We start from the raw sequence: 113648 nt of genomic DNA on the forward strand, positions 1-113648 counted from the left end.
AAACTGACCACCCGCGTCACTGCTTAAGTGCTCGCTTCCGTGTGGAACGAGCGCTCGCGTGTTCGTGGAAAACCTGCTCGGCTACGCGTGGAATCCGCGCTCGGGTGTCGTGGAATACGCACCAAGATCGACCATGCCGAGCTTCCGTTGTCCTGCCGTGCGGGAAATAAGGTCGCGGGCGTCGCGGCGGCCAAGCACGTTTCGCCAGCAAAATCGCCAGAAAATGGAGATTGCTGATTCGAAAGGCAACGGGCTCAGGTCCGCCCCCGCCCATCGGTGGTGGTAATCGTCTCGAGCCGAGGAAGCGAAACTTATCGGTGCCATGACGTTTGACCGCGTGTTCGATGAACGTGTCGGACTGGCTCGCGGGTCATCACGTTGGCCCATGTTGCCAACGCTCGCGCGGCGCAGGGCGCCGATGCCAGCGCCCTATTCTCGTATGCCGCTCCATTGTTCGACGTGGTTGATATGCGTGCCGATGCGTGAGTTCGACCGGGCAGCGCTACACGGTTATGCCGTACCCTGTCGGCATGAACACGCCTGCTTCCATACTTCCATTCAGGCCTGACGCTTCGTGCCGCACGGCATCAGGTCGCGTAGATTGAGGGTGGGTCTGCACTTCCCGTACCGACGGCTCATGGCTACAAGGACGGATGTCAAACAGGTTGCATCGCGGGGCAAGTCCAGCAACTGTCAAGTTATCGACAGACTAGGTTCGACATTGAACTCTTTCCGATTCCGGCCCTGCCACGCTCTCGCATATAGCAACTCATCAATTAGATTGCCAGCGTTCCGCGTAATCGAGCGGCAGCTTGCCAACACGAATAGATGACTTGATCAGTCAAACCCCGTTTAGGCTGCGGACCGGCAACTCGGCGCTGATCCGAACCCTCATGCAACGTAGCCACCGTGCATGAACTGAACCGCAGTGATGACATCATCTGGGCGGTCAAGTGCGTCCATCGGAGCCATCGGCTCGTCTTCATGGCCACGCGTCCCGGCGATCCATCCGTTCGGGAAATGAAACCAGGCTGCGATCGTCCACGAGTCATATCGAGGGTCAAACACAGCAAGAAGGTCTCGAATGATCGGCAATGGCTGGCACATGGTATCGAACTGGTAGCCCGCGAAGTATTCCTTGTCGTCGAAGATCACGCTGAATATCCGGCGACTTTTCTGCCAGTCACTAGCCGGTTGCTTCCTGTCAACAGGAGGCGCACTCTGACGCGCATTAATCTGCTCGGCCGTGAGCCATTCACCTGCAGCCATAATCTCTCGGTGTGTCGCTTCCTCGCGACGTCGACCGTCGTCAATGATTTGGCTTAGACTCTTCATGATTGCCTCGATCCGCGAAACTGCCCAAATATTGGCAAAAACGCCATCTCGCCGGATTTGGCCGGCCACAAACCGGCTGTTGAAGATGAAGAAAATTCCCGGCTCCAATCGACAAGACGTCGTGAAAGTTGTCACGGCGCCCGGCGTCACGGGCAACCTCGCCACGTCGATCCCGACCTAGCGCGCGAAGATCGCCCAACTTTGCAGCGAAGACTGGTCGGTAAGACAAATCATAGACCCCGACCGGTTACACCAGCAACGGCTCGCGCCCGATCTCCAGATGGCCAGAGGGAACTACGCGTGGCTGCCCACGCCACCGCCTCCCCCTATAGCTTGGTCCCCGAGGTCGAGGTCGGCGTGCTGATCGTCGATCGCCGGATACCGGACCAGTGCGCCATTCGCCTGTCTACCCGCTACTTTCGCCCCTGCCCGTGGCGCCGGGAGATCAGCCCGCGCGCACGTGTGTGCGGAAGACGATTCGCCCTCGGACAGTACGAACGCCCCGACGATTTGACGCATTCTCAATGCGCGTGACTATGCCGGTCGCAATCGCTATTAGGTAGCTGTCGCCCGGTACCCTCGTTCAAGGGTGACCGTACGCTGGCGGGATGACTACGCTACGCAATCCGCCGTCTTTACGGTGGCTGATTTCCTGCCGGGCTCGAATTTCAGGGGAAATCGAAAAATTTGACAAACAGGGAGCCGTCCGCGAACTGCAGGCAGGGCCGAGTTGAGGGCGGCCAGCCTCCGTCGAAAAGCTCACCCAGTGCCATTGTGAATGCTTGATCGGATATCCACGCACGACTGACAGCCACAGATTCCATTTCTCGGGGCTGAACGAGGTTGGCAATTTTCTATCATATGCCACTGGATTATGAAAAATATCGCTTTTACCCGCAAATCGATATAAACCGCCTTCTACTCAACTCCGTGCGGCAAACGCCTGATCGAACTGCCGGGCTCGCTGCACTTCGTCGCTATGCAGATAGGTCGACGTCGTCGAGATCGACGCATGGCGCAGGTTGTCGCGCACCATGACCAACTCGGCGCCTCGCGCCAGTGCATGCGACGCGTGCGTATGCCGCATCCAGTGCGGGCTCGCCCGGCGCAGCTTCTCGGCCGTCCCGGGCCGCTCGTCCTGAATCGCATCGGCCACCAGCACGAAGAATCGCCTCAGCACGCGCCAGAGCCGCGTGCTTTCGATGTGCACGCCTTCCTCGTCGAGGCTTGCGACGAGCGGGGTCGCCGGGTTCCAGCGTGCGGGCGTGACCGGCAGGCCTCGCTGCACGAGATTCTGGTCGAGTGCCGTCCGGGCAAGCGGTGGCAGCGCCACCTTGCCGTGCTTGCCGCCCTTGCCAAGCACGTGCAGCCAGTGATCGCCGTGTTCGTCCCGACGAATGTCGGCGAGCGTCGCGCCGACCAGTTCGCTCGCGCGCAGGCCCGTCGCATAGCCGAAGTCCAGCAGAAACCGCACGCGTTGGGCGGCTGGCACACTCCAGCCGTACGACCATTCGAGGCCGTCGGCAACGGTGCGGATCAGCAGCCACTCGCCTTCGGAGAAACCACGGGACACGTCCAGTCCCGCGTGTGGCGCGTGGCTCTTGAGCTTCACGCCGGCGAACGGATTCGCAAGTACGTAGCGCTGCTCGACCAGCCAGCGAAACAGCGCCGACAGGACGTTCAGTGCGTACGCCGCCGATCGGGCAGACAGCGCGCCGGTGAACGGCCGCCATTCGACACTGTGCCGCGGCCGCGATGGCCCGACCCAACGCTCCCGTGGCGTTGGCCGCCGCAGAAATCCCCGGTACGCGATAGCGTCATCGGTCGTGAGCGACGACAGCGCGCGGCCGCGTTCGGCAATCGCCCACAGGACCAGGCGTTCCGCCTCTTTTCTGTACGCGCGCTGCGTGGCAAACGACTCGTGCAGCGACAGCCAGGACTGGATCGCCTCGTAGTCGTTGGACGCGTTCAGCAGGCAGGCGGTTCGCGGCGCGCGGAACTGGCCGCGCGAACCGTCGACCTCATGCGGCACGCGCAGCTGTTCCCACGGCACGATGCTGCCGGACGGTGCTGAGACGATCAATGCCCGCGCGCGTTCGGTCAGCGCAGGATACGCGGCGAAGAACGCCTCGATGCGGCGCGCGCTAGCAACACCGAGTCCGGCGATCGCGGACCACCAACGACGCCGCCGCGGAATCCGCACGGTCAGGTCCGCGAGTGTCCGAATACCGTGCGCGTCGAGCGCCTCGACGATGCGGGGTGGCAGCCACAGGTCGACCGCGTCGGTGATCAGGGGCACCGGTGCGGGCAGGTTGCGGAGCGTCTCGATCGCGCGGGCCACGCTGTCCCCCGCCGCGTTCGATGGGCGATCGACGAATGCGGCCGCCAGGTCTGCGCGATGCCGGTCCTGCGCGTACGCGATGAGCCGCCGGCGAATCCCACCGAGGATACCGCGCGACGATGCCCCGACAGCCCGGCGGTCGCCGAGATAACGGGAAACGGCTGACCGCGCGTCCAGGCCGGCGTACCAGCCGCGCAGTGCCGCGAGCTCGGCTTCGTCCGGGAAGTCGGGTTTTGTCTCGTTGACGGGAAGAGTCTCACGCGTTTTCATGATCGCCAGTTTAGAGACATTTTGATCATGGACCGATAATAAAGTTTATCTGTCCATATCGATATATGTCCTGTCAATTGCCTTTCGCTCATGTGCTTATTCATCCGGCGCGCGACCAGCCTCTCTCCGGCAAGAGCCGGCGCCACCCGTGCTGGCCTGCATGGCCTACAAACTTGGGACTCTGGCGCGCGCCTCGCCGGTCGTCGCCATCTATAACCCACAACCTTGGAGGGCAAAGCCGCCAAGCACCCCTCGTGACGATCATTTGCGCCAGTTTCGGGCTCTCGACGGACTATGGACTGCGTTTGCGGGCGCAAGCTGTAATCCGTTCCGGAGTACCCTGCGCGGCCCACGCTCAGCAATTGCGGCGCCAACAATTTAGGCACGGTCATGCCCGGCCGCGCACCCTCCTCCAGAAAAACCATGCAATTCGAAGCCTCCCGAGAACCCCACGCGCGAACCGTCAACGCGCCGGTTGCCTACATGACCGACTGCCAGTTCGGCTTGCCAATCGGGGACGCGGAGAGTTAGAGCACCGACCAGGTACGCCATGTTGAAGTCCCGCTAGAAGCGCGAATGCGGCTGGAAGGCGTATTCGGCCGTCAGCGAAGGAGTCGCAGCGGTCAGGTTGAATGCGCCGAACCGACAGTCGGTCATGCCTTGGGAGGCATGAACAGGCTGCTCACGGACGTTGAGGCTTACGCACGCGTGAACGCATTCGGCAAAGCCAACACCGTACCGGTCCACATGCGCCCCTCAGACGGAGCCTCCGCCTTCGATTGGATTTCGGCCCAGCTGGCCAGGAAAGGAATGACGGAGGAAGTCGAATTCGCGCGGCGAGACGGTGATGTCTGCTGTGACGGTCCGCTCGATGTGCTGCGTTGCCTTGAGGGAGCGGCAGTCGGGCGAATCATCGAGAGGACCTTGACGCTCGTCGCTCGCGTGTATCGCGACGCGGTCATGACAGAGCACCTTGCTCACTGCGCAGTGAGCACGCCGGGTCCATCGGATATCCGCGAGACGCTCGCCACGCGCAAGAAGGCGATCTTCCAGCGCGCGTCGGCTTACGGGTTGGCCTATGACGGGCGTGAGCTGCTCCGCTATTTCGCACGCATGCCTCTCCGCCTGCTTGTGCTGCTCGATGAATCCGCGGCGACCAGTTCCAAGCATTGACGCTCAAAAAAACGAGCGACTAGTTCAGAAAATTCGAGGCCGAGCCAGACTACACGTCCAAAGCCCACTCGGGAACGCCGGCTTGACGTACCTCGTCCCGGTTTGAGAGGAAAAGCTGCTGCGCACGGGGGTTGCCCGAGGCGTCAGCCGTGTAATCGACGTGCCAGTGACGCAGGAAGTAACCCACGAGGCAAGCTCGAAGTTGCACGGTCTTTGCGCCGCCGCGCATGTCATAGTCCGTGCAGATCGTCTCGGGGTGGGCTGCTTTGGGATGCGGTGTCAGTCTCAGCGATATCTCGTTGTTCCATTCCCGATCTTCGGACAAGGTTACGGCTGATTCGCCGTCCGCCTTAACGCGCTCAAATCGCGTCAGCGCAAAATCACGGAACTCCTTTCGTTCATGTTCAAAACACCGTATGTGCCAGCGTAGTCCGTCATTTACGAGGGCCAACGGTGAAAGCCTTCGGGATCGTGCGCCCGTCGACAGCGACGAATACTCGGCGACCACCCACTGCCGTTGGTCGATTGCACGGGTGAGGGCCGCCGCGAGCTCAAGTGGGACCTGGCGTTTGATGCTTGAGTTCACCCAGCCCGGAATTCGCTTCGTCCTTGACGGATCGTAGTCAACGGCGCCGTCTCCGGCCAGCGCGTGCAATGCCTGCTCGACATTGTGCTCGAAGTACGGTTGCCCCCCATCAAACACATAGCACTTCCGACGCAAGTCATATCTCAGCATGGAGGGAGCCAGTTCACCATAAAGCGACAGATCCTTAGTCGCAGCAGGCTCACTGATTCCAAACCTGGAAGTCAGATCTTTTCGGCTTACCTGTCCTGAAAAGAGGGCAAGAAACTCTATGTAATACAGCCGCTCGCGCTGTATGTCCCTTGGCAGGTTCATGTTGTCTACTCCTATTTCCCCTCCATTGTAGGTGAGAATCAATATTACGATGTCATATATTTTATGACAGTCGTAAAAAGTATTTGCATTTTGAGGGCGCGTCGGTAGAATGTCCCTATCGATCGCATGGGCGATCGGTCGGCGCCGGAAAAGTTGACGCTGGATGAACTTTTTAGGGAACAACGACTATGAGTGAACACGACCAACATGGTCCCCGCGGCGAGAATGACCACGAACGCTCGCGTGAGCACGGCCAGCAACATGACCACAAGCTTCACGACAAAGGCGAGCATGGCCATCAGCCTCCGCCCCCCTCCCCGCCGGGCGGGCCCGGCGGCCGCCCGAACCCCGGCTCCGGTGCACCGAAGCCTCCCGGTCATCGTCCGGTGGGCTAATCATGAGTACGTGGTGGGAGCGCTATCCCGACGAACTTAGTAAGGAGAAGGCGGCGCTGGAGGCTCTTGGCTACGCCTGGTCCATAGACCAGGCCGCCATGGATGCGGGCCAGATGGTGGTGCGTGTCGACGTTCCGCACGAAGGTGGCGTTCTGGCACTTACAGCCGTCTACCCCGATACTTACCCTTACTTTGTACCCATGGTGACGACTGATTCGGTCCAGTTTCAGCGCCATCAGCATCCGTTGGGCCGAAATCTTTGTTTGCTGGCACGCGAGGGAGAAGACTGGCGCCCCGGGCACGATTCGCTTGCAACGCTAATAAGAGAGCAACTGCCTGCAATACTGGGGGTCAACAGTGGCTGCATGGAGCCGGATGCAGTCGCACAAGCGGAAGACCATGCGGGCGAACCGCTTTCCTCGTTCTTGCCATATGTACCGGAATGCTCGGTTATCGTTCCAGACGAAACGCCGCCTGTAGAAGTGCCTGCGGGACGGCTTAGCCTGTTGCTACGACCTACACCAGCAGGGTGGCCGGGACAATGCTTCGTCAACGGGATCGTCGAATCAATCGCCGACCTGCAGGGAAAGTCCCTTGTCCGCTTCAACCGGCGCATCCCTTCATTCGATCGTAGTACGAACGGATTCTGGCTACGGCTTAACGAAAGGCCGGCCGTAACCACGTTCGAGAGCTCTGCGATAGATCTCTATAAGCTTGTCGATGGGAGGCTTGCACCGCTAACGAAGGCCATTCAAAACGCGAAGCGGGGTGAAGTCTTCATTGTTGGGTTGCTCTACCCCGACGAGGTGTCGTGGCGAAACAATGCTGACGACTGGGTATTCCTCGCGATACAAGTTGTCCGTGAGACGAAGCGCTCCAGGCCAGCAGAAATTCTCCCGCAAATCGTGCGCGCCAATTGGGGCGGCGAGAAAGCCTGGCTTCGCAGGGCGCCGTTCTTGGCACCGCTGAGGACGAAGACGGCTTTGGTGGTCGGCTTGGGCAGCCTCGGTTCTACAGTGGTTATGCAGTTGGCGCGCGCGGGTATCCGTGGCCTTTGTCTGCTCGATGACGACAATCTGCACGTGGGTAATACGGTGAGATGGGCGTTGGGCTGGCAGTATGCTGGCTTTCAAAAAGGAACCGCGCTCGCGTCGGATATTGCCGCCAACTATCCGTACACGATCGTCCAGTCGTTCAGCCACCTGCGAATCGGTGCGTTGCCCAATCCGCCTGCAGACCAACCGTCACAGTACGAGATTCTTGAGCGCCTGATCATCGAGTCCGATATCGTCATCGATGCTGCTGCGAGCTACCGCGTCAGTCACTTTCTCGCTGATCTTGCACGAGAGCATGGCAAGCCGTATCTGTGGTTGACGACAACCCACGGAGCTGCTGGTGGGGTTGTTGGACGTGTACAGCCGTCGAAGAATAGAGGTTGCTGGCACTGCTTTCAACGCGGTCTTGCAGATGGTTCGATCCATTTGCCGGCAGATGCCGGCACTGACGAGGTCCAACCTGGTGGATGCTCGCAGCCGACATTTATCGGCGCGGGGATCGACAGTGACGTTATTGCCAATCAGGCAGCGCGTCTCGCGGCGGCGACGCTTTGTTCAGGCGAGGATGCGGGTTATCCGGACTTTGCATGGGATGTCGCAGTTGCCGATCTCCAGCGTGATGGCCTTTCAATTGCCCCCGAATGGACAACTCATGTTTTGGCCGCAAGACAAGATTGTCCGGATTGCAGCGGGCAGGCATGACGAGAATGTGGATCGATTCGATTGCGTTCGACGAGATGCTTGGTGAGGCTCGGCGAGCATATCCGCTCGAAACCGGCGGAGTGCTCGCGGGATACATCGCTGGTAATGGTGACCCCGTCGTCCAGCACCTTATTGGACCAGGTCCGAACGCTCAGCACATACGCCAGCGATTCCACCCTGACCATGACTGGCAGTGTCGCAAACTCGACGAAATCTTCGAGATGTCGTCCGGGCAGACTGTGTACCTCGGTGACTGGCACACACATCCGGACGGTAGCCCGCATATGAGCTGGCTGGACAAGCGTACGCTGAGAGGAATCGCCCGGCACCGGGACTCAGCAGTTGCACGTCCAATAATGATGATCGGCGCCGGCGGGGTCGAACGCTGGACGTGGCAAGTTCATCGATATTCCGGCGATCGAATGGTTGGGCTTTCCATCAGTATTGACGTGCTCGAGCTGCGGCCCTTCGGCCATGAGGACGTTTGACGAGCGGCAGGCGGCCTCGCGAAGGTGCCAGGAACGCTCGACCGCCCGCGCGAAGACGATGCCGCGCACAATCTCGGCGTCTGCAACCGGGCTCTCAAACATAACGGAAATGACGTTAACGACGAGCGGCTGGAAATATTCAGGAGAAGGGAGGCCGAGATCGAAGCGCAGTACGGGCGACCGCGATCACTGAGAATTGCGAAGCTTGCACATGCTGCGGTTCTGACGCTGCTCTGCGAGCCTTCGTACAGGCACATATCCTGAAATGAGGCACACGTGACGCTCGGCGCAGTTGTTCGCCATATACCCTTTAGGGCACGTCACTGACATCCGAAGATACTCATTCACCGAGCTCGTCCAAAATCGGGCAATCCGGGCGCTGATTTCCCGCACAATGTTCGGCCAAGTGCATCAACGTATCGCGCATCGTACACAGTTCTGCGATTCGCAGATCGAGTTCATCAATATGCTGCAATGCGATAGCTTTGACCGCTGAACTGGCCCGGTCGCGGTCTAGCCACAATGCGAGGAGTTGCCGAATTTGCTCGACCGAAAAACCGAGATGCCGTGCGTGGCGGATGAACCGCAAGATGTAGACATCCTCCTGCGCGTAGATGCGATATCCGCTTTCCGTGCGTCCCGGGGAGCGCATCAGCTCAATACTCTCGTAGTAGCGGATCATCTTGGCCGAGACGCCCGAAGCTTTGGCTGCCTCTCCGATATTCATGCTCGTACTCCGACAACTTCCGATGACCGTGCACGATGAGTCGGTATCCGCCGGACCGGCCGCCAACGTTTGAGCAGCAACGCATTGCTGACCACGCTGACACTACTTGCCGCCATCGCTGCGCCAGCGATCACAGGATTGAGGAACCCGAGCGCCGAGAGGGCAATGCCGACAACGTTGTACGCGAACGCCCAGAACAAATTCTGCCGAATCTTGCTCCACGTTTGTCTTGAGAGGTCGATCGCATCCGCCACCAGGGCCAAGTCACCCCGCATCAGCGTGATGCCGGCCGCATGCATTGCCACGTCAGTGCCCGTGGACATCGCGATACCCACATCGGCCGCGGCCAAAGCTGGGGCATCGTTGACGCCGTCGCCGACCATTGCGACTACCGCGCCACTGTTCTTGAGCGCCGCGATTGTCTCTGCCTTATTTTCGGGCAGCACCTTCGCTACCACGTGGTCGATTCCGAGCTCCTTTGCCACCGCCTGAGCGCTCCCGACGTTGTCACCCGTGACCATCACGGTACGGATGCCAAGGGCATGCAATTGCTGTATCGCTTCACGCGCACCAGGCTTGACCCGGTCCCCGAAGGCCAATAGCCCGAGCAACCTCTTTTTACCGCTCACATCGGCAAGCCAGGACACCGTGCGCCCGTCGCGCTCCAACTGATTCGCTTGCGCCAGCAACGAAGACACGTCGACCCCAGCCTCATCCATCAGTCGCGTGCTGCCCAAGCGCAAGTCGAGCATAGCGCCGTTGCGCTGTACCGTCGCAGCCATCCCCCGTCCGGCGAGCGTCCGCACCGCGTCGGTCGCCAACAGGTGGACATTTCGCCTCTGCGCCTCCTGTGTCACTGCGAGCGCGAGAGGATGCGAACTACCGGCCTGCGCGCTCGCAGCCAGTCGCAGCAGTTCGTCGCTCTCGAGGTCCGATGCGGGTACCTGCGCCACCAGATTCGGTCTGCCTTCGGTAAGCGTACCCGTCTTGTCGAATGCCACCGTAGTGATGCGGTGCGCGATCTCCAACGCCTCCGCGTCCTTGATCAGGATGCCGTGCTGCGCGCCCAAGCCTGTCCCAGCCATAATGGCCGTTGGTGTCGCGAGTCCGAGTGAACATGGACATGCAACAACGAGGACGGTGACGGCGATAATGATTGCATTCTCGACGTCTCCTCGCGCGATCCACCATCCGATGAATGTCAAGAGTGCGACGAGAAGAACCGCAGGGACAAACACGGCCGCAACTTTATCGACGAGTCGCTGGATAGGTGCTTTCGCGGCCTGTGCGTGTTCAACAAGGCGAATGATCCGCGACAACGCCGTCTCCGCGCCAATAGCCGTCGTCGTGATGCGCAACAGTCCGTCGCCATTGATCGAGCCGCCAATCACCGGATCGCCCTCTTCTTTTGCTACTGGCAGACTCTCGCCCGTGAGCATCGATTCGTCGAGCTGGCTTGCACCCGCTGCAATCACACCGTCAACCGGCACGCGCTCGCCCGGTCGAACCGATACAAGGTCACCGACATGTACATCCGATACAGCGACGTCGCGTTCTATGCCGTCGCGCACAATGCGGGCCGTATCCGGTCGCAGTTTTTCCAGCGCGCGGATCGCGTCGGCAGTATGACGCTTAGCCCGTGCTTCGAGCCACTTGCCGAGCAGAATCAACGTGATGACGACAGCGGCCGCGTCGAAGTAGAGATCGGGCATGTGGTCCGACCCGCGCGCAAGCCACAGATAAACGCTAAGCCCATAAGCCGCGCTGGTTCCAAGCGCCACGAGTACATCCATATTGGCAGTGCCAGCCTTGATGGCCTTCCATCCAGCACGATAAAAGCGGGCGCCCAGCCAGAATTGGACAGGGGTGGCAAGCAGCCACTGCAGCCACACGGGCAACATCGAATGAACGCCTAGCGGTGCCGCAATCATCGGCACAAGAAGCGGCGTGGACAAGAGTGCCGCGACGACGACGGGCCATGCGTCCTTCCAAGCGCTCGACCGGGTCAGTGTCGTCGCCTTACCAGCCTCAGGCATGCGCGCTCGATAGCCCGCGCGCTCGACCGCGGCGGTCAACTGCTGCGGCTCAGCTACGCCCATAAGCAACCGCACAGATGCCCGCTCCGTCGCCAGGTTGATGTTCGATGCCAGGACGCCGGGCACATGATCGAGCGCTTTTTCGAGGCGCGAGGCGCACGATGCACAAGTCATGCCCTCGATGACGAGTTCGATCTCGGTTTCATGCACCTGATATCCGGCCTTGGCGACTGCAGCGGCAAGCGCTGCCGGACGCACGTCTGGCACGGCCTCCACGGTAGCCGATTCGGTTGCCAGGCTCACACTCACGTTTCGCACGCCCGGTACGCTGGCCAGCGCGCTTTCCACGCGAGTCACGCACGATGCACACGTCATGCCGTCGATGTCTAGCATCCAATTGTTTGCCGTTTCGAGCGCCGCCGGCTGGACGGTGGAATGATTGCTCACGATGCCATCTCCTTCTGGGTGATGACTTGAAGTCTGAACCTTCCAGTCATGGTAAGGTCAAGCACATTGTTGCTCCGCCCTCACGAGGCCGTGTGTACTGAATGAAGAGGTCCTGTGTAAACCACTGCGGCATCACGCGTCTAACAAGGGGAATGAATAGGAGCAGCCATGATTCGAGCCATATGGAATGGAGCCGTAATCGCCGAAGCGCCGGATAATGCGGTCAAATTGATTGAGGGAAACGTCTATTTCCCGCCTGATGCGCTTCGCGCCCAGTACTTTCGGTCAAGTACCAAGGTGACGACATGCTTTTGGAAGGGTCAGGCCAGCTATTACGACATCGTCGTGGACGGCAGGACAAACCTTGACGCTGCGTGGTACTACGAAAACCCGCGTACATTGGCGAAAAGCATTGCCGGTTACGTTGCGTTCTGGAACGGCGTCGAAGTGCAACAGTAGTCGTATGTGTGCCGAATGCCTGGGCAGACAGGCAATAACGGTGCTTCCGGTTCAGCCATGATCCAAGCAACGGCGATCCTGCGCGTTGACGGTCCAGTCATACGGTATGAATTCAACCCGTAAGTTCTCCGGCATCTTCGTCGGCATATAACGATTGATGTACGCGATCAGCGTCGCGCTGCGCTTTAGGAAGTCATCGGTGTAGAACTTCAGAATCGATGACACCCGGACCGTTCGACTCGCCAAGTCAATCTGCAAGTTCCGTGGCTCGCTGAAAAAATAGCGAGCGGCGTCGTCGAGTTGCCGGTCCAGCTCATTGCCTGAGAACGGCTGCGTCGGCAGGCGCGGGCAACCCACGGACATGCAATTCAGCGCAAAGTGCACACGCTCATCGCCCATCGCGCGAATCACACTGTTTTCGTAGGTATAGAGCGACATTGATTCGCCGCCAATCTTGAAGCGTCGGCCACCGAAGAACCACACACGCATAAGCAGGCCGAGTTCATTTGGCATTCCTGACATAATGACGTTCAACATGGACAGCGCATTATAGGAATTGATGTAGTAGGCCAACCTCTCGTCGCGGCTCGCAAATTCGGCCGGCGTGTTGCGCGGGCTAACGCTTCCGATGTAGCCGACGTAAGTATTCAGATCGCCCGCATCCTCGGAGAGGCCACAGAAATTGACCTGTCCGCGATCGTTCACATATTTGCGAAGTACGTGCGCCCAGTGAGCTGTCGCCTCCACTGCGTTTCGCCGTGGAACTTCTCCCCCCCAGCTCCATGCCGGGAAACAGCAAAGCGCAGCGAGCAGACGTCGTCGGGTAATCGGCATACGAAGTGGTGCGTGGGGATTCTTCATGTCGGCGCGTACGATTTCCGTGCGCTACGCTCATTGGTGCGCCTTTTCCGACGTCCTTTCTGAACGACCCCGACCTGACTGGGCTCAACTGGTTCGACAAATTCCGTCGTCTCGGTCCCGGACGTTGGATTCCAGTACGAAGGCGATCCCGCGCGATAAATCCTGACGGGCTTCAGGATAAACGCGTCGCGTCTTGCGTTGTGAAGACACATCGAAACCGGACCTTCGCTGGTGGCAACCTTGAACGTACACGCGCTAATCCTGTCCTCCTCCAGTTGAGCTGCATCCATAAAATTGTGGATGATAAAGGAGAGTGTACGCACGTGCGCGCCGCCCGCCAGGATATCGTTTCGCATTTTCCAGCCCTTTCTCGCGACCCAGGACAGCACCCGCGTCCACAGTGCAGGGTGACGCACTAACCAGACAAGGAGGCGACGTGCAGTTGCCGTGGGTTGGGTCCGATCGAACGCGAGCGCAGCCGTAGCTGACTGCATTGTGGCCACAAATGCTGGGTCATCGAAACCGTCGTGCAGATTTCCGTTTGCGGCGAGGCACATCCCGTAGCGGCTGCAGGACGGGTGTCCGATCAGCGATGCAGAAAAAGTGATTGGCGTCCCCGCTCCCTTCTCGATCTGCGCAGCCACCGTGTCTGGGGTAATCACAAGGCCGCGTGCGCGTTGCACGCCCCGGCCAATGTCCGCTTGCAACTGGAAGGAAACCGTGCGGATGTCGCTTGCACGGGAACGGAAGAACGAGACGACGGACGGAATCTCGTCGAAATTGCCGTCGTGGACAGTCGTGTTGAACATCACGGACAGGGGCAAACCGGCGACCATGTTCACATAGCGCTCGCGCAAGATGTTCAATGCCGCTTCCGTTGCATAGCCGCGTCGTTGCTGGGTCGTATCGACGTGGAAGGCAACGTCCGCGAGTCCGGACTCGGCCAATTGTTCCAGCAGCTTGCGTGAAACGCGAATTCCATTGGTCATCAGGGTGGCACGCATTCCCAATGATCGGATTCTGCGCACGATAGCAAGCAATTCCTTCCGGTCACGCAAGGTTGGCTCGCCTCCAGTGACTTGAACATCCGTATTCGGACCGTACGATTTGAAGATGGAGTCAATGCGGAGAAACAATTCGTCGAGGGGTATGTCTTTGACCGCCTCGGAGTTTTCCGACAGGTAGCACAAGGTGCAGTCAAGATTGCACCGCTGCGTTATCTCAAGTGCGACACAGCCTATCGGCCACCGTTGCCCCATTTGCTGGTTGGCGTTCGCCAGTCCGAGATCACGAAGTATCGTTCGGGCACGATCGAACGCGTCCAGCGGCGAGAACGGCCAACTCTCAATGCGACGGGAACGGACTTCCTTACTCGACAGATAGCGCATCGTCGTTATGACCTGGAACGGGTGAGCTAGACATGGCACCCGAAGTGTCGCAGACGTGAGCCGTCGTGACCCCGGTTCGTCGTCGACCGCCTGTTGGCGTTTGCATGTTCATCGGACAGCAATCGTGTACCTTCTGAGCTACTCCTGATCGGGCGAAAAAGAGCCCGCTCGAGCAGGGTGCACTCGCAGCGGGCATGAAGTTCATGCCGAAGCAGTACGGCATGGAGGATGCCCGATCGCCATCCCTTTATTAGACGAACCACGCCGATGCGCATTACACCGATTTTTCCGTGTGGGCGTTGCTCACACATCGATACGCCTCGCCACTGCGTTCTGTCATTTCTCCAGGCTGGTTTTGCGCGACTCGTTGCATGCTCGCGTCAAATGATGGCGTTGGCGCTCGCCGCCTTGAGCCGTGATTCAAGGTAGGCTGCGCATTCATGCACAGCAACGAAATCCGACAAAGATGTCGTTGCGGTGCGGCACGTAGAAATTCCGGTACCGAGGATGCTGCATCCGTCCACGTGTGGCGAACGAACCGCCACGCACCGATCGATGCGTGCTGAACCACGGCGCCGAATATTCCTGATACGGATCGACCGAGAATCCCGCATAGGGTTCGAAAGCATCGGCCGTCCATTCCCACACTGATCCGCCCCAGCGGATCAGGTCATGGTTGGCCGCAAACTCCCATTCCGCTTCCGTCGGCAAGCGCTTGCCGGTCCAACGGCAATAGGCTTCCGCTTCGTGCGCGTTGACGTGGCACACCGGTCGGTCGAGCGGCAGCGGCGCCCATTGGCCGAACCAGCGCAGTTCCCATTGGCTCGGGCTGCCGTTCGCCGTGCGCCAGCGCGCCGGATGCGTGAGCCCGCTCTGCCGCAGCCACGCGAGGCCGGCATCGGACCACCATTGCGGGTTGCGGTAACCGTCGTCGGCGACGAATTCCACAAACGCCGCATTGCTGACACATGCGGGATCGATCCGGAACGGTGGCACACTGACCGGATGCAGCCATTTTTCATTGTCAAAGACGAATCCGCCGTCCGCAGGCGATCCCATCGGAAACGCATCATCCCCGGCTACAGTCACTTCAGCGCCCGGCTGGATCGCAGGCATGTCGATCGGCGCATGCAGCGCGTAATCGAGCGTCTGGCGCATATAGGTCAGCGCCTCCGCGTGCATGTCTTCGTGGAATAACGCGAGCCGGAAAAAATAGAGCGCCTGGTCGGTGCCGTCCGAGGCGTTAATCGCGGCAAGCACACGCTCCAGCACCGCGTCGACGTAGTCGCGCACACCGGCAAGCGTCGGCAACGGAAGATGCCAGCGATCCTTGTGCGCCACGCGCATGGAATCGAAGAAGCGATCGGCATCTGCCAGCATCGACGGCCGCGAGGCCGTCAGCCGGCCGCTCGCGTCGGGGCGCGGTTCGCGCAACACCCAATGCTCCGTGAACCATGCGATATGGGCATACTCCCACAGGGGCGGGTTGATCCCCGGATCGTAGCGGACCTGCCATCGGGACGGCGACAGATCGCGAAGAATGTCCCAGGTGCGCCGGTGCGAGTCGGAAAATGCCTCAACCAGCGCAAACTTATTTATGCTTCTCGCTGCCACTCCCTCAGACCAGATCGTCATGCGTCCTCCCAAGGCAACCGTTGCGATTATCAGTCCGGCACTGCGGAAAGCCAACAACGGCAACTGGCAAACCGCCCATCGCTGGTCCCGGTTCCTGCGCGCAGACTACGAGGTGACGCTGGCCGCCGAATGGCATGCGGACAGCTGCGGCGACACTCTCCCCGCGTGCTTGATCGCGCTGCACGCGCGACGCTCCGCCGAATCGATCGCGCGGTTCGCCGAAACCTGCCCGGAACGCCCGCTGGTGGTCGTCCTGACGGGCACCGATCTCTACCGCGACATTCTCACTGATGCGTCCGCCCAACGCTCGCTCGATCTCGCCACGCATCTGGTCGTGCTGCAGGATGAGGGGCCGGACGAGTTGTCCGCCGCGCATCGCGCCAAGTGCCGTGTGCTCTACCAGTCCGCGCCCGCGTGCCGTTCGGCCGCGGCGCATCGCGACACCTTCGATGTCGTGTTGGTCGGCCACATGCGCGCCGAGAAGGATCCGCTGACGCCGATGCGCGCCCTCTCCCTGCTCCCGGTCGATTCGCGCGTGTGCCTGACCCACATCGGCAGCGCGCTCGACGATGCATATCTGCGCGCGGCGCAGGCCCTGCGGGCGCGAGCGTGGCCCAGTGTGCGGCGCTACGTGTGGCTGGAGAACCTGCCGCATGGCGAGACGCGGCGGCGTATCGGACAGTCGCAGGTGATGGTCATTTCGAGCGTGATGGAAGGTGGAGCCAACGTGATCATCGAGGCCGTGACCAGCGGCGTGCCGGTGCTGGCCAGCCGCATCCCCGGCAACGTGGGCATGCTCGGCCGCGACTACGACGGCTACTTTCCACCAGGCGACGCCGAGCAGCTGGCGCTTATGCTGGAGCGCGCGAGCCGCGATGCCAGTTTCCTCGTGCAGCTGCGGCAGCAGTGCGGGGCCCGCGCGCCACTGTTCGCTCCGGCACGAGAGCACGCGGGAGTGACTAAACTTGTGGCCGAAGCTTTGCAATCGGCCTGACCGGGAGGCTAAGCCGTAGACCAGCCAGACCGCGCAAGAATCCGGCTCGCTGTCCTCGCCCTCACACATCCAGCTTCCGACACTGCCACTACCACGACCAGACATGCTCCCGATCTCCATCCCGCGTATCCTGAAGCGCTTCTCCGCGGTCGCACTGCTTGGCCTGGCCTGTCCCCCGTCTGCTCGGGCGGAGCAAGGCGTGCTGAGGGTCTCCGCCATCCCCGACGAGGCGCCGACGGAGCTGCAGCGCAAGTTCGCGCCGCTCGGCAAATACTTGGAAAAGGAAACCGGGATGAAGGTGGAGTTCGTGCCCGTCACGGACTATGCGGCCGTCGTCGAGTCGCTGGCGACCGGCAAGATCGACATGGCCTGGCTGGGCGGTTTCACCTACATCCAGAGCAAGATCCGGACGAACGGTGTGACGATCCCGATCGTCCAGCGTCAGGAAGATGCGACGTTCACCAGCAAGTTCATCACCGCCGACCCGAAGATCAAGTCGCTGACCGACCTCAGGGGCCACACGTTCGTGTTCGGCGCGCCGTCCTCGACGTCCGGTCACCTGATGCCGCGTTACTTCCTGCTGCAGGCCGGCATCGATCCGGACAAGGACTTCAAGACGGTCGCCTTCTCGGGCGCGCACGATGCGACAGCCGCGTTCGTCCAGTCCGGCCGCGCCGACGCCGGCGTGCTCAATGCATCGGTCTGGGACAAGCTGGTCGAGCGGCACAAGGTGGATCCCGCCAAGGTCCGCGTGTTTGCCGTGACGCCGCCCTATTACGACTACAACTGGACGGTGCGCGGCGGGCTCGATCCGGCGTTGCGCAAGACGCTGACCGACGCCTTTCTCCGCCTCGACCCGAACAATCCCGAGCAGCGCGAGATCATGACGTCCCGTTGAGGGTAATCGCAAAAAATCCGCCGCATCTCGGTCTAAGCTGCTGATTGGATTGTGAAATCGATGGTCGGATCGACTTGAGGCGCCGCGGGTGTCGTGGCGTCGGAGTCAAGAAAGATCGATAGAGCTGCTTTCACGATCCCAAGTCCCGTTTCTTCTGCTCGTATTCTTCGCGGTTGATTTCGCCGCGTGCATAGCGTTCCTGCACGATCTCAAGCGGTGTTTTGTCGCGCGGTGGCACGCGTCCGTTCTGTTCGCGACGGGCCCGCGATTCCCACGTCAGCCAGCGGACCAACGTCACGATGCCGAGAATGACTAACGCCCAGACCAGGATCATGAAGAGGAAGCCAAAGCCCATACCCCACCCGCCAAATCCATTCCAGTTCCACATCATTTCGTTCTCCCCTAAAGCGGGACGTTAATGGGGCACTCGACGTGATCCGCCGCGAACTCTTTCTAGGATCGGACGTCGACGATGGTAATTCCCTTCCCTGCGAACATCACGCAGCGCTTGCGGATGGGTGAGCGGAATGGGCCTCATGCTTTTTTGCCTCTCGATAAGGTTTCATTCATCCGCACTGCAGCGATCACGCCGGACAGAAAAGTGAGTCCCGCGACCAGCCAGACGGCGGCTGCAAGACCGAACCGGTCGGCAGTGATGCCCGCCACGAGTGCGCCGATCGCATAACCCAAGTCGCGCCATAGTCGGTAGACGCCGACTGCAGACGCGCGCCAGCTCGGGTATGCGACATCGCCAATCGCCGCGAGCAAGGTCGGATAGACCATCGCTGTGCCGATGCCGAGCAACACCGCCGCGAACGAAAAGGCCGCGAAATGGGTCGTCATGGCGGTGATCGCGAGACCCACCGCCTGCACCCACATTCCGGACACGATCAACCACTTGCGGCCGATTCGGTCGGATAGTGCTCCGGCAAAGATCTGCGTTACGCCCCAGATGGCTGGGTAGATCGCAGCGAGTGTGCCGATCTGCTTTAACGTCATGCCTGCGGCCGCAAATACCAGAGGAAACAAGCCCCACGCCATGCCGTCGTTGAGGTTATTGACCAGTCCCGCCTGGCTGACGCTCGACAGATTGTGATCGGTGAAGGACGTCCTACGAAAGATTTCGCTCGGCGTCAGGACCCCGTCGTTCTCCGCCCCGTGGTGAGCGCGCAGCTCGTGCGCCACGTGATGCCGGGTTTCACGCACCAGCAACGCGGACAGCAGCAGCCCCGCGGCCACATAGACAACGCCCAGATAAAACGGCTGCGGCCTGAGTCCAAAGCGAGCCGCAAGCCAACCGGTTGCGAGTGCGCTCGCTGCAACCGCCGCGTACCCTGAAAATTCGTTTAGACCCATCGCCAGTCCGCGCTGCCTGGGACCGACCAGATCGATCTTCATGATGACCGTCGTGGACCAGGTCAAGCCCTGGCTCACCCCCAGCAACACGTTGGCCCAGACGATCCAGTGCCAGGCAGATGCCCACATCAGCACCAGCGGCACCGGGATCGCCACGACCCATCCCGCCACCAGGATCAGCTTGCGACCGAAGCGATCGGAGAAGCGACCCGCGAAATAGTTGGTCAGTGCCTTGGTGAGACCGAACACTACGATGAACGACAGGATCGCCGTCTTCGCTGCAATGTGGAAATCCTGCTCAGCGATGGCGGGAAGGATGCTGCGCTCAAGACCTACCGTGGCGCCGACAAATGCATTGACGAGCACCAGCAGCGAGAACTGTGGGAGGTTCTCGCGCAGGCCGAGACGAATGGTAGTTGTATGCACGGCTCAGCCCGCCCGACCCAGATTAAAGCGCATGATCGCGTCCATGCCTGCGGGGCGGGGTGGAATGCTCCCGGTCACGTGGTCGACAAAGGCTTCCCGCGTCATCGACAACGCCGGATTCCAGCGTTTCTCGAAGCCCAACGTCGAACATGGCTTGCCTGACAAGCCGGCGCCACAGACACTGCCGGCCTGGTGGGCGGGAAAAATTTCGAGCGCGTCGGGGAGCGTGAGGAGCCTTGCGTGCAGACTGTCATATAACCGGCTGGCCATTTCCCGCTCGTGTCCGCCGAGATCGGGGCGGCCCACGGCGCCGACAAACAACGTATCGCCAGTGATGACGAACCACGGCGCGTCGCCGCGACGATGGTCCGTCACCAGCAGGCAGATGCTGTCCGGAGTGTGGCCCGGCGTGTGCAGCACCTGGATCTTTACGTTACCGATATCGAGCGTCTGCCCGTCGCGCAGCCGCTCGAAAGCGTAGTTCACCCGGCCCTCATTCGATTCGTGCAAACAGTACGCTGCGTGTGCGGCTTGCGCCAGCGCGAGCCCGCCCGAACGATGATCCGCGTGAACGTGGGTGTCGATTACGTGGGTAATGGTGATGCCGGCTCTGCTCGCCTCCTCCATGAACCACGCTTCGTCACCGCTCAACACGTCGACGGCGACACCCTTGCCGAGACCGCCGCAGCCAAAGAAGTACGAAATGGACGCATCCTCATTCGTTCGCTGCTTGAAGAACATCGCGCCTCCTCAGAAAACCAGCACCTTGTCCGCCCATTCGGACCAGTCTGCCAGTTCGTCCAACGTGCCACGCTGGGCGCCTTCAACGAGTTCGTCAGCCTTGATGCCCCGGGCATCCATGCAGGTGCCACAGACATGCAAAGCGCTTGAGGTGGCTCGCGTCACCCTGCCGAGCATGAGTTGCAGGTTGTAAAAGCCTTGCGGCACGGTCTGCCCGGCCTTTGCGGCCGCGACCGCATCGCCCAGCAGAAACACTCGCAATTCGTGGTGCTCGCGTTTTGCCAGCGTGCCCGCGAGTCGCAGTCCGTTGTAGGTGCGCTCGTCGCCATACGGGGCCCCATTAAAGATAAACAATGTTTTCATGATCAGGAATCCACCCAACATTCCAATGAATGTTAGAATATTTCCATCGCAGTTCCCAGTCAAGCACGCGGCTTCCGAGTCGCTTATCACGTGTCATGCTTGCGCCATGAGTACACACCGAGAAATCAAGAACGCCCTGTTTGAGCAGGTCGCCCGCATCGGCAAGGCGGTTTCCAGCCCGAAGCGTCTGGAACTGATCGAGTTGCTGTGCCAGGCACCCAAGCCAGTGGAAACGCTAGCCCGGGAAGCCAGCATCAGCGTCAAGCTCGCGAGCGCCCATCTCAAGGAGCTGCGTGCCGCGCGTCTGGTCGACACCGAGCGGCAAGGCAAACACATCATCTACAGCGTTGCGAGCGCGGAGGTGCCGCGCTTCTGGGTGCTGTTACGCATGCTGGCCGAAGACCGCCTCTTTGAACTGCAGGACGCGTTGCGACAAATGTCGGCCTCGAGTCACGAATGGCGTAGCGAGAACCGCAACGAGTTGCTCCGCAAAGCGCGCAAGGGAGAAGTCGTTGTGATCGATGTGCGCCCAGTTGCTGAATTCGAGCAGGCGCATCTGCCGTTTGCGCGCTCGATGCCGCTTGCCGAATTGCGCGCGCGGTTGGCTGAATTGCCCGAGGACAAGCCCGTGGTGGCGTACTGCCGGGGCCCATTCTGTCTTATGTCGGCTGACGCGGTCGCACTCCTGCAGTCACAGGGATTTACGGCGCTGCATTTTCGCGAAGGCGTAGCCGAATGGGGCGTAAAAGCCGGCTAGGTCCTGGTGCGAGGCAATACCCACGAGCGTCGTTTGGGATGAAGACGGGGGTCGATGGATCAGGGAAAGGAAAGTCCGTGCATCCCTATCGCTAACACGAGCAGCGCTACGTCCTCGCGAATCCATTCGCCGGCCTCAAGGTGCGCGGCGCGCAGCGCAACGGGGAACTGGACATCTCGCGCGCCTTTCGCGCTGTTGACAGGCGCTCGCATCCAGACCGTACTGACCGTGCGCGCGAAACACGTGATGCGCGAGCCTGCAGAGTTTCACGGTGACGACATCCGGCTCGCCTGCGGGCCAGGTACGGGTATCGACACGAAGGGCGGCGTCAAGGGCGTATTGCACCTGCCGCGCCGTTTCTATGAGCGGCTGTACATCTACATGCACAGCGATCGCGCGCGCAAGCGTCTCGGCCAGCTCTTCGGCCACGACGCGGCCAGCCAAATGCTGCATTTCCTCCTGTCGTTCTTTCCGCCCGAGCTGTCGCGCGGTTTCCTCGCGAAAACGGCCAGCAGCATGCTCGAAACCTTGGCGGTCTCCACCATCGGCACGCTATGTGCGGCAGCGCTGGGCTTTGTCCTCGCGTTGCCGGCTTCCGGCCTGTACGGCGCTGCGCTGCGCGCGGTGTCGCGATTCCTGTTAAACCTGCTGCGCTCGATTCCCGAGCTCGTGTGGGCGACCGTCACCGTGCTCGCGGCCGGTCTCGGGCCGTTCGCCGGCACGCTTGCCCTCGCGCTCCACACGGCCGGCGTGCTGGGCCGGCTGTTCGCGGAGGCGCTCGAGAATGCGCCGGACGCACCGGCGCGCGCACTGGCTGAAGCTGGGACCTCGTCTGCGCTGGCCTTCGTGTACGGGACGCTGCCCTGCGTTCGGCCGCAGTTCGTCGCATACATCATGTACCGCTGGGAATCAAACATCCGCATGGCGGCGATCCTGGGCTTCGTCGGCGCCGGCGGACTCGGGCAGATGCTGTATTACGAGCTCTCGCTCTTCCATCTGCCGCAGGCGTGCACGGTCATCTTCGCGATGCTTGTGCTGGCCGCCTGTGTCGACGCGACCAGCGCGATCGCGCGACACAGAAGCGCAGGATAGATTTGAACGATGCCAAAGTTGCCTTTGGGCGACGCTGGGCTTCTGAGCCCCTAGACAGGCGGAACTCGACTGGACTCCGTAGTCTGGCGAATTTCGCTAATGCCGACGCAACAGGATGATTGAACAGGCATGAGGAACGAAGGCAGTGTAGCGCTCATCGCATCGGTCGCAGCGAGTCATGACGCAGTTTAACTTGTTTACACATGCGAACAGGTTTATGGCCGACGGCCGTGTCCTTGCCGCATTCGGTTACAAAGAGCTAAGCCGAAGCCGGCAGAGTGAAACCAACTGCGAACCGGTGCTCTCACTCGGTGGGAGCGGCAACCTCGTGAACGGCGATACCCTCGATTGGGTCCACCGGGTGCCGCCAAGGAGCGGCTTCCAGCACTGAACGCGCCGCGCGATAACCTGCGTCCCAGCGAGTCTGCACGCCGTCTGCGCTAAAGTCGATGTCCTTCGCATAATCGTCGCCATCGAAGCGCGGCATCTTCAGTTGGAGAACGTGCATCGTAGTACCGCACCCCCACTCAAGCAGTTTCTTGACTTCAGGCGACTCTCGCGCGTCTTCGTTCATCAAACGGCCAAGCTCGCGAATGATATGGCGCAGGCGGTGGATTTGACGTTGGCGTTTGAGTTGGCTCTCCGTGCGACTCGCGTACTGGATGTCTTTTTGCCGGCCAAGCACCTGCCAAACGGTTTCCGGCTCCGGGCCGCTCATCGGCCAGAGTTGGACCGAAAAGACAACAGCATCGCGCCTGGGATGATCGTCCCATATCGCCTCGATGGGCGTATTGGAATGAATGCCGCCATCCCAGTACGCTTCCCCGTCGATGCGCACTGCCGGAAAAGCCGGAGGCAGCGCGGCGGATGCCATAACGTGTGGCATTCGGAGTTTGGTATCGCGATTGGACAAGTAGCGCATCTCTCCTGAGCGCACGCCAACAGTCGCAACGGAAAGTCGCATGTGCTGATCATTCAGATACGGGAAGTCGATCAACTTGGCGAGCGCCCCTTCCAGAGGCGCCGTCGAGTAGTATGACGCCGATTCGGCACCGAGCGGGGTATACGGTCCAAACCACGCGGTGAACCTTGGTTCGAAGAACCCCGGAAGGCCGTACGTCACGGTCCACATATTGCGGAAGATGTTACCGGCGCCCGCATGGGGCGTAACAGCGGGCCACGGCTCGCGGCGGGCTGCGCCGCTCCAGAACTCGCGCAGCCGAACCAACCGGTTTTCGGGCCGGTTACCGGCGATGATCGCACCGTTAACCGCGCCGATCGACGTTCCGATGACCCAGTCCGGCTCAATGCCCGCCGCATGGAGCGCCTCATAGACACCCGCCTGGTAGCTGCCTAGCGCGCCTCCGCCTTGTAGAACCAGTACTACCTGCCCAGGTAACGCGGCCTGTTGGGTGGACGGCTCGGCCGCCGACTTGATCTCGTTAAGCTCGTTGCGCATGACCGTGTTCCCTTGATTCGTGACGCGACACATTCAGGTTGGCTCGGCAGCACGTGGCATCACGGCCTCCCGTTCAGCCATGCCCTCCGGGCACCTTGGTGAAACAGCCCCTTCCGCTTGGTGACGCGCTATGGCTCAATTCCGTCGAAGTCAGTTACCGCTCCCGAAGCAACCACTCAACGTCCCCGCTATGTTTCGCCAAAGTCGTGATTGGCAGCCAATGGAACAAACGCACTCACGCGGGCTGGCGTGAGCGTCTCTTCCAGTGACCTGGCGGGCCGCCCCGGTTGCGTCGTTTGCCGTGCAGACTGCGGGGCCGACACCCGGAATGCCCCTACTGCGTCGCGCAGGAGCCTGCCCTGTTCCTCCAATGAGGTTGCAGCGGCAGTTGTCTCCTTTACCAGCGACGCGTTCCGTTGTGTGGCAGCGTCCATCTGCGCCACCGCACTGTTCATATGCTCGATATCGCCGCTTTGTGCTGCGGAAGCCGTCGCAACCTCCCCCATGATGTCCGTCACGCCTTTTACGGCTTGCACAATCTCCACCATCGTGTGCCCGGCCTTTTTCACGAGCGCCGAGCTTTTTTCGACCTTGCTCACCGAATCCTCGATGAGCCCGTTGATTTCCTTGGCCGCGACTGCGCTGCGCTGCGCAAGGCTCCTGACCTCGCCCGCCACCACGGCAAAGCTTCGGCCCTGTTCGCCGGCGCGCGCCGCTTCTACTGCCGCGTTGAGCGCGAGGATATTAGTCTGAAAGGCGATGCCCTCGATCACTCCGATGATCTCGATGATTTTCTTCGAGCTTTCGGTAACGTCGTGAATTGTTTCGATGACTTGCCGCACAACCTCGCCGCCGCAAACGGCCGTGTCGCTTGCCGCGACCGCCAATTGACTCGCTTGCTTGGCATTCGTCGCGTTTTGAATCGCCGTGGTCGTAAACTCCTCCATGCTCGAGGCCGTTTCCTGCAGCGAAGCAGCCTGCTCTTCGGTACGCTTCGAAAGGTCAGTGTGGCCTTGCGTCATCTGGCTCGATGCCACGGCAATCGCATCGGCCCCCGTCCGTACCTGAATGACGATAGTCGAAAGTCCCTCGTTCATTTCCTTGAGGGCCTGCAGAAGCTGCCCGGTCTCGTCGCGCGCTGTTATCGCAATATCGCTCGTGAGATCGCCATCGGCAACCGTGCGCGCTACCCGTATCGCGTCATGGATCGGGCGGGTGATACCCCGCGATATCCATATCGCGAATCCCATGCCAACCAGTACGGCTGCCGATCCCAGCACGAGCATCAGCGTGCGGGCCAGCGCAATGTCCTCACTGGCCTTGGCGGCGCGCTGCTGCCCCAGTTCGCTCTGCAGACCGACCAGAGCGTCGACCTGCTTTTGTACAACTTCGAGCAACGGGAGCATTTTCTCGTTCATCGTTTGGATCGCTTCATCGCGGCGGCCTTCGGCTAGAAGACTCGATACCCGGCCGATGGAGGTCTCGTATGCGGTATGCGACGCCTTAATCGCTACGAGCAGCGATTTCTCCTTGGGGGTGTAAGCGAGCGAATCGAACGTTTTCAGCGCCGCGATGACTGACTTTCCATCAGCTAGGATTGATTGATCGATTTGCGCCGCGCGGTCGGGATCGCTCGTGACGAACAGTTCCAGCGTCTTGTAGGCGATCGTGCGGATCAGGGTACTGATGCTCTGCGCAGAGTCTGCCTTGACCCACTCTGTGTTGACGATTTCTTCGTTGATCCCGTTAATTTGATTCAGGTTCGCGACGCCGATGGTAAGCAGACTCACTACCAGCAACAAAACCAGTCCGAATCCGAGTGTCAGGCGAGTACTGATCTTCATGTCAGCGACTTTCATGCAAATGACTCCATGAGTGCCTTGTTCGGCCCGCATCGGAACTTGCGCCTCGGCATCCGTTCCATATTTTGACGGATGTCCGTCCTCAAAAAAGAACCCGCTAGAGCTGGGTACACTCGCAGCGGGCTGAAGCTCATGCCGGAGGGGGGCGGCATGGAGGATGCCCTTGATTGCATCCTTTGATTAGACGGGGAACACTGATCGACATTACACCGATCTTTTTCAGACATTGTTCCGCTTTCTTGGAATGCGTTTCCCTGGCGTGTTGGGGTTCATGGCTCCCGTAGAAACCGCATGCTCCAACTCGCACCTAGGATGTTCGCGAGGGGCCGTTCACCTTGCTTGCGCAATTTCAATCCGCCGCGCCTCCTTGTGCTCGGGACGCAGCCAGAGAAGCGATGCCTGATCACGCAGATAAACGTCCGGTTCGGACTGTTGAGAGATCGAGCCATGTCGTGTCGCGTGCAGGTCCGAGATTCCTGTAAACGAGACACCGCTCGTTACGTCGAAAATTGGCCGGTCGTGTCCGCGCCAATTTATTCTTGCCCCGGACGCAGACCGCTCTGCAACAGAAACGACTGTCCCTTTCGGGAGTGGAATAGTCATGAAGAAGAAATTGAGCGTCAACCACGGTCTTTGGGTCGCCAGCGGCAGTGATCCGCATCATCTCGCGCGACTCGGCGAACTGGTCCCTCGACCGCCCGTTAAAGAAGTGAATCCCGCCCGGGTCAATCGGCCTGCCTCAGGAGCGCAGCGATGAGACGCCTAGCCTCTTGGTACAGCCGGTGGGAGGACGTGGCCGCGAGCCTGTACCCTGTCGTCGATCTGCTGATCCGGCTGTGGCTGGGCGAGAAATTTTTCGTCTCCGGCCTGCTCAAGGCCGCCAATTGGGACAATGCACTCTATTTGGCCGCCAATGTCTATCCCGTTTCGTGGATGGCGCCGGAGACGGCGGCTGTCGTGGGCATCATCATCGAACTCCTCGGGCCGGTTCTCCTCTTCCTCGGCTTGGGGACGAGACTGGCTGCGATCCCGCTGCTGATCCTCTCGCTGGTAATTCAGTTCGCCTACGTCGCCCTGCCGGAAAACCTGTACTGGGCGGCGTTGTTCGGCTGGTATCTGGTTATCGGCGCCGGCCCGATCTCGCTCGACCAGCTGTTAAGTCGCGGCGTCCAGGACAGCGCGCTCCCAGCGGCGCGAATGACCGGTCGCGTGTTCGCTCTGGTTACGCAAAAGCTTGGACCGGTCTTCCTGGTCCTACTCCGCTTTGGGGTCGTGCTGCTGGTCCTGCGACAAGCTCCCCTCATCGCGCCCTTCGGCCTTGCCTTCGCGCTGGGCGGTTTCACCCGTCTTGCTGCGCTTCCTCTGCTTCTTGCCGTCTTGGTTGGACCGATGAAGGATTCCGGACCGCTTTACCTCGCTGCGCTGCTGTTATTGGCCGCGAGCTGGGGGCCGGGCCCGCTGGCCCTCGACCGGCTGATCCTTCGTATCGCACGCGCCAAGGACACCAAGGACAATGAGTCTGCCGATCTCCCACATGTTGTTATCGTCGGTGCCGGGTTCGGCGGGGTCGCGGCCGCACGAGGCCTGCGCGGTGCCGCCTGTCGCGTCACCCTGATCGACCGCCACAACTACCATCTGTTCCAGCCGCTGCTCTACCAGGTCGCCACGGCCGGGCTGTCGCCCGCTGATATCGCCACTCCGATTCGCAGCCTGTTCCGCGATCAGCCCAACGTGCGAGTGTTGTTCGGTGAGGTCGGCGGGATCAATCACGAAAAGCGCACGGTCTCCATGGGATCGTCGGCGATTCCCTACGACTACCTCGTGCTCGCCACCGGCGCCCGCTACAGTTATTTCGGCCGTGACGAATGGGCAGAGTTCGCCCCCGTGCTGAAGCGAATCGAGGATGCGACGGCAATCAGGCGGCGCCTACTGCTGGCCTTCGAGCTCGCTGAGAACAGCGCAGATGCAGAAGAACGGGCCGCCCTCCTTACCATTGTCATCGTTGGAGGTGGGCCCACAGGAGTGGAATTGGCGGGCGCCATCGCTGAGCTGACGGGCCAGGGCATGGTCCAGGAATTTCGTACTATCGACCCGGCGTCGGCACGAATCCTACTGGTCGAGGCGGCACCCCGCATCCTCGCCCAGTTCCCAGAATCCCTGTCCGCGACCGCCAGCCGGTCACTTGCCGCCCTCGGCGTCGAAGTGGTGCCGGGAACCCGGGTGGAGCACGTCGAGGCGCGCGGTGTGACTATTGCCGGCCAGTTCATTCCGGCGCGGACCGTCTTGTGGGCGGCTGGTGTTGTCGCGTCTCCGGCAGCAGCCTGGCTGAGCGCCGAGGCTGACCGCGCTGGGCGCGTCAAGGTGGGCCCTGACCTCTCAATTCCCGGTCATCCCGACATCTTCGCCCTCGGCGATACCGCAGCCTCGGAAGGATGGGCCGGCAAGCCGGTACCCGGACTGGCACCCGCCGCCAAGCAGGGCGGCGCTTATGTCGCCAGGCTGATCCGTGCACGAATCAACGGGGCTACGCCGCCTGGCGCGTTCCGCTACCGCCATCTCGGCAGCTTGGCCACCATCGGGCGCAAGGCCGCCGTGGCCGATTTCGGCCGGATCCACCTCAAGGGCGCGGTTGCCTGGTGGCTGTGGGGCGCAGTGCATATTGCGTTTCTCGCCGGTGTCCGTAACCGCACCGCCGTCGCGCTCGATTGGTTCTGGGCCTATCTGACCTCCCGCCGCGGCACGCGTCTGATCACTGACTCATCCCCTGATTAGGTGATTTTGCAAGAAATCCACAAATGACCAAAGCCATCGAACACATTGACATCACGGCAAATTCCGACAAAAGTTTACCGAAAACTCAGCATGGTGAATTACGCCGTTGATTCGGAGGAGGACCCTGACCGCGACGATATCGCGTCCACGCCGCGATTCACGATGGAGGCCGCTGTCGCGCGGACGTGACGGGGTTGAGCACGTATCGCATTCAGCTTCGCATATCCGACCAGGAGTGCCTGCAAAAGAAACGCATCCAGTTCGGAATCCCCGTGCGGTGGCAGCCCGCCACCACCAGCGCCACCACGAGATCGCAGAACAAGGTCAGCCAGCGCCTCGTGCAATTCCCGAAAAAGCTCACCCACGAGCCGCACAGTCAACGGTTCATCGAGAAAGATTTCGTAGTGAGTGATCCATGCGCGGATGTGCTCACCCTTGCCCTTTCTCCTGCTTCCGTCCGACAACATCAACCGGCAAAAGCGCGTGACGTTGCGCAATGCCATGTCGCGACTTCGGCATTGAGTCAATTCGATCAACTCCCCTCGCATTCGGGCGCGCAGTCTGACGAATATCTCGAGAAGCAGATCGCCTTTTCCGCTGAAGTGCCAATACAACGCGCCGCGTGTTACGCCAGCCGATTCCGCGATCTCCTCGAGGGAAACTGGCCGAACGCCTCGTTCGACAAAAAGGCGCTCACCCGCGTCAACAATGGATTCGCGCGTGAGCAATGCCTTTTCCTTCGTCTTGCGAGCCATCGTCAGCTTGCTTGGATGCCAGGCTTTCTGACGGACATGTCAGCCCGCCTCGACGCAGGTGCATCGGACGAGTTCCCGTTGTCGGTCCGTTGATCGGCGGGGCGCGATGTCTTGCCGGCCCGCTCGATCCAACTACCACCCAGCGCGCGATACAGGTCAACGAGATTGGTCCAGCGCGCGAGGCGCGCACTGATCAGCGACTGCTGCTCCGAGTACAGGTCAGTCTGCGCAGTCAGCACCGACAGGTAGCTGTCGGCGCCGTTCCTGTAGCGCGGGTCCGACAGATCGTAACGGCGCTGCTGCGCATGCTCGTTGCGCTCGAGCGCGGCGACCTGCTGGTCGTACGTGCCACGCGCGGCCAGCCCGTTCGACACTTCGCGGAACGCCGACTGGATCGCCTTCTCGTAGTTTGCAATCTGGATCTTCTTCTGTACGTTCGCAAGGTTCAGGTTCGCGAGGTTCTGTCCACCCTCGAAGATCGGCATCGTGATCTGCGGTACGAACGACCATGCCGCGGTGCCTGCCTTGAACAGCTCGCCGAGCGCCGGGCTCGAGGTACCGAACGCGCCCGTCAGCGAGATCTTCGGGAAGAACGCCGCGCGCGCCGCGCTGATGTTCGCGTTCGCGGCGAGCAGGTTCTGCTCCGCTTCCATGATGTCCGGACGGCGCGTCAGCAGATCCGACGGCAGCCCCGGGGGGATGTCCGTCAGGAAGTTCTGCGCGTCGAGCGGCATGCCGGGCGGCAGGTCGTCCGGCAGCGGCTCGACGATCAGCAGCACCAGCAAGCTCAGCGCCTGCGCATGCTGGTTCGCGAGCGCAGTCTCCACGACTGTCTGCGCCTGGCGCAGGTCGAGTTCCGAGCCCGTGCCGTTGTCGAACTGTAGCTTCGTCAGGTCGTACGACGCCTGCGCGGTCTTCAGCGTGTTTTCCGTAACCTTCAGCAGATCGTCAGTCGACAGCAGCGTCAGGTACTGGTCCGCCACCTGCGACACCAGCGCGATCTCCCGCGCCTGCCGAGCGTGCGCGGTCGTGAAGTACAGCGCGAGCGCCTGGTCCTTCAGGCTCTGCACGCGACCGAACAGGTCGAACTCCCACGACGCGGATAACACGCTGTGGGGTGCACGAACTCGGTGTCGCTGATTCGTTTCGTCATACTCTCATCGCTGACTGGGTTGCGTTTGTCAGGCGCTCTCAAAATCGCACGCCGCAACGGGTCGTGCGCTTGAGCGCGTCGTTCGATCAAAGGCGAATAGGCTGCAGAGGACGATCGGCTGGCGCGACGTCAGCCAGTTTTCTCATCGAAAATATCGACTCGGTGTAGCTGTCGGCTCTGCACATCGAGTCCGGCTCAAGGGTGTCCTCCACCTTACTCCTCCCGCCGGATCACGGCAGGCACTCCAACAGTCTGTTAGATGCCGGAGACATGTTCCGTTTACAACAACTCACAACGTCAACCGAATTTCGGACCGGTATGCGCTTTGTAATCAGGTTGGCCACGCGCGTGACCGAAATTACCTGCTTACACAGGTGGATAATTCAGGACGGTTGGGGTGTTCGCGCGGCTGACCGCGATACCTTGATGAGCTAGCACCTGAGCATCCTTGGGCGGCGCAGTTTTTATGCAATTTCCTCCCGACACAGTCTATTTGACAATCAAGCTGCTTCGAGTTGCAGACACATATGCTTGCTGTTATTAACCGTGTTTTCGGACGTTGGTAAGCCCGGTGATTCTGCGAAATACGCAATCAGATGATCGATGAACGTTCGCACCTTCGCCGACAAGTGGGACCGGGCTGGGTAGGCCACCTTGATCTCGAACTGCGGCAATTTATAGTCGCTAAGCAGCGGAACCAATGTTCCTCGCAGGATGTCATTGTGGATCAGATAGCTTGGAAGAACCGCAATACCTGTGCCGAGCAACGCGAACTGACGAAGTACTGCAGTGTTGTTCGCGATCACCGCGTTCGGAGGACACACTTGCACTGTACCGGCGGCATTCGTGAACTCGAGATCGCCTCCGCGGAATTCGTCTGGCAGGCTCAAGCACTGATGTTTGTCCAGGTGACCGGGATGGGTCGGTTTACCGTGCCGCTCAATATAGGCAGGCGCGGCACAGACTGTCATACACCCTGTTGTCAAGCGACGAGCCACGGCGCTCGTTCCGCTCATCTGTCGCGTAATGACGATGGCGACGTCGATGCGTTCAGCGACAAGGTCCACCTGTCGATCGACAAGCGTCAAGTCGGGAACTACCTTCGGGTAACGCTGCGTATAGGTATGCAACGCGAGCGCGAGGTTTTGCAGTCCAAAGACGACAGGTGCGGCGATTCGCAGAATGCCAACGGGCTCGCGATTTCGCGCCATGACCATTCGCTCGACATCGTCGAGCTCCATCAAAATCTGGCGGACGCGCTCCAAATAGACTTGACCGGATTCGGTTAACGATAGCCTGCGCGTGGTGCGGTTGAAAAGCCGGGTGCCGAGCTGTCCTTCGAGATCCGCGATGTGTCGTGTCGCCACTGCCCTGGAAATGTCCATCGCGTTCGCCGCCCCCGAGAAGCTGCCGAAATCGGCAACCTTGACGAACAGCTTGATCGACTGCAAATGATCCATGAACACCTCCATCCTTTGACCAGAGAAACCAGAGGACACCCTCCTCGTTTGTCTATTAGACGAGCAACTCCGGATTCGTTTACCAGCAATCACGTCCCGTTGCCGTTTGCATGAATTTCGAACGGCGGCGGGCAAGATCGGCGAACCCTCACTGTGTAAAGCGTGCCAAAGGCGGAGAAATGGGATCCCGGACGCGCCTGCACTGGCCGTGTGACGAGGCATGAGAGCTCGGCAGAACTCATGCGCGCCTCATCTGAACGCTCGGATCGCCCGTATTTCGCCGCTACTCTCAGTTCCATTGCACGATCCGTGATGAGCGGCTCGCGTCAATCCGGTTGTCAGAATCGGTACGACAGCGCGAGGTAGCTGATGATCGGGTCAGCTGTTAGCTCGGCTCTCGTCTGTGCCAGCACCGTGCCATCGGCAGCCCTGATCGTCGTGGTCGATGTGGTCTTGAGCGGAATATATGTGACCGACGCGACAAATCCCCAGTGGTCAGTGATGTTGAAGGCAAGTCCCGCGTTGAAGACGGGTGCCCAAGACGATGACGTTTTCGCCGACACCTGTGTCAATCCCGGCTTGCCCGCGCCCGCAGCAAGGACGGCGCCGAGATTATTCTGGGTTTGGGTCACGAAGTTCTGGCTCAGTTGTAAGTCGCTGAACCAGGCGTACGACACGCCGAGACCGAGGAACGGCCGAAGTTTTGCGTTCGCCTGCGCGAAGTAATACTGGAGGATCAGGGCTGGAGTCCATCCGCGCACGCTTTTTTCGACCGGATTGATCGACGCGAGTCCGATATTCTGCGAGCCGAGTGCGCCGGCCGGGCCGGGTGGTTTGACCGTGCCACGTCCCGACACATGAAACAGAGGAGGCACCCCCGCCAACGTTGTTACTGCGATATGGTCGGTAAGGAAATGGCTGACTGTAAGGCCCACGGTCTCAGCACCGCTCGTGTGCAGCCCGGTGCCTGGCGACGTGAACGACGCAGGTGCGCGCAATGGCGTGTTGATCGGTGTGGGCGCGACGTCGGTCGTAAAAGGCGAACTGCTTTGTTGCGGCATGATGTGGAGTCAACCGAGCGTGACCACTGTGCTGCCGGCACTCTGCGCGCGCACCACGAGCGGTGCCAGCGCGGCGGCGCCGGCCGCCGCGCAGAGAACAATCTTCTTCATGACGGCCTCCCGTGCGCGCTTACTGGACGAACGCGCCGATCGTGAAATACGGCGACGACGCATTGGCCATGTCGAGGAAGCCGAACACACCACCCGTGAAGATGAACTTGCCGGTCGGGGCCGAGCTGCTCGCGCCCGTGTGGATCGTCGTGACCGTGCCCGGCACCCGCTGCGTGTAGTCAAGGTCGAGCGCGGTCGCGAGCGAGGCCTGCGACGGCTGGAACGGATCGAGCAGCGTCGCCTGCTTGTCGATCAGCGCGGTGGTCCGATAGTTGAACGCGCTGTCGACGCCGATGTACTCGCCATTCTGCGAGTCGAGTGCAATCGCCGTCTGCGGCGCGAGGATCGAGATGCTCGATTCGTCGTCCGCGGTCAGCCCCGGCACGCCGTTGCTGTCAGGCGTCGGATTCGGGTTCGCGACGCCCGTGCGCACGAGGATCGGCACGAGCTGGTCGCGCAGCTTGCCGACGATCATGAAGCCCTTGCCCTGCGGCGTCGCCGACAGCGTCGGCTTCAGCTGGCTCGCGTAGTTGTTCGACTGGAACGCGCCGCTGCCGTCGGCCGACTGCACGAAGTTCGTGCCTTGCTGCACGCATGCGCCACCGGCGAACTGGCCGGTCCAGTCGCACTTGGTCCACGTGCCGTCCGCGTTGATCGTCACCTTCGCATCAATCGACGCCGGCGCGAAGTTCTGCGACGGCACTTCGCCGAAGCCGACATGGCTGTACGTGCCCGCGACCTTTGTGATGTCGGTTTCGATCGACGAGAAGCCGATGAACGGGTAGTACGGGAATTTCGTGTCGGGCACGGCTGCCTGGCCGAGCACGCCGTTGAACTGGATCTCCTTGCCGGGAATCGTGCCGCCTGCGACGCCGAAGCCGACGAAGATACGCGCCGGACGGCTCGGATCGAGACTCGCGCCATTGAGGCGGTACGTGCAAATGTTCTGCTTCGTCGTCGGCAGCGTTGTTTCCTGCGTGAGCGTGCCGCTGTCAATGGTGCCGGCGCGAGTCGGCGTGACGGTGCTAGTCGTGCGCGGCACCGGCGATTCGACATAGGTGAGTTGCCAAGTCATCTTGGTGGTGTCGAGCTGCAGCTTGACGAGTTCGCCGCTTCCCGTGCCCCCCGTGTAGACGGTGTTGTAGTCCGACGATGGCGGACAAAGGCTCGATTCGGTGAATGCCGACGGATTTGATCCGTCACCACCACCGCCTCCACAGGCAGAAAGAAGAGGCACCGACAGCGCGAGCGCCAAAATGAGATTCGCCTTCATGATTCTCCTCCTCAATTGTCTTATCTGCGTTCCGGCGAGCTGCCGTCGTCCCACGATCGGCGATAGAAAAAGGTCCTATGGGTTGGCTGTCGTTATTCCATTCGAAATGGCGCATGACGTGCCTTTGTCTCCGTCCGATTCAATTTCGCGGGTTAATTTCGCTGCGACGTATTTATCTGTCAATCGACGAATTCATCTAAACAGGTAACATTGATGCCAACATATGCAAATAAAGATTTTAAAAATCGATTGACCAATCCGATTCAAACGAAACTGGCGAGTCAAATAAAATTTGATGTGCCATCTTCGTTTGAATTGATCGCTATCACGTTGATGCTGGCGTGGGAGGCAGGACCGTCGACTATCGTGAGATTCGCAGCGGGTTCCTGATCGATGCACAGCATCGTTGACTCATTTCGCTCTCGATGGGTCGCAAGACACATAGGGTTGTCAACAATTCGCCCTTTCTTCATTGCCCGCCAATGTGGCAACGTTGTGCCGATCAGATCGCATGTTTTTCTGTCAGACGATTGGTACGGCGTGTGCGGAATCGGTACATCGCGAAGGGCTACTCCGAACGTTGGTCACACTTGATATTGGGCTTCAGCAGATCGTCTATCACCTTCGCGATGTCTCCCATCGGAGTCGGCCTAAAATACGCCGCCCGCCGCGCAAGCAAACCGAAAACCGCCCCTCAACGCGATGCCACAGAAAGATGTAAAAAGTGCGGCCCGTCGGCGACTAATGGTCGAGGGATCGTTTGATGAACCTAACCACTCTTAGGAGGATTCAATGACGAAGTCGACGACAATCGACTTCTCGATTGCTAGGCTGACCGCTGCCGCAATCGCATTTCCTGCGGCCACCGCGATGACGGAAACTGAGTTGGCACTGGTCAAGTACGGCACCACTGCGGGCGCCAAGTGCGGGGCCCGATGCTGTGCCAAATGCGCGGAAAAATGTGGTGCGAAGTGTGCAGTTCAATAACCCGCGCGTCCAACCGTGGTGGCGTTCTTTCACAATGCTGCTGTGTTGCACGCCGGCCCGACCTCCTCCGTGAACGAATGTCGAATATCCATCCGAGACAATCGGCAGCGGGTAATCGCGATACTGGTCGGCTGCAACGACGCGCCCGCCGATTCAAACATGAAGCTTCTCCGGTATGAGACAGCAAGGGGAAAGTTTGAATGCACGCAAAAATAACCGCCTGCGGACACGAATACAGTGTGCCCCCCTCATCGTGAAGTCCGTCGGTCGGTGTGGATTGCCCGTCGATATCGTCATGAAAAACTGATGGGCGCGAGCAAGCGTTTGCATTGAGGTATGCATATTGGTCCGCTTCCAGCAACGCATCCGCGATCATCGGCACGTTCTGTCGATCGCGGACGTGCGATGCTGTCAATGAACGCCGAACGCGCTGAGTTATCGACAGCCGCGAACCATTCGCGGGGCCCGCTAAGTGCCATCCCGTCGACGGTCATTACAGCTTTGAACACAGCCGCGACAGTCGATTCCCCGTACGTCGAACCTCGATATCGTCCTTATGTTGACCGCAAGTCATGTCGCTATCTTCTCCAGGCCGCCCATTCCCGGCGAGGTCAAGACCCAACTGATTCCGATGCTAGGTGCCGATGGCGCGGCAGCCCTATATCAACGCCTGCTGCGACGCACGCTATACACTGTATGCAACACCGGCTGTCCGCGCTCATTGTGGATCGCGGGCGATTCCTCTCATCCAATGCTGCGCGCCGTTAGCCGGGAGTTTGCCATCGCGCTGCGTAAGCAGCGCGGTGCCAATCTCAGTGCGCGGATGAAACATGCGATGCGCACGATGCTTGTCGAGACCGATGCAGTGGCAATTGTCGGCGCGGATTGTCCGATTCTCGACGCACACCACCTTGAGCAGATGTTCGCAGCGCTGCGCGATGGGGCCGAAGTCGCGGCAATACCAGCCGAAGACGGTGGCTATGTGGCTATCGGCGTGTCGAACGCTGAACGTGCGCGGCTCAATGCCGTGCTCGACGCGTTGTTTGACAACATGCCATGGGGCACCGCGCAAGTTATGGCTTGCACTCGCGAGCGATTGCGATGGATTTCGGCCGAATGCCATGAGCAGCCCGCCCTATGGGATGTCGATCGCGCCAAGGATCTTGAGCGTCTCGAATCCATCACCAATGAAGCCGATGAGAGAGGCCTATAACAAAGCGGGCCGTCGCACCTTATTGACCGGCCACGACTATAGGCGCAACGACTTTGCGTTCGTGCCGACATACAAAAGTCGGGAACCCATTGCATGCAGCTTACCAGCGATCGACCGGGTGGCCACGACCTGCTCGTCGCTGACGCTCCGTGCAAGATCTTCGCAAAGAGGCAATTTGAAGCGCACCTGACAAGTTGACGGACCTATTGTGCAAACGCCTTTCCATGCAACTCCAACCCATCTTGGTCCAGTTTGAAGAGGAACCAAAAAAAAACCCGCCCGGGTGCAATGTCCTCGAAGCGGGTGAACGCCCATGCCGAAGCGGGGAGGCATGGTCGGAGGATGTCTCTGATCGCCATCCCAACATTAGACGGACGACATTGGTCGTCGTTACAGCAATTTGCAACGCTAAAGCTAGCCTCGGCATCGGTCTGCCGACACGATGCTGCCTGCCTCGGCGACTGGAATGAGTTCTCCTGGATTTTCCTCCCAGAGAAGACTTGTGTAATCGAAGTGCTCCTCGATCGCAGGTTTGACGATCGAGAAGTAGGGGGAAAGGTCAAAGTCGCGTGGTACAAATAAGCTGTGGTGGCGTACGCGCAGGATCTCGTTGAAGCACGACTCGCAGCCGGGAATGCCCACGCTTTCCTTGCGCATGCTGGGCAAAACCGGATAGCCGATAGACTGAAAGGCGAGCGCGATCAGCGTCGAGCAAATTGCCCGTGTCGGACTTCCGCTCCCCAGCTCAAGCATGCGTCGGCGAAACCTCTGCGGAACTGGGGGCGTCGGGAGTAGGTAGCGCGCAAGATCGATAATGTTGCGCAGGTCGTACTGCTGACCAATCCTGGCAATGGCGAATTCGCACACGCGAACAGCATCCCGTTCGGACAAGCCAACAGGCCGACAAATGCGCGTGTTGTACCCGGAAAACTGATCGATCCCTGTGATTCGCACCCCCTCAAGAATGTCGGCCTCGACAAACGCGTTGGCTTTTCCGGAAGCATGATGGCCCACATACAGCGCGGCATGCGACCAGGTTGATTGCGTCAGATAACGGATCGCACCGCTGATGCGCGAATTGCCTTCAACTAAGACGACGTCACCCGGCATAAGATGCTTGAGCAGAGTGTCCGGACGCGTCGCTGGCGCGATATCATTCGTTTTGACCGGAGCGGACAAGTACCGCGCGAGGCGTCGACCGATCGCGGAACAGAAGAAATCCATGGTTCCCTCCTCTTCGCATAGTTCTGCCTGACGAATCGCGCGTCAATGCGGTGGTCGTGGTGCTTCGCCACGCGAATCCGAGTTCAGTCGACGGAATCTTCGTCAATCGAAGTGACTCTCCCGATACTTAGTCGGGTTCGGATAACCGCGTTTACACAGTTTAACGAGAGGTCGCGGGCTTCTCGCCTACGGAACACGCGTGATACGGATATCCGATATAAGAGGTATTTCGCTGGCCCCGTCAACGAATCCAGAATGTCGCTCGAGTTCTGGATAGGCCTGTGTCGGCGAGTAATTCGGCCCGTCAACGATTCGCTCCCAGTATGAAAGCCACGCCTCGGAACCGCTCGGCCATTGGGACAGGAATTCCTTGTGCCAATGCAAATAATCGTAGTCCAATCGGATGGCTTCGATGTAGGCGCCGTGCAGTTTCACCTGATGAAGGGGGCGTCGGCGTGAAGGCCTCGTGCCGATCCGTGTCACGATTCCGTATGTCGTTCGCGCAAAATTTGGCAGACCCGCCGCTCCATTGTTCGCGACGACGAGTGGCCCGGATTGCAGAGCGAATGAACGCATCACGGGAAGGCAGGTGTGGGATGAAGCGAACACATCGATTCGCGATTGTCTGCGCACCTGCTCAAGCCATATAGGCGTCTCGGCCCGATCCAATACTGCGGCCGAAAAACGCCAGCCGGCCAGCGATTCGCAGTCGCCGTGTACGACACCAACGCGCAACCGGCCGACCTTGACGACAAGCGTCATCGGCAAATCGGCCAAGGCAGCTTGCCCGCCACGTCGTTCAGCAGTATGGCGGAGGTCGCGCATAATGGCGTTGGACCGGTTTACCGTTTGTTGCGTCACCTCCGGCGGATATGCGCATCCGCATCCGGCTCCCAGATCGTGCACGCGGCCCAACTCGGTCTCGACGTTTCCGCGCAGCGCATGATGGCGACGGACACGCCAATCGACCTGGGAGAAGATGGCACCATTCCGGTCAAACCAGTGGAAGTCGCCATTGAAGATCAGCGAAGCCCTCTCAAGGCTCGCCATAAGTTCGACCGCATCCAGCGCAGGACGATTTCCGTACAGCCCGCCGACGACGTAGAGCGTGGTCGCTTCCAGGTCGGCCTTCCGGTTGAACGTCGCGGCACCGTAGTGATAATCGAAAGGACACAACCTTCCAGGCGCCCCTCTATCGGCAAGATCATCCATTGCTTACGACGTCAAGCGACGACCGACGACGGATGCAATGCGCCTGAGCAGCTGCTGCCCTGCCCCGCCGTGCAACCAAAGCAATGATCCGCAACGCGAACCATTGCGCCGACAAAATCGTCTTCCAGCAGGTCGGCCACGCACGCACGCCTGCCCTCCTTATTCGAAATCGGTATCCCGAGCATTTGATTGAAGTCGCAATCGTACAAATATCCCTGCCAGTCGACGCTGATCAAGCTGCGGCACATGACGCTGTCGAGATTGGCCGCAACGTAGTTGTCTCTGAGCAGTTTCATGTATGCTGCAAATGTGCCCTTCGAGATCAACGTGCTGCCGAAGCGCTGGATCGGCATGTTCGCCAGAGTCAACAAACGGGTGAATCGAATGCCGAATTGCTCGCCAAGGATCCGGCGATAATCCGCCTCGAGTGCCTGTTGATCTGGCGGCAGAACCGGGCCCTGCGGGTTATAGACGAGACTGAGCGCATGGCGCTCTTTGCTTTCGTCGCCATACCCGAGCGCGTTCAAGCGAACCAGTGCGCGAATGCTTGATTCGAACACACCATCGCCGCGCTGCCGGTCAACGTTTTCTGCCGAGTAGCAAGGAAGCGACGCCACGATTTCGACCGCGTGGTCCGCCAGGAAGCGGGCAAGCGTCTCTTGCCCCGGTTCCTCGAGGATGGTGAGATTGCAGCGGTCGATGACGTGCACGTCGAGCGCACGCGCCTCATGCACGAGGAATCGAAAATGGGGATTCAACTCCGGAGCGCCACCGGTGAGGTCGAGGGTGCCAATTTGGTGCTTCGCGAGGACCCTAAGGATGTCATTCACGACAGCGCGGCTCATCTCCTCGGTGCGCGTCGGGCCTGCGGCGACGTGGCAATGGACACACGACTGATTGCACCGGTACCCCAGATTGACCTGTAGACAATCGAGGGAGCGGCGCCGGATACGCGGAAAATCGCTTTCGCGCAATAACGGAAACGTATCGTGCATGGTGGATTCCTTGCAGGCTTGCAACTTGTTGATTCGACGTGCGAGCCACGTTCCGTTTACACAATCTTGGTGGGAGGGGTTCTTCTTATAACTAAAAGTTAGTAAAAAAACCGGCGATCGCGCGTCACATCCTACATGTCCCTTCACCACCGGCCAGTGCGCGAGATCGCAATGGCCGCAGCAACCGGTACGACCCTCCCGAAACGGCGCAATGACTTCCGGATTTCTCCTTCTGGGCGAATTTCTTTCGCTTGTATTCCTCGCGGGTGTTGCCAAGGCGGCGCTCATTACGGGCGCAATCTACGTGCTTTTTCCTGAGCTCGGCGCACTGGCCTACGACGTGTTCACCCGTCCAGGCGGCGTCTGGGCGCGCGCCCCAGTCATGCTGGCTGTCACTCCAGTTGCCGCAGCGGTCTTCGGCACGGCGATCGCGCGCAGCATGCCTTATGGACTTGGCGCCGCGGCCCTGTCCATCGCAAGCGCAATGCTCCTGATTCGCATCCTGCGCTCTCCAATCGCGCCGGCGATTTCCGCCGGATTCTTGCCGCTCGCGCTAGGCGTCACAAGTTGGTGGTATCCCGTGTCGATCGCCGCCGTAACCGGCTTACTTGGGTTGCAGTCCCTCATCTATCGGCGCGTGTTCTCCACAAGGCTTCGCTCGACACCCCGCCACCCCGGTGATTCGGTCGATGACGAACTGGAAAGCTCGCCCCGGCGCTACGCGTGGCTCCCGGTTTTTGTCGGTTTTCTTCTGCTGGCTTACGGTATCGCCACTGTTACCGGGAATCGGCTCATCCTGTTTCCACCACTCGTCGTGATCGCGTTTGAGATGTTCGCGCATGCGGATGTCTGTCCATGGGCCAAACGCCCGATTTCCTTGCCTCTGACCTGCACGATCACCGCTGCCGTCGGCGTCATTGCCGTCCTGGTGCTCGGCATCGGGCCCTTATCGGTCACCGTTGCGCTGTTGGCTGGAATCGCCGCGCTCCGAGCGTTCAGCCTGCATCTGCCCCCCGCGCTGGCTATCGGACTGCTGCCGCAAGTCATCCCTGATCCCGGTTGGGGATTCGTGATTGGCGTCGCAGCCGGTACGCTCGTGCTGACTGGAACCTTTCTGTTCGCGCGCCCACTCCTGTTGGGCCGACCCGACGTGGCGAACGCGGGTTGAAGTGCCGCCATTCGACGACCGGTTCGTCCGCATGTTTCCGCAGCCTGCCATGGCGCCAGGACGACATCGCTAAAAGCCGTAAACATCGCGATCCGATCCCGTCTAACCAAGGGATGAAGCATCTCAAACCACAAGCGAGGGAAAATACCGTGCTCAAAATGCTGCTGAAAGGATTTTTTTTGCTGACCTTCCTCGGCGCCTCGGCCTCCGCGTTCGCCGGAACGCAGCCCTATAACAAGGCCCAGTTCGATGGGGCGCTGGCTCACGGCAAGCCGGTCGTGATTTGGTTCCACGCCAGCTGGTGTCCGACGTGCCGCGCTCAGCAACCTGCTGTCGACCGACTGGCCACATCAAGCGAAATGAAGGATGTCACGGTGTTCGTCGCCGACTTCGACAAGGAAACGGCGCTCGAGAAAGCGCTGCGCGTCGCCCAGCAGTCGACGTTTGTCGTTTTCCGCGGCGGTCGCGAAGTTGCGCGATCGACCGGCGAAACGGATGAGCAGGCCATTCGGGCGACGTGGGGGAAGGCATTGTGATTGTCTTTGGGCCAGCCACCTACGGCGTCGGGTTCGCGGCCGGCGCGCTCTCCACGCTGTCCCCGTGCGCACTGCCGCTGCTCCCCGTCCTCGCTGCGTCTGCGCTATCTGCCCATCGCTTCGGCAACTTGGCGCTTGCCACCGGCCTGGGCGTGTCGTTCACCGCGGTTGGCCTGTTCGTTGCCACTGTCGGTTCGACTATTGGATTGACGGGCGACACCTTCCGGGTGTTCGCCGCAGTACTGATGGTGGTGTTCGGGCTCTTGATGGCCTTCGGGACAATGCAGCACCTGTTTGCTCGCGCGCTCTCACCGGTCGGTAATATGGCCCAGCGCCTGCTCGCGGGCATTCGTGGTGATGGTCTTGTGGGGCAGTTCGCGATCGGAATGCTGCTCGGTATCGTCTGGAGTCCGTGTGTCGGACCGACCCTGGGAGCCGCATCCACGCTCGCGTCTCAAGGACAAGATCTGATGCACATTGCTGCGCTGATGGCAGTATTCGGGATGGGCGCCGCGGTCCCCCTGCTCGCGCTGGGTGCGATGTCGCGCGCGACGATCGGGAAGCTGCGCGGAGGGCTGGGCCGCTTCGGCCGGATCGGACGGGGCGCGCTCGGCGGACTTTTCGTTGCCGTGGGCGCGCTTATCCTGTCTGGTACCGACAAAGCCCTACAGGCAATGCTTCTGTCACACAGTCCCGACTGGCTGGTCCAGTTGACAACTTCACTCTAAAACAAGGAAGCCGACATGCAGCGGTGGACGAATGGCGAGGATGCACGATGTACCTCCTTCCTTTTGGTCGGGACGAAGTGGTGATGAGCGACGTCAACGCAAACATTTCGCGAGCTGAATTGGCGCAACTGCGCAGCAACATGCTGCGCTTCGCGAGACTCCAATTGCGCGACGACGCCGCTGCGGAAGACGCCGTTCAGGATGCCATGCTCGCCGCGATGAGCAAAATGGCGGACTTTCGCGGGAACGCGCAACTGAGCACTTGGGTGTTCGCGATCCTCAAGAACAAGATCATCGACATCATGCGCTCACGGAAGCGCTTCACCTCATCGCAAGAGGTCGATGAACTTCCCGCCGACAGTTTCGATGCGCTGTTCGATGAACGGGATCGTTGGCAAGTCGACGAACGGCCCGCCTTCTGGGGCGATCCCGAGGCGACACTCGAACAGCAGCAGTTCTGGACGGTCTTCCAGACCTGCCTCGACCGGCTGCCGCCCTCGACCGCCCGAGTGTTTATGATGCGGGAATTTCTGGAACTGGAACCTGAAGACGTGGCCGCGGAACTGGCGATCACCAAATCCAATTGCGGTGTGATTCTCCACCGGGCGCGAATGGCACTGCGGGTATGCCTTCAGACCAAATGGTTCAACGAGCGAGGCAATCGAAAATGCTGACATGCAAGGAAACAACCGAACTGCTGTCAAAGGAGGCCGACGAGGGCCTCAATCTTCGGGAATCACTCGACATGCGATTGCATATCCTGATGTGCAGCGCGTGCCGCAACTATCGCAGCAACGTTCAGTTTTTGCGGCGTGCCTGCCGCTCAGCGGCGACGCCTGACCAATCGCCGGACGCAGCGCCGAAAGACGCGCGTTGAAGGTATCAGTCACCAATCTGAGTGAACGCGGCAAGCGTCGTGCGCCGCTTCCGGGAGTACCAGCATGAACTCGCGAATTCTTTCTCTTCGCCGCCTGGACGATGTTTCATGGAACCGCGTCCACACTGCCATCACTATCGCGCTTGGCGTCGGTTGGTTGCTCGACGCGTTCGAAGTGACGATCGTCAACAACGTCATCTCTGTATTCAAGACACTGTGGCATTTGAGCAATACCCAGGCGTCCTGGATTCTTAGCATCTGGTTCGTCGGGATCATGGTCGGCGCATACGGCTTTGGTTACTTGGCCGACCGATACGGCCGCAAACGACTCTTCCTGCTGACACTTCTGCTGTACGGCACGTTCACGTTTCTCACCGCCTTCGCATGGGATTACGCGTCGATGATGGTGCTTCGCTTCGTCACTGCAATTGGTGTCGGCGCAGAATACGCAGCCATCAACGCTGCCATCAGCGAGTTCATTCCGGCGAGACACCGGGGCAAGACAAACGCAACCGTGATGAACTTTTGGTCCATCGGTGCGATTCTTGCGGCGCTCGTGACGCTACTGCTCATCAATCAGCTTCCGACCGACATCGGTTGGCGTGCGGCATTCGGCTTTGGCGCCGTCGTTGCGGTCGCGGCCGCCTTCGCACGTCGCTACATTCCTGAGTCACCGCGATGGCTACTCGCCCACGGTGACACACGTGCTGCGTCCGCCATCATCGACGATATCGAGCGTGGTCGGTTTTCCGACACGCGCCTGACCGGCAAGCAAGACTTTACGCCCGAGCCTACTATAAGGCGGAACTTCTGGTCCCAGTCGCGCGAGTTGATACGGATGCATCCGGGACGTCTTGCGCTCGGCTGCGCACTCGATTTTTCCGAGGCAGCCGGCTATTACGGCCTGTTCGCTTTCCTCGCCCTGTTTATCCTGCCTGCAGTCCATGTGGATTCCGCGTTTGTCCCCTGGTTCTATCTGATCGGCAATGTCGGCGCACTTGCCGGTGGCCTCATCGTTGCCACCCTGCTTGACAGCGCCGGACGCAAAATCACCGTGCCCGTTTCATATGCGCTTGCTGCTGTCGGCGTGCTACTGATGGCTGCGGCAATGACCACGCACGATTGGCGCTGGGTTCTGGCGGCATTCACGCTCGCCAACCTATTCGCGACCGGAAGCTGGGTCTCCGCCTACCCAACCTTTTCCGAAATCTTCCCGACGCAGCTTCGCTCGACGGGTATTGGCATATCGGTAGCGGTCGGACGCATCGGCGCGTTCACCGCGCCATTGCTGCTCACCTATATCGCCGATACGTCGGGCATGATTCCTGCGCTGCTCGTGCTCGCTTCGTTCTGGCTCATCGGCGCCGTTGCGATGGTGCCGTGGTATTTCCGTGGCGTCGAAGGCAAGGGAAAGGCACTGGAGGCAATGGTGAACGCACTAGCCGTGCCAAGTGTCGACCCAGTCGCAAAATAAATGTAAAAGGTGGCGCTCTCCACCGACTAATGGCTGGGAACAGTTCCCAAGCAACTCGACAAGTCACAGGAGAGCAAGATGAAGAAGTCGTCGATGGTCGCCCTTTCGATCGCTGCGCTGACGGCAGCCACCGTTGCATTTCCGGCAGCGGCGGCAACCACCGAAGCCAACGCGACGATGGCGCAATGCGGATCAAAGTGTGCACCGAAATGCGCTGCCCAGTGCGGCGCAAAATGTGGGGCAAAGTGCGGGGCAAAGCAACATGCCAAACACGGCGCGAAACGACACGTCAAGCATGTTGCCGCGTCCGCGTCCAAGTGCGGCGCCAAATGCGCACCCAAGTGCGGGGCAAAGTGCGGCGCGAAATGCGCGGCCAAGTGTGGCGCCCAATAAGGGTTAGCGACATGAATCGGGGCGGCGTCACATCCGGCCGCCCCGTTATCCGATGACACCGTCATCCCAGACATATCACTCCCGCAATCGAGGCGATTTCCGTGAACTTCAAGCGGACATGCTCGGCACACAATCGTCAACAGGCGGCTACGGCGCTCATTCGCTGTTATGACACGCTTGCGAAACGCAACGAGAACCTGCTGCAGCACGTGACCGGCGAGCAGGCATTCGAATGCTGGCGCAAGTACCCGTCTGCTGACGTGATTTCTGCAAGCGGTTTCCAGTATTTCTATCACGCACACAGCCCAGAAGATCGGCCCGGCGTGATCGAGAACGGGCATTTTCATACCTTCGCGCGCCTGGATCGGCGCGCTCGCAACATAGAGGACTTGCCCATTCCGGGCAATGCAACGGTCAACGCGAACACGCAAGATCCCGACTCCGTGCATCTGGTCGCGATTTCCGTCAATGCGTTGGGCTTGCCGACTGAGATCTTCACCGTGAACCAATGGGTCACGGGCGACCGATGGTGCAGCAGCGCCAGCGTCGCCGCGCTTTCGGCAGCGTTCCGCGTTGACGGCGCAGGCCCGCCACTCCTCTCTGCGTGGTTGACGTCCGTCTTCTCGCTGTACGAGGAATCGATACAAGAATTGATTCGGGACCGGGACGCAGCAATCCGGCATGCGATCGATACGCACGCCGCCGACTATCGGATTATCGACGACCGCTCGCTCGAAGTGCTGTCGTCGAAGACGCTCTCGTTTTCCGACGACGTCGACGCCGCGTTGCGCGACATATCGCGTTGAATGACGGAAGCGCGCCACAGAGCCGCACGTAACAGGAGAGAATCGACATGAACGCCAATAACATCACCGTCGGCATTATCGGCGGCAGCGGGCTCTATCAGATGGACGGACTGACAGACGTCGAAGAAATCGACGTGACAACGCCATTCGGCTCGCCATCCGACCGCATTGTGACAGGCTGGCTCGGCAGCGTACGCGTCGCATTCGTCACACGGCATGGCCGCCACCATACCCTGTTGCCGTCCGAAGTCCCTTATCGGGCCAACATTTATGCGCTCAAGCAGCTCGGCGTGCGCTATCTGCTCTCCGTCTCGGCGGTCGGATCTTTACAGGAGGCGATGCGTCCTCGCGACATCGTCCTTCCCGACCAGTTCATTGATCGCACATGCCGTCGCGATTCCACATTCTTCGGGGATGGCGTCATTGCACACGTCGCCTTCGCCACACCCGTATGTCCCGCGCTGAGCGGCGTGCTTGCAGAGGCGATCAGGCGCGCGGCACCGGACGTGTCCGTCCACGTCGGCGGCACTTATGTCTGCATTGAAGGTCCGGCTTTTTCCACCCTGGCGGAATCGATGCTGTATCGGCAATGGAGCGCTTCGGTCGTCGGGATGACGAACGTGCCGGAAGCGAAACTCGCGCGCGAGGCGGAGATCGCTTACGCGACGCTCGCGCTGGTCACCGATTACGATTGCTGGCATCCGTCGCATGAGAGTGTCACCGTGGAAATGGCCATTGCGAACCTGCAGCACAACGCGAGCAACGCGAAGCGAATCCTTGCCCATGCGATTACGTTGATCGCGGACGAGCCTCCGTCATCAGCTGCCCACGACGCGCTGCGCACGGCCCTGGTGACGCCGCCCGCGGCAATCGGCACGGCGGCTCGTGAGCGCCTGGCCGCAATCATCGGCAAATACATTGGCGATTGAGGCACGCGATGAAATCGGCGGATACGAAACGCGAGCAAATAGCGACGATGGCACACAGCCATCCGGACAGCTCGCGGAACGTCACGCTGTCGATCATTATCCCGGTGCTGAACGAAGCGGCGACGATCGGCGTCGGCCTGCGCCGACTGGCCCTGCTCCGCTATCGCGGCACGCAGATCATCGTAGTCGACGGCGGAAGTGATGACGACACGGTAGCGTTGGCAGCCCCATTTTGCGACGCCGTCGTTCACGCTCCGCGGGGGCGTGCTGCACAGATGAATGCCGGAGCGCGCCGCGCGGGCGGAGACATCCTGCTGTTCCTGCATGCAGACACCACATTACCCGCGTTCGCCGACACCGTGATTCGCGATGCGCTGCTGGATGCTCCATCCCGTACCTGGGGCCGCTTCGACGTGCGGATCGACGGAACCGGACCGCTGCTCGGTCTGGTTGCGCACATGATGTCGATTCGCTCACGCCTGACCGGCATCGCGACGGGAGACCAGGCCATCTTCTGTACGCGCGAATCCTTCGCCCAGGAAGGCGGGTTCCCGACGCTCCCGATCATGGAAGACATCTCGTTCAGCAAGCGGCTGCGTCGCCGCTCGCGACCCATTTGCCTCCGTGCCCGCGTGACGACATCGGGTCGACGCTGGGAGGCGAACGGCGTGATCCGGACCATTTTGTTGATGTGGTGGCTGCGTCTCGCGTACGCACTCGGTGTGCCTGCCGAAACGCTTGCGAGATGGTACCGCTACGACCCCGGCCAGTCGCCCTCGAAGCGCTGCCGCGATTTTCAAGAGCAGTGAGATTTCTCATGTCAACTTCGTGTCACATCGCCGTCTTCTCCAAAACTCCGATCCCAGGTGCGGTCAAAACCCGCCTGATCCCGGCACTCGGTGCCGACGGCGCCGCCACGCTTCATCATCGCTTGCTGCGATATACGCTTGGCGTCGTATGCCGTGCCGGCTGCCCGCGTTCATTGTGGATTGCCGGCGAGCTCGCCCATCCAGCCCTGCTCGACGCAAGCGACGATTTCGGCATTGGCTTGCGCTCGCAACAAGGTGCTGATCTCGGCGCCCGCATGAAGTGCGCAATGCAGCGGCTGCTACCGCATGCCGACGCGGTGTTGATTGTCGGCACAGATTGCCCAGTGCTCAAGGCTGAGCATTTTGACCAAATCTTCACAGCACTGGTTAACGGTTGCGAGGTTGCTGCGATACCTGCAGAGGATGGTGGATATGTGCTGATCGGCGCGGCAAGGGGCGCGCTCGCAAGACGCGAGATCGTGCTCGATGCACTGTTCGACGACATGCCGTGGAGCACCGATCAGGTCATGACATGCACGCGCGAGCGACTACGGCAAATCGGTGCGTCGTGGCACGAGCTGCCGCCGCTTTGGGACATTGATCGCCCCGAGGATCTTGTCCGTCTGACGACCATGCCCCGGCCCAATGTGCCGATACTATGACGCGGCACCTTGTGCTTCTGGGAGGCGGACACGCGAATCTCCATGTCCTGGAATCGTTAGCCGACTCACCACTGCCCGATGTCCGAGTGACCCTTGTGTCACCTTACCGCCTGCAGATCTACTCCGGCATGCTGGCGGGCTGGATAGCCGGCCATTACCCTCTCGCGGCGTGTGCCATCGCACTCGATCGACTCGCTGCTGCCGCGCACGCGGAATTCCTGTGCATACGTGCGTGCGAGATTGAAACCGCGAGTCGATGTATACGGCTCGCGGACAACTGGACAATCGACTACGACCTGCTCTCCATTGACATCGGCTCGGACGTCTCGATCGACCGGCTTCAATATGCGTCCGACCGCGTGGCACCGGTGCGCCCCCTACAGCGCTTCGCCGAGCGATATCGGCAGTACACGGTCAACGGAAAAAATGAGCCAATTGCCATCGTCGGAGGTGGCATGGCTGGCATCGAGATCGCGTGTGCGCTGCGCGTTGCCTCGGGCTACAGAGCCGATGTCACGCTGCTCGCTGGTCGAGACGGTATCGTACCGACTCAGAATTCGACGCTCAAAACGCGGCTGAAAAACGCCTTGAAAGCGCGGGGCGTGATGATTGTTGATGAAGATGCATGCGGGGTCGACGGCATGCGGGTTGAGACGTCGAGCGGTCAACATCTCGCGGCGGCGCTCGTGGTGTTGGCGACCGGCCCCCAGGCGCCCAGTTTATTACGTGGTAGCGGCCTGCCACTCGATGAGGCGGGTTATCTGACAGTCGACGCATCACTCCGTTCGACTGGCAGTACGGCCGTGTTCGCAGCGGGCGACTGCGCACGTTTCCCCGATGATGGCGTCGTGCGCTCGGGCGTCTATGCGGTTCGCCAGGGGGCGATACTCGCCCACAATTTGCGGGCAGTGTTGATGGGCGGATCTGTGCAGGATTTTCACCCCCAACGACGCGCCCTTTACTTGATCGCAACTGGTTCACGCCATGCGGTCGCAACCTGGGGGCCCTGGTCGTGGGAAGGTGAATGGGTATGGTGGTGGAAACGGCACATCGATCGCCGATTCGTGTGCCGCTTCCGACGGTATTAGCGCGACGTGCGGCGCCTGGCGCTTCAACGTGAATCCGGGAAGCCCGGCCAGGTCAGGTAGGCCACCCGTCCGCGATGCGCAGGAACGTCTGCGGCTCCGGACGGATCCGATAGTTGTCCGTGAGATCAACGAATACGATCGTGCCAGTGGCGTCAGTCATGATCACTGTCGGAAACACCGTGTCCGAATCGTAACCGAGCGCCTGCAAACCAGCAGGCAGGCCGTCCTTCGCCAGAATTCCCAGCGCCTGAGCGGCGCGATTGTCCCGATCCACATAAAAGTGGAACGGGACCGCGAACTTCTGCGCCAGTTCGCGAGTGTGGCCATGCGGCTGCGGGCTGATGAGGATGACTCGTACGCCTCGTCGGTCAAGCTCGCGATATTGGGCCGCTATCTCGCGGATCTGGGCCATGCAAAGTGGGCACCAGTTGCCGCGAAAAAACAACAGCACTGCTGGCTTGCTGAACGAAGGTCCGAGCATCACGGGCGCACCATCGACATCCTCGACCACAAACGGCGGCAATGGTCGCCCCACTTCCAAAAGCCTATTGTCCGTGCGGCCAAGCCGTGAATACCAGAAGACATACAGCATGCATCCGGCAAGAACGAAACCCGCGTAAAACAACGGAAGCCAATTGCTGACCTGAGCTAACGCACCCCATACCGCAATCGAAGCGCCGAACGTGGTGGAAACGAGCAACGGCCACAAATGCCTTGACGTTCGAGCCGTACCACGAGCAAACAGCCCGAAAAAGAACAGCAGGTTGGACATCGACGCGATTACAACGCCGAGCCACTCTATCGCAATCCCGTGCAGATAGAGCGCAATACTCCCATGTAGCAGCGAGGCCGCCAGCATCACCAGGAACGCGTCGATGAATAACGATTTCAACTTGGTCATGACCGCTAGCTCGAGTTCGATATCAATTCTTGGGGGATTTGCGTGACGGAACTACTTTGTGTCATCCCAATGCACCCTTCCTTCCTTGAGTGCCTCGCACGCCTTACGGATCGCCGCCATCTGCTCACAAAAAACAAGGCAACCCGCGCACGTCGCAATATGCTGGGCGACATAACTTTCCTCTTCGGTCGACAGCGTACGATCCAGGCGTTCGACGATCAGTCGATGGATCTCACGACAGGTCAACATCTCGCCTGACATGATTTGCTCGTCCTTAGCTGCGCCGGCGATCAGTGTTCAACCTCGCCTCATCCACGTCTGATAGCGCCCCAGTAGGCGCAAAACAGACTGCGGCGCATGTTTCATCTTCCAACGGCCGGCTGCGTACTTCGCGGCCTCCGAATGCGTCGGATATACGTGTATCGTCCGCAGGATGCCGTTCAGACCGATGCCATGACGCATCGCCAGAACGAACTCGGCTAGCAGTGCAGATGCATGCTCGCCGACAATGGTTACCCCTAGAATCCGATCCTTGCCCGGTGGCGTCAGCACCTTGACGAAGCCGTCCGTGCCGTCATCCGCGATCGCCCGATCGAGGTCATCCAGGTGGAACGTCGTCACTTCGCACGGTATTCCTTGGCGCGCCGCATCCGACTCGTTGAGTCCAACGCGCGCGACTTCGGGAGAGGTAAATGTCACCCAGGGCGTCACACGATAGTCCACTTTGAATCGATGCCAACGCCCGAACATCGCATTGACCGACGCGTACCACGCCTGATGGGCGGCCATATGCGTAAACTGGTACGGCCCCACCACGTCGCCGCACGCGTAGATGTTCGGAAAAAGCGTTTGCAACCGGTCGTCGACCTCGATCGTCCCAGCGGGCGTTACGGCGATTCCCAGCCGCTCCAGACCATACCCTTTTGTGTTGGCCAGGCGCCCGACGGCGCAGAGAATCGTATCGCACGTGAAAGCGCGCTCGCCTTCTGCCGTGCGAACCACAACAACTTTCCCCTGGCCGCGTCGCTCGCAACGCACGACGTCGGCCCCGAGGACCACATCAACGCCCTCAGCACGGAAACGTTCCAGGACGAGGTTCGACGCATCGGAATCTTCCCGTGGAAGCAACCGCGGACTTTTTTCTATCTGAATCACGTGCGCACCGAGCCGTGCGAAGCCTTGGGTGAGCTCGCAACCGATTGGGCCACCGCCGAGGATCACAAGGCGCGCCGGCAGCGTGTCGAGAGACCAGACGGTATCGGAAGTCAGGTATCCGACCTCCTCGAGTCCCGGAATATCTGGTACAGCAGGCCGAGACCCTGCGGCAATCACAATGCTGCGCGTCGTCAGAGTGCGTACCGATCCGTCGCCACCGGTCACTTCGACGGCGTGAGGCGACGTAATCATTGCTTGCCCCGACACGCAATCAACACCCAGTGACGTGTAACGTTCGACCGAATCATGCGGCGCCACGTCCGCCTGTACTCGAGCGACGCGCTTCATGACCGAACCGAAATCCACGCGGACCTCGTCAACGCCGCAGACACCGAATTCAGCTGCTCTGCGTAATTCAGCCGCCACGCCGGCAGACCGCAAGAAGGCCTTCGAAGGAACGCAGCCAGTGTTCAGGCAATCGCCGCCCATCGCATGTCGCTCAACGAGCGCCACTTTGGCCTTGACGACCGATGCGACATACGAAGTAACCAGGCCGGCCGATCCCGCTCCGATGACCACGACGTTATAGTCGAACCGTTTCGGGGTCGGCCAACGCGCCATCAGACGCCGGGCGCGGACCTCACGCATGAGGCTCTTAGTTCCGTACGGTAATGCTGCGAGCGCAACCAGACCGGCTAGCAGCCCCGGTGACAGAATTCCGCGCAACGACGTCAGTTCCGACAATCGAGTGCCGACGCTGACGTAGACGATCGTCGCCGGAAGCATGCCGACCTGGCTCGCCAGGTAGAACGTCCGCAGTCGAATCGCGGTGACGCCCATTATCAAATTGACGAGCCAGAAAGGCACCGCCGGAACAAGACGCAGCGACAGCACATACATCCAGCCCTCTCGCCGAACGCCATCGTCGATTGGCCCCAACCGGTTGGCGAAACGCGTCACGACGGCGTCACGCAGCACGTACCGTGACGCGGCGAAAGCGAGCGTGGCCCCCATCGTTGACGCAAAGGAAACGAGCGTGACGCCCCAGACGACACCAAACAGCGCGCCGGCAGCCAGCGTCAGCACCGTCGCTCCCGGGATCGACAATGCGGTGACGATCACGTAGCCGGCGAGGAAAACCAGCGAGGTCGCGACAGGATGCATGTCGCGAACGTGTACAAATGCGGCTTGCTGAGTCTTCGCATAATCGAGCGACAGGTAATGCAGCCCGCCGAAGCCGAAAAATGCGACGATCAACGCTCCGACGAGCACGATCAACGCGATGCGACCGGGCCCAAACCGCACGGCGCCGGAACGCGCGTCTTCGCCGACAGACCGAGGAGGTGCTGCGTCCATCTCAGAGGCCCGTTCGTTTGCGCGTCAGCCAGTGATCCAGAGACAGCATGCCCGGCCCCCATACAAGCAGCACCAACAATGAAATGCCCCAATACAGGTGACTTTGGATGGCTGCAGGACAGTCAAAATGGAACAGATCGGGATAGGATATGACGGCGACTGCATTGACGAAGAACAATCCAAAGGCAGCCGGACGCGACAGGAATCCGACAAACAGCAGAACCGGGAACGTGAGCTCGCCGAAGGCCCCCATCACGGCCGCAATATCAGGCGGTAAAAGTGGCGTGTGGTAGACGTCATGGAACATCGACAACGTGCTGCCCCAATCGCTGATCTTGACGAGTCCCGATTTGAAGAATTGCCAGCCCACGAACCATCGCAATCCGAGGTTCACGAGTGCCCCGCCGTAACGTCGCAGTTCCGCGTCGAAGCGTTCGGCTGTCAGGCTGGCCTTAACCACTGCATTCATCACACATCTCCCATCTTTATCGTTGGTCATTTGAATACTGCGGCAACGACGATCTTCTGCTCGATCCAGCTCCGCCACGTCGCTCCGAAATCGAAATTGCCGTCAACTGTCAGTGCGATATCAAGTGCTGCCCCGAGCGATTCGCCAAGACGCAGCGCCTCCAGCATCTCGAATGCCGCCGGCGTCACAGCGTGGACCTTCGGAATCCAGTACGGGCGCGAAACCACGATCCATTGTGGCGCCTCAATGTCATGTACAACTGACTCGCTTCCGGATTCCTGATACGCAATCCACATGTCGGCTGCGGAGGTCGACGTACGCAGCAGCGCAACGGCAGGATTCAGCGAGATGGCAGCCGCCTCGAGCACGTGGGGCGCGTGCCGTGCCCACCGCTCGACTGACCACGGAAATACATCCGCAGCAAAATAAGCCTGATGGACAGCCCATTCGAGTCGCGCGATGTCTGCCAGATAACGATACGGCGCGCTTGGTGGCCACGATGTCAGCAGGTCTGCCATTCGATGTCCGAACTGGTTGAGATCGCCCGAACTGGACGGATCGGCCAACCCATATTCGCGGGACAACGCGACGAAAAAGTCCTCACCGACGAGCGCGTGCACCACCGGATAGGCCGACGCCAGAACGCTGTGCCACGTTCCGGTCAGATTCCCGCGATAGAGCGCAAGGCGGTTCTGGTTATGCGTGTCCTCGCCGACCAACGTGTCAAGCACGCGTTGCCCGGCAGCCGGATGCAACAATGCTTCGACGAACTCGCGCTGCACTTCTTTAAGCGACTTGTCCATCGTGCCTCCTCAACGACTGTGCCTCGACCAACTGGCGCGCCATCGCGGCTTCCTCCAGCAACACCTCGATCGTCGGAACATTGGTATCCCATTCGATGAGCGTCGAAACCACTCCGAAGCGATCGATGGCATGCCGGTAAAGCGCCCAGACGTCGGGCGATACCTGGCTCCCGTGGTGGTCGACCACGGAATCTGCGGTGACGAGATGTCCGGCCAGATGGATTTCCTGCACCGTGTCCGCCGGGACGCGGTCGATTGCGGCCAAGGCATCTTCCCCGTGATTGCACTGGTTCACGTAGAGATTGTTGACGTCAAGCAGAATCCCACAACCGGTCCGCCTGACGACCGCCGTGAGAAATTCCATCTCGTTCATTTCGTTCTGCCGGAAACGCAGATGACTCGAGATGTTTTCAAGGAGGATGGTCCGCTTCAGCACAGTCTGCATCTGATCGACATGTCGTGTCACTACGTCGAGCGCCTCATTGGTAAAAGGCAACGGAAGCAAATCGTTTACATGTCGCGTCGGCACGGCCGACCAGCACAGGTGTTCCGAAACGAGCGCCGGTTGGAACCGGTCCACTAGCGCAGTAATCCGTTCGAGATGGCCGGTGTCGAGCGATATCGCGGAACCAAGGCCAAGCCCGACCCCATGAAAACTCAGCGGATAATCCCGCCGAACCTGCTCGAGCACATGGAGATCGAAACCACCGTTGCCCAGATAGTTTTCTGTATGGACTTCCAGCCAGTCCACCGGTTGCTTTTCGTCGAGAAAATCGCGGTAGTGTGCATGGCGGAGACCAATGCCCACACCGAGATCGCGACTCGGGCGTGCCGCACAGGCCGCGCGGATACGCGTCGACTCGGGCACTGATCGTCCGGTTGCCATGATTGCGTCAGGCCTCCTTGCCGCCCAGCTTGTCGCACGAGGTCTTCGGCATCATCTTGAAGTCGAGCGGATCGAAATCCTTCTTCGACTGGCCGGCGCACGCGTGGGCGCCCGTCTTGCTCGCGCAGTCGTTCTGGCCGGCTTTCGCAACACCGTAGCACTTGATTTTGGCTTCGTCGGCTTGCGCGGTCGCGGAAAGACCGGCGCCGAGGGCACCCGCGAGCGCGGCGGCGATGAGGATACGTCGCTTGTTGTCCATGCTGCAATTCTCCTGGTAGGCCCGATTAGGGCGACTGGTAAAAAAGGATGACCCTGCGATTTCATGTCAGGTCACTCGTTAGACGACTCCAGTCGCGAGCGTTTACAGCAAATCCTGGCGACTTCGCCAAGCAGGTTTTTCCGGTAGCCGGTATGCTGTTTCGTTCCGCCGGCGGTACGCATCGTGCCAACCGTCTGCCATCGCCACGTGACGCCGCCCGGGCGACATCGCGCGCGAACTGACACCAACGAAGCGGGAGCCTTCCATGTCTGAACACTCTTCACGCCGCCGCATACTCGTCTTCGATGTCAATGAAACATTGCTGGACATCGAGGTGCTTCATCCGTTCTTTGCCCGCGTATTCGGCGACGCGGGCGTGATGCGTCAATGGTTTGCGGAGCTGATCCTCTATTCCCAGGCGGTGTCGCTCAGTGGGGAGTACACCGGGTTCGGGGCCTTGGCGGTGGCCGTGTTGCGAATGGTTGCGGACATCAGGAACGTCGCCCTCACGCCTGCTGATGTCGACGAATTCGTGACCACGATGGGAGGGCTACCGCCCCATCGGGAAGTACCGGGGGCCCTGACACAATTGGCGGACGCGGGTTTCAGGATGGTGACGTTGACCAATTCAACGAGTCCGGCTGGTCAGTCCACGCTCGACAACGCTGGCCTGTCGCACTATTTCGAGAGAATGTTTTCGGTGGATCAAGTCAGACGATTCAAGCCGAGTCGTGAAGTCTATGCACACGTCGCGAGCGAGCTTGCCGTCGAGCCGGACCGGCTTCGCCTGATCGCCGCGCATACGTGGGACACGCTCGGCGCGATCGCCGCGGGTTATGCAGCGGCCCTCGTCACGCGACCGGGAAATGCCCCGCTTCCGGTCGGCGTGCAACCCGACATCGTCGCTCCTGATCTCGCTGCGGTAGCCGACAAAATCATCGTCACCGACACCGCATGAGGCGACGACCGAGTAACGCATCCTGACTATGCCGCCCGCCGGCCATGCGGAGCGCACGAAGTTTTGGTACACTCAGCCTAAAATGGAACATGAGGAATTTATGGCAAGACCGATGGAATTCGACCGTGGCGATGCCGTGGCGCGAGCTGTCGACGCGTTCTGGGAATGTGGTTACGGGGCGCTCTCCGCGAATGAGCTTGCGGAAAGGATGAAAATTGGCAAGTCGTCCTTTTACAACACGTTCGGATCGAAAGCCGAGCTTCTTCAGGAGGCCGTTGCCAGCTACACGAAGCTGAAAACGGCAGCGCTTCAACACGCTGTGCGCGGACGGAACGTTATGGACGTGCTGCGCGCATTGCTTCGGGACGTTGCAAAGCGAAATGACGACGGGAGAGGTTGCCTGCTGGTGAATACCGCCGTCGAACTCAGTCGGCACGATGTGGACATTGCCAGCACGACACGGGCCGGCTTCGAGGCGATGGCAAAGGCATTCGAGGCGCTCATCGTTGCGGGGCAGCAGGCCGGGGAAATCCGCACGGACCTCGACGCCAAGAATCAGGCACGAATTTTGATTACGAGTATTGCCGGCCTGCGAGTCATGGTCCAGAGCGGCTTTTCCGCAATGGAAATGCGACCTTTCATCGATACGATTCTCGCCAGCATGAGCATCTAATTTTTTTGCCCGTTTTGGTCAGTTAGTCCAAAATGGATTTCAACCGGAAGATCCGTACGTGTTGCGATCTTCTTTCACAGAGGCACAGCCATGAGCCAGACCGCACGACTTTCCCTTGCTCCGATCAGCCTTGATACTGCACAAGGGCGCTCCAAGGAAGTACTCGATACCGCACTCAAGCAAGTGGGTTTCATTCCCAACATGTACTCCGGGATGGCGAATTATCCCGCCATGCTCGACACCTACCTGCACGGCTACAACCTGTTTCGGAAGGAATCGTCGCTGACGCCCGCCGAGCAGGAAACTGTGTTGCTCACCATCTCCCGTGTCAACGAATGCACCTACTGCATGGCGGCTCACAGCATGATCGCGATAGCCGTATCCAAGACGCCCGCCGAGGTCGTGCAGGCGATCCGTTCGGACAGACAGATCGATGATCCGAAACTGGGAGCACTGGCCGACTTCACTCGACTGATGGTGATTTCGCGCGGCCGTCCATCTCCGGAGCAGTTGCACGCATTCATCGAGGCTGGCTATACGGAACGCACCGTCCTCGAGATCATTCTTGCGATCGCTGTCAAAACACTCAGCAACTACTCGAACCACGTGTTCCATACGGAAGTTGACCAGAAGTTCAATGATTTCGCCTGGACGCCTGCCGCCTAACATCGCGTCGCCAGCCTGCGGCCCGCCTCGTCGGGCCGTGCAGACTGCAAGCGCCGCCGGTTTCGATTCTCGGACGTCTGTATTCCGCGATGCCGCCCCCACCGACTGCTCCTTTGAGACATCCATGATTTCCTTCGTGAGCCCGTCGGCCTTGTCGGAGGTTGTGAAGATCTCCGCTTTGATGTGTTCGGTGGCCCAGACGTTCGCAAAGAGATTCGGGTGCACACCAAATCCGCTGACGCTTGTCACGGTCACGCCGTGGATGTGAAGCGCGCATAAGCGTCGCTCAAGTACCTGCAACATGTCGGGACGCACCACCGGGATAACGCATTTCAATTCCATTGGACCCTCCTGTCCCTGGACTGAAGCGGCCGCCGCTCATCCCTTGGGCGCGAATTTCGCGTCGCCGGCCGCCTGCATTTTTCCCACTTCCGAAATCCCGGCGTGGTGGTTTCGATGGAGGTAATAACCGGGATGTGTTTTGAACGCGCGGTCCACTTGTTGCGGTCCGCTGAGCGAGATTTCCAATGGAAAGGCGCGTTCAGCTGGTAACAAGTTCGCTTCACTGGCCGAGTGAGTCGTAAGGGTATTCAGAGCGACCAAGAGGCCAATTGCAGCGTGCAACGCAAGATGGAGCAGGTCCGCAATTCGACCCATGCGTGCCATCGCCAGGATTCATGTGGTCAGTATCGTTGTCCTCCTTCGCCCTGACGGCGCAGGCCGCCCCGAAGGGCGAGCCTGCGCACGATTCAGCAAACCGTCAGGACTGCTTCACCAGCTTCACGATGGTAAGCGTTCCGTTGACGCTTTCGACTCGGACCTTGACCTTGTCGCCCTCGTGAACCTGGCTGACCATCGCGGCATCCTTGGCCTTGAACGCCATCGTCATCGGCGGCATGCCGACGTTCTCGAGTGCACCGTGCTTCAGCGTCACCATGCCGCTGGCGGCATCGACCTTTTTCACCTCCGCGTCGGCAAGTGCCGCATTCGACGGCGTCGATGCCGAGGTTTTCGTCGACATGCCGGCCATGTCATCGCCGGCGAACGCCGGAGCGGCAAATGCGCCGATAGCACCGGCAGCGACGACGGTAACAAACAGCTTCTTCATTGAGTTTCTCCCGATTGGGTGGACCGCACTTGCATGCCGGATGGAACTGATTGGAATGACCGCGTCTGATTCAGTTTTCGCACGCGGCGGCGCTGCAACAGGAACCAGGCTGAGGGGATGACGAACATGGAAAGCAGCGGCGCCGTAACCATGCCACCCACCATCGGGGCGGCAATACGCTGCATGACTTCGGAGCCGGCACCGTGTCCGACCATGATGGGGATAAGGCCCGCAAGAACGACGGCAACCGTCATCGCCTTGGGCCGCACGCGCAGCACGGCACCTTCGCGAATCGCATCGAAGAGCAACGCCTCAGTGAGTGGCTCGCCCGCTTCCAGCCGACGGTTCAACGCGCCCTTCAGGTAGAGCAGCATCACGACGCCGAATTCGGCCGCCACGCCAGCGAGCGCGATGAAGCCGACCGATGTTGCGACGGAGACCGAGTGGCCCAGTACCCAGATGAGCCAAAAACCGCCGACGAGTGCGAACGGCACGGTCGACATCAGCAACAGTGCGTCCGCCGTGGAATTGAACGTCAGAAACAACAGCACGAAGATGACAACGAGCGTGACCGGGATGACGGTGCGTAGCTTCGCCGCTGCCCGCTTTAGGTACTCGAACTGTCCCGACCAGGCGATCGAATAGCCCGGTGGCAGCCTGACCTGTTGCACAACGGCCTTCTGCATCGCCTGGACAGCCGATTGAAGGTCCGTATTGCGGATATCAATGTAGACATACCCTGAAAGTCGGGCGTTCTCACTGCGAATCATCGGCGGGCCGTCGGCAATCGTGATGTGTGCAACGTCGCCGAGCCGGATTTGTGCGCCGCGCTCCGTGACGACCGGCAACTGCCGCAACAGGTCGAGCGAATCGCGTATTTCACGCGGATAGCGGATGTTGATCGGGAAGCGCTCGCGGCCGGCGATCATCTCCCCGACGTTCTCGCCGCCGATCGCCGACGACACGACCGACTGCACGTCCGCGACCGACAGCCCGTAGCGCGCGGCGGCCAGGCGGTCGATGTCGACGTCGATGTAGCGGCCGCCGTTCAGCCTTTCTGCGAGCGCGGACGTCACGCCGGGCACGTGCTTCACCGCGGCTTCGACCTGCGTCGCGATGCGGTCGATCTGCGTCAGGTCGGGCCCGGAGATCTTGACGCCGACCGGCGTCTTGATCCCGGTGGACAGCATGTCGAGCCGGTTGCGGATTGGCGGCACCCACACGTTCGACAGGCCCGGCACCTTGACGGTTCGGTCCAGCTCGTCAACCAGCTTTTCCGGCGTCATGCCCGGCCGCCACTGGCTGCGCGGCTTGAAGTGAATCGTCGTTTCGAACATCTCGAGCGGCGCCGGGTCCGTGGCCGTATCAGCGCGCCCGGACTTGCCGAATACCGTCGCCACCTCGGGCACCGTCTTGATGAGGCGGTCGGTCTGCTGCAGCAACTCGGACGCCTTCTGCGCCGAAATACCCGGCAGCGCGGTAGGCATGTACAGCAAATCGCCCTCGTCGAGCGGCGGCATGAACTCGCCCCCGAGACGGGAAACCGGAATGATGGTCAGCGCTAATGCGACGCCCGCCAAGCCGATGGCGAGCCACGGACGCCGCAGGGTTCCGTCGAGCAGTGGCCGGTACAGCCGAATCAGCACACGGTTGATCGGATTCGCGTTCTCGTGCGGAATGCGCCCACGGACGAGATATCCCATCAGCACTGGCACGAGTGTCACCGACAGTCCGGCGGCGGCGGCAATTGTGTAGGTTTTCGTGAACGCGAGCGGCGAGAACAGCTTGCCTTCCTGGCCTTCCAGCGAGAACACCGGAATGAACGACAGCGTGATGATGAGCAGCGAGAAGAACAGCGCAGGGCCGACTTCCACCGCCGAGGTTGCTATCAGTTCCCAACGGTGCGCGGCCGACATCGGAGCGGCTGGATGCGCATGGTCATACGCCTCCAGGTGCTTGTGCGCGTTCTCGATCATGACGATGGCCGCGTCAATCATTGCGCCGATGGCAATCGCGATGCCGCCGAGCGACATCAGGTTCGCATTCACGCCCTGATAGCGCATGACGATGAACGCAGCCAGGACGCCGAGCGGAAGTGACAGGATCGCAACGAACGCGCTTCGCAGATGAAACAGGAACGTCGCGCAGACGAGCCCGACGATGATGAATTCCTCGACGAGCTTGTCCTTCAGATTGTCCACCGCGCGTTCGATGAGCTGCGAGCGGTCGTAAGTCGTGACGACCTCGACACCGGGCGGCAGCGAGCGCCGCAGGTCGGCGAGCTTGGCCTTGACGGCATCGATGGTCGTCAACGCGTTCTTGCCCGAGCGCATGACGATGACGCCACCCGCGACTTCCCCTTCACCGTTGAGTTCGGCGATGCCGCGACGCATCTCCGGACCGATTTGGATACGCGCCACGTCGCCCAGCAGCACCGGCGTGCCGGCGTCGTTCGTACGCAGCACGATATTGCGGAAGTCATCGAGCGAGCGCAGGTAGCCGGACGAGCGCACCATGTACTCCGACTCGGCGAGTTCGACGACCGAGCCGCCGGACTCCTGGTTGGCCTTGCCCAGCGAATCGGCCACCATCGCCTGCGTGATGCCGTAGGCGCGCAGCTTGTCCGGGTCGAGCACCACCTGATACTGACGCACCATCCCGCCGATGCTGGCGACTTCGGACACATCCGGCACCGACTTCAGCTCGAATTTGAGGAACCAGTCGTTGAGCGCGCGCAGTTGCCCGAGGTCGTGTTGCCCGCTTCGGTCGACGAGCGCGTACTCGTACACCCAGCCGACGCCGGTCGCATCGGGACCGAGCGAAACGGTCGCGCCCTGCGGCAGACGGCTTTGCACCAGATTCAGGTACTCCAGCACGCGCGAGCGCGCCCAGTACTGGTCCGTCTTGTCATCGAACAGCACGTACACGAACGCGTCGCCGAACGACGAGTATGCGCGAATGGTCTTCGCGCCGGGCACGCCGAGCAGCGTCGTCGCGAGCGGATACGTGACCTGGTCCTCGATGACCTGGGGCGCCTTGCCCGGATACGACGCCTTGATGATGACCTGCGTATCCGACAGGTCCGGCAGCGCATCGAGCGGCGTTTCCTTGAGCGAGTAGACGCCCCATGCCGTGACGAGCACGGTCGCGAGCAGCACGAGGAAGCGATTGTGAATCGACCAGCGAATGAGGCGCGCAATCATTTTGCGTCTCCGGCAGGTTCAATCTTCGTCAGCTGATAGCCGGCGTCCGTTTGCTTGAAGACAAAGTGCACGGTTTGCCCGGCCTTGACGTCCGGGAAAGCGTTTGGTGCGGGCTTGTTGAACGCCATCGTCATCGCGCCCCAGCCGAGCGCGGGAACGGGCTGGTGAGAGAACGTGATGTCCGCGGCGGTGACCTTTTCGACCTTGCCAGTCGTTTCATAGGTCTGTGTGGCTGCGGCGGATGCCGGATTGGTAGCGCTGGCGGCGGCACCGCTCTGCAGGCGAGGGAGAACCGATTTCAGGCTGGCTTCGGAATCGATGAGGAACTGGCCTGACGCGACGACGGTATCACCTTCGTTCAATCCGTTGAGGACCTCGGTCTCGTTGCCGACGTCATTGCCGATGGTGACAGACGCCGGTTGAAGGCGACCGTCGCTGTTCTTCACGATGACGACCGAGCGCTTGCCGGTCGTGATGACCGCTTCGGACGGCACGAGCAAACGCGACGCGGCTTTCTGGCCACCGACGTGCACGCGCATCAACATGCCCGGGGTCAGCCTGAGCGCGCTGTTGTCGATTTCCAGGCGCGCTTGCAGCGTGCGGCTGCTGGTGCTGATGCCGGGAAGGATTTCCCGGATGTGCCCGGCGAAGTGCTGGGCCGGGTCTCCGGCAAACGTCGCGTCGACCGTCATGCCGGGCTGCACGCTCGTCGCGAGCGCTTCGGGAATTTCGACGATGAGCCACAGCTTCGACAAGCCGGAGATTTTCGCGAGCGTCTGTCCCGGTGCCACCATCGCACCGTCCCGAACGTTGAGTTCACTGACGACGCCCGTCTCCGGCGACGTCAGAACGACGTGTGTTTGCGCTTTGCCAGTCCGATCGAGATCGGCGATGACGCCGTCGGGAATCGACAGCGCACGCATGCGCACACGTGACGCCTCGAGCAGACCACCGTCCATGGCACCGTGCCTGAGTGCGAGGTATTCCTCTTGCGGCGCGAGCCAGTCCGGCACGAACAGCGACGCAATCGGCGCGCCTTTAGCGATGCGCTGCATGGGTGCGCTGGCGTACAGGCGGTCGATGTAGCCTGTCACGCGCGACTGAACAACATCCGAGCGCGACTCATCGAATTGCGTGGTGCCAACGGCATCGAATCCGCCAGTCGTATCCTGCCGGCGAACGGTCGTATAGCGGATGCCGAGGTTCTGCTGCAGACCCGGGTCGATCTTGATGCCGTACGAGCCACCGCCTTCATCCGCATAGACGGGTTCGAGCTGCATGTCCATGAAAGGCGATTTGCCCGGCTTGTCGAAATGCTGGTTCGGCACCATCGGGTCATGCCAATACAGCACCTTTCTGCCGGTCTTCGGATCGAGCTTTTCGCCAGCAGCAGCGACAGCGGTGGGCGCCGCCGCTGCGCCGATCGACGCGTGGCGTGTACCGATGACGTAGCCTGCCCCGAGCAGGGCCGCGCCGGCGAACACGGTCAGCACGGCGCGCACCAGTGGTTTGCTGGTCATGTGTTCTCCCTCACTGAGCTGCGGCCATCGTGGACGGCACGACTTGATATTCGAGCTGAGCCCAGGTTTGCGAGACCTCGCGCTTGAGGTCGAGCACCTGAAGTTGGGCATCCAGTTGAGCGCGACGGGCGGCGAACGTGTCAGCGAGTGGCCCCGTACCGGCGCGATAGGCGGCGTTCGCAAGCTGGACGCGTTGGTCCGCCGCCGGCAACAGGGATTGGCTCAGATGGGTAATGCGCTCGCGGCCGCTGGCCAGGATGGCGGACTGGCTGCGAATGTCTGCCAGTACCTGGCGCAGTGTGTCCTCGTACGTGAGGCGCGCCTTGGTCGCGAGTTCGGCCTTTTCGGCGACGTCGCGGTTCTGGCGATTCTTCCGATTGAGCGGCAACGGAATCGTGACGCCGACCGACACCATGTTTGAGTACGCTCCGCCGCGCTGCTGGTACGCGATTTCCCACGTCCAGTTTGGACTGCGCTCGCTGTTGGCGACTGCCGTATCCGCCTCGGCCACCGCGATGTCGTCGGCTGCGGCAACGAGCGCCGGCTGCAAAATGCGCAGTTCTTCTAGGGGCAGCGATGAAACGAAGGACTCGGGCGCGGGCGGCTGTCCGGTCACGTCGGTCACCGGCACGGCCGTCCAGCGAGACAGGCCGATCGTTGCAGTCTGGTAGGTCTGCTGCGCCTTCAGTACCTGGTCCTGCGTCTGCGCAAGCATGGCTTGGGCCTGAGTCACGTCGGCAGCGCTCGCCTTCGCACCGCGATAGGACGCCTTCGTGGCCGCCAGTTCGTGGCTCATGTGGTCCAGCAATGCTTGCTGAAGCGCGAGTGCTTGTTTCGCGTAGATGGCATTCAGCCACGCGGTCGCGGTTTGTTGACGGACATTGGCCAGCTGCATCAGATAGCCGGCGCGTTCGCGGCCGACCATCTCGCTTGCGAGCGTGGAACGCAGCCGTCGCTTGTTGCCGGAAACCCACTCCTGTTCAATGCCGATGCGCCGCGCCGTCATGAAATCCTGACCGATGGTGAAGCGCTGGCCGCCGTTGATCGGCAGGTTGTCGATGCCGGCCTTGAGCATCGGGTCGGGCAACTGGCCGGCCTTGACGGCCGCTTCCGAGCTGGCGCGTACGGAGGCCTGTGCCGCCTGCATCGATGCGGACTGGTCGGTCGCCGACTGCAGCGCGGCGTCGAGCGTGAAAGCTGCTTGTTGGGCGTGAGCAACGCCCGCAATTAGAAGCGCGGCAAAAAGCGTATGCGCGCGCCAAGGAACACGCCGACCCAGCGGCGTGCCATAAGTGAATGGCATGTTCTAACCCCAACGGCGAAATCCCACAGGGATTCCACGTCCTGGCATAGGACGAATCTCACCGCAATTGCGGTGAACCTGTTAGCTTGGGATTAGCTGAGGCGCGGAGGGCGCCACAACCCGTTCGGGTCGCGAACCGGAAGGGAATCGGCGTAGTGGAAGACGACCGGACGCACGAGCGCTGCTGGGTGGCTGACGTCCGTGCGGGCGACCGGATGGTACAGGCTGCCGAACTGGCACTGGGCAGTGACCTTACAGAACACGCCCTTAGCCTTGGCTTTGCCGACGGACTGCGACTTCATCATGTCGCAGTCAGGCATATCGGCCGACATGCCGGAGTCCGTGTCCATGGACATGGTGTGCTGCATCGGGCATTCGCCAGTCAAGCCGCTCGCTGCCAGCCCACTTATGGGCAGCACGGCGCAGAGCAGCAAGAGAATGACGGTCCGAAGCAGTTTCATGGCATGGATTATAGCTCGGCGGTTCTCAGTATAGCCGCCGCCCGTGGACCGAAAAACTTTCGGTGTCCCCAATCCTCGTCGGTGGCTCTGGTCCCTCAATGCCACCAGTATTTCACGCGTGCTTCGGTCCACTGTAGAGTTAGCCCGGCATCCTTCGGTGGTTAGGCTGGTGCGATGGGCAGTCCGTTTGAAGAACGTGTGGATATTGACGGGCGCTCGCACGACGTCATTCCCAATCAATTGCGAAAGTGAATCGCACGCTACCGGCAACAGCGGGTCACTACCTTGCACGGACAATCGGTGTACGCGGTGCCAGCAGCGATCCCGATGCGCACTTTCCTCGATTCGTTGGAACTCGCCAAGGAGAAACTCATTCCCCATTGATGGCTCATTCTTTATCGGCCCGACTACCTGTCAGATCGAGTCCCGGCTAATACAGCTTATTCGATGCCTGTCCGCACGCGCCGTCGTGCGAAAACGCGCTCGTCAATATGGGCAGGCATCGAATAACCCTTAACAAAATGAGTCCGAGGCCCGGCATGCGCGCAGGACGCCCGGTTCTTGCGATGCAAGCATGCCAGGCGAACTTCAAGCGGCAAATATGGATATTCCGCGTCTCGAGCAACTGGCGATTACTGGCTCGCATCCCGCTTGGCCGCGACATTTCTCCGTCTCCATATAAGACGTCCGGTCGTCCATGCGACTGCCACGACGGCAGCGCCTGCAAGGAATGCCCAGGCACCCCATCCGGACAGCAGTCGGTCACCCAACACGGCGAACCCGATTGTGAGAGGAAGGATGCCGATCCCAGTCGCGCAAACAAACGTCGCGAACGAAACGTCGGTCAACGCGGACGCATAATTGATCAGATTGAATGCGATCACCGGAATCAGCCGGCTGACCAGGATCGCGGATCCTCCATAGCTATGCGACCAGGAGGCTAGCTGGAGCCGCCGGCGCGGCGACAGCATTCGGTCGACGAATGGTCGCCCCAGTGCGCGGACGACGGCAAATGCGGATGCTGCGCCGATCATGGCGCCAACCCACGTTATTACGCTGCCCCACAATGGTCCGTATATGACGCCATTAGCGATCGCAACGACTTCCGCGGGAAACGGCAGGAACGAATGTGCTGTCATCAGCGCGATCGAAAGCAATACGCCCCACGCACCAAGAGACCGCATCACCTCAACCGCCCGACGCACGGTGCCGATTGCAAACCACTGAGGAAATCGCAGCCACAGCCACCATCCAGCTATGACCAATAGAAAGCCAGCGACGGCTATTGCAGCCTTCGCCAGCCTTAAGCGACGACGTGACACGTCGTCGGCCATCACGCCTCCTCGTTCGAGCAGCTCAATCGTGCCGCCCCAACAGGCCGGCCAAACCGCCAATGGTCGAGTGCTGCAATGACACAAACACTCGCCATAGGCCACCGATCACGCAGGCGTAACGCTCGACGCGCGCGTTCCGTACACAGCCCCGAGCACCGCTCCGAACACCAGATGAAGCATCAGCGTCATGACGGGCGCCGCCATGCCCAGATCCAGACCGAAAACCCCAGCGCCGGCCATCGGCATCATGACGAACATCATGATCAGCCACGGCGCGACGGAAAACAGCATGCCCTTGAGCCAGAAGGCCCCCGGGAACATCCGGCTCGTCAACGCAAATGCCATGCCCCACACGATGCCAATCATGAAATGCATGACCCATCCTACGAGAGGAGTGGACATGCCGAGCATGTGCGAAATCATCCCGATCGGGTCGAGTTCCGGCATCAGGCCCATCGCGTGTTTCATCATCATCAGAACCGACAGTGCGACCGTAGCCACGAATCCGGCCAAGGCCCCTCGCCCGACGGCGGGTCTATCGTTCAGCATTGCATTGCTCATGGTTTCCTCCAACACGTTTAAGAATCGATACGTAAAAGCGTTCGAAGCGGCCGCCTCCATACACACCCATTTAGACGAGGCCTTGGCATGCGGTTTACGCATTTTTCGAACTACCTGTGCAGGGTGAATCGGTTGCGATATCGACTTGCTTCATTTCGTGACGGTTGACGTGTGGGAGTCGATTTCGAAATCAGCTACAAGTCGCGGCATCGAATAGCTGCGTCTGACCGTTACAGGAAGGACTCTTCCGCTCTGGATGCTCCTCGCTGGTACCCACCGGCAGCTGTCTTGGCGCTACGCCAGGTTGGTCGCAACCGAAGCGATTCGGATGGCTCAATCACCGACTTCGGAAAAATAGACGTAAACGACGGTTGATTGCTCCGACTAACGATTGTCACGGAGGTGTGAATCAGCCCAAATTCGCGCCAGACGGACCGATTGGTTTCGCTGAACATGAGGCCACGGAGCCGCCCCGGATAAGTTCGCGAGCACATCCGCCGGTCGCCGGAGCACCAAAGCAATCGGCGGTAAGGGAGAGCTCCAGCTCGCTTGCGCTGTCCTGAATATGCGCATCGCAACGCTCACCCTGGCGCCGGCGGTCGCGTCCGTAGGGAAATCCCGGTCATCGCGGCTCGCGCGACGGTGAGGTAGGCGCGATCCGATAGCCAGACACTTCGCAGGGGGGGACGTGGATAATCAACGGGACTCGCGATGGGTTGCGCTCATGAAGGCCGCACAGGCGGGCGACCAGGTGAGCTACGCCACCCTGCTGCGCGAGATTTCGCCGTTTCTGCGACGCTTGGCGAGACAGGGCTGGCCGAAAGGGGCAGCGGCGGATATCGAGGACGTCGTTCAGGAAACGTTGCTCACCCTCCACACCATCCGGCACACCTTCGATCCGGGGCGGCCGTTCGTTCCTTGGCTACTCGCCCTACTCCAGCGACGCATCGTGGACGGCGTGCGAAAACACGCGCGAACTCACCGTCGCGAAATCGGGATGGACATATCCGACGTAACCTTCTCGATGGAACAAGCGAATACCGCATATGAGTTAACCGCAGACAGCAAAGTCCTCAGGAGTGCAATTTCTCAACTGCCGCCCGGGCAGCGACAGGCAATTGAGTTAGTCAAGCTGCAGGAAATGTCCCTGAAGCAGGCATCGGCCACGACCGGGCTGACCATCGCGGCGCTCAAGGTGGCCACACATCGCGGACTCAAGGCGTTGCGCCTGATGCTTGCAATCGCGAAATGATATGGATACTCACACGCTCATCGATGCGCTCGTTGCAGACCTCATACCGGTCAGGCGCCTTTTCCCGCCCACGTTGCGGCTACTGGGATGGCTTGCGGTCTCAATACCGGCTGTCGCGACGGTTGTTGCGCTACAAGGCGTGCGCAGCGATCTCGCCATGCGGTTTGCGGAACCGACATTTCTGGCCGAACAAGCTGCCACGGTGGCAACCGCCTTGGTGGCTGGGTGGGCTGCACTTGCTGGCTGCATTCCCGGTACGGCGCGCTGGAAGCTGTGGGCGCCCGTCGCGCCGCTGTGCGCCTGGATGGTAGGCCTTGGACACCAGTGCTGGAGCGATTGGGTCCGTGTGGGCACAGCCGGCATGATGTTACGTCCGGACTGGATGTGCTTGCCTGATATTGGGATTGCCGGCGCGATTCCGGCGCTGGCTATCGTGATCGCGATCCGGCGCGGCGCCGGCCTCACGTCGGCCCCGGTGCTGTGGGGAAGCTTGGCGGCAGCAGCGCTGGCCAATGCGGGACTGCGCTTGTTCCACGCTGAGGACGCCGCGCTGATGGTCATCGTATGGCAATTCGGCAGCGTTGCACTGTTTACAGCGGTCCTTACCCTGCTCCGCCGTTTCTTGGCGCCGATCCGGGAGCTTTATGGTCTGCCTTGACCATTCGGCGGCGTGGGAAAAACGACAGGGCGTAACCTTTTTGCAATGCCCACCGAAGTAGCGATACTCGGCCTCGCGTTGAGTGCCGACCAACCAGGAGAAAGGAGATTCGTCATGAGTAACCGACTGCTCGCCACCACCGCACTTTCCACTGCCTTGGGACTGGCATTCGCCATCCAGGGAGGCGCGGCGAACGCACAAGGCATGAAAGACATGTCGAACGCGCCGCCGATCGTGAAGCAAAACATGGAAAGGGCGATGAAGGGCCACTTGGAAAAGTGTTACGGCATCAATGCTGTCGCGAAAAACGACTGCGCGGAAGGCGCACACTCATGCGCCGGACAAGCAACCCAGGCGCGCGACTCCGCCTCGTTCGTGCTGTTGCCGGCAGGCGATTGCGGCAAGATCGCGGGCGGGAGCCTGAAGCATACGTGATGCGTCATGGCACCCATGACATTCATTCCGTGCACCAACAGGTCGCCGGAGCCAAGTTCGATCCCGGCTGCGGCCGGGGTCGGTTTGCGTTTCCCGCACCATCAGGCGTTCGTCGACCTGCGCCCCTCCGTCGGGTGGCTTGAGGTGCACGCCGAAAACTACATGGGCGGTGGCACGCCGTTACGCTACTTGGACACGCTGCGCCGTGACTATCCCGTGTCGCTGCACGGCGTCGGTTTGTCGCTCGGCAGCGTGGATGGGCTGGACGCCGCGCACTTGGAACGCCTCGCTCAGGCCGTTGAGCGGATTGAGCCGGGATTGATATCCGAGCACCTGTCATGGAGTGTGGTCCGGCATACTTACCTCGCCGATCTACTACCGCTCCCGATGACCGAAGAAGCGCTCGAGGTCGTGTGCCGTCACGTCGACCAGACGCAGGAGCGTCTCGGGCGCCGGATCCTCGTAGAGAATCCTTCGACCTACCTGCAATTCAGGCACTCGACGATACCCGAGTGGGAATTTCTGTCGAGCGTCGCCGGGCGTACCGGATGCGGCCTTTTGTGCGACGTCAACAACATCTATGTCAGCGCACAAAATCACGGCTGGGACGCGCTGGCGTACCTCGATGCGCTCCCGCCCGCCGCGATCGGCGAGATCCATCTGGCCGGGCATTCGGTGACCACACTCGATTCCGGCGCGACGCTCAGGATCGACGATCATGGTTCGCGCGTCGCGCCCGCCGTCTGGAAGCTGTATGAAGCTGCACTGATCCGTTTCGGCCCGATTCCGACGCTGATCGAATGGGACACGAACATCCCGCCGCTGGACGTTCTGGTCGGCGAAGCCGCACTCGCAGAGCGGCGGCTCTCCTGCTGCCGGGAAAGGAGCCGCCATGCCGTCGTTGCGTGAGCTTCAGGATGCGATCCGGCGGAGCATCGTCGATCGCGACGATCTCGATGCCGCCGCGTGGATCCTCGATGGCGGCATCGGGCCGGGCAGGCGTTTGTCGGTCTATCGGAACACGTTCGCCAGTACGCTGATCCGCGCGATGCGGCTTTCCTGTCCGGCGGTCGATCGCCTGGTGGGCGCCGAGTTTTTCGACGCGTCGGTACGCGAGTACGTCGCCGTACGGCCGCCGCGCAGCAGCTATCTGGACGAATTCGGCGGCGACTTCGCGGACTTTCTCGAGCAGTTTCCACCGGCGCAGTCGGTGCCGTATCTGCCGGACGTTGCACGACTTGAATGGGCGGTCAACTGCAGCATTCATGCTCCCGATGCGCCCGTGCTCAGCGCGGCCGAGTTGGGGATCGTCGATCCTGCCGATCACGAGCGGATCCGTTTTCAGCCTCATCCGTCCGTGAGCCTCGTGTGCAGCCGGTTTCCGGTCGACGAGATCTGGCGATCCGTGCTCGCCGGCGACGATGCAGCGCTGACGGCCGTCGATCTGAGTAGCGGAATCTGGTTGATCGTTCAACGGCACGAGTCCGGTATCCGCGTCGATCGACTTGAAGCAACTACATGGCGTTTCCTTGACGACCTGTTCGCGGGTTGCACGCTCGGCAATGCCTTGAGCAAGTACCCCGGCATCGATGCGGCTGAGATTCTGGCCGATTTGTTCGTCCAAGGGCGCTGTGCGCGCTTCAGTCTGGCGAACACCGCCGTACCAGGGCCATGAGCCCCATCGAAGAAGGAGCGACATGATGGAACAGACGGTTTCGAAGGCGCACGGGAGCGCCGTGACACTCGCCATACGCTGCATTCGCTGGCTCGACGGAATTCCCTACACGCTGCTCGCGATCCCGCTACGACTGGCGGTGGCGAACGTATTCTGGAGCTCGGCGATGGTGAAGCTCGCCAATTGGGACGCAGCCATCGCATTATTCCAAGACGAGTACCGTTTGCCGCTGCTGCCACCAGAACTTGCGGCCTACATGGGCACATCAATCGAACTCTCGACGCCAGTGCTGCTGGTGCTCGGCCTGTTTACCCGTCCAGCGGCCGCCGCGCTGCTCGGCATGACCACCATGATCGAGGTGCTCGTCTATCCGCAAGCCTGGCCGACCCACATTCAGTGGGCCGCTATGATACTCGTGCTGCTCGCACGTGGGCCGGGAAAGCTATCTCTGGACTGGCTGGTTCGCCGGAAATTCTTCGGCGAGTCGTGACCCTCCCACGTCGGAAACGTAGAACAGGACCGGCTCAAACGCTCGATGTGGCTATGCCAACTGTTAGCCGGCGTCGCCACATCGACAGGCGCATGTTGATGGATACTCAATGGCCTCGATAGAGACCGCACTGCGGATCCATCGAGCATGGCATTGAGCCATGTTGCCACGTACCCCGATCGTTCGTCTGCGCGCCGGTCTCAGACTTGCCAGCGGCGTTCCCGCCATAAGACTCCTCCGTTATCGCTGGCCCCGCCTTCGCGCCCCCTGAATCCTCCCGCTTCTGTTGCGCGAGCATTTCATGCCGTTGCTGCACGATGCGCTCGGCGGCCTGGATATTTTCCGGGTAGTGATACCAGTCGCGCGGGTTATATCCCGCGTTCACGAGTTCCTGAAGCTCGGCCTTTACTTGCGCGCGCGTGACGGGAGCTGTGTTGGTGGTATTGCTTTGAGCGAGTGAAGGTGCCGCGACAAGCAATGTTGCGCTCGATAAAATCGATGCAATCAAAGCCTTCCGCAGCGGTGACTCGCCGGATGGTTTGGTTTTCATGATGGACCTCCCGATCATCGGATGGATCACACGAGCCTATCCGAAACTTTGTGTGTGAGGCATAAACTGATGGCCAAGGAGCCACTTTATGCCACGCAAACGCAAGGAAGAAGTGACGATAGAACCGGGTAAAGGCTTGAACCTGGACCCGGAGCTGATCAAGCAGCTGGTGCCCGGAACCCTTGATCGGGCGACGATCAACGAGCAGCTCGCGGCACTCAAGAAGGCGATCTTCGAGCGCGCGCTGGGCGGTGAGCTGACCCACCATCTCGGCTACGAGAAGGGTGAAACCAAGCCGGCGGACAGCACGAATCACCGCAATGGCACAAGCCGCAAGCGCATCACGACTGACGACGACACGTTCGACGTCGAGATTCCGCGTGACCGCGAAGGTACGTTCGACCCAGTACTGATCGCCAAGGGCGAGCGGCGCTTCACCGGTTTCGACGACAAGATCATCGCGATGTACGCGCGCGGCATGAGCGTGCGGGAGATTCAAGGCTTCCTGCTGGAAATGTACGGCATCGAGGTGTCGCCGGACTTCATCAGCACGGTCACTGACGCGGTGATCGGCGAAGTGCGCGACTGGCAGCAGCGACCGCTCGAGCCGATGTACCCGGTGGTGTTCTTCGACGCGCTGCGGGTCAAGATCCGCGACGAAGGCGTGGTCCGCAACAAGGCGATCTATCTGGCACTGGGCGTGCGCCGAGATGGCACGCGCGACGTGCTGGGCCTCTGGATCGAGCAGACCGAGGGCGCCAAGTTCTGGCTGCGCGTGGTCAACGACCTGAAGCTGCGCGGCGTGCAGGATATTCTGATTGCCGTGGTCGACGGCCTGAAGGGCTTCCCCGAGGCGATCAACACGGTATTCCCCGAAACGACGGTCCAGACCTGCATCGTGCATCTGATCCGCAACTCTCTGGACTTCGCCAGCTGGAAAGACCGGAAATCGGTCGCGGCGGCGCTCAAGGAGGTCTACCGGGCACCAACGGCCGAAGCGGCCGCGGTAGCGCTGGATGCGTTCGACGCTGGCCCGTGGGGCACGAAATACCCGCCGATCGCGATGCTCTGGCGGCGAGCCTGGGAGCAGGTCATTCCGTTCTTCGCCTTCGCGCCGGATATCCGAAAAATTGTATATACGACCAACGCGATCGAGTCGCTGCATATGCAGCTTCGGAAGATCATCAAGGCGCGCGGCCACTTCCCGTCGGACGACGCCGCGCTCAAGCTGATCTGGCTGGCGCTGCGTAACGTCGTTGCCAAATGGACCGGCTCCCGGCACGATTGGAAGAGCGCCATGACCCAGTTCGCGCTGCTTTACCCGGAGCGATTCAATATCGGAGTCTGAGTCTTAACCCGCCTCACACACGAAATTCCGGATACCTCCGATCACACGGCAATCACGATCTACGTCGATACACTTACTTCAGGCAGTTCGGCCGGATGTGTCACCTAAATTCGACAAATGGGCTTTGATCCAGCTGCTCTACCTGCTTACTTCTTCGCTCGCACCTCACGAAAGGTTACCGTTCACCGTTCGCCCACCGCTCGTTAATGAAGGTCTAAGGCGCGAGCGGCGTTCCGACAATGACCGGGGTTCAGAAGAGCCGACGAGGACCGTTCTGGTGAAGAACACGCACATGTCCGCTGGCCAATGAATTGCACCAACTCAGCCCGATGTCCTGGCGCTCAACGAGCGGCCGTCAGTTGTGTACAAAACAAGCGAGGCGTCGACGCAGTGGTCCTCGAGGTCGTTGCGATCTGCCCCCGCGTACCCGATCGACGCGGGGGCATGGGATTGCTCCACCCAATCACTCTCCCTGCTTGTCAGCCCGTCGGGTTAAGCCGCTTGACCGTTTCCGACGTGGTCCACAACGCATTGGCCATGAATCGGAAATTTGTAATCGCAGCAAGGTAGCCGTCACCTTCCGGAAGGATTGCCGCAGCCGTCGCATCACGTACCACCGCGACCTCGAAACCTTGCTCGAGCAATTCCCGCAGATGCGATTCAACGCAAAGGTTGGCAGACATCCCCGCCAGAATCACTTGGTCGACGCGGTGCTTGCGCAATTGCAGGACCAGATCGTTCTGCTCCGGGCCGTATACCTTGTGCGGCGACGCGACGATAGTCTTGTTGTCGAGGATGTACGGCTTGTACTCCGGCATGAAATCGGCTCCGGAATTTTCGAAGCCGTCGATGGTATAGGGGCCACGACGTTTGAACATGCCGACCTTGTGCATCAGCTTCTCGATCGCGCCGTCGAACCGCCAGCCGTCGTCCGACGGATAGTAGTAGTGCGGCGAAACGGCCACGGTAATGTTGGCCTTTTTGGCGGCTGCGAACAGCCGGCCGATGTTTGCCACGGTGTTCATCTGCCTGACGCTTTGGCCGACTGCCCCCCAAACGACGCCCTTCGGGCTGAGAAAATCGATTTGCGGATCAGTGACCACGAGAGCCGTGCGTGCCAGATCGAGGGTCATGTCCGACGGTGGCAGCAATGGCTTGTCCGGATCGGCGTATTTATCCATCCCTCCGCGTTCCTGAGCGGCCGCAGCCAAAGGCGCGGCCATCGTGGCGGCTGTGATCGCCGCCCCTGCCTTGACAAAGCCGCGTCGGCCGGCGTCGACCGCCGGCTCGTCGGCAGGATCGGGATGCTGTGAGCATGAGCACGACATTTGCATTCTCCTCAATGACGATATCCGAAGGACGCGTGGCCTACAGGCTCGGCGCCGCGGGGAAATCCACGGGTGCTTGGTGCACGCGCTGGAAGACGTTCGCGAACATAATCTGCGCTGCCGTCAGCACGGCCTCGGTAATTTGCGCATCGCTATAGCCCGCCGCTTTGACCGCCGCGACGTCCTCGTCAGTAATTCGGCCATCCGGGCGGATCGCCTGGGTGACGAATTGGACGAGGGCTGCGAGTGTCGGCTTCTTGATCGTTCCGCGACGAACTTCGATTGTTTCGACCTCGGTCAAGCCCGCCTTCTTGGCCAGTAAGGTATGGGCCGCCAGGCAGTATTTGCAGTCGTAGGCCTGGCTGACGGCGAGAGCAATCGCTTCCTGATCCAATGCGCCAAGCTGACCAGCATTGAGCGATGCACCGAGTTGCAAAAAGCCTTGTAGCGCGGTCGGACTGTTCGCGATGCCCTGATGGATATTGGGAACCACGCCAATCGCTTGGCGGATGGCATCGTACATTTCCTTTACCGCTCCCGCCGCCTGGTCAGGCGCCACTGCATTGAGTCTTGTCATCTGTGCGCTCCATGGATGGAAATGAGACTGGAATCGGCCTTGCCAGCAGGGTTGCTTCCTTGCCGTGGCCTGATTCCAAGATATCGCGTACCATGAAGACGATCGATATCACAACGTCCAAAAATCTTGTCCATTCGTACATTTCGAACTACATGGATGTACTCACAGATATAACTCAGACAATTCGTCTGAAGGGCGGCGTCGACTTTCGCTGCGAATTTTCCGCGCCTTGGGGCCTGGAGATGCAATCTGGTCCGGTCGCGCGCTTTCACATCATCGTTCGCGGCAATTGCTGGTTGAAATTGGCGGGCCGACCCGAATGGATCCAGCTGCACGCTGGAGACCTAGTGGTCCTTCTCTACGGCACAGGGCACTGCCTGGTCGATGCGCCGGGCAGCAATGTCGTATCCGCGGAGTCGGTACCTCATCCGGACACTCCGGGCGATTTTGTGTCGGTCATATCGGGTGGTGGTGGTCTGCCGGCCACCGTTCTTTGTGGCCACTTCGAGTTCGACCGGGAGCAGGACAACTATTTGCTGCGCAGCCTGCCGACGCTGATTCATTTGCGCGGAACGGACACGTACGAGTTCGAATGGCTGCAAACGGTACATCGCTTCATTGCCGATGAAACACTGCGGGCCCGATCCGGCGCCGTCGCGGTGATTCAGCGATTGGTGGAAGTGCTGTTTATTCAGATGCTGCGAACGTACATTGCGAAGTCGGGTCCGGAGGCCGGCATTCTCGGTGCAATCGCAGACAAGCAAGTGGGGGCAGCGCTTAACCAGATCCACCGCGCGCCTGAACGACCGTGGACCGTCGAGAGGCTTGCCACTGAGGCCTGCATGTCACGCGCGGCTTTCGCGACTCGCTTCAGGGAAATGGTCGGACAATCCCCGATGCAATATGTAACGCATCGGCGTCTATACAAAGCGGCAGAGTTGCTCGTGCGTACGCAGCTAAACATTGCTGCGATTGCCGAGCGTGTCGGTTACGAGTCTGAGCCTGCACTCAGCAAGGCATTTAAGAGAATCTTCGGGTGCGGCCCTGGGGCATATCGTCGGGATCGACGTGAAGGCCAAGCGCAAACGTGAGCAACGTCTCGTGCCCGCCGAATCGGTCACGTCCGGCGAGATGCGCGTCTGCTGTAAAGAGCGAAGAGTGGTAACGCGTAACGGCACAATCAAACCACCAACGTCTCCAACTCACTCCGCGATCGGGTCAAGAACTTCATAGATTGGGGGTGTCGTCCAAGGGACCGGGTCGCACAAACCCACCACGAGATAGTCTCAGGCGAGGTCCCGTCAGCGGCGGGCAGTTTCTCATCGACCCTAGGTAAGCGCAATGCTCAGCTGACTTTGGGGGCGCCGTCGGTCCCGCGCACGAGGACTTCCTATTTCGCCACGAAAACCTCCGTATCCGTATGAAAAGCAAACCAGGCGAACCAGTACGCGATCACCGACGGAATTTCGTGGCCCTCCGCGTCGAACACGGATCCGGTCTGGTGCTCGGTGTCGAAGCGTACCTCGATCGATCTGCCGCCCAGCGTGTCGTGGATTACGCTCGGGCTCCGCGCGAGTTCGACAAACGGATACGCTTTATGCGCGCCACCGATTGACACACCGATCACACGCTCTTTCGGATGATAGTGATAGCGCGCACTATGCGCCCGCACTTCGAACATCAGGCGTTCGCTTTGTGCGTAGCCCGCGTACGGATCATGCTGGTAGTCGCGCACATAACCGGTCTTGGGAGATAAAACTAGGGTACGCGGATAGCGCCTTTTCCAGTCGCCCCAGGTGGTATGGGTCACGGGCAGACTCGTGAGTCGCATACCTTTCATCGGTCCGGTGATGGCCTGCTCCATCAGCTGAGACCAAAGGGATGCGCTTTGCCGGTCGTAGAGCAGCACGTCGCTGTTGTATAACAGTCCGGAAACACCAAACGACAGCCAACGCCCGTTCGCTTGGGCATCAAACGCCACGCCGGTACCACAAAGAGGGCAAAAGGTGACGACAACGGGTTCCGCAGCGAAATGATCGTTCACCACTTCATGCCAGTTCAGAATCGCAATCGGATAGGCCTTGGCCAGTCCATTGCGGGCAATCCCGAGCACACGATCCTGATCATTCAGAAAAACCTGCGTCGCCCGCGCTGACGAAAGTCGGGTGATCGAGCGCCGGAATGCCGTCTTTCGGCGGACCACCCGACTCAACGGCCTCCGGCGCTACCAACGCGCCGTCAAGGTCGAAACCGTTTTTGACGGGCGCGGCTACGGCCAAGCTGCTGGTAAGCAGCAAGATGGCCAACCACACCCTGACAGCAACCCTGCGCATACGAACACCTACGCGTCACCTCAGCGTTGACAGCCAGTCGGAACACTCGCCAAGAAATTCCGAGTGGAATCGGTCGGTTGCGAATCGAGTCCGATAGCAGGGACCCCGGCACGTGAGATCGATCACACTTGCCGCATTGGCCGAATGCGGGAAGATTCGGGGACCCAAATCACAATAATGATCGGACAACGTATCATGAAGCGCGCTAACTCAGCATCGACCGCCACCGTCATAGAACCACGTTGAGGGCGAAACATAGAGGTCGGATCGACCTAAAGATTCCAATGCATTGGCCGTCTTGTCGCAAACGGACAGCGGCTGGTTGGGTGTCATGACGTGCCCATTGCCATCGTCGAAGTACGTCTCGTCCCCGTAATAGATGGCAGTCCTGCCGGAAAATATGCACGGACCATCGGCGGGAACGGGATCCTTGACCGCACAAATCTCAACGCTTTCCAGCAGGATCCGTGTTGCGACGTCATAGTGCTTCGGATCGAGCATGCGGTAGGAACGCCTCGCCCGAATTTCTACCGTCCCGAAGCCGGCATCAGTGACAAGTTCGAGGTAGCTGGCGAGCGTCAGTGCGCCAGACAAACACAACGCTCTCAATCTTGGATCGCACCGAAGCGTTTCCGGCATGGGGGCCTGCGATACGGGATCGGACAGTACCAGCCGGCCATGTGGTCTCAAGACTCGATACATCTCCTTCAACGCCAACTTCAGTTCGTCAATCTCGAAGATATTGAACAGGCAGTTTTGCGCGGCGACGTCGACGCTGCCGTCCGGCACCGGCAAGGCAAGCGCATCTCCCTTGCGCACGGCGACGAAGTCGCGCTCGAACCATGAATTCAGTTTCTCGGCTTCGGTCAAATTTTCGCAACACCGGGCGATCATTTCATCGACCACGTCAATACCGATCACACCGCACAGTTTTCGGCTGAAATAGGCGAACTGCAGTAATTCCATGCCACCACCCACGCCGACGTACAGCACGGTTGGATCGTCGGCCAGATCTCGAGGATGGACCGTCGTGCCGCAGCCGTAGTTCATTTCCAGCATGCGTTTCGGAACGGTCAAGCCCGGCAGACGCCAGACAGGCGTAGTCGTGCAGCATAAACCCGGCACCGGGCTCATGGCAGCATTGCGATACACGTCTCGCGTGGTCTCGAGATAGTGCTTGTCGAGCATCGGAATACCTCAATTGATTCGAATGATGAACGGTTAGACCAGCGCGAAACATGCTCGACGCGAGTCGCAGCCAGCACGTTCAAAGTCGTCGCGCCACCAAGGAAAGAGCTCTTCGCCGAACGGAGCGCCGTGTTACACGATCACTGCCTCGCACCCATAAAGCACTGCAATGCCGTTGGAAATATCGCTCGCACCGTTCGGCTAGACGTGGAATTGCACCGTCAGCAGCAGTAGGAATTGTCGAACCACGCTGCAGATCCGGAAACGTCACACTAGATGGACCATGGTGACAAATTGCACATCGTCTGACTCCTAGTCACTTAGACGAACGGGTCACGGCCGGTTTACAGAAAGTTGCAGGGAGCCTCACGCGATCGCCATCCGTTCAGCTGCGCCATGCACAGCGCGACAGTTGCGTCGCGCGCGTAGTGATTATTTGACCAGTGCAATTCAATCTCGCGACCCTCGTCAGGTATGAGAAAAGTCGATCGTCGCCCCCCCTCCACCGTCATGCGAGCGCATATCGCGATGGTTGCCGATTGAATTTCCGGATCAGTTTGTAAAATTTCGGATGTCCCATCGACTAATGGTTAAGGGGGAGCACGAGCTGCAGACGCCGCCGGAAAGAAGGCAGCGTTTCCCCCCGGGCCCCGGTGATGAGGGGAAAGACGTAACGACGCGTCTGCGGCGCGATGTTGGAAATGTGGCGCAGATGGGGCCGACCGCCCCTCTGACGCGTGCGAATTCTTTTCGATCAGCGGATTGAGGCGTTAGAGAACCGTTTTCTTGTCAGCACTATGCATCGACAGCAGATTGAGCCGGTCGGTTACAGCAGCCTTCTATGCCATGAAATCACGCCCGCTGATATCGGGCTGGTTTGGCTTCCGTGATGACTTCCGCTATCGCCATGTTCGATCTGCTCTCGCCACCGCTAGTGGGGCTGATCGGCTTCGCGTCGAGCCGTGCGAGCTTGTGCACAGTCCGGGCAGTCGCCGAAGTATTGACCTCACAGCGGGCGTGGCTGCTTACCAGTTTTGCGAAGGCGGCGGCGTGGACGACCGTCGTTTCCGGGGTCGTCGCTCTTGTTTCGCCCACTTCGGCTACGCAGGTACTAGAACGACTTCCTCACGGCTTAGGCTTGGTGGGAGGTTTTCTCTTCGGCGTCGGTGCCGCAATCAACGGTGGCTGCTCGCTGTCCACACTTCAACGTTTGGCGGATGGCGACCTAAGCATGCTTGGTACGCTGACCGCATACATTCTTGGCGCGCTTGCCTTTAACGCCTTGAGTCGTGGGCTAGGGTTCACCACCCTGCAGGCCCTGCCTACCCGCTGGCAGGGCGGCCCCCCCTGGGGATCAGCCCTGTTATGCCTGCTTTTGCTCTGGGCCTCGTGGGAAGTAATTCGGTTGTGGCGCCCGGCCGCCGCGACAGTTCGCTTTCATCAAAGGCTGGTGTCGCCAGCCTACCGGCTATCCTCGACTGCAGCCCTACTCGGTATCGCCGGTGGCTTGCTCTATCAGCTCCAAGGGTCTTGGACCTACACGAACTACCTCCGGGCTGTTACGGCGTCTTGGCTGGGCGCCGGAGCGGCGCCATTGGCGTTTCACAGGCTTTTGCTCGTCGCGCTACTTGGCGGCATGCTATTTTCTTCCTTGCAGCGCGGTTCCTTTGCGCTGAACCGTCAGTGGCATCTCCACCTGCCACGCCGTCTGGCCGGCGGGTTCCTGATGGGTATCGGCGGCGCTCTGGTACCGGGAGGCAACGACACCCTGATTCTCTCCGCAATTCCGACCCTCTCCCTGTGGGCGCTGTTCAACTATCTTTCCCTATTGTCCGGCATCGCGGCAGTCATGCTTGTCACACGTGCTATGTCCGGCCATCTACCCCAGGTCGAATGCGTTCAGGACGAGTGCCACTAATCCGCCCAGTATTTACCATCGGAGAACCACTATGACATCCCCTTCCTCCCGCCCCATCGCCCTGGTTGGCGCCATCGGCTTAGCGCTGTATTTGCTGGCAATATCCCCGTCAGCCCTGGCCGATCCCGGCACCAAAACGATTAATACTCCCCAGCATTTCGATGAAACGGTCAGTCGCCTGGAGAAGGCGGTCATCGACAACAAGATGAGCGTGGTCGCCAAAGCAAGCGCCAGCAAAGGCGCCGCGTCACGCGGCATAAAGATCCCCGGAAACACCGTACTAATGGTGTTTCGGAATGACTACGCCGTGCGAATGTTGAAAGCCAGCGTGCCGGCCGGTATTGAAGCGCCCTTGCGGATCTATGTCACGGAAAACGCCAACGGCAGCAACATCACCTACCGTAGTCCGAGCGCCACTTTCGCGCCTTACAAGAATGCCGAGCTGGATGCTTTAGCCAGCGAACTAGACCCAATTTTCGACAAAATCGTTGCCGACGCCACCAAACGCTGAACTCATCGTAGGCCGCGAAGAAGCCGATGCCCCAGAGGGCCGCCGAGATGCCATGATGCCGGCCGGTTCCAGCGATCCGCGCGCTCGCACAAGCGCCCCAGCTCCGGGTCGCTCGGGCAGGCGCGGCCGGCCCGGTACATCAGCCAGCCGGAGATGAGCAGCATGAGCCCGGAATCCGCGAACACCGACCTCTTGTGCAGGGCCAGCGTGACCAGGAAGGGCGCCGCGCTGGTGACGGCCGCCACGGCGGCACCCAGGCCCAGCATTACGAACAGGATCGGCAGCGCGCAGCAGATCAGCGTGCCGGCCGAGGTGAACAGCGTCAGCCAACTGACGGCGCTTTGCCGGAGTGGCGAGGGCTCGGTTTTCATTGCGTGCTCCTACCAGGTCAGCCAAGGGAAGAAGGCAAAGTAGCCGTTGAGCAGATACAGGCCGGCGAGCATCAGCAGGACACTGCCGGCCAATTCGAACGTGCGGCGGAAACGCCCGAGCGGCATGATCTGCTCGATCCACTCCATCGCGGCCGCCGCCAACGCCAAGGGAATTGCGCGGCCGACGGCGAAAGCGGTCAGCATCGCCGCGCCGAACAGCGGCGAGCCGCTGGCCGCCGCCGCACCCAGCAACACGACTAGCGCCGGCGCGCAGGACGGGCAGATGGCAACCGAAAAGGGAACACCGAGTGCGAACGCGCCCCAGGTGCTGCCGACGCGCTTGGCCTTGAACCCGAGTGCCGGCAGCGGAAGCCTGATCCACCCGGTCCACAGCAGGCCAAGGACGATCAGCCACGGGCCGAGCAGCAGCCCCCACCAGCGCCCCGCCAGTGCTTGCACCCCGTGGCCGCCGAGTCCAGCCACGGCACCCAGCAAGGCATGCGCGGCGATCAGGCCGCCGACAAAGGCCAAGCCATAGCGGACGGCCTCACACGGTGCGCGGGCGCGCGTGACATAGGCGAGCGGCACCGGCAGCGCGGCAATCGCCAAGGGGCTCACGCTGAACAGCAGCCCGGCCAGCAGGCTGATGCCGCTGGCGATCCCCACGCTTTGCGAGGCAAGCTGGCGCAGCGTCTCAAGCCCCATCGCCATGCCTGCTCTCTCGGCGACGCAGCGCGGCAACGAACTGCTCGGCTGTCGGCAGCGCGCTGAACACCAACTCGCCATCCACGGCGAGCGCGGGCAGCGTCAACACGCCCAGATCGACGGCGCGGTCGAGATCGTCGAGCACGTTGACCTCGCTCCATTCGACGCCAGGCATGGCCGCTTCGGCTGCGGCCTTGAGCGCCGTTGTCGCCGTCGCGCACCTGGCGCAGCCGGGCGTATAGAACAACTCGATCTTCATGGCGTGCGCTCCGCTTTGTCGCAGACCGATTCCAAGGCTGCCAGGATCGGACAGTCATCGACCGGCAACGCCCCGCCCGCGCACTCGGCGATCAGCACGTCGAGCGCGGACGACATCGCTTGCATGGCGCGAATCTTGGCGGCGAGCTGGAGTTTCTTTTCGACGGCGCGGCCACGCACGTCGTCGCAGCAGGCGCGCTCAGACTGGCGCAAGTGCAGCAACTCGCGGATTTCGGCCAGGGTGAAGCCGCACGCCTGGGCATGCTGGATGAAGCGCACCCGGCGCACGGCGTCGTCGCCGTACAGGCGATAGCCGCTGTCGGTCTTGGTCGCCGGAGCGATCAACCCCTCGCGCTCGTAATAGCGCAGCGCGTCGGGGCTGAGGTCGCCCGCGCGGGCCAGCTTGCCGATGGTCAGCATCACGGCTGGCCGAGGCCGGCAGCGCGTAAGCTCGCTTCGTCCACGCCGCGCCCGGCGCAGCAGCCGGCGAGCTGGCCGTTGATCGCTACGGCCGGCACCGAGCGCACGCCCAGCGCCTTGGCGCGTTGCGCGACAGAAATGTCATGCATGTCGAGCACATCGACTTCGCACGACGGGCAGGCCAGGCTTTTTACGAGGGATTCGACTTCGGCGCAGGCCGGGCAGCCGGCGCTGAATACTTCGACTTTGCGTTTGGCAGTCATTTCAAGGCTCCTGTTGATGTTTGTGATGAGTTGCAGCCACGCGGATGTGCGCCACCCCGTCACAATCTCAGGATAAACCTTGGAGCTAACTCCAGAGTCAAGCAGAATGTGAGACGGTCAGCGGCGTATCCATTCCAAGGCGATGGGCCGGGCGGCTTCAATCAGGCTACCGTTCGTGGGACTGGCAAGGCGGTGCGGTGACTACCTACCAGTCGCTTGATTGGGGCGGCGATGTCCAGCTTGCCTATCAATCGAACGGCCAAGCCAATGGCTTCCGGGCAGGAGCGGTGAGCCGGCTTGATCTGTCAGTTCAGCGCCGGCTATGGCCGGGCACGTTGGGCGAAGGCGTTTCCGGCTTCCTCTATGGCGGGCTGGAGGCCAACCTGATCCATGTCGCCAAGGATCAGGTCAACGGGATTGACGACGCGAACTCGGGCCGAACCACGCTGTTCCTGACGCCCACCGTGCAATACGTGACCCGTAGCTGGGTGCTGGAAGCCGGCGTGCAGATTCCGGTCTCGCAACGCATGAACGGCACGGCGCTCAAGAACGACTACATCCTGACCACCGGCTTCCGGCTCAATTTTTAACGCTGCCGGGAACCAGCCCCGGCGGGCGTTACTTGCCTGGAGATGTCGCCACAAGGCAGCTGCCCGGACTCGGCATCGGCTTGGGCACGCGCCTGGAAGCGCTGGTAGCACTCCAGTCCGCAGAAATGGTTGCCATGCAGTTCGACGATGGGCTGGTAGTGCAGCACGAATGGTGGTCGCTACGACCGCCGCGCAAGCGCCTGCCGCAATTCCGTGACCGTCGGCGCGGCCGGTTCGGCGGGATTCATGGGCTGCTCCGAAACGCCCGGATTGCCCGCGCCAGGAATAGAAAGAACAGCGCGGCCAGCACCACGGCCGCGACGCCCCAATGGTCGCCGATGAACGCGCCGGCCGTCGTGCTGGCCAGTACGGCCGCCAGCAGCGGCAGATGGCAGGGGCAGGTCAGCGCCGCCAGTACGCCCCAGGTGTAGGCCCGCCAGCGCAGCACTTGCGGCCGGGATTCGACGCTGTCAGATTTATCCATGATGAGACTCCGCTTCGGTGCAACGGCGCGTCCCGGCAACCATCTCCGCCAATTGCCGGTCGAGCAGTGCCAGCGCCTCGCGCCGTGCCGCGACCAACGCGCGCAGGTGCGCCAGGCAGTCGCCGGCATTGCCGGCCTGAGCGTCCAGCGCGTGGCATAACCGCGCCAACTCGCCCAGGCCGATGCCGGCCTCGAACAGCGCGCGCACCAAGCGCAGCCGCTCCAGGGCGTGGGCGTCGTAGAGGCCGTAGCCACCTTCGGTGTGGCCCGCCGGCTTCAGCAAGCCGCGCAGCACATAGTCGCGCACTACGCTCACGCTGACGCCCGCGTCCTGCGCCAGCTTCGATACCGTGTAGCTGCTCACGGTGAGCCTCCTTCCTCGCTTCCGCTATCCTGCGCAGCAGGACAGTTGCTTCACGTCCTTGCTGAAGGTCTGCGCGGCGAGCTTCAAGCCCTCGACCATCGTCAGATACGGGAACAACTGGTCGGCCAGTTCCTGCACCGTCATGCGCGCGCGGATCGCCAGCGCCGCTGCCTGGATCAGCTCGCCCGCTTCCGACGCCACCGCCTGCACGCCGATCAAACGGTGGCTGCCTTCATCGATCACCAGCTTGATGAAGCCGCGCGTGTCGAAGTTGGCGAGCGCGCGCGGCACGTTATCGAGGGTGAGCGTGCGGCTGTCGGTCTCGATGCCGGCGTGGTGCGCCTGCTGCTCGCTCAAGCCCACGGTGGCAACGTGCGGATCGGTGAACACCACCGCTGGCACGGCAGTCAGGTCCAACGCCGCGTCGCCGCCGGTCATGTTGAGCGCGGCGCGCGTGCCGGCCGCCGCCGCCACGTAGACGAACTGCGGCTGATCGGTGCAGTCACCGCCGGCGTAGATGTCCGGGGCGCTGGTGCGCATGCCGGGGTCGATCTCGATGGCCCCTTGCTTGTTCACCACCACCCCGGCCGCTTCGAGATTGAGGCTGCCCGTATTGGGGCTGCGGCCGGTCGCCACCAGCAGCCGGTCGGCACGCAGTTCGCCCTGGTTGGTGGTCAACACAAACTCGCCGTCCATGTGCGCGACCTGGCTTGCTTGCGTATGTTCCAGCACCTCGATGCCCTCGGCGCGGAACGCCGCCGTCACGGCTTCGCCGATGGCCGGGTCTTCGCGGAAGAACAACGTGCTGCGCGCCAGGATCGTGACCCGGCTGCCGAGCCGGGCGAAGGCTTGTGCCAGCTCCACCGCCACCACCGACGAACCGATCACGGCCAGGCGCTGCGGGATGGTGTCGCTTACCAGCGCCTCGGTCGACGTCCAGTACGGCGTGTCCTTGAGGCCGGGGATCGGCGGCACCGCCGCGCTCGCGCCGGTGGCGATCAGGCAGCGGTCGAACGACACTGTGCGCTCGCCGCCCTCGTTCAGCCGCACGGTGACGCTGCGGCCGTCCTTGAAGCAGGCTTCACCTGCCAGCCGCGTGATGGCCGGATTGCCGTCCAGGATGCTTTCGTACTTGGCATGGCGCAGCTCATCGACGCGCGCCTGCTGCTGGGTCAGCAGCCGTTCGCGCAGGATCACCGGCGGGGTCGCTTGGATGCCGCAATCGAACGGGCTGTCGCGGCGCAGGTGGGCGATGTGGGCGGCGCGGATCATGATCTTGGAGGGCACGCAGCCGACGTTGACGCAGGTGCCACCGATGGTGCCGCGCTCGATCAGCGTGACCCGCGCGCCGCGCTCGACGGCCTTCAGCGCCGCCGCCATCGCGGCCCCGCCGCTGCCGATGACGGCGATATGCAAGCCGCCGTCGTGGCTGGCCTTGTCGCCGCCGCCGACCCAATCGCGCACGCGGTCGAGCAGCCCGCCTTTGGGGGGCACATCCGACGCATCGGCTAGCGCCGCGCGGTAGCCAAGTCCGACGACGGCCGCAATCAGGGCGTCGGGTGAAATGCCGGCCTCGATAGCGAGCTGGGCGCTGCCCTTGGCGTAGGACACCTCGGCCGATTGCACGCCAGGCATGTTTTCCAGCGCCGCTTTGACATGGGCCGCGCAGGACTCGCAGGTCATGCCGGTGATCTTCAGCTGTGTCATGAAGTCATTCCTCTCAATTCGTTGTGGCTCAAGCCAGTCAGCCGTGTTTCGCTGGGCGTTGGGTGGGCAGTTCGCAGCCATCCGGTCCGCAACGACGGTTGGCCGGAGATAGCAGATCCCAGATCGAGACGCCGACCATCAAGGCCAGGCCGGTGTAAACGACACGGGCCGTCCACCAGTTGCCGAGCAGCCAGAAGGTCCCGGCGAACACGAGGGCCGGTCCGATCATGCCAAGCAGGCTGCGGTGCCACTGCCGGTGGCGCAGCCACCCGAGTGCGTTCGCCAGGAATGCCAGGCCGGCGAACAGCGGCAGCAGCTTGGAGATGAACAGTCCCTCGTACTCCTGGAGGAAGCCCAGGCCGACGGCCGCGCCCAAGCTGGCGATTGCAGGAAAACAGGCCGCGCAGCCCATTGCCGAGACGACGGCACCGAGCGCACCAGCCTTGTCAGCGATCCGTGCGATTGGCTTCATGGCATCCTCCCAGAATCAGCGCTTGACGCTGGACGGATAGCCCGCGTCTTCGGTGGCCTTGGTCAGCTTCTGGACGCTGGCCTTGGCGTTGTCGAAAGTGACGATCGCTTCGCGCTTCTCGAAGGTCACATCGACCTGGCTGACGCCCTCGACCTTGGAGAGCGCTTTCTTGACGGTGATCGGGCAGGCGGCGCAGGTCATGCCGGGCACGGCCAGCGTGACGGTTTGGGTAGCGGCCCACACTGGAGCGGTGACCGCGACGAGCGCAAGGGAGGCAAGCAACTTTTTCATGGTGAACTCCTGATCAATAGAAGAAAGGCAACACGTAGGGAAAACCAAGTGCGACCAGCACAAGCGCGGCCACGATCCAGAAAATCAGCTTGTAGGTGGTACGAACCTGCGGGATCGCGCACACCTCGCCCGGCTTGCAGGCGACCACTGGCCGGAAGATGCGCCGCCAGGCGAAGAACATGGCCACCAGCGCCGCGCCGATGAAGATCGGACGGTAGGGTTCCAGCGCGGTCAGGTTGCCGATCCAGGCCCCTGAAAAGCCGAGAGCAACCAAGACCAGCGGCCCCAGGCAACAGGTCGAAGCGAGGATGGCGGCCAGCCCGCCAGCAGCCAGGGCACCACGCCCGTTTTGCGATTCCGACATACGGTTTTCCTTTCGAGATTTCGCTTGATACGGTAACGTTACTTCCGTAGTCATGTACGGAGTCAAGCGAAATGGAAAACAATTTGGAGAACCTGACCATTGGTGCGTTTGCCAAGGCCGCCGGGGTCAATGTCGAGACGATCCGCTTCTATCAGCGCAAGGGCTTGCTGCTCGAACCAGACCGCCCTTACGGGAGCATCCGGCGCTATGGCGGGCCGGACGTGGCGCGGGTGAAATTCGTGAAGTCGGCTCAGCGGCTGGGCTTCAGCCTGGATGAGATCGGCGAATTGCTGAAACTCGAAGACGGCACCCATTGCAGCGAGGCGTCCGAACTTGCAGCGCTGCGGCTGATTGATGTGCGCGCCCGCCTGACGGACCTTGCGCGGATGGAGGCGGCGCTGTCAAAACTGGTGGACGAGTGTTGCGCGCATCAGGGTCACGTGTCCTGTCCACTGATTGACTCGCTGCATGGCGGCTGAACGACGGTCAATGCGGCCGATGACACGGCTTGTTTGGGCTTGGCGGAATTTTCTGGGGTTCCGACTTACCCCCGCCAGGGCTTAAGTCGGTTGGCTGTTCCATTGCTCCCCAGACCCCATATGCTTAAAGCCGACCACCTGCGTGCCGAGGTACAGTTCCTTCGCAATCCCCTACTTCAGATTTCGCGCGCGGTACAGGTCATTGCGGCGAGCGCCGGAAGTACCCGACGAAATCACATTGGGTCTTCGATACAGCAGTGCTTCCAATGTCTCTCACGTATTGATGTGGGAATCTCAGAGGACGATAACTGAAAACGTGAGCGTGTGTGGGTGAGGCACGTCCGGGACAGCCCAACTGACACCTTATGCGCTGTACGCGCTCCTTGCCTCACCTAGTGCTAGGTTGATCACCTCTATTACGTCGCGGTTCAGGTGAACGTGCTCTGCTGGCCGAACGGGAAACTTCCCCATCTTCGGCAAGATTGCTACGCAGTATTGTGCATTGGCCAACGCGATGCCCGCGAATGCGATCACGCTCGAAATTTGAAACGACGGGTTATCTATGTTTGCCAATCTCGCTCGACAAAAATGGCCCCCCAGGGCCACAAGCATCGAAAATGCACTTAGCACAACGACGCGACAGGCTAAGCGGCCGAGGATGTTCCCCACCAACGCATGCACGAACGCACCATCATCCAGTACGACACCGCGGAGGTCGGCCCCAAGCGTTAATAGCGCGCTCCGTTCAAAAACCATCCTCGTGAGCAAATATGCCGCCTGCAAGGTACTCAGGCGGCAAACCTGCGTGAGCCCCCATGGTCTTTCCATTGGCAGGTTCGCGCTTTCAGCTTCGCACGGCCGCGTTCCGACAAAGCTATATAAGGCACGCAGCGTTGCTCGATACACGAGCAATGGGAGGCCATATCGAAGATAGCCATAACGATGTGGCATATCAGACTCCCCGCCAACCGAGTTCGCGACTTTATGTCGCCACGCAACGATGTCGACCGGAGCAGCAAACTCCCACCGCAATCGCGCTGGTAAGGGATGGTAGAGCGCCATGGCTCCCGTTAAGAGCCGATCGTGCAACAACTTGAAGGGTGAATCTGAATCCGTCCAACGACAAGCAATCTCATTTAAAAATTGTAGCTTGCCAGCGGCCTCGGCAAACCATGTACTTACCGGTGCAAACCCGAATTCGATCGAACTGCGATGCCTTCGTAAGTCTTCTCCACCTCCATGAATGAACGGCGCTCCGGCGATCCAACCAGCGCATTCTGAACACTTAAACGGAGTGGCGAACAGTTTCGCGGTGAAACGATAGGCGCCTACGAGTGTGCCACATGACTGGCATCGGTCCGTCAACAAACATCGATGCATCGGACACTCCTGCATCGCGGAAAATTGGAACCACAAGCTATGAAAGCCATTTGACAAGCATATCGGGCAGAATCGCAGTACCTGAGACCATAAAGCGTCGTTCAGATGTGGCAGACGGCCGTCGACGTCCCGCTCCGCCGGTTTCCAATTCCAGCCTGTCATTTCAATGATTCGTTGCTGCAGTAGACTGTCACCATCATAGAAGCTGAAATTATGCGCTGCATCGCCTAGCTCGAACACGCGGCAGATTCCGCGACGATTCCAAACATTGCGCGCGGCAAGTCGCAATAGTACAGAGAAGGTTGATTCGTGTTGTACTGGCGGGAGGTCAGTTCCGATAATCGGATCCCGGCGGTGCAGCGCTTGGCACTTGAGATGCGACATTGCACCTCCCTCAACGGCCACAACTCCCCGCTCCCGTGGCGAGTCGTTTCATCATTTCGCCCGTTTGTGTCAAAGGCCGATCACCCGCGGTTGCGCTCTATCGTCCCGCTCGACCCGACTCCGCATACTTGGTCCGATGTACTCTTGTCGGTGACGGGCGGCGTTCGCCCACCTGCTCCCGGGCTACAGGTTAGTGTCGCGTGGACGCGCACCATGACCCTTTTCGTCGATCATGTGGCAATTCGGCGTTCTTCGTCGCAGAGCCAAGTCGCCCATCGTAGCCCGAGCCCTCCAACGGCATTTGTGTGGCGATTTCGCCAACCAGGATATCAGGCACGGCGACACGTGCCCCCCACAGAAGCGTAGACGCCTCTTGGAGACTCACGCAATGGTTCGCGCCTATGCGGAAATTTGCCATATGCGAGGCTCGCCTCGTGACAGTGAGGCCACAGCCTTCGCAATGCGCCCCCATGCGACCGCTTGCCTCCACGCATCGTCACCTATCACCATATCTGCCGCGTCACGTTCCCAATGAGCGTGGACGCATGCCTTGATCGCAGCAAATACGTTCGCAGTGGGTAGTGCCAAGCTCTTGCCGCGCGTTGCCTTTGCCAATGCGTTCACAAAGCTCGGGGCCTCGTTCTCCAGCCGAAACCCGGCGGCGTAGGCGGCAGGAAAGAGTGTGCTCGTCCAAGTATCATCGCTGCCGATCGAGAACGGCGCGGAATCGATTTCTCTGAGGACCCGCACGATATCTTCCTGCTTGTTCAATCCCCTGAGAGAGCACTTGTGCTGGGCGAACCTTGCGTCGATGCATTCTGGCCAGCTTGCAGCGACGTTGTAAAATTTGGGGGCTTCCCCGAAGAGCAGTGAAACGAGTCGCACGCGCTCGTTATGCAATGCATTAAAGATGTCTTTCAGAAACTGCATGTCCAACTCTCTGAGCTCCTGCGCTTCGTCGACCATCAAGATCACGGTAGAAGTGCCTGATTGGCGTGCAGCGTCGGAAAGATAGTTTGTCACTCTCTGCCGCAAGTCGCCCGTTTCCCCTATCGCGCTGTCATACCCGAGTCCGTAAAGAAAGTTCTTGAAGAAACCGCGGATCGTGTTCGCATGCAGGTTCAAAGCGTTATATAGCACGACGGGAATGTCGCCGTAGTCACGTTGCAGTGCGCCCCGGAACTTTGCGATTGCAAACGTCTTTCCGGTGCCACTCGGCGCAGCAATCGCGCACGATGTCGCACCCGTCACCATGACAAGCCGTATGACGGTGTACATTTCATCGAGTGGCTGCGTTCCAAGGGCATCGACATTCATGAACAGTGGATGCAGCCATGGCTTGACGCGGCCGGAATCCCCCGCATTGACGATTACTTTAGGTTCAGTATAACTAACCGTATTCATCTCGTGCTCCTGTTGGTTCGCTATCGATCGCCTGAAACGCCCAGCTCGTTCCGTCGATAACCGCCCCTGCCTGTCCAACGGGGGGATGGTGAATCACGAGGTCCGATGCGCACAAACACCCGTTGACGTCAATTTCGACCGGTGAGCGGAATGATCGAAATACCCAAGGCCTTAACAAGGTCGATCGACGATTCCCATCCCTCCTCAACTGCGGACTCCAGATTCTCTCCTTGTTTTTTGTCGTTCAGTTCATGTCGTGCCGTAACCAGCGCGAGATTTTTGGCGTTCATTGCACCTCGCTTGGTTTTCGTGGCCTGTGCAAGGGCCTTCATCTGTTCTTCCTGAAAGATGCTGACCACCGCGCGGAATTCGTCGTCTCCGCGGCGTATGCGGCGGTCGCGCGCGATCAAAAGTGCATCGGACCAGGACACCCTGTACTCGCGCCACTTCCGTTCTGGCACAAGTTCAACGGATTGCTTGATATCCGGTATAAAGCCGACTGCATGGCGAATATCCCGAAGGTCGATGTAAACCGTAATAGGTTTGCCAATCAGCCAAGGCTTGTCGGCAAAATCCCGGCTGCGATAGGTACAGCGAATGCCGTGTATCCGCACACTCGGCTGCTCACCTTTGGCCGCTCGTCCCGTGATGCGCGCCTCTTCGAGATGAGCGAAAAACATCCAGTCGTCTTTTCGTTGTGGAAGTGGCTGTGGAAGGTACGGTTGCTCCGGAAAATCAACCGCTGCGCGCACGAGTTGCTCCGGGCTGGCATTGTGCAAACCTTCGTTAGTCTGCATATTATGGTGTCTTATTTCACCGACGATGATGGCTATAAGGTCGCTTACCTTAATTTCGTAGCGAGTGGCCTTGCCGACGGGATCGTCTCGACGTCCATCTGTTGGACCACTGCCCAACGTCGACGGCACGCGCTGAACCCCTCGGCGAGTTAGCGTTCCATTTATCCGCTCAATAATGGCCCGTGCCCACCACGCGCGTGCAGGACCAAAATTGATCGCGCACCCGAGCACATCCATCAGGTTGTTTGTCACATCAGCGCATGTGTTGCACCATGCTCGATCCATCCTCAGCACCGTAAAGCCACTTCGGCGTACCTCTGGTATCAATGCGCCGATCAGGTAACTTCCATCCGGCGCGTATCTAAAAAAGGGATGCCCGGAATCGACGGGGTCGGTACGAATCGCACTATCGACAATTTCGAGTACGTTCTGGGCGGTGGGAGCCGGCCGAAGCACCGCATTAAACCCATACACAGATTGGTTGCTTTCGTCGCACATCAACCCGATATAGAAGCGCGCAACAGGAATCCGGTGTTGTACCTTCCGCGCATCTTCGAAGATGAGGCAACCAATGGCGTCCGTGAAGTGGAAATCCAACTGCATGAACGAGCCGACCCTCTGGGCTCGGATAAGCGGGCTCGGGCCGCGCCCGTCCGCACGACGCGCCGCATCGGCCGACAACCGCGCCCGTCGAGCAAGAAGCGGGTAATTTTTCTCGAGCTCTTTACAATACTCGCGAACGGCTTTTTCACCTTGATTATCGGTCTTAAATGGCCAATCGCCGTCACCTACACCTCGTTCGCGAAGCGCAAGCTTGAAGTCTATCCAGATGGAGCGATACGGCACACGTTTCTCCGGCAATCGCTCGCTACCGTCAGGGAACAACCTGTCCTTAATGAAGTCCGCCAAGTCCTCATAGCGCTCCAGCACCTGACCGAATACGCCCGCGTAGCCGGCGGAGCCACTGCCTTGCTGAACCTCCACGCTTTTCGTGCGTGTGTACCCAACACGATAGCCACGCATCAGTGCGAGAAACCCGACAATGCCGCCAGCGCCATCCGGGAGCAAACACCGCTTAGTCCAGTAGCGTACGGCGGGTTCCGTACACTTTGTCCTTCGATAGATCTCGTCGTATTCGACGTCTCTGGTGGCAAGCATGACCGCGCGCCGGCGGCTCTTAAACATTTCTCTGTCGGCTTCACTCATAAACGAGAGCGTTAGGTCGTCGACGTCCGGCCAGCGCGTAAAGTCGCGATGCTCCGCGGAAACAATGCAACGAGGACGACCGCGCGCGCTACGAATTTTTAGTCCCTCGCATAGGCGTTCCGAACCACGCGCGTCGACGGAATCGATGATAGGCAAGGCGATAGCCGGCGCAACGTCGCTGGCGCATCCCGGGTCGTGCTGTGCAGGGCGCAGTTCCGACAGTCGCCCTAGCAGTTGCGTAGCCAGGTCCACTTGCAGTTCGCCATTGAGAATGTAGTGTCCGAGCAAACCCAGCATAACAGCTGGATCGACATCGCCTTGCTGCAGAGTGTCGATCAGTTTGAAGGGCTTCCCGGCTACTAGGCGTTCTATGGCAAGCCGTGCTTCATGCCATGCCGTGCAAGAGCGAGCACGATTCACGAATCCGCAAAGATGTAGAACATTGTCGAATCTAATTGCGTGTGACTCGAGTGCCTCGCCCATCTTCAGCACGATGTTCGGCTCGGCATTGGCTCCCCGCTCTCCGTCCGCGTCATTCGGGTTCGGCATAGTGGGCTGCCGCGCGGCATCAACGAACCGCCAGACTTCATGGCGACCGTCCGCATAGTAGACCCACATATCCTGAGCGCCAGCCCGTCCGCCGTTCTGCGCCATTCGGTCTCTAAGGAAGTAGCCAGCTACCGTAGGATCGGCTTCGAGTAGCACGGCGTGCATGAACGGAACGTCCCCGCTGATCACCAACCGCTCGTTCATTTTCGGCGAATCAAACAGCCAGACGTTGGCAAGCCTATTCTTTTGGTCGCGGACGGCCATTGCGGCTGATCGACGTCTCCGAACGATCTCGCCAAGCGGGAATGCAGACAATCGTGCCATTGCAGTCTCGGTTCAAGGGATAAAAAAGAAAGCAACTCCCCTTGACTTCGGCGTGTCGAAGTACGAGACTGTTACTCGAGGGCAAGAGAAGTTGTGGTCTCGAGCGCTGCAACGCCCGAGAGTCACCGTCAGTGTCAGATCATCGGACTTGTCTCCTGTAAATGCGATGCGGCGTCGTTATCAACGGCGCCGTTTTCTTTTGGCGCTAACTAGCCATGAATTCACTCCGTGCACGAAAGCCGCGACATTGACGCCAACTCAGTAGGCGAGCGACAGTGGGACGATGGCCTCTTCGACCTGAATAGCACGCGGCACCGCCGGTGCGTCGCACGTCAGCGGAGCGATGGATATGGTGGAAACACGCGTCGTACGTCCCGGCAGCCCAAGGCACCGCCACCGGCAAGTCGGAAGTCAAATACCATATGTGTCTAGTGATAGCCAGCAAAGTACCGTTTGACAAGCAATCGATTCAAAAATCCCACCGCAATCTAAATTGCTAGCTCCAATTTTCACGAACAACGCAACTGCATCTTATTTATAAAGCGTATATAACCCACAATCGACGTATATAATCCATCAATAGACAATGGATTTCAGTATCTAAATATCTTCGCCTCAGCCGGATTTATTGATGCAAATTACGTCGCCGCACTGAGTGCATCGATCAGCGCGAACAGGTACGGATAGTTGAGTTCGCCCAGATCCGGTTCGTGCCGCTCCGGCACGCCGGCAATCTGGATATGGCCGATGCCGGCGATGTCGCGCTTGAGTTTCATCGCGAGGTCGCCTTCGACAATCTGGCAGTGGTAGCAGTCGAACTGCACGCGCAGGTTCGGCGCGCCCACCTCGCGGCAGATGGCCTGCCCTTCGTCCTGGCGGCTGAGGAAATAGCCGGGCATGTCGCGCTGATTGATCGGCTCGATCAGGATCTGGATCCCGTCGCCGCGCGCGGCTTCGGCCGCCCAGGCGAGGTTGCTCAGGTAGGTCTCGTGGTGGCGCGCGCGATCGCCGCCGGCGCCGATCAGTCCTGCCATCACATGCAGCTTGTCGTTGCCGATCGTGCGCGCATAGTCGAGCGCGGTCTCGATCGAGCGGCGAAACGCGTCCTCGCGGCCCGGCAGCGAGGCCAGGCCGCGTTCACCTGCGGCCCAGTCGCCGGCCGGTGCGTTGAAGAGCGCCTGCACGAGGCCGTTGTCGTCGAGACGCGCACGGATTTCGGCGGCCGGGTGCTCGTAAGGAAAGAGATATTCGACCGCGCGAAAGCCGTCACGAGCGCAGGCGGCGAAGCGGTCCATGAACGGATGCTCGTTGTACATCATGGTGAGATTCGCAGCGAATCGCGGCATGGCATCAACTCCGGTTGGAGATTATGGATAGCGCCGAGGCCCGGCCTCGCGCAAAGAGGCTCGCGCTGGCGCTGCAAAGGGTTGCGCGCAGCGTGGTCCGGCGCTCAGCGCCGCGGCTTGCCGATCATCCGCACCATCGCCCGCCCGAGTTCCTTCACCACCGTGTCGGCGGTCGGCCGGTGCAGCAGCGCGATGTCCATGGTCTCGATCGAAGGCAGCCCGCTCTTTTGCGTGAGCACGACGTGGTCGGCCGTGACCGAACGCAACGGCAGCACGCTGATGCCGAGCCCGTCCGCCACGGCCGCCTGAATGCCGCTCAGGCTCGAGCAGATGAAGCTCATGCGCCAGCGGCGGCCAAGCCCTTCGATCGCGTTCGTCATGTCGTCGCGATACAGCCCGCGCGGCGGGAACGCCACCAGCGGGATCGGATCGAGCTGAAACGACGGATTCTTCGCGCTGTCGATCCAGCGCAGTTGCTCGGGCCAGCTGGCCACCGCCTCGCGGCTGTTGCGCCGGTGCTTCACGAGCGCGAGGTCGAGGTCGCCGCGGTCGTAGCTGCTCTCGACGTCGCGGCTCAATCCGCTCATGACTTCGAGCTTCACCTGCGGATGCTGGCGATTGAACGCCGCAAGCGTATGGGTCGTCGGCCCGCCGACGAAATCCTCGGGCACGCCCAGACGCACCGTCAAACCCACTGCCGCCCCCGCCAACGATTCGAGCATTTCGTCGTTGAGCGCCAGCATCCGCCGCGCATAGGCCAGCAGCGTCTCGCCCGCATCGGTGGGCCGCACGTCGCGGGCGCCGCGCTCGAGCAGCTTGTGCCCCGCCATGTCCTCCAGACGCTTCACTTTCTGGCTCACCGTCGACTGCGTCGAATGCAGCCGCGCCGACGCCGCCGTGAACGTGCCGCAATCCGCCACCATGACGATGGCCTTGAGCAGGTCCAGGTCGAACAGCGGCCGATGCCCTCTTGCGTTGCTTTTCATCGGACTATTTGATTTTCGAATGGGATACCGCCTTCTATCACGTGGCGTGAAGGCTGGCAATCGCGCGCCATTCGCTGGCAAACTGGTAAGAGATGACGCGCGCCCCGGTTTTTCCGCGCGCGCCGCTCGCTTTCGCATCCGGCTTTCATTCCCGGCTTTCTTCCCATGAACACTACGGTGGAATCGGCATGACTTCTGCTAACAGCCCTCTCCTGCTTTCCAATGTCCGCTTGCCCGATGATCGCCACGAACACGGCGGCGAGACCGTGTCCGTTTCGGTCGTCGGTGGACGCATCGAGGCGATCGGCCCGAACGTGGCGCCGCCGCCCGATGCGCTTGTCGAAGATGGCGGCGGCGCGCTGCTGCTGCCCGGCTTCGTCGAAGGCCACACGCACCTCGACAAGACCCACTGGGGCCGCGACTGGTATGTCAACGAAGTCGGCCCGAATCTCACCGACCGCATTGCGAACGAACGGGAATTCCGCAAATCCTCCGGGCACGATGCAGGCGTGCAATCGCTCGCGCTGTCGCGCGCATTCCTCGCGGCTGGCACCACGCGTTTGCGCACCCATGTCGATATCGACACCGATGCGGGCCTGCGTTACCTCGAAGGCGTGCTCGGTACGCGCGATACGCTGGCCGACGTGCTCGACATGCAGATCGTCGCTTTTCCGCAATCGGGTTTGCTGATTCGCCCCGGCACCGACGAGTTGCTCGGCAATGCGCTCGCCGCCGGCGCCGACGTGCTCGGCGCGCTCGATCCTTCCTTGATCGACGGCGATCCGGTGGGCTCGCTCAATGCCACTTTTGCGCTCGCCGAGCGTTACGGCAAGCCCATCGACATCCATCTGCACGAACCCGGCGAGATCGGCGCGTTCACGCTGAAGCTGCTGCTCGATCGCGTGGAGGCCATGGGCATGCAGGGGCGCGTCGTGGTGAGCCACGCGTTCTGCCTGGGCGCGCTGCCCGAGCCCACGGCGCTGCTCGAACGCGTCGCGCGTCTGCGCGTGGCGCTGCTGACGAGCGCCCCGCCCTCGCGCACCGTGCCGCCGCTCAAGCGCTGCCGCGAGCTGGGTATCACGATCTTCGGCGGCAACGACGGCATACGCGATACGTGGACGCCGTTCGGCATCCCGGACATGCTCGAACGCGCGATGTTCATTGGCATGCGCTACGACCTGCGGCGCGACGATGATCTGGCGGTCGCGTTCGACTGCGTGAGCCATGCAGCCGCGCAAGGCTGCGGTTTCGCCGATTACGGCCTGCATGCCGGCGCGCGCGCCGACCTCGTGCTGGTGGACGCACCAACGCTCGCGCATGCGGTGGTCGCGCGGCCGGTGCGCAAGCTGGTGGTGGCGAACGGGCGCATCGTCGCGCGTAACGGCGCACTTGCCGCTGCCGCGTAACTGGCCGCGCGATCGACGACGGCGCGGTGGCGGTCAAGGCATGACGATGGTGGGCGCAAGGATTCTGATGGAGGACTGCCGCGTGCTGTCGGTCAACGAAGCGCAGAGACTGGAGAGGGTTCAGGCCGCTGCGGAGCACACGCTCGAGCGCAGCGGCCTGCGTCGCCTGCTGGACATGCCGGCGACGTTATGGCGGGCCAGCCACGACTAAGCCCGCGCTTTAAAGCCCGGCTATCAAGCCGTGCGCTTCGGCTGCTGGCCGAGCGTGAGCTTCACCGTGCGGTTCACGTCCTTGTACAGCAGGTAACGGAAGCGCGACGGGCCGCCCGCATAGCAGGCCTGCGGGCAGAACGCGCGCAGCCACATGAAGTCGCCGGCTTCGACTTCCACCCAATCCTGGTTCAGGCGATAGACGGCTTTGCCTTCGAGCACATAGAGGCCGTGCTCCATCACGTGCGTTTCGGCGAACGGGATCACGCCGCCCGGCTCGAACGTGACGATGTTCACGTGCATGTCGTGGCGCATGTCGCTCATGTCGACAAAGCGCGTCGTGACCCAGCGGCCTTCGGTGCCGGGCATCGGGATCGGCTCGATGTCGCGCTCGTTCGTCACGAAGGCTTCGGGCATCGGGACGCCGTCCACGGCTTCGTAGTGCTTGCGCAGCCAGTGGAAGCTGGCGACGCTGCCGCTGCGGTTGTGCAGCGCCCAGTTCGTGCGCGGCGGGATGAATGCGTAGCCGCCCGGCACGAGCTTGTGCTCGGCGCCGTTGAGCTTGAGCTCGAGCTCGCCGTCGACCACGAAGATCACGCCTTCAGCGAGATCGTCGAGTTCGGGGCGGTCGCTGCCGCCGCCGGGGCCGACTTCCATGATGTACTGCGAGAACGTTTCGGCGAAGCCGGTCAGCGGACGTGCGAGCACCCACAGGCGAGTGTTGTCCCAGAACGGCAGGTAGCTCGTGACGATGTCACGGATCACGCCCTTCGGGATGACCGCATACGCTTCGGTGAACATGGCGCGGTCGGTCAGCAATTCGGTTTGAGCCGGATGACCGCCTTTCGGCGCGTAGTAAGGACTGGATGACATTCTGTGTACTCCGTGAGGATTTGATGTCACAACTTCAAAGACGAGGCCGCGCGCAACACCAAGCGCGCGAGGGCGCTCGGGATAGCTAGCCGTGCAGGCCGGATGCGGCAGGCACGGCTTCGGGTGGTTCGAATTGCATGCGCGGGGCGTCGCCCCAGAACTGCCCGCGTCGAACGATGACGCGCCCGGCGGGCGCGGCCGCGACGGCGGCCGCTGCGTTCGGTGCCTTGACCACGACGAACGACGCCTCGTTGCCCACCTTCAGGCCGTAGTCGCGCTTGCCGATCACGGCCGCGCCGGCTTCAGTCGCCATGTCGAGCGCCACCAGCAGTTCTTCGTCAGTATAGAAGCCGGAACGATAGCCGAGCAGCATGGCGCGCTGCAGCATGTCGCCGTTGCCGTATGGCCACCAGGCGTCCTGAATGTTGTCGTTGCCGCTGAAAACGCGCACGCCGGCGGCGCGTAGCTGGAGAATCGGCGGGAAGGCGCGGTCGCCGGGGGCGTTCGTCATGATCGACACGCCCGCTGCGGCAAGCGCATCGGCGATGCGCGCCACTTCGTCCGCACTGACGTCGCCCAGCGCATAGGCATGGCTGACCGACACCCTGCCCTCCAGACCGGCCGCGCGGGTGCGCGCGGCGATGCGATGGAGTTGCTCGATGCCTTGCGCGCCGGCTTCGTGCAGGTGGATGTCGATTTTGACGCCGCGCTTTTGTGCGATGCCGAAGACGATGTCGAGCTGGCCATCGGCGTCGCCGTCGAGCGTGGTCGGGTCGATGCCGCCTACCACATCGGCGCCTTCGCGCGCGGCGGCGTCGAGCAGGTCGGCCGTGCCCGGGCACGACACGACGCCGGCCTGCGGAAACGCGACGAGTTCGATGTCCATGAGGCCGCGCCACTTTTCGCGCGCTTCCATCACGGCATGAAGATGGGTCAAGCCGGTCGTGGCGTCCACGTCGACATGGCTTCTCATGGCCATGGTGCCGAACGAGGCGACCTGGCGGATCAGCGCGTCGGCGCGCTGGGCAATGGGCGCCGCGCTCGCCAGCGCCGCTTTTTCGTCGGCGAGGCGCTCGCGCAGCGTGGCCGCGACGCGATGGGGGCGCCAGCGATCGCCGAGGAAGCTTTTGTCGAGATGGATATGGCCGTCGACGAAGCCCGGCAGCACGAGGTGCCCCTGGAGGTCGACGACCTCGGCACGGCCGGTTTCGGGGCGCTCCGTGGCGAGGCTGATGAAGTGTCCGTCGCGTATGGCGAGATTCAGGGACTGGCCGTCAGCGCCTGTGGCATTGACGAATACGCGATCGAACATGGCTGTGTCTCAGCGAAGCAAGGACCCACTGAAACGCGTGCCGATCTGCGTTGCGCTCGCGGCGCCGTGTGGTCCCGTGTGGCCCTATGGGGGGATCAGTATCGACACCATATCGGAAGCCAACATTATCGACAAATTAAATGTTGGAATGCTCGCCATTCATTTTCTCGATGGTTTGTCTCGTTACAGGCCGAGCGCGCGCCCGTCGCTGCGCGGGTCGTGCGCGCCCATCATGTGTCCGTCCGCGTCGATGCGGATGGCTCCGGGGTGCCCTGCCAGTTGGCTTTGCGCGGGAATCGCGCTCATTTCGTGGCCGCGCGCGGCCAGTTCGCTGAACACGCGAGCGCCCGCATCCTCTTCGAGCTTGAGGCTGTCGCGGCTGTCCGAGAAGGTCTTGCCGAGCAGAAAGCGTGGCCGGCCGAGCGCCGTGTGCGGGTCCATGTCGTAATCGATCAGGCGCGTGAGCACGGCTGCGAGCGTCTGCGGCTGGCCGTCGGCGCCCTGGGTGCCGTACAGCAGATGCGGGCGGCCCCCCTTGAGATACATGCCGGGGTTGAGCGTATGGAACGGCCGCTTGCCGCCGCGCAGCACGTTGGGGCTTTTCGGATCGAGGCTGAACGAGGCGCCGCGGTTGTGCCACAGGATGCCCGTGTCGCCGGCCACGACGCCGCTGCCCCAATCGAAATACACGGTTTGCAGCATGCTCACGCTGTTGCCGTATTGATCGGTCGCGCCGATATACGCCGTGTCGCCGTGCTTGAACCTATGCGGCCAGGGCATCGCGCGATCCATGCGGATACGGCGCGCGTGAGCGTCGAGCGTTTGCGTCGATAACATCTGGTCGACCGGCACGTCGACGAAGTCCGGATCCGCGACGTAGCGGTCGCGATCGATAAACGCCAGCTTCACGGCTTCGACGAGGACGTGATAGTAGTCGGCGCTGTTCTCGGGAATGGAGGCGAGATCGAAACGCTCGAGAATGCCCATGATTTCGAGCGTGGTCACGCCTTGTGTCGGCGGCCGCAGGCCCAGCAGCTCGCCGCCGCGATAGGCCACGCGCAGCGGCACCTCCTCGCGGGCCTGGGTGCGGGCCAGGTCGTCCAGCGTGAGCGGCGAGCCCGCCTGCTTCAGGCCTGCCGCAACGCGGGCCGCCAGGTCGCCCTCGTAGAACTCGCGGCCGCCATGCGTGGCGATGCGATCGAGGCTGCGCGCAAGCTCGGGTTGGACGAACCGCTCGCCCGCCTGCGGAATCTGTCCGCGTGGCATGAAGACTCGCGCGAAGCCCTCCCAACGGGCCAGTTCGCCGGCGCGCAGCGTTTGCCAGAACTGCTGCGAGGGCGTCACGGGAAATCCATTGGCCGCGTATTCGATGGCGCGGGAAAACAATGACGACCAGCCTTGCTTGCCGCCCCATGCGCCACGGCTGAGCGAGTAAGCCTTGTCCCAGACGGCGACCGAGGCCCCCGTGGTCAGCGCCGCGCCGGGCCCGCGCACTGGAATGGCGCCCGGGTAGTCCGGCAAGCGCGCGGCGGCCTGGCCGATGCCCGAGAGCGTACGGACATGGCCTGCGCGATCGCTGATCACCATGAAGGCGTCGCCGCCCAGCCCGGTGAAGTGCGGATACGTGACGTTCAACACCGCGCCGATCGCAATGGCCGCCTCGATGGCGTTGCCGCCCGCGCGCAGCACTTCGCGCCCCGCCTCGCTCGCGAGTTCGTGGGGGCTGGTCACCATGCCGAGCGACGAGCGCGCAAGACGCGGTGTCTCGCGCAACGCGCCGGGGGCGAGCGCGACGTTGTCTTCCAGACTCGCCTGCTGCGTCATCCCGTCGATGTCCGCTTCCGTGTCCGCTTCCATGTCGATTTGGGCTTGCGCTACGAACGTCATACTGCCTCCCCTATACATTTATCGCTTATGCCGCGGCCCCGATGGTTGGTGCCGGTTGCCGCGGCCATTTCTTCAGCCCACTATCGAGCTTCCGGCTTCCAGCCCTTCCACCAGCGGTGCGTGGCGACTTCCGGCGCCGAATAGCGTTCTTTCACCCAGGCATAGGCCGGTCCGAGCGCGTTCATCGCAATTGCCGCAAGCAAGGCCATGAGCGGATTGTGCGCAACGGGACCGAAGCCGCCGAAGAGCGTGCCGAAATACGTCGCGAACCCGAAGAACATGCCCGGGATGAAATTGAATATGACGAACTGGCGGGCCAGCGCCATCATCAGGCCGTTCAGCGTGAAGAGAATCGCCATTTGCGCGAGCAGCAGCGTGTTGCCGCTGAATTGCGTCGCCGCGTAATCGAAGCCGAGTACGATCAGGAATGCGAAGAACGAACCGACCGGCAAGGTGGGCCAGATACGCTTGAGGTTCCTGGCGCTCGGCCCGCCCATCGCGAAGGTGGCGGCCCAGCTGATGAAGATGGCCCACGGCGGCAAATGCAAGGGCAACATGCTGATCGGTATGGTGGTGACTGCAAGGGCTGATGCAACGACTTCCGCGGGTAGCTTCTTCATGATCGTCTCCTTGAGTTTTAATGGAACGTTTTAGGCACAACGTCTTAGGCACAACAGCACGAATGCCGATGGATTTTGCAGTGGTGGGTGGTGACCACCGTAATGCGGCCGCGCTTGATGACCCACAGCCGTGGCGGGATATCGAGCAGCGCATCGGCGACCTTGAAGGTGTCGAGAATCACGAGATCGGCCTGATTGCCCACGGCGATGCCATAGCCGTGCTCGATCCCGATGGCGCGCGCGGCGTTGCGCGTGCCCATGTCCAGAATCGCCTGCTGGTGCTCCGGCACGCCGAACTGGGCCACGTGCGCGAGCATGTTGCCGATCAGCAGCATGTCGGCCTTGCCAAACGGCGTGAAGGCGTTGCGCACGTTGTTCGACGAATAGGCGACGTTTACGCCCGCGTTATGCAAGGCCTTGACGGGCGTGAGGCCGCGCCGCTGGTTGCGCTCGTCCTTGCGTCCGCCTAGATAGAGGTCGGTCGCCGGCAGGGTCACGATGCTGATGCCCGCTTCGCGCAGGCTGGCGACGACGGGCTTGAGCGCCTCGTCGTCGAGCGAGCCGAGGCTCGTGACGTGTCCGAGCGTCACGCGGCCCTGGTAGCCGGTCTCGATTGTCTTTTGCGCGATATACGAAATCGCCGCGAAACGCTGGTCGCTGGTGTCGTCGGCGAAATCAGCGTGCATGTCGACGGGGACGTTAAAGCGCTGCGCGAGCTCGAACACCATGTCGATATGGCGTTGCGTGTCGTCCCAGTTGAGTTCGTTGTATGGGCAACCACCCACGACGTCCGCACCCATTTTCAGCGCCTCGATCATCAGATCGTGCGTGCCTTGCGACTTGAGAATGCCCTCCTGCGGAAACGCCACGATTTGCAGGTCGATCAGGTCTTCGTATTCGGATTTCAGTTCGAGCAGCGTCTCCACGCCGATCAAGCCCTGAATGAGGTCGACGTCGGGGTGCGCGCGCACGGCAACGGTGCCGTTCTTGATCGCCATGTCCAGCACCTGGCGCGAACGCTCGAGCACGTCGTTGCGTTCCTGCTTGCTCTTGAGCACACCCGTCACGCGAATCGCCTCGTCGAGCGTGCCGAAGCGGGCCGGCAGACGGCGATGCAGCAGCGCCTTGTCGAGATGCAGGTGCGACTCGATCAGCCCTGGAATGGCGGCGCGCCCGCGCGCATCGATGATCTCGTCCGCCGATGCGTTGATGCCCGGTTCGAGCGCCACGATGCGTCCGTCACGAATGGCGATGTCGACTAGCGGGTCGTCGTCGCGAACGCAAACGTTGTTGATCAGCAGGTCCACATGCATGGTCCGGTCTCCTTACGTAATGGGTCGGCCAGGAGCGTGTGCTGTCGCGTCACGTCGCGTCCCGGCACGGCAGGCATGCGCTGCGGAGCTGCCCGGTGGCGGCCCGCAACGGCTTGCGCGGTAAAGGTAGATTAGGTGCGTGGCGCTCAGCCGGACATCGGGATTGGCTGGTTTTCGCCCAGGGATTTTCCGAGACGCACCGCACAAGAGGAGGCACAACGGGACAAACGAGAAGGCGCACCAGGCAGGTGCGCCAGGGGAATGGCGTTCAGGTATCCGTGCCAGCGACGATGAGCCCGTGCTGGATGGCGTAATGGACGAGCCCGGCAGTCGACGGGATGTCCATCTTGTCGAGAATGTTGGCCTTGTGCGTGCTGACCGTTTTGCTCGACAGCGAGAGGCTGTGCGCGATCTCGTTGATGCTGCTGCCCTCGACGAGCATCTGGAAGATCTGGAACTCGCGCGGCGTGAGCAAGGTATGAGGAAAAGAGCTTGGGGGCTGGTGCAATTGCTTGACCAGTTTCTCGGCCACTTGCGACGAGACGATCGTGCCGCCACGGGCGACCTTGCGTATCGCGCCGATCAACTGGTCGGATTCGGCGTTTTTGGTGAGATACCCCGCTGCGCCCGCGCGGATCGCATGTACCGCGTACTGCGACTCGCGGTACATGCTCAGGACCAGTACCGGCAGCGACGGGTGGCTTGCCTTGATCTGCTGGATCAGCGCAATGCCGCTCTTGCCCGGCATCGACATGTCGAGCAGCAGCACGTCCACGGCCGTGCTGCGTAGCTGCTCGACAACGTCGGTGCCGTCGACGGCTTCCGCCGCAACCTGCATGTCGGGCACCGTGGAGATGATCCTTTTCAGGCCGTCGCGAATGATCGCGTGGTCGTCGGCGATCATGACGCGCATGATGGGCTCGCTGCGTGGGTGGCTGCGTTGGTGGCTGCGTGGGTATCTGAGTCGGGATCCGCGGGGCCCAGCGGAATGCGGGCACTCACGCGCGTCCCATGGCCGGGCCGGCTGGTGACGTCCAGTTGGCCGCCGAGCGCCAGCGCGCGCTCGCGCATGCCAAGCAGGCCGAGCCTGCGCCCGTTCGAGGCGCGCGAGGTGTCCATGCCGCAACCATCGTCGGCAATCGCCAGGTGGCAGTGATCGTCGTGCGCGTCGAGTTCGACCACGACGCGCGAGGCCTTGCCGTGGCGGCTCGCATTGGTGAGCGACTCCTGGACGATGCGGAAGATGGCCGTGCTGCGCTCCGTATCGAGCTCGCCCAGCAACGCCTCCGGCATGTTCAGCCGCAGGTCGCACGGCAGGCCGTTGCGCTGCGTGAACGATTCCGTCAGCCATTCGAGCGCCGCGTGGAGCCCCAGTTCATCCAGCACCGGCGGACGCAGGTCGGACGCGATGCGGTGCACGGCATCCATCGTGGTGTCCACCAGATCCTTGAGCATCCGGATGTGGTCGATCTGCCCGAACGTCAACGCGCGCGCCTGCGTTTCCAGGTAGTTCAGACCGAGCCGCAGCCCGCTCAGCAACTGGCCGAGCTCGTCGTGCAGCTCGCGCGAAATGCGTGCGCGCTCGTTTTCGCGCACGGACTGAAGCCAGATGGAAAGCTGCCGCAACTGCGAGCGCGAATCGCGCAGTTCCGTTTCCGTGCGCTTGAAGTCGGTGATGTCGCGCGAGATGCCGACGGTGCCGACGATGCTGCCGTCCGCGCCGCGCACCGGCATCTTGACGGTATCGAACCAGAGCAGCTTGCCCTGGGGGCCCGGGCGCTTTTCCTCGTAGCGGCGGCGCTTGCCGTCCTCGAGCACGGCGCGGTCGGTGTCCAGGTAAACCCGGCCCAGTTCGGGCGACCAGACCTCGTCCGGCGTGCGGCCGATGATGTCCTTCTCGGCGCGTCCGCACGCTTCAATAAATGCTTCATTGACGAGGACATAGCGCGACTCGGTGTCCTTGAGCCATGCCTGATCCGGGATATTGCTCAGAATGGCCCGGTGCAATTCGCCATAGTTCTCCACTACTGTTCCTCGCAAGGGACGCTCCTCTCGAATGTATGCAATATATCAATCCCGGCAAGTTCACGCGCCTCTAGTTTTCCCGGATATTCCTGAATTTCAGTGATTCATGAATTATTCGTCTTATTTTTTTGACTCTACAGCCGCTTCTACAGCCTTAAGGCTGTAATGCCCATTTACAGGTTAAAGACTGTATTTGTCATTTACAGCCTTTAGTTTGTATTTTGCATTTACAGTCTATAGACTGTGAAGATGCCCTTCGCCACGTCACCGCCGCAGGAGCTTCGCGTGGACTATTCGCTCAAGACCGTCAGCCAGTTGCGCCCCATGCTGCTGGGATTTCGCAAGCAAGCCGGCCTCACCCAGGAAAAGGTCGCGCAGCGCCTCGGCATCTCTCAGCAAAGCTATGCCGCCTTCGAAGCGCACCCCGAGGCCGCAAGCGTCGACCGGCTCTTTCGCGTTCTGCGGTTGTTTGCAGTCGAAATGCGCCTGTCCTCCGCGGCTTCGTCCGCTCCGGTCGCTGCGGCCACCGCGGCTGCTCCAGTCAGCCCGGGCAAGCGCAAGGCGGCGTCCGCGCCGGCAACGCGCGGCGCTGCCGCGAAAAAGCGCGCAGCCCCCACCGCAGCGCCTGCTGCGGCACCCGGCGCCGCAAAACGCACTACCGCCTCTGCCGCCGGCAAGCGCACGGCGCCAAAGACCCGCGCGAAGCCGCGCAAGCGGGAGGACTGGTGATGGCGCGCAACCGCCAGACGAACCGGCTCGACTTGTGGATGAACGGTTTGCCCGTCGGGTACTGGGAGGTCGTGCGAGGCGTGGAGCGCCTCGCGTATTTCGAAACCTGGCGGGACGACGAGCAAGGCCGCCCGCTCTCGCTTTCGCTGCCCTTCACGCCAGGCAATCAGCCGTTGCGCGGCGCCGTGGTGGCCGATTACTTCGACAACCTGCTGCCCGACAGCGAGCGCATCCGGCGCCGCATCGCGGCTCGCTACCGCACGAGCGGCACCACGCCATTCGAGCTTCTTGCCGTGCTCGGGCGCGACTGCGTGGGTGCGCTGCAACTGCTGCCGGCAGGCGAGACGCCGGTGGGCCTCGAAAACATCGAAGGCAAGCCGCTGTCCGCTGCCGACATCGCGCGGCTGCTGCGCGACACCACCGCCGCGCCGCCATTTGGCGAGCACGAGAGCGTGGACGACCTGCGCCTCTCGATTGCCGGCGCGCAGGAGAAAACCGCCCTGCTTTGGCACGGCGACCGCTGGCTGCTGCCCATGGGCAGCACGCCCACCACGCACATCCTGAAGCTGCCGCTCGGTCTCGTCGGCAACATGCGCGCCGACATGCGCACCTCGGTCGAAAACGAATGGCTCTGCGCGAAGATCGTCGCCGCTTTCGGGCTGCCGATCGCGCCCTGCGAGATCGCCCATTTCGAAGACACCAAGGCGCTCGTGGTGGAGCGCTTCGACCGGCGCATGGCGCGCAATGGCCGCTGGATCGTGCGACTGCCGCAGGAGGATCTGTGCCAAGCCACCGGTACGCCGGGCCTGCACAAGTACGAAGCCGACGGCGGACCCGGTATCGAAGGCGTCATGGCGGTGCTCGGCGGCTCCTTGCGCCGGACCGACGACCGGCGCCATTTCTTCATGGCGCAGTTGGTGTTCTGGCTGCTCGCGGCAACGGACGGCCACGCGAAGAACTTCAGCATCGCCCATCTGCCTGGCAGCCGATACGTTGCCACGCCGCTCTACGACGTGCTCTCGGCGCATCCGATCATCGGGCGCGGGCGCAATCAGCTTGCGGCGCAGCGCGCGAGCCTTGCCATGGCCGTGCGCGGGCGCAACGCGCACTACCGCATCGCGCAGATCCTGCCGCGGCACTGGATCGCTCAGGGGCAGCGCGTGGGCTTTGCCATCGAGCAGGTCGAGGCCATGATGGCGACGGTGGCGGGAGAAACCGAACGCGTGATCGGCGAAGTCGCCGCCCAGCTTCCCGGCGATTTTCCGCTCGACGTGGCCGAGGCGATCTTCGCGGGCATGCGCAGGCAGGCAAGAGTCTTGAAGGCCGCTTGAGCCGATGCCGGCAACGCGCGATGCGCGTGCGCGTTGCCGGTGCGTGGGGTTGTGCGATTACGCGGTTACGCGATTACGTGCGGGATCAGTCGTGCGCCATGGCGCGTTCGATGCTCATCTGCGTGGGCATCATGTTGACGTTCGCGTTGTGCATGACCCACAGCGAAAGCCCGACGATCACCGCGATCAGGAACGCCGTGCACACGAAGATGCCGGTGTTCGCGCGCTGGCTGCGCGAAGCGCCCACATGCAGGAAATACACGAGCTGCACCACGAGTTGGGCGACGCACAGCACGACGATGGCCACGAGCCCTGTCTCAGGCGAGACGAGGCGATACATCACCACGCCGAACGACGCGAGCGTGAGCACGAGCGACAGTATCGTGCCGACCATGTAGCTCTTGAGGCTGCCGTGCGAGGTGTCGTCACTGCGGTCGTGACTGCTGTCATGGCCGCTCGAAGGCGTAACGTTGGTTGAACTCACAGCATGCCTCGCAGATAAACAAAGGTGAAAACGCAGATCCACACGAGATCCAGGAAGTGCCAGAACAGGCTCAGGCACGCGAGACGGCGGCGAGTCGCGCCGGTGAGGCCGAACTTCCAGGTCTGGTGCATCATGATCGCGATCCACAGCAGACCGGTCGTGACGTGCAGGCCGTGCGTGCCGACCAGCGTGAAATACGCCGAGAGATACGCGCTCGTATGCGGTCCCGCGCCATCGGCGATGAGCTTCGCGAATTCGTTCACCTCCATGCCGACGAAGCCCGCGCCGAACGCGAAGGTGATCGCGAGCCACAAGATCACTTGCGCGCGGCGCTCTGCGTGCAGGCCCAGCATCGCCATGCCGAACGTGACGCTGCTCGCGAGCAGCAGCAGCGTTTCGCCCAGCACGTAAGGCAGTTCGAAGAGCTGCCTGGCGCCGGGGCCGCCTGCCGTCGCATTCGCGAGCACGCCGAAAGTGGCGAAGAGCGTCGCGAAGATGAGGCAGTCGCTCATCAGGTAGATCCAGAACCCCAGCGTGGTCTTGGTGCCGTCATCGTGGCCGTGATCATGACCATGGGCGTGAGTTATAGCAGCGTGAGCCATGGTTTAAGCCATCTCCTCGATTTGCTCGGGTTTTGCGAAACGCTTTGCGATACCAAGCTGCTTGAAGCGCGCGTTCTCGATGCGCTCGACCTCAGCCGCCGGCACCCAGTAATCGACGTCCTGGTCGTAGCTGCGCACGATGAACGTGGCGATCATGCCCACGAGCCCCACCGCCGCGAACAGCCACATGTGCCACACGACAGCGAAGCCGAACAGCAGGCTGAAGGCGGCGATGATGAAGCCCGCCCCCGTATTGCGCGGCATATGGATGTCTTCGTAGGCGCGCGGTTGCACGTAGGCGCGGCCTGCTTCCTTGTTGTCCCAGTGCTGCTCCATCGAAGTGATCTCCGGCAGCACGGCGAAGTTGTAGAACGGCGCGGGCGAGGCCGTCGACCATTCGAGACTGCGGCCGTCCCACGGGTCGCCGGTGACGTCGCGGTTCGCATCGCGCTCGCGAATGCTCACGTAAAGCTGCACGATAAAGGCGAGGATGCCGAGACCCACGAACACCGCGCCCACGAGCGCCACTACGAGCCACGGATGCCAGCCGGGCACCGCGTAGTGATTCATGCGGCGCGTCATGCCTTCGAAGCCGAGGATATAGAGCGGCGTGAACGCGAGCCAATAGCCGATCAGCCAGCACCAGAACGACACCTTGCCCCAGAACTCGTTGAGCGTGAAGCCGAACACCTTCGGGAACCAGAAGCTGATGCCCGCAAGACAGCCGAACACCACGCCGCCGATGATCACGTTATGGAAGTGCGCGACGAGGAACAGCGAGTTGTGCAGCACGAAGTCCGCGCCCGGCACCGCGAGCAGCACGCCCGTCATGCCGCCCACAGCGAACGTCACCATGAAACCGATGGTCCAGAGCGTCGCGCTGTGATAGCGGATGCGGCCGCGGTACATCGTGAAGAGCCAGTTGAACAGCTTCACGCCGGTCGGGATCGAAATGATCGTGGTCATGATGCCGAAGAACGCATTGACGTTTGCGCCCGAGCCCATCGTGAAGAAGTGATGGAGCCAGACGAAGAACGACAGAATGCCGATCGAGGCCGTGGCGTACACCATCGACTTGTAGCCGAACAGCGGCTTGCCCGAGAACGTGGCGATGATCTCCGAGTAGGCGCCAAATGCCGGCAGGATCAGGATGTACACCTCGGGGTGACCCCACACCCAGATCAGGTTGATGTACATCATCGCGTTGCCGCCAAGCTCGTTCGTGAAGAAATGCATGTCGAGATAGCGGTCCATCGTGAGCAGCGCGAGCGTGCCGGTGAGCACCGGGAACACCGCGACGATCAGGATGTTGGTGATGAACGCCGTCCACACGAACACGGGCATCTTCATGAGGCCCATGCCGGGCGCGCGCATGCGCAGGATCGTCACGATGAAGTTGATGCCCGAGAGCGTCGTCCCGAGGCCCGATAGCTGCAACGACCATATGTAGTAGTCCACACCGACTGTCGGGCTGTAGCCCAGCCCCGAGAGCGGCGGATACGCGACCCAGCCCGTCGCGGCGAAGTCGCCGACGAACATCGAGACCATCACCAGCACCGCGCCCACCACCGAGAGCCAGTACGAGAGCGAGTTCACGAACGGATACGCCACGTCGCGCGCACCGATCTGCAGCGGCACGACCACGTTCATGAGCCCGAGAATGAGCGGCGTGGCCACGAAGAAGATCATGATGACGCCGTGCGCCGTGAAGATCTGGTCGTAGTGATGCGGCGGCAGATAGCCGGCCGCGTCGTTAAAGGCCACGGCTTGCTGCGCGCGCATCATGATCGCGTCAGCGAAACCGCGCAGCAGCATGACGACCGCGAGCACGATGTACATGATGCCGATGCGCTTGTGATCCACCGAGGTGATCCACTCGCGCCACAGATAGCCCCACTTCCCCGCGAGCGTGATCGCGGCGAGCAGGACGAGGCCGCCGAGCGCCACGACGGCGCCGGTGCCCATGATGATCGGCTCGTGCCAGGGAACGGCATCGAGCGTGAGTTTTCCGAACATGTGTATTTACTCCGCTGCGAGGGTGGCGGGCGCGCGTGCCCCGCTGCGTTCAAGGGTGAGTGCGGGAACGTTCGCGCCCGTGCCGCAAATTGGATTGCCGTGCACGTCGCGCATGTACTGGCCGACCACGCCGTCGAAGAGACCCGGCGCGACGTTCGAGTAGAGGGCGACGGGCGCCTTCTCGCCCGGTTGCGCGAGCTGCTGGTAGGCGCCGCGGCTCAGCACCGCCGGCGAGGCCTTCGCGCGTGCGATCCAGGCGTCGAAGTCGGCGCGGCTCGTAGCGAGCGTGTCGAAATGCATGTCCGAGAACCCCGGCCCGCTGAATGCCGCCGAGCGGCCCGCATAGGTGCCTGGGTGGTTCGCGATCAGATGCAACTGCGTCTGCATGCCCGACATCGCGTAGACCTGGCTGCCCAGTTGCGGAATGAAGAACGAGTTCATCAGCGAGTCGGCGGTCAGGCGGAACGACACGGGTGTATCGACGGGAATCGCCAACTGGTTCACCGAGGCAACGCCGTAATCCGGGTAGATGAAGAGCCACTTCCAGTTCAGCGCGACCACGTCCACGCGAATCGGCTTCTGCTGCGATTCGATCGGCTTGTACGGATCGAGCGAATGCGTGGTGTGCCAGATCAGCACGCCGAGCGTGAGCACGATCACGCAGGGAATCGACCACACCACGACTTCGATGGCCGTCGAATGCGCCCACTTCGGCGCATAGGTCGCGCGCGTGTTGGACGCGCGATAGCGCCACGCGAACCAGAGCGTGAGCGCGATCACGGGGATCACCACGAGCAGCATCAGGCCGAGCGCGATCAGGATGAGGTTCTTTTCCTGCACGCCGATGTCGCCTTTCGGGTCGAGCAGCACGGAGTTGCAGCCGCCGAGCAGCGCGAGCGCGGCCGCGCCCGCAAGCGTTGCGGCGGTGCGTGCGTGGCGAATGGCGTGCGGGAAGGATGAGCGTAAGCGGGAAGCAGATTGTGAAAGCGGCGGGCCGGCTTCGGCGGCCGGTCCTCTTCGTGTGTGGGGGATGCGCATGTCGGGTTCCAGGTTGACGATCGCGCAAACCCATCCATACGTGCTCATATCGCTTTCACGACAGCGGCCGGACACGGCCACCCCCGATAACCAACCTGAGCAACCATACATACCCTATATGTATGGATTTACGCGCTTCGTGTCCGCATGCTAGAGTAAGACATCGTGCATACATCTGCGACAAAATGGCGCAAAATGACCTGATCGATCCGGACAACACGGCCTCTGGATGGGCCAAGACCTGGGCTTCGGCGCTACAGGGCGGCAGCGGGCCGCGCTATCTGCGGCTCGTCGACTTCATCGAGTGCGCGGTGGCCGAAGGCACACTGACGCCGGGCGAGCGCGTGCCCGCGCAGCGCGCGCTCGCGGCCCTGCTCGGCGTCGATCTCACCACCGTCACGCGCGGCTTCAACGAGGCGCGGCGGCGCGCGCTGATCGAGGCACGCGGACCGCTCGGCACCTTCATCGCGGCGCCGCGCGCGGAACTCGAGCGGCGCGTGGACCTGAGCATGAACATCCCGCCCCCGCCGGCCGGCATCGACACCGACGCGCTGCTGCGCGAAGGCCTCTCGCGCCTCCTGCTGCGCAGCGACGCCGACTTGCTGATGACCTATCACATCGGCGGCGGCAGCGCGGCCGATTGCGCGGCGGGCGCGAAATGGCTCGAGCCGATGCTCGGCAAGATCGACCCCGCGCAAATGATGGTGTGCCCCGGGGCGCAGGCGGCGCTGGCTGCGTTGGTCCTCGCGTTCACGGAGCCGGGCGACGCGGTGCTGAGCGAGCCGCTCGTCTATCCGGGGCTGCCGCACGCGGTCGCGCAGTTGGGGCGCCGCCTCGAAACCGTGGCGACGGACGCCGAAGGCATGCTGCCCGATGCGCTCGAAGCCGCGTGCCGCCCGGACGCTCGGCATGGCCTGGGCGGTCCGCAGGGCGCG

The 113648-nt window shown here is 61.3% G+C and carries 108 protein-coding genes and 5 pseudogenes (1 of these 113 running past the window's edge); 43 read left to right on the forward strand and 70 right to left on the reverse strand.

The window, feature by feature from the left end:
• Nucleotides 1–891: 891 nt before the first annotated feature.
• Nucleotides 892–1485 carry a hypothetical protein gene (locus L5014_RS03040; RefSeq protein ID WP_238462139.1) on the reverse strand — a complete coding sequence of 198 codons (594 nt, stop codon included), beginning with the start codon at nt 1483–1485 and terminating at the stop codon, nt 892–894.
• Nucleotides 1486–2257: 772 nt separating this feature from the next.
• A complete protein-coding gene (locus L5014_RS03045) occupies nt 2258–3946 on the reverse strand; it encodes a phage integrase family protein (RefSeq protein WP_238462140.1) in 1689 nt (562 codons plus the stop codon).
• Between the two features lie 669 nt (nt 3947–4615).
• Between L5014_RS03045 and L5014_RS03050 the strand changes: the two genes are divergently transcribed.
• On the forward strand, nt 4616–5119 hold the full coding sequence (locus tag L5014_RS03050) for a hypothetical protein (protein ID WP_238462141.1): 504 nt from the start codon (nt 4616–4618) through the stop codon (nt 5117–5119).
• A gap of 49 nt (nt 5120–5168) precedes the next feature.
• On the opposite strand, the gene L5014_RS03055 is transcribed toward L5014_RS03050, so the two are convergent.
• Complete coding sequence (locus tag L5014_RS03055; RefSeq protein ID WP_155836157.1) at nt 5169–6017, reverse strand: BrxR family transcriptional regulator; 849 nt, start codon at nt 6015–6017, stop codon at nt 5169–5171.
• A 397-nt stretch (nt 6018–6414) separates the two neighbouring features.
• On the opposite strand from L5014_RS03055, the gene L5014_RS03060 reads away from it, so the two are divergent.
• Both L5014_RS03060 and L5014_RS03065 read left to right on the forward strand, forming a co-directional pair.
• Nucleotides 6415–8169, forward strand: coding sequence for a ThiF family adenylyltransferase (locus L5014_RS03060; protein WP_238462142.1), 1755 nt, complete (start codon nt 6415–6417; stop codon nt 8167–8169).
• The gene (locus tag L5014_RS03065; RefSeq protein ID WP_238462143.1) at nt 8166–8657 is read left to right on the forward strand and encodes a Mov34/MPN/PAD-1 family protein; all 492 of its coding nucleotides are present in this window, start codon (nt 8166–8168) and stop codon (nt 8655–8657) included. Before L5014_RS03060 ends, L5014_RS03065 begins: the two co-directional genes overlap by 4 nt.
• Before the next feature lie 340 nt (nt 8658–8997).
• Here L5014_RS03065 and cueR read toward each other — a convergent pair whose 3' ends face one another.
• Both cueR and L5014_RS03075 read right to left on the reverse strand, forming a co-directional pair.
• The gene (gene cueR / locus L5014_RS03070) at nt 8998–9384 is read right to left on the reverse strand and encodes a Cu(I)-responsive transcriptional regulator (protein ID WP_238462144.1); all 387 of its coding nucleotides are present in this window, start codon (nt 9382–9384) and stop codon (nt 8998–9000) included.
• Entirely contained in the window at nt 9381–11813 is a 2433-nt protein-coding gene (locus L5014_RS03075) for a heavy metal translocating P-type ATPase (protein ID WP_238462486.1), read from the reverse strand. The genes cueR and L5014_RS03075 overlap by 4 nt, the downstream gene beginning before the upstream one ends.
• Before the next feature lie 222 nt (nt 11814–12035).
• Here L5014_RS03075 and L5014_RS03080 point away from each other — a divergent pair, with 222 nt between their 5' ends.
• Nucleotides 12036–12326 carry a DUF427 domain-containing protein gene (locus L5014_RS03080; protein WP_183803061.1) on the forward strand — a complete coding sequence of 97 codons (291 nt, stop codon included), beginning with the start codon at nt 12036–12038 and terminating at the stop codon, nt 12324–12326.
• Between the two features lie 51 nt (nt 12327–12377).
• On the opposite strand, the gene L5014_RS03085 is transcribed toward L5014_RS03080, so the two are convergent.
• The 3 genes from L5014_RS03085 to senA form a co-directional block, all read right to left on the reverse strand.
• Nucleotides 12378–13187 carry a DUF547 domain-containing protein gene (locus L5014_RS03085; protein ID WP_238462145.1) on the reverse strand — a complete coding sequence of 270 codons (810 nt, stop codon included), beginning with the start codon at nt 13185–13187 and terminating at the stop codon, nt 12378–12380.
• Nucleotides 13184–14575, reverse strand: a complete 1392-nt coding sequence (locus L5014_RS03090) for a radical SAM protein (RefSeq protein WP_238462146.1) — start codon at nt 14573–14575, stop codon at nt 13184–13186. The genes L5014_RS03085 and L5014_RS03090 overlap by 4 nt, the downstream gene beginning before the upstream one ends.
• Before the next feature lie 438 nt (nt 14576–15013).
• A complete protein-coding gene (gene senA / locus L5014_RS03095) occupies nt 15014–16210 on the reverse strand; it encodes a selenoneine synthase SenA (protein WP_238462147.1) in 1197 nt (398 codons plus the stop codon).
• On the opposite strand from senA, the gene senB reads away from it, so the two are divergent.
• Nucleotides 16209–17204: a selenoneine biosynthesis selenosugar synthase SenB gene (gene senB, locus L5014_RS03100; protein ID WP_238462148.1), complete on the forward strand. Its 996-nt coding sequence runs from the start codon at nt 16209–16211 to the stop codon at nt 17202–17204. The two genes, senA and senB, sit on opposite strands and share 2 nt — an antisense overlap.
• 103 nt (nt 17205–17307) lie before the next feature.
• Nucleotides 17308–18090, forward strand: a pseudogene (locus L5014_RS03105) (putative selenate ABC transporter substrate-binding protein); the annotation flags it as partial.
• 142 nt (nt 18091–18232) lie between these two features.
• Here the strand turns inward: L5014_RS03105 and L5014_RS03110 are convergent.
• The 4 genes from L5014_RS03110 to L5014_RS03125 form a co-directional block, all read right to left on the reverse strand.
• Nucleotides 18233–18493 (reverse strand): SHOCT domain-containing protein, encoded by a 261-nt coding sequence (locus tag L5014_RS03110; protein WP_238462150.1) that lies wholly within the window; start codon nt 18491–18493, stop codon nt 18233–18235.
• 143 nt (nt 18494–18636) lie between these two features.
• Nucleotides 18637–19884, reverse strand: a complete 1248-nt coding sequence (locus L5014_RS03115; protein WP_238462151.1) for an MFS transporter — start codon at nt 19882–19884, stop codon at nt 18637–18639.
• 3 nt (nt 19885–19887) lie between these two features.
• Nucleotides 19888–20625 carry an MBL fold metallo-hydrolase gene (locus tag L5014_RS03120; protein WP_238462152.1) on the reverse strand — a complete coding sequence of 246 codons (738 nt, stop codon included), beginning with the start codon at nt 20623–20625 and terminating at the stop codon, nt 19888–19890.
• Nucleotides 20626–20634: 9 nt separating this feature from the next.
• Entirely contained in the window at nt 20635–20988 is a 354-nt protein-coding gene (locus tag L5014_RS03125) for a DsrE/DsrF/TusD sulfur relay family protein (protein WP_238462153.1), read from the reverse strand.
• Nucleotides 20989–21094: 106 nt separating this feature from the next.
• Here L5014_RS03125 and L5014_RS03130 point away from each other — a divergent pair, with 106 nt between their 5' ends.
• Nucleotides 21095–21745, forward strand: coding sequence for an ArsR/SmtB family transcription factor (locus L5014_RS03130; RefSeq protein ID WP_238462154.1), 651 nt, complete (start codon nt 21095–21097; stop codon nt 21743–21745).
• A 246-nt stretch (nt 21746–21991) separates the two neighbouring features.
• Nucleotides 21992–22837 (forward strand): phosphonate ABC transporter, permease protein PhnE, encoded by an 846-nt coding sequence (gene phnE / locus L5014_RS03135; protein ID WP_238462487.1) that lies wholly within the window; start codon nt 21992–21994, stop codon nt 22835–22837.
• A 304-nt stretch (nt 22838–23141) separates the two neighbouring features.
• Here phnE and L5014_RS03140 read toward each other — a convergent pair whose 3' ends face one another.
• Complete coding sequence (locus L5014_RS03140; RefSeq protein ID WP_238462155.1) at nt 23142–24296, reverse strand: patatin-like phospholipase family protein; 1155 nt, start codon at nt 24294–24296, stop codon at nt 23142–23144.
• Between the two features lie 188 nt (nt 24297–24484).
• Nucleotides 24485–26155: a methyl-accepting chemotaxis protein gene (locus tag L5014_RS38545; protein WP_274389225.1), complete on the reverse strand. Its 1671-nt coding sequence runs from the start codon at nt 26153–26155 to the stop codon at nt 24485–24487.
• A gap of 604 nt (nt 26156–26759) precedes the next feature.
• On the opposite strand from L5014_RS38545, the gene L5014_RS03155 reads away from it, so the two are divergent.
• Both L5014_RS03155 and L5014_RS03165 read left to right on the forward strand, forming a co-directional pair.
• Nucleotides 26760–26915 (forward strand): hypothetical protein, encoded by a 156-nt coding sequence (locus L5014_RS03155; protein WP_238462156.1) that lies wholly within the window; start codon nt 26760–26762, stop codon nt 26913–26915.
• Between the two features lie 35 nt (nt 26916–26950).
• Nucleotides 26951–28930, forward strand: coding sequence for an FAD-dependent oxidoreductase (locus tag L5014_RS03165; protein WP_338019258.1), 1980 nt, complete (start codon nt 26951–26953; stop codon nt 28928–28930).
• A 98-nt stretch (nt 28931–29028) separates the two neighbouring features.
• Here the strand turns inward: L5014_RS03165 and L5014_RS38550 are convergent, their stop codons facing one another.
• The 5 genes and pseudogenes from L5014_RS38550 to L5014_RS03190 all read right to left on the reverse strand — a co-directional run bounded on the left by L5014_RS38550 (nt 29029) and on the right by L5014_RS03190 (nt 34743).
• A complete protein-coding gene (locus L5014_RS38550; protein ID WP_274389226.1) occupies nt 29029–29685 on the reverse strand; it encodes a TetR family transcriptional regulator in 657 nt (218 codons plus the stop codon).
• 2 nt (nt 29686–29687) lie between these two features.
• Nucleotides 29688–30830 (reverse strand): annotated as a pseudogene (locus L5014_RS03175) (efflux transporter outer membrane subunit); the annotation flags it as partial.
• A 577-nt stretch (nt 30831–31407) separates the two neighbouring features.
• Nucleotides 31408–32298: pseudogene (locus tag L5014_RS03180) on the reverse strand (LysR family transcriptional regulator); the annotation flags it as partial.
• Between the two features lie 338 nt (nt 32299–32636).
• Nucleotides 32637–33470: pseudogene (locus L5014_RS03185) on the reverse strand (OmpW/AlkL family protein).
• A gap of 19 nt (nt 33471–33489) precedes the next feature.
• Nucleotides 33490–34743, reverse strand: a complete 1254-nt coding sequence (locus L5014_RS03190) for a DUF2957 domain-containing protein (RefSeq protein ID WP_238462157.1) — start codon at nt 34741–34743, stop codon at nt 33490–33492.
• 1543 nt (nt 34744–36286) lie between these two features.
• Between L5014_RS03190 and L5014_RS03195 the strand changes: the two genes are divergently transcribed.
• A complete protein-coding gene (locus L5014_RS03195; RefSeq protein ID WP_238462158.1) occupies nt 36287–36943 on the forward strand; it encodes a TIGR04282 family arsenosugar biosynthesis glycosyltransferase in 657 nt (218 codons plus the stop codon).
• Between the two features lie 414 nt (nt 36944–37357).
• Here L5014_RS03195 and L5014_RS03200 read toward each other — a convergent pair whose 3' ends face one another.
• From L5014_RS03200 to arsS, 3 genes are all read right to left on the reverse strand, one after another.
• On the reverse strand, nt 37358–38167 hold the full coding sequence (locus tag L5014_RS03200; protein ID WP_238462159.1) for a YiiX/YebB-like N1pC/P60 family cysteine hydrolase: 810 nt from the start codon (nt 38165–38167) through the stop codon (nt 37358–37360).
• Between the two features lie 186 nt (nt 38168–38353).
• Nucleotides 38354–39379 carry a hypothetical protein gene (locus L5014_RS03205; protein ID WP_238462160.1) on the reverse strand — a complete coding sequence of 342 codons (1026 nt, stop codon included), beginning with the start codon at nt 39377–39379 and terminating at the stop codon, nt 38354–38356.
• Nucleotides 39380–39390: 11 nt separating this feature from the next.
• Nucleotides 39391–40374, reverse strand: coding sequence for an arsenosugar biosynthesis radical SAM (seleno)protein ArsS (arsS, locus tag L5014_RS03210; protein ID WP_238462161.1), 984 nt, complete (start codon nt 40372–40374; stop codon nt 39391–39393).
• A gap of 211 nt (nt 40375–40585) precedes the next feature.
• Here arsS and L5014_RS03215 point away from each other — a divergent pair, with 211 nt between their 5' ends.
• The 12 genes from L5014_RS03215 (at nt 40586) to L5014_RS03270 (ending at nt 49844) form a co-directional block, all read left to right on the forward strand.
• On the forward strand, nt 40586–41542 hold the full coding sequence (locus L5014_RS03215) for an HPP family protein (RefSeq protein ID WP_238462162.1): 957 nt from the start codon (nt 40586–40588) through the stop codon (nt 41540–41542).
• A complete protein-coding gene (locus L5014_RS03220) occupies nt 41539–42078 on the forward strand; it encodes a thioredoxin family protein (protein ID WP_238462163.1) in 540 nt (179 codons plus the stop codon). The genes L5014_RS03215 and L5014_RS03220 overlap by 4 nt, the downstream gene beginning before the upstream one ends.
• A complete protein-coding gene (locus tag L5014_RS03225; RefSeq protein WP_238462164.1) occupies nt 42060–42806 on the forward strand; it encodes a cytochrome c biogenesis CcdA family protein in 747 nt (248 codons plus the stop codon). Before L5014_RS03220 ends, L5014_RS03225 begins: the two co-directional genes overlap by 19 nt.
• An 83-nt stretch (nt 42807–42889) precedes the next feature.
• Nucleotides 42890–43480, forward strand: coding sequence for a sigma-70 family RNA polymerase sigma factor (locus L5014_RS03230; protein ID WP_042973726.1), 591 nt, complete (start codon nt 42890–42892; stop codon nt 43478–43480).
• Nucleotides 43474–43683, forward strand: coding sequence for a zf-HC2 domain-containing protein (locus L5014_RS03235; RefSeq protein ID WP_080484096.1), 210 nt, complete (start codon nt 43474–43476; stop codon nt 43681–43683). The genes L5014_RS03230 and L5014_RS03235 overlap by 7 nt, the downstream gene beginning before the upstream one ends.
• Before the next feature lie 64 nt (nt 43684–43747).
• A complete protein-coding gene (locus L5014_RS03240; protein WP_021157835.1) occupies nt 43748–45157 on the forward strand; it encodes an MFS transporter in 1410 nt (469 codons plus the stop codon).
• Nucleotides 45158–45235: 78 nt separating this feature from the next.
• Complete coding sequence (locus L5014_RS03245; RefSeq protein ID WP_080484097.1) at nt 45236–45550, forward strand: hypothetical protein; 315 nt, start codon at nt 45236–45238, stop codon at nt 45548–45550.
• A gap of 101 nt (nt 45551–45651) precedes the next feature.
• Nucleotides 45652–46356 (forward strand): DUF6969 family protein, encoded by a 705-nt coding sequence (locus tag L5014_RS03250; protein ID WP_238462165.1) that lies wholly within the window; start codon nt 45652–45654, stop codon nt 46354–46356.
• Between the two features lie 47 nt (nt 46357–46403).
• Nucleotides 46404–47285 (forward strand): S-methyl-5'-thioadenosine phosphorylase, encoded by an 882-nt coding sequence (locus L5014_RS03255; RefSeq protein ID WP_238462166.1) that lies wholly within the window; start codon nt 46404–46406, stop codon nt 47283–47285.
• 8 nt (nt 47286–47293) lie between these two features.
• A complete protein-coding gene (locus L5014_RS03260) occupies nt 47294–48094 on the forward strand; it encodes a TIGR04283 family arsenosugar biosynthesis glycosyltransferase (protein ID WP_238462167.1) in 801 nt (266 codons plus the stop codon).
• 8 nt (nt 48095–48102) lie between these two features.
• The gene (locus L5014_RS03265; protein WP_238462168.1) at nt 48103–48756 is read left to right on the forward strand and encodes a TIGR04282 family arsenosugar biosynthesis glycosyltransferase; all 654 of its coding nucleotides are present in this window, start codon (nt 48103–48105) and stop codon (nt 48754–48756) included.
• Nucleotides 48753–49844: an FAD-dependent oxidoreductase gene (locus L5014_RS03270; RefSeq protein ID WP_238462169.1), complete on the forward strand. Its 1092-nt coding sequence runs from the start codon at nt 48753–48755 to the stop codon at nt 49842–49844. Before L5014_RS03265 ends, L5014_RS03270 begins: the two co-directional genes overlap by 4 nt.
• Before the next feature lie 52 nt (nt 49845–49896).
• Here the strand turns inward: L5014_RS03270 and L5014_RS03275 are convergent, their stop codons facing one another.
• The 7 genes from L5014_RS03275 to L5014_RS03305 are packed head-to-tail and all read right to left on the reverse strand — an operon-like array spanning nt 49897 to nt 55673.
• Nucleotides 49897–50745 carry a peroxiredoxin-like family protein gene (locus L5014_RS03275; RefSeq protein WP_238462170.1) on the reverse strand — a complete coding sequence of 283 codons (849 nt, stop codon included), beginning with the start codon at nt 50743–50745 and terminating at the stop codon, nt 49897–49899.
• Nucleotides 50746–50796: 51 nt separating this feature from the next.
• Nucleotides 50797–51006 (reverse strand): zf-HC2 domain-containing protein, encoded by a 210-nt coding sequence (locus L5014_RS03280; RefSeq protein WP_021157829.1) that lies wholly within the window; start codon nt 51004–51006, stop codon nt 50797–50799.
• Nucleotides 51007–51042: 36 nt separating this feature from the next.
• Nucleotides 51043–53256 carry an FAD-dependent oxidoreductase gene (locus tag L5014_RS03285; protein WP_420800004.1) on the reverse strand — a complete coding sequence of 738 codons (2214 nt, stop codon included), beginning with the start codon at nt 53254–53256 and terminating at the stop codon, nt 51043–51045.
• Nucleotide 53257: 1 nt separating this feature from the next.
• Nucleotides 53258–53725: a DoxX family protein gene (locus L5014_RS03290; RefSeq protein ID WP_021157827.1), complete on the reverse strand. Its 468-nt coding sequence runs from the start codon at nt 53723–53725 to the stop codon at nt 53258–53260.
• A 26-nt stretch (nt 53726–53751) separates the two neighbouring features.
• Complete coding sequence (locus tag L5014_RS03295) at nt 53752–54528, reverse strand: HvfC/BufC N-terminal domain-containing protein (RefSeq protein ID WP_238462171.1); 777 nt, start codon at nt 54526–54528, stop codon at nt 53752–53754.
• Nucleotides 54512–55414 (reverse strand): MNIO family bufferin maturase, encoded by a 903-nt coding sequence (gene bufB / locus L5014_RS03300; protein ID WP_238462172.1) that lies wholly within the window; start codon nt 55412–55414, stop codon nt 54512–54514. The genes L5014_RS03295 and bufB (L5014_RS03300) overlap by 17 nt, the downstream gene beginning before the upstream one ends.
• 7 nt (nt 55415–55421) lie before the next feature.
• Nucleotides 55422–55673: a BufA1 family periplasmic bufferin-type metallophore gene (locus L5014_RS03305; protein ID WP_021157824.1), complete on the reverse strand. Its 252-nt coding sequence runs from the start codon at nt 55671–55673 to the stop codon at nt 55422–55424.
• Between the two features lie 265 nt (nt 55674–55938).
• Here L5014_RS03305 and L5014_RS03310 point away from each other — a divergent pair, with 265 nt between their 5' ends.
• The 3 genes from L5014_RS03310 (at nt 55939) to L5014_RS03320 (ending at nt 57970) form a co-directional block, all read left to right on the forward strand.
• Entirely contained in the window at nt 55939–56631 is a 693-nt protein-coding gene (locus L5014_RS03310; RefSeq protein ID WP_238462173.1) for a haloacid dehalogenase type II, read from the forward strand.
• Between the two features lie 112 nt (nt 56632–56743).
• A complete protein-coding gene (locus L5014_RS03315) occupies nt 56744–57304 on the forward strand; it encodes a TetR/AcrR family transcriptional regulator (protein WP_232542463.1) in 561 nt (186 codons plus the stop codon).
• A 90-nt stretch (nt 57305–57394) separates the two neighbouring features.
• Nucleotides 57395–57970, forward strand: coding sequence for a carboxymuconolactone decarboxylase family protein (locus L5014_RS03320; RefSeq protein ID WP_238462174.1), 576 nt, complete (start codon nt 57395–57397; stop codon nt 57968–57970).
• 378 nt (nt 57971–58348) lie between these two features.
• On the opposite strand, the gene L5014_RS03325 is transcribed toward L5014_RS03320, so the two are convergent.
• The 8 genes from L5014_RS03325 to L5014_RS03360 form a co-directional block, all read right to left on the reverse strand.
• The gene (locus L5014_RS03325; RefSeq protein ID WP_238462175.1) at nt 58349–58636 is read right to left on the reverse strand and encodes a hypothetical protein; all 288 of its coding nucleotides are present in this window, start codon (nt 58634–58636) and stop codon (nt 58349–58351) included.
• A gap of 94 nt (nt 58637–58730) precedes the next feature.
• Entirely contained in the window at nt 58731–59078 is a 348-nt protein-coding gene (locus tag L5014_RS03330) for a copper-binding protein (protein ID WP_238462176.1), read from the reverse strand.
• Nucleotides 59075–62281 carry an efflux RND transporter permease subunit gene (locus tag L5014_RS03335; RefSeq protein ID WP_238462177.1) on the reverse strand — a complete coding sequence of 1069 codons (3207 nt, stop codon included), beginning with the start codon at nt 62279–62281 and terminating at the stop codon, nt 59075–59077. The genes L5014_RS03330 and L5014_RS03335 overlap by 4 nt, the downstream gene beginning before the upstream one ends.
• A complete protein-coding gene (locus L5014_RS03340) occupies nt 62278–63801 on the reverse strand; it encodes an efflux RND transporter periplasmic adaptor subunit (protein WP_238462178.1) in 1524 nt (507 codons plus the stop codon). The genes L5014_RS03335 and L5014_RS03340 overlap by 4 nt, the downstream gene beginning before the upstream one ends.
• A 10-nt stretch (nt 63802–63811) precedes the next feature.
• Complete coding sequence (locus L5014_RS03345) at nt 63812–65104, reverse strand: TolC family protein (RefSeq protein WP_238462179.1); 1293 nt, start codon at nt 65102–65104, stop codon at nt 63812–63814.
• 92 nt (nt 65105–65196) lie between these two features.
• Nucleotides 65197–65565 (reverse strand): hypothetical protein, encoded by a 369-nt coding sequence (locus tag L5014_RS03350; protein ID WP_042973715.1) that lies wholly within the window; start codon nt 65563–65565, stop codon nt 65197–65199.
• A 632-nt stretch (nt 65566–66197) separates the two neighbouring features.
• Nucleotides 66198–66899 (reverse strand): TVP38/TMEM64 family protein, encoded by a 702-nt coding sequence (locus L5014_RS03355; protein ID WP_238462180.1) that lies wholly within the window; start codon nt 66897–66899, stop codon nt 66198–66200.
• 105 nt (nt 66900–67004) lie between these two features.
• Nucleotides 67005–67562 carry a DUF6789 family protein gene (locus L5014_RS03360; protein WP_238462181.1) on the reverse strand — a complete coding sequence of 186 codons (558 nt, stop codon included), beginning with the start codon at nt 67560–67562 and terminating at the stop codon, nt 67005–67007.
• Nucleotides 67563–68184: 622 nt separating this feature from the next.
• On the opposite strand from L5014_RS03360, the gene L5014_RS03365 reads away from it, so the two are divergent.
• The 6 genes from L5014_RS03365 to L5014_RS03390 all read left to right on the forward strand — a co-directional run bounded on the left by L5014_RS03365 (nt 68185) and on the right by L5014_RS03390 (nt 71970).
• Nucleotides 68185–68712 carry a sigma-70 family RNA polymerase sigma factor gene (locus L5014_RS03365; protein ID WP_238462182.1) on the forward strand — a complete coding sequence of 176 codons (528 nt, stop codon included), beginning with the start codon at nt 68185–68187 and terminating at the stop codon, nt 68710–68712.
• 1 nt (nt 68713) lies between these two features.
• On the forward strand, nt 68714–69370 hold the full coding sequence (locus L5014_RS03370) for an NrsF family protein (RefSeq protein ID WP_238462183.1): 657 nt from the start codon (nt 68714–68716) through the stop codon (nt 69368–69370).
• 114 nt (nt 69371–69484) lie between these two features.
• On the forward strand, nt 69485–69805 hold the full coding sequence (bufA1, locus tag L5014_RS03375; RefSeq protein WP_021157811.1) for a BufA1 family periplasmic bufferin-type metallophore: 321 nt from the start codon (nt 69485–69487) through the stop codon (nt 69803–69805).
• A 15-nt stretch (nt 69806–69820) separates the two neighbouring features.
• Nucleotides 69821–70714 carry an MNIO family bufferin maturase gene (bufB, locus tag L5014_RS03380; RefSeq protein WP_238462490.1) on the forward strand — a complete coding sequence of 298 codons (894 nt, stop codon included), beginning with the start codon at nt 69821–69823 and terminating at the stop codon, nt 70712–70714.
• Entirely contained in the window at nt 70698–71480 is a 783-nt protein-coding gene (locus L5014_RS03385; RefSeq protein WP_238462184.1) for an HvfC/BufC N-terminal domain-containing protein, read from the forward strand. Before bufB (L5014_RS03380) ends, L5014_RS03385 begins: the two co-directional genes overlap by 17 nt.
• Nucleotides 71481–71505: 25 nt before the next feature.
• Nucleotides 71506–71970 carry a DoxX family protein gene (locus tag L5014_RS03390; protein ID WP_042973736.1) on the forward strand — a complete coding sequence of 155 codons (465 nt, stop codon included), beginning with the start codon at nt 71506–71508 and terminating at the stop codon, nt 71968–71970.
• 106 nt (nt 71971–72076) lie between these two features.
• On the opposite strand, the gene L5014_RS03395 is transcribed toward L5014_RS03390, so the two are convergent.
• Nucleotides 72077–72520, reverse strand: a complete 444-nt coding sequence (locus L5014_RS03395; protein ID WP_238462185.1) for a DUF4148 domain-containing protein — start codon at nt 72518–72520, stop codon at nt 72077–72079.
• An 88-nt stretch (nt 72521–72608) separates the two neighbouring features.
• Here L5014_RS03395 and L5014_RS03400 point away from each other — a divergent pair, with 88 nt between their 5' ends.
• Nucleotides 72609–73868, forward strand: a complete 1260-nt coding sequence (locus L5014_RS03400) for an IS256 family transposase (protein ID WP_238462186.1) — start codon at nt 72609–72611, stop codon at nt 73866–73868.
• Nucleotides 73869–74347: 479 nt separating this feature from the next.
• Here L5014_RS03400 and L5014_RS03405 read toward each other — a convergent pair whose 3' ends face one another.
• On the reverse strand, nt 74348–75091 hold the full coding sequence (locus L5014_RS03405) for a cysteine hydrolase family protein (RefSeq protein WP_155836142.1): 744 nt from the start codon (nt 75089–75091) through the stop codon (nt 74348–74350).
• 145 nt (nt 75092–75236) lie between these two features.
• Nucleotides 75237–75773, reverse strand: coding sequence for a carboxymuconolactone decarboxylase family protein (locus L5014_RS03410; RefSeq protein WP_069352106.1), 537 nt, complete (start codon nt 75771–75773; stop codon nt 75237–75239).
• 92 nt (nt 75774–75865) lie between these two features.
• On the opposite strand from L5014_RS03410, the gene L5014_RS03415 reads away from it, so the two are divergent.
• Nucleotides 75866–76864, forward strand: a complete 999-nt coding sequence (locus L5014_RS03415; protein ID WP_238462187.1) for an AraC family transcriptional regulator — start codon at nt 75866–75868, stop codon at nt 76862–76864.
• A gap of 299 nt (nt 76865–77163) precedes the next feature.
• On the opposite strand, the gene L5014_RS03420 is transcribed toward L5014_RS03415, so the two are convergent.
• Entirely contained in the window at nt 77164–77976 is an 813-nt protein-coding gene (locus L5014_RS03420; RefSeq protein ID WP_238462491.1) for a DUF3179 domain-containing (seleno)protein, read from the reverse strand.
• Between the two features lie 340 nt (nt 77977–78316).
• Nucleotides 78317–79294: an arsenosugar biosynthesis arsenite methyltransferase ArsM gene (gene arsM / locus L5014_RS03425; protein WP_238462188.1), complete on the reverse strand. Its 978-nt coding sequence runs from the start codon at nt 79292–79294 to the stop codon at nt 78317–78319.
• Between the two features lie 907 nt (nt 79295–80201).
• Between arsM and L5014_RS03430 the strand changes: the two genes are divergently transcribed.
• Nucleotides 80202–81212, forward strand: a complete 1011-nt coding sequence (locus L5014_RS03430) for a YeeE/YedE thiosulfate transporter family protein (RefSeq protein ID WP_238462189.1) — start codon at nt 80202–80204, stop codon at nt 81210–81212.
• 31 nt (nt 81213–81243) lie between these two features.
• A complete protein-coding gene (locus L5014_RS03435; protein ID WP_238462190.1) occupies nt 81244–81723 on the forward strand; it encodes a DUF302 domain-containing protein in 480 nt (159 codons plus the stop codon).
• A gap of 2 nt (nt 81724–81725) precedes the next feature.
• Here L5014_RS03435 and L5014_RS03440 read toward each other — a convergent pair whose 3' ends face one another.
• From L5014_RS03440 to L5014_RS03460, 5 genes are read right to left on the reverse strand one after another with little or no spacing between them, the layout of a single operon-like run.
• A complete protein-coding gene (locus L5014_RS03440; RefSeq protein WP_238462191.1) occupies nt 81726–82094 on the reverse strand; it encodes a hypothetical protein in 369 nt (122 codons plus the stop codon).
• 9 nt (nt 82095–82103) lie between these two features.
• Nucleotides 82104–82805, reverse strand: coding sequence for a cytochrome c biogenesis CcdA family protein (locus tag L5014_RS03445; RefSeq protein WP_238462192.1), 702 nt, complete (start codon nt 82803–82805; stop codon nt 82104–82106).
• The gene (locus L5014_RS03450) at nt 82789–83058 is read right to left on the reverse strand and encodes a thioredoxin family protein (RefSeq protein WP_021157800.1); all 270 of its coding nucleotides are present in this window, start codon (nt 83056–83058) and stop codon (nt 82789–82791) included. The genes L5014_RS03445 and L5014_RS03450 overlap by 17 nt, the downstream gene beginning before the upstream one ends.
• Entirely contained in the window at nt 83055–83477 is a 423-nt protein-coding gene (locus L5014_RS03455) for a heavy metal-responsive transcriptional regulator (protein WP_021157799.1), read from the reverse strand. The genes L5014_RS03450 and L5014_RS03455 overlap by 4 nt, the downstream gene beginning before the upstream one ends.
• Nucleotides 83477–83740 carry a glutaredoxin family protein gene (locus L5014_RS03460; RefSeq protein ID WP_021157798.1) on the reverse strand — a complete coding sequence of 88 codons (264 nt, stop codon included), beginning with the start codon at nt 83738–83740 and terminating at the stop codon, nt 83477–83479. The genes L5014_RS03455 and L5014_RS03460 overlap by 1 nt, the downstream gene beginning before the upstream one ends.
• Nucleotides 83741–83871: 131 nt before the next feature.
• On the opposite strand from L5014_RS03460, the gene L5014_RS03465 reads away from it, so the two are divergent.
• Complete coding sequence (locus tag L5014_RS03465; protein ID WP_338019264.1) at nt 83872–84330, forward strand: transporter; 459 nt, start codon at nt 83872–83874, stop codon at nt 84328–84330.
• Here the strand turns inward: L5014_RS03465 and L5014_RS38960 are convergent.
• The 7 genes from L5014_RS38960 to merT all read right to left on the reverse strand — a co-directional run bounded on the left by L5014_RS38960 (nt 84327) and on the right by merT (nt 88012).
• Nucleotides 84327–84497, reverse strand: coding sequence for a DUF3330 domain-containing protein (locus tag L5014_RS38960; RefSeq protein ID WP_420800005.1), 171 nt, complete (start codon nt 84495–84497; stop codon nt 84327–84329). The two genes, L5014_RS03465 and L5014_RS38960, sit on opposite strands and share 4 nt — an antisense overlap.
• A gap of 77 nt (nt 84498–84574) precedes the next feature.
• On the reverse strand, nt 84575–84814 hold the full coding sequence (gene merE, locus L5014_RS03470; RefSeq protein ID WP_042973703.1) for a broad-spectrum mercury transporter MerE: 240 nt from the start codon (nt 84812–84814) through the stop codon (nt 84575–84577).
• Nucleotides 84807–85178: a mercuric resistance transcriptional repressor MerD gene (gene merD, locus L5014_RS03475; RefSeq protein WP_021157795.1), complete on the reverse strand. Its 372-nt coding sequence runs from the start codon at nt 85176–85178 to the stop codon at nt 84807–84809. The genes merE and merD overlap by 8 nt, the downstream gene beginning before the upstream one ends.
• Before the next feature lie 24 nt (nt 85179–85202).
• A complete protein-coding gene (merA, locus tag L5014_RS03480; protein ID WP_238462194.1) occupies nt 85203–86885 on the reverse strand; it encodes a mercury(II) reductase in 1683 nt (560 codons plus the stop codon).
• 37 nt (nt 86886–86922) lie between these two features.
• Nucleotides 86923–87357: an organomercurial transporter MerC gene (gene merC / locus L5014_RS03485; protein ID WP_021157793.1), complete on the reverse strand. Its 435-nt coding sequence runs from the start codon at nt 87355–87357 to the stop codon at nt 86923–86925.
• Nucleotides 87358–87372: 15 nt separating this feature from the next.
• Complete coding sequence (gene merP / locus L5014_RS03490) at nt 87373–87648, reverse strand: mercury resistance system periplasmic binding protein MerP (protein ID WP_021157792.1); 276 nt, start codon at nt 87646–87648, stop codon at nt 87373–87375.
• A gap of 13 nt (nt 87649–87661) precedes the next feature.
• The gene (merT, locus tag L5014_RS03495) at nt 87662–88012 is read right to left on the reverse strand and encodes a mercuric ion transporter MerT (RefSeq protein WP_021157791.1); all 351 of its coding nucleotides are present in this window, start codon (nt 88010–88012) and stop codon (nt 87662–87664) included.
• 71 nt (nt 88013–88083) lie between these two features.
• Here merT and merR point away from each other — a divergent pair, with 71 nt between their 5' ends.
• Nucleotides 88084–88491 (forward strand): Hg(II)-responsive transcriptional regulator, encoded by a 408-nt coding sequence (gene merR, locus L5014_RS03500; RefSeq protein WP_021157790.1) that lies wholly within the window; start codon nt 88084–88086, stop codon nt 88489–88491.
• Nucleotides 88492–88854: 363 nt separating this feature from the next.
• Here the strand turns inward: merR and L5014_RS03505 are convergent, their stop codons facing one another.
• The 5 genes and pseudogenes from L5014_RS03505 to L5014_RS03525 all read right to left on the reverse strand — a co-directional run bounded on the left by L5014_RS03505 (nt 88855) and on the right by L5014_RS03525 (nt 96867).
• Nucleotides 88855–90255: a TniQ family protein gene (locus tag L5014_RS03505; RefSeq protein WP_238462195.1), complete on the reverse strand. Its 1401-nt coding sequence runs from the start codon at nt 90253–90255 to the stop codon at nt 88855–88857.
• 399 nt (nt 90256–90654) lie between these two features.
• Entirely contained in the window at nt 90655–91659 is a 1005-nt protein-coding gene (locus L5014_RS03510; protein WP_238462196.1) for an ATP-binding protein, read from the reverse strand.
• 128 nt (nt 91660–91787) lie between these two features.
• Nucleotides 91788–94475 carry a hypothetical protein gene (locus L5014_RS03515; RefSeq protein ID WP_238462197.1) on the reverse strand — a complete coding sequence of 896 codons (2688 nt, stop codon included), beginning with the start codon at nt 94473–94475 and terminating at the stop codon, nt 91788–91790.
• A 713-nt stretch (nt 94476–95188) separates the two neighbouring features.
• Nucleotides 95189–95881: pseudogene (gene otnI, locus L5014_RS03520) on the reverse strand (2-oxo-tetronate isomerase); the annotation flags it as partial.
• A 104-nt stretch (nt 95882–95985) separates the two neighbouring features.
• On the reverse strand, nt 95986–96867 hold the full coding sequence (locus L5014_RS03525; protein ID WP_238462198.1) for a LysR family transcriptional regulator: 882 nt from the start codon (nt 96865–96867) through the stop codon (nt 95986–95988).
• Nucleotides 96868–97055: 188 nt separating this feature from the next.
• On the opposite strand from L5014_RS03525, the gene L5014_RS03530 reads away from it, so the two are divergent.
• A complete protein-coding gene (locus L5014_RS03530) occupies nt 97056–98273 on the forward strand; it encodes an amidohydrolase family protein (protein WP_238462199.1) in 1218 nt (405 codons plus the stop codon).
• Nucleotides 98274–98313: 40 nt separating this feature from the next.
• Nucleotides 98314–98484, forward strand: a complete 171-nt coding sequence (locus L5014_RS03535) for a hypothetical protein (protein ID WP_238462200.1) — start codon at nt 98314–98316, stop codon at nt 98482–98484.
• Nucleotides 98485–98507: 23 nt separating this feature from the next.
• Here L5014_RS03535 and L5014_RS03540 read toward each other — a convergent pair whose 3' ends face one another.
• From L5014_RS03540 to L5014_RS03570, 7 genes are all read right to left on the reverse strand, one after another.
• Entirely contained in the window at nt 98508–99356 is an 849-nt protein-coding gene (locus tag L5014_RS03540; RefSeq protein WP_238462201.1) for a bifunctional allantoicase/(S)-ureidoglycine aminohydrolase, read from the reverse strand.
• 85 nt (nt 99357–99441) lie between these two features.
• The gene (locus L5014_RS03545) at nt 99442–100668 is read right to left on the reverse strand and encodes an amidohydrolase family protein (protein WP_238462202.1); all 1227 of its coding nucleotides are present in this window, start codon (nt 100666–100668) and stop codon (nt 99442–99444) included.
• 183 nt (nt 100669–100851) lie between these two features.
• Nucleotides 100852–102402 carry a gamma-glutamyltransferase gene (gene ggt, locus L5014_RS03550; protein ID WP_238462492.1) on the reverse strand — a complete coding sequence of 517 codons (1551 nt, stop codon included), beginning with the start codon at nt 102400–102402 and terminating at the stop codon, nt 100852–100854.
• Nucleotides 102403–102635: 233 nt separating this feature from the next.
• Complete coding sequence (locus tag L5014_RS03555) at nt 102636–103175, reverse strand: DUF1097 domain-containing protein (protein ID WP_238462203.1); 540 nt, start codon at nt 103173–103175, stop codon at nt 102636–102638.
• 44 nt (nt 103176–103219) lie between these two features.
• Complete coding sequence (locus tag L5014_RS03560) at nt 103220–104488, reverse strand: amidohydrolase family protein (protein WP_238462204.1); 1269 nt, start codon at nt 104486–104488, stop codon at nt 103220–103222.
• Between the two features lie 268 nt (nt 104489–104756).
• Nucleotides 104757–105404, reverse strand: a complete 648-nt coding sequence (locus L5014_RS03565; protein WP_238462493.1) for a response regulator — start codon at nt 105402–105404, stop codon at nt 104757–104759.
• Nucleotides 105389–106528, reverse strand: a complete 1140-nt coding sequence (locus L5014_RS03570; RefSeq protein WP_238462205.1) for a PAS domain-containing sensor histidine kinase — start codon at nt 106526–106528, stop codon at nt 105389–105391. The genes L5014_RS03565 and L5014_RS03570 overlap by 16 nt, the downstream gene beginning before the upstream one ends.
• 270 nt (nt 106529–106798) lie before the next feature.
• On the opposite strand from L5014_RS03570, the gene L5014_RS03575 reads away from it, so the two are divergent.
• Nucleotides 106799–107242, forward strand: a complete 444-nt coding sequence (locus L5014_RS03575) for a helix-turn-helix domain-containing protein (RefSeq protein WP_238462206.1) — start codon at nt 106799–106801, stop codon at nt 107240–107242.
• A complete protein-coding gene (locus L5014_RS03580) occupies nt 107239–108573 on the forward strand; it encodes a type II toxin-antitoxin system HipA family toxin (RefSeq protein WP_420800006.1) in 1335 nt (444 codons plus the stop codon). Before L5014_RS03575 ends, L5014_RS03580 begins: the two co-directional genes overlap by 4 nt.
• 85 nt (nt 108574–108658) lie before the next feature.
• Here L5014_RS03580 and cyoD read toward each other — a convergent pair whose 3' ends face one another.
• The 4 genes from cyoD to cyoA are packed head-to-tail and all read right to left on the reverse strand — an operon-like array spanning nt 108659 to nt 112713.
• Nucleotides 108659–109057: a cytochrome o ubiquinol oxidase subunit IV gene (gene cyoD, locus L5014_RS03585; protein WP_338019259.1), complete on the reverse strand. Its 399-nt coding sequence runs from the start codon at nt 109055–109057 to the stop codon at nt 108659–108661.
• A complete protein-coding gene (gene cyoC / locus L5014_RS03590) occupies nt 109054–109659 on the reverse strand; it encodes a cytochrome o ubiquinol oxidase subunit III (RefSeq protein WP_238462208.1) in 606 nt (201 codons plus the stop codon). The genes cyoD and cyoC overlap by 4 nt, the downstream gene beginning before the upstream one ends.
• A gap of 3 nt (nt 109660–109662) precedes the next feature.
• Nucleotides 109663–111675: a cytochrome o ubiquinol oxidase subunit I gene (gene cyoB / locus L5014_RS03595; protein WP_238462209.1), complete on the reverse strand. Its 2013-nt coding sequence runs from the start codon at nt 111673–111675 to the stop codon at nt 109663–109665.
• 6 nt (nt 111676–111681) lie between these two features.
• Nucleotides 111682–112713, reverse strand: coding sequence for a ubiquinol oxidase subunit II (gene cyoA, locus L5014_RS03600; RefSeq protein ID WP_238462210.1), 1032 nt, complete (start codon nt 112711–112713; stop codon nt 111682–111684).
• Nucleotides 112714–112898: 185 nt separating this feature from the next.
• Between cyoA and L5014_RS03605 the strand changes: the two genes are divergently transcribed.
• Nucleotides 112899–113648, forward strand: partial view of an aminotransferase-like domain-containing protein gene (locus L5014_RS03605; RefSeq protein ID WP_238462211.1) — the 5' portion only. The gene runs 714 nt beyond the window's last position; 750 of the gene's 1464 nt are visible here — the first part of the coding sequence; its start codon is at nt 112899–112901; its stop codon lies off the right edge, out of view.

The sequence above is a fragment of the Paraburkholderia tagetis genome, from assembly GCF_022213065.1.
GTDB classification, from domain to species: domain Bacteria; phylum Pseudomonadota; class Gammaproteobacteria; order Burkholderiales; family Burkholderiaceae; genus Paraburkholderia; species Paraburkholderia tagetis.

Bases quoted from the DNA above. Each gene is read 5' to 3' on its own strand.
- L5014_RS03340 (WP_238462178.1), bottom strand. From the start codon at position 63,801: ATGACCAGCAAACCACTGGTGCGCGCCGTGCTGACCGTGTTCGCCGGC.
- L5014_RS03405 (WP_155836142.1), bottom strand. From the start codon at position 75,091: ATGGCCGCGCCTTTGGCTGCGGCCGCTCAGGAACGCGGAGGGATGGAT.
- L5014_RS03390 (WP_042973736.1), top strand. From the start codon at position 71,506: ATGGAACAGACGGTTTCGAAGGCGCACGGGAGCGCCGTGACACTCGCC.
- L5014_RS03395 (WP_238462185.1), bottom strand. From the start codon at position 72,520: ATGAAAACCAAACCATCCGGCGAGTCACCGCTGCGGAAGGCTTTGATT.
- L5014_RS03085 (WP_238462145.1), bottom strand. From the start codon at position 13,187: ATGAAGAATCCCCACGCACCACTTCGTATGCCGATTACCCGACGACGT.
- L5014_RS03255 (WP_238462166.1), top strand. From the start codon at position 46,404: ATGAACGCCAATAACATCACCGTCGGCATTATCGGCGGCAGCGGGCTC.
- L5014_RS38545 (WP_274389225.1), bottom strand. From the start codon at position 26,155: ATGAAAGTCGCTGACATGAAGATCAGTACTCGCCTGACACTCGGATTC.
- L5014_RS03245 (WP_080484097.1), top strand. From the start codon at position 45,236: ATGAAGAAGTCGTCGATGGTCGCCCTTTCGATCGCTGCGCTGACGGCA.
- merA (WP_238462194.1), bottom strand. From the start codon at position 86,885: ATGACACAGCTGAAGATCACCGGCATGACCTGCGAGTCCTGCGCGGCC.
- L5014_RS03345 (WP_238462179.1), bottom strand. From the start codon at position 65,104: ATGCCATTCACTTATGGCACGCCGCTGGGTCGGCGTGTTCCTTGGCGC.
- L5014_RS03315 (WP_232542463.1), top strand. From the start codon at position 56,744: ATGGAATTCGACCGTGGCGATGCCGTGGCGCGAGCTGTCGACGCGTTC.
- L5014_RS03355 (WP_238462180.1), bottom strand. From the start codon at position 66,899: ATGGCCGACGACGTGTCACGTCGTCGCTTAAGGCTGGCGAAGGCTGCA.
- L5014_RS03275 (WP_238462170.1), bottom strand. From the start codon at position 50,745: ATGACCAAGTTGAAATCGTTATTCATCGACGCGTTCCTGGTGATGCTG.
- L5014_RS03310 (WP_238462173.1), top strand. From the start codon at position 55,939: ATGTCTGAACACTCTTCACGCCGCCGCATACTCGTCTTCGATGTCAAT.
- L5014_RS03230 (WP_042973726.1), top strand. From the start codon at position 42,890: ATGAGCGACGTCAACGCAAACATTTCGCGAGCTGAATTGGCGCAACTG.
- L5014_RS03385 (WP_238462184.1), top strand. From the start codon at position 70,698: ATGCCGTCGTTGCGTGAGCTTCAGGATGCGATCCGGCGGAGCATCGTC.
- L5014_RS03205 (WP_238462160.1), bottom strand. From the start codon at position 39,379: ATGGATGATCTTGCCGATAGAGGGGCGCCTGGAAGGTTGTGTCCTTTC.
- bufB (WP_238462490.1), top strand. From the start codon at position 69,821: ATGACATTCATTCCGTGCACCAACAGGTCGCCGGAGCCAAGTTCGATC.
- L5014_RS03510 (WP_238462196.1), bottom strand. From the start codon at position 91,659: ATGAATACGGTTAGTTATACTGAACCTAAAGTAATCGTCAATGCGGGG.
- L5014_RS03295 (WP_238462171.1), bottom strand. From the start codon at position 54,528: ATGGACAAGTCGCTTAAAGAAGTGCAGCGCGAGTTCGTCGAAGCATTG.
- L5014_RS03460 (WP_021157798.1), bottom strand. From the start codon at position 83,740: ATGACTGCCAAACGCAAAGTCGAAGTATTCAGCGCCGGCTGCCCGGCC.
- L5014_RS03505 (WP_238462195.1), bottom strand. From the start codon at position 90,255: ATGTCGCATCTCAAGTGCCAAGCGCTGCACCGCCGGGATCCGATTATC.
- L5014_RS03090 (WP_238462146.1), bottom strand. From the start codon at position 14,575: ATGCGCTATCTGTCGAGTAAGGAAGTCCGTTCCCGTCGCATTGAGAGT.
- merE (WP_042973703.1), bottom strand. From the start codon at position 84,814: ATGGATAAATCTGACAGCGTCGAATCCCGGCCGCAAGTGCTGCGCTGG.
- L5014_RS03560 (WP_238462204.1), bottom strand. From the start codon at position 104,488: ATGCATGTGGACCTGCTGATCAACAACGTTTGCGTTCGCGACGACGAC.
- cyoB (WP_238462209.1), bottom strand. From the start codon at position 111,675: ATGTTCGGAAAACTCACGCTCGATGCCGTTCCCTGGCACGAGCCGATC.
- senA (WP_238462147.1), bottom strand. From the start codon at position 16,210: ATGACGATCTGGTCTGAGGGAGTGGCAGCGAGAAGCATAAATAAGTTT.
- L5014_RS03110 (WP_238462150.1), bottom strand. From the start codon at position 18,493: ATGATGTGGAACTGGAATGGATTTGGCGGGTGGGGTATGGGCTTTGGC.
- cyoA (WP_238462210.1), bottom strand. From the start codon at position 112,713: ATGCGCATCCCCCACACACGAAGAGGACCGGCCGCCGAAGCCGGCCCG.
- arsM (WP_238462188.1), bottom strand. From the start codon at position 79,294: ATGCTCGACAAGCACTATCTCGAGACCACGCGAGACGTGTATCGCAAT.
- L5014_RS03055 (WP_155836157.1), bottom strand. From the start codon at position 6,017: ATGAACCTGCCAAGGGACATACAGCGCGAGCGGCTGTATTACATAGAG.
- L5014_RS03075 (WP_238462486.1), bottom strand. From the start codon at position 11,813: ATGCTAGACATCGACGGCATGACGTGTGCATCGTGCGTGACTCGCGTG.
- L5014_RS03335 (WP_238462177.1), bottom strand. From the start codon at position 62,281: ATGATTGCGCGCCTCATTCGCTGGTCGATTCACAATCGCTTCCTCGTG.
- L5014_RS03450 (WP_021157800.1), bottom strand. From the start codon at position 83,058: ATGAAGATCGAGTTGTTCTATACGCCCGGCTGCGCCAGGTGCGCGACG.
- L5014_RS03235 (WP_080484096.1), top strand. From the start codon at position 43,474: ATGCTGACATGCAAGGAAACAACCGAACTGCTGTCAAAGGAGGCCGAC.
- L5014_RS03430 (WP_238462189.1), top strand. From the start codon at position 80,202: ATGTTCGATCTGCTCTCGCCACCGCTAGTGGGGCTGATCGGCTTCGCG.
- bufB (WP_238462172.1), bottom strand. From the start codon at position 55,414: ATGGCAACCGGACGATCAGTGCCCGAGTCGACGCGTATCCGCGCGGCC.
- merP (WP_021157792.1), bottom strand. From the start codon at position 87,648: ATGAAAAAGTTGCTTGCCTCCCTTGCGCTCGTCGCGGTCACCGCTCCA.
- L5014_RS03455 (WP_021157799.1), bottom strand. From the start codon at position 83,477: ATGCTGACCATCGGCAAGCTGGCCCGCGCGGGCGACCTCAGCCCCGAC.
- L5014_RS03410 (WP_069352106.1), bottom strand. From the start codon at position 75,773: ATGACAAGACTCAATGCAGTGGCGCCTGACCAGGCGGCGGGAGCGGTA.
- L5014_RS03215 (WP_238462162.1), top strand. From the start codon at position 40,586: ATGACTTCCGGATTTCTCCTTCTGGGCGAATTTCTTTCGCTTGTATTC.
- L5014_RS03060 (WP_238462142.1), top strand. From the start codon at position 6,415: ATGAGTACGTGGTGGGAGCGCTATCCCGACGAACTTAGTAAGGAGAAG.
- L5014_RS03320 (WP_238462174.1), top strand. From the start codon at position 57,395: ATGAGCCAGACCGCACGACTTTCCCTTGCTCCGATCAGCCTTGATACT.
- L5014_RS03130 (WP_238462154.1), top strand. From the start codon at position 21,095: ATGAGTACACACCGAGAAATCAAGAACGCCCTGTTTGAGCAGGTCGCC.
- L5014_RS03065 (WP_238462143.1), top strand. From the start codon at position 8,166: ATGACGAGAATGTGGATCGATTCGATTGCGTTCGACGAGATGCTTGGT.
- L5014_RS03415 (WP_238462187.1), top strand. From the start codon at position 75,866: ATGAAGACGATCGATATCACAACGTCCAAAAATCTTGTCCATTCGTAC.
- L5014_RS03555 (WP_238462203.1), bottom strand. From the start codon at position 103,175: ATGAAGAAGCTACCCGCGGAAGTCGTTGCATCAGCCCTTGCAGTCACC.
- cueR (WP_238462144.1), bottom strand. From the start codon at position 9,384: ATGAATATCGGAGAGGCAGCCAAAGCTTCGGGCGTCTCGGCCAAGATG.
- L5014_RS03265 (WP_238462168.1), top strand. From the start codon at position 48,103: ATGTCAACTTCGTGTCACATCGCCGTCTTCTCCAAAACTCCGATCCCA.
- L5014_RS03280 (WP_021157829.1), bottom strand. From the start codon at position 51,006: ATGTCAGGCGAGATGTTGACCTGTCGTGAGATCCATCGACTGATCGTC.
- L5014_RS03360 (WP_238462181.1), bottom strand. From the start codon at position 67,562: ATGCGTAAACCGCATGCCAAGGCCTCGTCTAAATGGGTGTGTATGGAG.
- L5014_RS03050 (WP_238462141.1), top strand. From the start codon at position 4,616: ATGAACAGGCTGCTCACGGACGTTGAGGCTTACGCACGCGTGAACGCA.
- L5014_RS03445 (WP_238462192.1), bottom strand. From the start codon at position 82,805: ATGGCGATGGGGCTTGAGACGCTGCGCCAGCTTGCCTCGCAAAGCGTG.
- L5014_RS03125 (WP_238462153.1), bottom strand. From the start codon at position 20,988: ATGAAAACATTGTTTATCTTTAATGGGGCCCCGTATGGCGACGAGCGC.
- merC (WP_021157793.1), bottom strand. From the start codon at position 87,357: ATGAAGCCAATCGCACGGATCGCTGACAAGGCTGGTGCGCTCGGTGCC.
- L5014_RS03400 (WP_238462186.1), top strand. From the start codon at position 72,609: ATGCCACGCAAACGCAAGGAAGAAGTGACGATAGAACCGGGTAAAGGC.
- L5014_RS03535 (WP_238462200.1), top strand. From the start codon at position 98,314: ATGACGATGGTGGGCGCAAGGATTCTGATGGAGGACTGCCGCGTGCTG.
- L5014_RS03330 (WP_238462176.1), bottom strand. From the start codon at position 59,078: ATGAAGAAGCTGTTTGTTACCGTCGTCGCTGCCGGTGCTATCGGCGCA.
- phnE (WP_238462487.1), top strand. From the start codon at position 21,992: ATGCGCGAGCCTGCAGAGTTTCACGGTGACGACATCCGGCTCGCCTGC.
- L5014_RS03350 (WP_042973715.1), bottom strand. From the start codon at position 65,565: ATGAAACTGCTTCGGACCGTCATTCTCTTGCTGCTCTGCGCCGTGCTG.
- cyoC (WP_238462208.1), bottom strand. From the start codon at position 109,659: ATGGCTCACGCTGCTATAACTCACGCCCATGGTCATGATCACGGCCAC.
- L5014_RS03120 (WP_238462152.1), bottom strand. From the start codon at position 20,625: ATGTTCTTCAAGCAGCGAACGAATGAGGATGCGTCCATTTCGTACTTC.
- L5014_RS03260 (WP_238462167.1), top strand. From the start codon at position 47,294: ATGAAATCGGCGGATACGAAACGCGAGCAAATAGCGACGATGGCACAC.
- L5014_RS03540 (WP_238462201.1), bottom strand. From the start codon at position 99,356: ATGTCATCCAGTCCTTACTACGCGCCGAAAGGCGGTCATCCGGCTCAA.
- senB (WP_238462148.1), top strand. From the start codon at position 16,209: ATGCGTCCTCCCAAGGCAACCGTTGCGATTATCAGTCCGGCACTGCGG.
- L5014_RS03325 (WP_238462175.1), bottom strand. From the start codon at position 58,636: ATGGCACGCATGGGTCGAATTGCGGACCTGCTCCATCTTGCGTTGCAC.
- L5014_RS03525 (WP_238462198.1), bottom strand. From the start codon at position 96,867: ATGAAAAGCAACGCAAGAGGGCATCGGCCGCTGTTCGACCTGGACCTG.
- L5014_RS03290 (WP_021157827.1), bottom strand. From the start codon at position 53,725: ATGAATGCAGTGGTTAAGGCCAGCCTGACAGCCGAACGCTTCGACGCG.
- ggt (WP_238462492.1), bottom strand. From the start codon at position 102,402: ATGGTGACCAGCCCCCACGAACTCGCGAGCGAGGCGGGGCGCGAAGTG.
- merT (WP_021157791.1), bottom strand. From the start codon at position 88,012: ATGTCGGAATCGCAAAACGGGCGTGGTGCCCTGGCTGCTGGCGGGCTG.
- arsS (WP_238462161.1), bottom strand. From the start codon at position 40,374: ATGCACGATACGTTTCCGTTATTGCGCGAAAGCGATTTTCCGCGTATC.
- L5014_RS03545 (WP_238462202.1), bottom strand. From the start codon at position 100,668: ATGTTCGATCGCGTATTCGTCAATGCCACAGGCGCTGACGGCCAGTCC.
- L5014_RS03240 (WP_021157835.1), top strand. From the start codon at position 43,748: ATGAACTCGCGAATTCTTTCTCTTCGCCGCCTGGACGATGTTTCATGG.
- L5014_RS03440 (WP_238462191.1), bottom strand. From the start codon at position 82,094: ATGAAAACCGAGCCCTCGCCACTCCGGCAAAGCGCCGTCAGTTGGCTG.
- L5014_RS03365 (WP_238462182.1), top strand. From the start codon at position 68,185: ATGAAGGCCGCACAGGCGGGCGACCAGGTGAGCTACGCCACCCTGCTG.
- L5014_RS03155 (WP_238462156.1), top strand. From the start codon at position 26,760: ATGAAGAAGAAATTGAGCGTCAACCACGGTCTTTGGGTCGCCAGCGGC.
- L5014_RS03515 (WP_238462197.1), bottom strand. From the start codon at position 94,475: ATGGCCGTCCGCGACCAAAAGAATAGGCTTGCCAACGTCTGGCTGTTT.
- L5014_RS38550 (WP_274389226.1), bottom strand. From the start codon at position 29,685: ATGGCTCGCAAGACGAAGGAAAAGGCATTGCTCACGCGCGAATCCATT.
- merR (WP_021157790.1), top strand. From the start codon at position 88,084: ATGGAAAACAATTTGGAGAACCTGACCATTGGTGCGTTTGCCAAGGCC.
- L5014_RS03200 (WP_238462159.1), bottom strand. From the start codon at position 38,167: ATGGATTTCTTCTGTTCCGCGATCGGTCGACGCCTCGCGCGGTACTTG.
- L5014_RS03140 (WP_238462155.1), bottom strand. From the start codon at position 24,296: ATGCGCAACGAGCTTAACGAGATCAAGTCGGCGGCCGAGCCGTCCACC.
- L5014_RS03435 (WP_238462190.1), top strand. From the start codon at position 81,244: ATGACATCCCCTTCCTCCCGCCCCATCGCCCTGGTTGGCGCCATCGGC.
- L5014_RS03370 (WP_238462183.1), top strand. From the start codon at position 68,714: ATGGATACTCACACGCTCATCGATGCGCTCGTTGCAGACCTCATACCG.
- L5014_RS03080 (WP_183803061.1), top strand. From the start codon at position 12,036: ATGATTCGAGCCATATGGAATGGAGCCGTAATCGCCGAAGCGCCGGAT.
- L5014_RS03190 (WP_238462157.1), bottom strand. From the start codon at position 34,743: ATGAAGGCGAATCTCATTTTGGCGCTCGCGCTGTCGGTGCCTCTTCTT.
- L5014_RS03305 (WP_021157824.1), bottom strand. From the start codon at position 55,673: ATGGACAACAAGCGACGTATCCTCATCGCCGCCGCGCTCGCGGGTGCC.
- L5014_RS03045 (WP_238462140.1), bottom strand. From the start codon at position 3,946: ATGAAAACGCGTGAGACTCTTCCCGTCAACGAGACAAAACCCGACTTC.
- L5014_RS03270 (WP_238462169.1), top strand. From the start codon at position 48,753: ATGACGCGGCACCTTGTGCTTCTGGGAGGCGGACACGCGAATCTCCAT.
- bufA1 (WP_021157811.1), top strand. From the start codon at position 69,485: ATGAGTAACCGACTGCTCGCCACCACCGCACTTTCCACTGCCTTGGGA.
- L5014_RS03530 (WP_238462199.1), top strand. From the start codon at position 97,056: ATGACTTCTGCTAACAGCCCTCTCCTGCTTTCCAATGTCCGCTTGCCC.
- L5014_RS03195 (WP_238462158.1), top strand. From the start codon at position 36,287: ATGTTGACCGCAAGTCATGTCGCTATCTTCTCCAGGCCGCCCATTCCC.
- L5014_RS03285 (WP_420800004.1), bottom strand. From the start codon at position 53,256: ATGGACGCAGCACCTCCTCGGTCTGTCGGCGAAGACGCGCGTTCCGGC.